We start from the raw sequence: 115,343 nt of genomic DNA on the forward strand, positions 1-115,343 counted from the left end.
CCCCCCCCCACTGGTTGATCAACGTAGATCCCGCCACCATATTAGACGGAGCCAAATTAGCTGCAATCGCTGTCGTCAAACCGGTGAATGCCGTCTGCCCCGTGTAAGTATTCGCGATGTTCGTAGCAAGCTGCGTGACGTTGCTTACCTCCGTGGCAGCCTTATTCTTGTGGAAAATCGCCACCAGAATGACCACCACCGCTGCAACGCCCAACAGGCGCACCAGGTACTTAAACCATGAACCCATAATTTCATCCAACTTTCACCTCCGTCTCATGTTTCGCATTAATGAAGAATTTTGGAGTTCAGCACGCGCTTAGCTACCGCCGATCGCTCCCAGCTGCGTCGTGACGCCATTGATTGCGTACATCAGGAAGCCCATAAGCGCGTACATTCCAATCTCGGCATAGAAGCCTGCTTTCTTGGCTTGACTGAGTGCATTTCGTTCGATTTCAACCGACCAGCGCTTTGTCAGGCGTCCTACCTTCTCGTGAAACTCCTTCGCTACGGCGATCGAGCGAATGCGGTCGATGATGGCCGGGTTCGGAAATTCGAAGGGCGGTAACTTACCGTTTGCGCCTGTAGCTTCAAGCGCATCAGCAAATTCCATCCCGCCCTCTGTCATGCGGAAACGGACATGCCAGAGTCGTTCCCTTAGCCATGGGCTCGCCGTTTCCATTTGGCGATCCAACGCGTGAACATCCGGGACGCCCGCGGCGACCAGTCCAGAAAATGACGAGAGCCACTTGTAGCCCTCGATATCGCGGTAGAACGAGTACGGGAAGTAGCGCTCCGCTTTGATACGATGCGGTCCAACCCAACGCGGAAAAGAGAAGCGCACCGCATAGACTAAAGCCACGCAAACTAGTGGCGGCACAATCGACAGCCAGGACTGCGACAAATCAGCCGCCTTGTACATAACAATGCCTAATCCTTGCACCTTGCTTTCCGGCAACCCTTGCACGATGCTCGGCATCACGTAAGCGCCCACGGCCCACATCACACCATAGGTCATCGCGAGGTACAGGATTGGACGCACAGCGGCTGCCTTGTAGGCTCGGATCACTGACTCAACCCGATCATGCGAGTCGACGATCAGATCGAAGGCGTTGATCAACTCCCCCGACATCTCACCGCCGGCGATCATGGCCGCTTCTTCACGTGGGACGGCGATCGCGATCGCGCGACGCAAGGGCAGTCCTTCGCGCATGCGCCGGCAGACGTTCTCGATCAGCGCCTGAGAGCTCTTTCGCTTTCGCTTGCGCAGGATGTCGGCAAAACCGTCCAGCGCATTCTCGACAGACACGCCGTTTTCCACTTGAGAGGCTAGGTGCATATAGAGCGCCTCCCGCGTCTTCCAGTCGAACGCCTTGCGGTCGGCCGCATCCGATAGCTTGCCCCACCATCCGGTTCGCTTGCGGGTCAGGATCCGATGTTTTCGAGGTGCACGGGGACGTATCCCGATAGCGCTCAGCATCTGCGTTAGTAGCCCGCCTGACTTAGCCATTCACCACCTCCAGTGCCGGCCGGTCGAGCCCGTATTGACTGAGGTCCACGACGTCGTGGAACATGTCCTTTGGCACGATTACGTCCACCATTTCCGTTACGTGGTTCGGATCCACTCGCCCCGTAAGGACATGTCGGATGGCCGTCTCCAGGAGTGGGGGATCCGCGTCCGGACGGCGGTGGAAGTTGCGCCGCGCCATCGCGGTTCCGCGATGGATAAAGTCAGCCATGAGTTTCGCGTCGGTCACAACCACTTCCATGATTCCGAACCGGCTGCCAGTTCCCTCGTGATTGCAGTGCTCGCAGCCCTCGCCTCGCACGTAGATCTGGCTCAGGTCGCCGTCTGTCGACCATGTTTTCAATGCGGCCATGACCGATTCACTCACGCGACCAGGCGCGTCTTCCGCGCGCACGCGACAATGCGGGCATAGAGGGCTCAGCAGACGCTGCGCAACTACGCCCCGCACGACCTTCGGGTCGCAGAACATCGCGCGCTTTAGCTTCGTGATGTCCATCAGTTCGAGACGTTCCGGCCACAGGAATGCGTCGGACACGTGTAAGGTCGTCGTCACCTTGTGGCCTGTCGTCGACGCCTCGAACGCCATAAGCGCTACCTCGGCGCCTCGGATTTCACCCGGAGAAATGATTTTGGGTGCCATCCGCAGCGCAGCAGCCATCGACTCGGCGTATTGTTCAGCCGTAGCTGCCTTGTCCAGAGCATTTGTCACTGGAAGCTGCGTGGACCACTCTTCCGGAAACTCGATCGGGTCCGCGATCATGATTTGCTTAAGGTAAGGACGCACACGCGCCTCCTCCATTCGCAATTCGTAGTCGGTAGTCGACTTCCCGGCACCTGTCGGGCCGGTGATAAGCAAGATTCCGTCCGGCATCGACATGATGTGACGCAGCTTTGCTATGTTCTGCTCCGTGAAACCCATCTTCGGTAGCAGAAAGTCGCCGCGCGGGGCCGGCGGAAATTTCAGGATCGGCAGGCCGGCACGACGCTCGGCCTTGACCGTGTTCGAATATTGCAAGCGCAGCACCATGAACTGGCCGCCCTGGGCAGCCGGGAACATCGGGCCACGCACGATTCGGATCGACGTTATACCCGTGTCAGGATTGAGCTTTTCGCCCGTCACCTGCGCGTTCTGTCGCTCGTGGTCACGCCACTGCGAGTCGCCCGTGGTCACCAGACCTTGCCAGATGGCGCGAACCAGCAACTGCGCCTTCTCCTGCTGATACTCGCGAAAGTGACGAAGGTCGTTGTTGACCGTCAGCTGCACAATGGCATGTTGACCCCGCAGCAGGAAGTGGATATCGGATGCCCGGTAGTAAGCCGCACACTCAATGAGTTCAAGCGCTTCCCCTCGGTTCTCGTAGCCCTCTTGCTCGGACGTCTCGGCGTCGCGTTTGCTGTAACGAAGGCCGTGACCGTCCCGCAGTTGCATCACCTCCGCTAGGCCAGTGATATGCTGCTTGATCTCGAAGCCGGCGAACTTGTTGCGCTCGATCCACGTGAGGTAAAGCGGATCTTGCGCAGTTCTCTTGTCGACATGCGCAGTCATTGTCACCCGATCGAACGCGATATTCGACGCGATCTTTTCGGTTGGCGGGATGAACTGCCGCCGCGCTCCGCCTACGTCATTCCTAACGTCCATACACCACCCCCGATATCTTCCAGTACGCCGCCCTGCCACCGGCCTTTCCGGCAACATCGCCCAGGTCCATTTCACTCAAGCGAAGGCCCGGCACACTACTAAAATCCAGAGCAAACGGAGCCGCCGGAACTGAGAAGGAAAACTGAATTGCGGGCACGGGCGCTGGCTGAGCTTTGCCCAGCGCCGCAGCGCCGCGCTCCTTCGGAGGCGAACCTGGCATCGCGGATATAGAGACGGCGATTCCATGCTCCTGAGACCATAAGATCAGTGCAGCACGTGCGTCACGCAGCGCGATCGCATCGTCCTTGCCTTCCGGGCCGGGCGGCAACGGAAGCACCACCGACTGCGACGCGCCGTTTCCATCCTCGGATATAACAGCGTCTGGCGGAGCATAGGCAATGGTCGCGCCCGGTCCACGCTTCCAACCCACCAATAACCGCGAACCCGCACAGTGAAACGTGACGAGTTGCCATCCGTTATGCCAAGGCGGCTGCGTGTAGACGGCCTGACGGCATGCATCAAGCCAGGCGGCTGGATTCGGCGACGAGCGCAGGATCTTTCCGGAGTCGGGCGCAGCGTCCTGCGCTGCCTTGCGAGCGTTCGCTGCTACCTGTGCGTGAACTAGAGCCTGGCGCTTCTGCTCCTTAACATTCGCGGAATGCTGGTAACTGAGGTACACGCCTCCCAGACACACAATTGCGGCCACGCCCCCCAACACGACACGCGCGGAATATCGTGACGCTGTCAGCGATTCAATACCAGTACGCTTTGCTCTCGCGCGAGAAATGAGCTCTTCAAGATTCCCGAGCGTACCGTTGACGTGGTTAAAGTCCTCGAGGGACCCGTGCTCCTGGCGGGCGCGCAGAATGTCCTCGTAGGAGCCGACGACGTCACCGTCCGGCATCATCCCGTAGTTGTCCCGGACTGCGATGTACCACCACAGTCCGTCCCCGAGGTCGAATGCCCCCGCCCACGGTACCTTATGGGAATCCGCCAGCAGTGCCGCAAGGCTGTACACCTTGCTCGGCCACCCGCTGCTCAGCGCAGGGCTGAAACCCACCTGAATTGCTTCGTCGCCAACTCGACGCGCGATCCAGTCCGTGCCCATCGTTGCTGCTTCCTCCGCGAGCTCCGCGCGTTCGGGCTGCACCTCGTACGACCGCCAGCGCATGCCAATCAGCCATCTTCTGCGGCCGATCGTCACGATCTCAGCACGCCCAACTGAAGGCGGAGCGGCGCGCGCACTTGCGCCGTAGGAATCCCCGATGTATTTCAAATCTGCCATGTTCGTTTGGTCAGGAGCCACGAGAGCTTTTAATGCAACCCGAGGGGCATCGCGCCCAGGATCGCGTGATTCGGCTGCCCGCTCGACTGTGCCGAGAATTCTTGCGACGTCGCTCCCGCGAATTGGAGCGAGAACACCTTGCCGCCTTGAGCCACCATGACTTGTCCCAGCTGGATGCTCTCGATCTTGCCGAGACCGCGAACCGAGTCACCTGGGTGCACCGACACGCGTGCCCCTGCCCCTAACTGGATGTTTGCCGTCCAACGGCCATCAACCATACTGACTTCCTGAACAACCGCGTCACGTTGAATCAATGGCGAAGCGCCCGGAGCTGCTAACGGCTGGCCTTGCATCGTCATATTGGCTGCGCCGGCGAATGCCTGTGACACGCCGTTGTCGTTGAAGATTCCACGACGTGCCTGATCGAGCTTGTAGTGGAGTTTGGCGTTTTCGATTTGTACTTCCGTCAATTGGCTGTCGGCATGAATCGCATCCACCGACCGGTAGTAATTCGCCCAGGCAGGTCCCGTAGCGGTATCTCCAGCGACACTGCGAGCAGGAGCACCGGCACTGGAAGCAACACCAGCGGCCGTTACTCTGCTGGGTGCGCCAACTGCAGACGTACTGGCGGGTGCTCCGAAATCCCACGAGTCTGACGTGCCCGCCGGCGCGCTAGCCGCCGGCGCCGCAGCACTGGCGTTACCACCTAACATTGATACTGCGGCACCGAGCAGCGCGGCGCGCCAAACATGCAATTTGAACCGGGTTTTCATGGAGGTTCGTCTCCTTCAAAGAACGCGGGCGGTGATCACGATTGCAATCAACTTCTTCTGACGCCCACCATCAACGCCCCCACCGAAGAGCCAGTTGGTCGGCGAACCCACGCCACTGCGGGTAACGGCCGAGTTGTCCTGCTGCAGACCCGCGAGCATCAGCGCTGCGCCTGGCGTTAGCGAAACGCTCTGCTGAAACGTTGCGGACGAAACGTTCGGCGTTTGAATGCTTGAGCCATTGCTCGAGGCGGTAGTAATGCCATTGAGAACCGAATTTGTCATGTCCATCGAGAGCAGAATCCGGCCGTTCACGACTTGGGGCAAGAACGTAGCGGTGAAGCCCGTTGTTACGACCCCCGGAGTCAGAGTCGACGTCGACCCTACGTTGGCCGTGTTCGTCGTGCCACTTTGCGCCAGATAGGTGACCTCATTCGCGACCTGCATCGGTGCAGGCTGACCGTTCAGCGTGACGACAGACTGCGTCACTGTCTCGGAGACTTGGCCAAGCGTTGACAGCGCATTGAATGCGAGCTGCGAGCCATTTAAGCTCGACGATTTACCCGCCGTTCCTGACAGTACCAAAGGGGCAAGGCTCCCCGAGCTGGGTGGAACTCCAGGAGGCGTGAGCGACAGGCCATACATGGTCGACAGCTTGCTGTAAATGACGCTCGGGCTCCACGAATAGTTATCTCCGTGCGAGAGATTTACCGAGTAAACGGATACAGAGATCAGTACCTGCTGACTCAGCTTGTCCGTCAAGCTCTTGACCCATTCCTCGACGTGCTTGACCTGCGTGGGCGAACCCGTCACGGTGATACTGCCAAGCGACGGCTCGGCGGAAATTTCGGCAGCGCCGCTAGCGCTCGAACCGGCAACCGTCTTCGCCGTTGCTGCAATCGTCTTCCAGACGTCTACGTCGTACGAATCGCCCGCAAGCGACTTGCCCGTTGTCGAACCAGTAGTACCACCCACCGTACCCGCACCGGAATTGCCATTGAGAGTACCCGGACCTGTCTGAGCAACGATCGAATTTTGCCCAGTGGATTTACGGTTGATCGCTGAGATATAGAAGGTCTTGGAGGTAGTCCGATAGAACCGCACCACGCCTTCGTCCATCTTCCACCACAGACCTGCTTCATTGGCAGCGAAGTCCAGCAGCCCCTTCACCATACCTTGGTACGAAACCCGCATAGTCGGAAGTGCTGCGTGAGCAATACTCCCGCCGGCCCCCTTCTGACTCGCTCCGGGAGCATTCAGCAATCCCGGCGGCAAAGGAAGTTGTCCGGACCCCGTCGTGTTCGCGTTGAGCGTGTCCCCGCCGCCCGCTCGTTGAACTTCCGAGATGTCGACGGGAAGCCCAACCTGCCGCGTGATATACGCAGCCAGCTCGGAAAGCGTGACTTTATTCGGCGGTTCCCATGCAATCTGGCGCTTCAGGATCGGTGAGATCTCTGGGCTAACCTGAACCGTGTCACCAAGCAGCCAGGCGCCGGAAGTCCGCGAAACGACAGCATGCTCAAGCGATGCCTTTGCTTGCTCCTCGACGACCATATCGGCGGTCTTCGTTACCGCGTTGCCGGCATCCGTGATATTTGCGCAACCACCAAGGAAGGTTGCGGCGGCCATGGTGCCCAGAACGGCGCGCGATACCTTGGGCAGCGATTCGCTCATCTTATTCATGTGCGTTTCCTTTTCCTCGAATTACTGCTGGGGGGCCACGCCCGGACCTTGTATGAGAACGGTGCGGTTACCGTCGAAAATCTTGGCACGGATCAGGGCACCGTTGGCTGCGAGCGTCTTCACGACGTCCGTCACCGCGCTAGGGAAGTCCCCCGTAAAGCTCGTCGCAGCTGCCGCAATCACATCGCGGGGCATTTGCCAGACCACCCTCCAGCCCGCGCGTTTGGCCCAATCCTTGATTTCTTCGCCGATTGGGAAGCCTTCGCGAATAGTCCATGTGTCCGCAGGTTTCGTAGCCGACACGGCGGCGTTGATGGGCGCTGCCGGTAACGTCGCGCCAGATGTGACATCAGGAGCAGACGTGGAGCCAGCATCGGTCGCGGCTGTGTCGCTACCCGCGAGCGGTTGCCATCCCGCCCGAGTGAGTACAGACGAATCGCTGGCCGCCCACGTCATCGAGGAACTAGCAGCAACCACGAGCGCGGCAATCGCCGTAGCCGCGGGACGAATGCACATAGAAGACTCCTGTGGGCGGACCTGGGTCACGGACTGCCGGGTATGTGAAGGTGAGGAAATCATGATGTACTGCCCTCGTGGTCGACAAAGCGAACTGACCGAGAGCGTGTAACGGTCACGCCGAAACCATCGGCGTCGACGACGAAGCTGTCGCCAGCCCCGCTGACACGGTAGTAGCGGCCTTTCTGCTTGCCCGGCACGACCTTGCCGTCGACTCGCACAGTGACCTTCTTCGTGCCTTCGGCCACGCGGAGGTAGACCGCACCTGACTCCGAGAACACCTCCTCGAGGCCTGCCGCGTTATGGGTTGGGTAATGGAAGGTGTCAGCGATTTCGCGCGATACGATCACGCTCGATTGACCATCGCGGACAACGAATTTTGGCGCGGCACTGATCGTCATGACGCTCGCACTGTCATCCCAAGACGACCCCAAATGCTTCCCATCTGCAGACGCAAACTGCATGGCCGCAGTCGGCCGCGCACGGAAGTGGATCTGGATGGATCCGCCGGAGCCATCCCGTATGCCGTCAGCGCCGAAATCTTTCGCGAGATACGAAATGTTCGGCGACGCTTCCTTGACGACTACTGGGGGTACGGCACCGGATGCCGGCGCTGCAGAAATAGCCGTGGTCGCAACCGACTGCGAAACAATGGGTTCGCCGACGACTGGCGGCCTTTTTCCGTCCGTATCGATACGTGCACTCACTCTGACGATAGGGCTTGTCAACGCAGGCGTAGCCGGTCTGTCGGCAGCATTTCCGCCGGCCGCGATGGTAACCCCGGTGGCATACCCACCTGGCACCGCACGAAGGATTGAGTTCGCGTCCGCGCGTCCCGCCGGCGACGAGTTGTTGACGGCCTGCGCCGTCGGGGCGGACGGCAATCCAGCATGCTGGACATGAAGCGTGATCGCCCCAGCACGGACCGTGAACGACTCTGGGGTACCCGGCAGGCGCAGGTACGGACCATCCGACAGAGCTCCTGCCACATTCGTGCGCGCGTTCCCGGATGGCTGGATGTACGTATCCTGGCCGTCATTAAAGACGAGCGTCGGCCGAACGTGCACTGGACCATCAATCCGATAGCCGAAGTCGAGCGCAGGCGCCGCGTATGCGGTATTTAGCCCGATCACTAGGCCGGACACGAAGAAAACGCATGTGCTCCGCAGCGCAGTGCAGCTTCCAATATTCGGTCTCATCGCCATTACCTCCTGTAATACGGCGTAAGTGCAAGGTCATGACGAACCAAGAAGGTGAATTGGGTACCGCCGGAGCGCGTGATCGTAGGCGGGATGTCCTTGTTTCTTGAGAGCAGATTCGTCACCACCTGCTGCAGCGTTTGAGCGAAGATCGTTCCGCCCATTTGGCTAGTGCCAAGACCTTGGTTTACCGTGACGTTCTGCTGGGTCGTATTGAGCAGAAGAGTCGCAGCCCCAATCACGAGCGCACTGCCGAAGATCTTCAAGAAGTGGCTGTTGACGTCGCCCTCGAGACCACTCGAGCCATCCATCTCGCCACCTGGCGTACCCGACAAATCAATCCACGACCCGTCCGGCCGGACAAGGCGTGTCACCGCGATAAGCACACGGCTTTGTCCCACACGGACATCGTGGTTGTATTCCCCCATCAAACGCGACCCCATGGGGATCATCAGAGAGTGACCGGTAAGGGTGTCGTAGACGTCGCTCGTCACCATTGCGGTTACTTGCCCTGGATTGTCGGTATCCAGTCCCGTCACGAGGACCGCGCGAACAGGCGTACCCTCCCCTACAATGGGCATGGCTGGAGCCGCATGCATTCTCGTCGGCACGCCATCGTCGGCTTTCTGGGAAGCCAGCCACTGATCCTGCTGCCCCGACCGAGTGCTCACCCCTACTGCGCTCCCTCCCTGGCTGCCGCCGTACGCCGACGAAAGTTGCATGACACGGTCCATCTGCTTGTCCACCACGGACTGGTTCTCCCGCATCTGATTTTTCAGGTTCGCGGCAAGCTGCTCAGATGGCGACAGTGCTGGCGATGCGCGACCTGTGTCATTCGAACGAAGCGTCTGAACGTCGTTCGCCTGAAGCGGGGAAGCGGCGATTTGTGCTTCGCGCTCGGCTTTCGCATCAGCAGCTTGCTTTTCGGCTTGAGCCGCGGACGCTAACATCTGACCAGCAGTACCATTCGCACCGGCCGGTCCTGTCCCACCTTGCGCACCGATAGCGGCAGCAGCCGCTGCATTCGGATCCGGCGCCTTAGCACTGGTCGCGGAAGCTGACGCAGCAAGTGCGGCTCGCCGCCGCTGATCCTCTGCCTGGGCTTCAGCGTCCTTCGCACTTTTGACCACCTGTGCGCCTGCCGTATCTGATGGCGTGAACGTATCAGTGCTTTTCCTGCGGTGAGACATCGGCGTGTTAGGCATGCCATAGAGGTAATACAGTCCACCACCAAGCAGTGACACGACTATTAGAAAGCCTATGGTCTTGCCCTGCTTCCGCTTCCCGCGCGTCAGGTCCTCTGTCGCTTCGCGATCAGGAGACTGGAGGGAATCCGGAATGTCGTTGCGGTCCACCCGCCTACGGGCAGGGTTGCCTTGCTCGAACGGCGACTCATGGACCTCTAACTCGTCAGACATCTTTGGCCTCAGTTCTGAGTGTTATCTTTGGAACCAATGTTCCACCAGTGCTTGCCCCGGCCCGACTCGACATAGACCTCCTGGTCGTCCAGCTTGAGCACGAAACGATCAGCAATTCGGTCAGCGATAATGAAGTTTCCCCTCAGGCGCGTGACGATAAGTTGGAGACGCTTGTGGTCGTCAGGGACGAAGACTGCTGGCATGTCTTGAACACTTGGCAGCCGGAAGAACGTCTTCGTGCCGTCGTCGAACACATCGATCGGCCGGAAGTGTGCGTCCCCCTTGATCTCGTAGCCGTAGCGAAACGAAGTCGGATCGAGCGGCGGGGTGAGAACCTGGCTGTCCAAGCGACGCTTCTCCGTAATGAATGACTCCGCCCGTGCTTGCGCCTGAAGCTGTACCTCCTTCACCTCCTCCGGATAGTTGAAACTAACTTGCTGGTAGAACTTTCCACCCGGATCCGAAGCGACGAGGTAAAACTCATAGGTTCGCTTGTTGGTGACCAGTGTCAGGCTTGTCGAGATACCCGAGCGAACAGGCTTGACATACAGATGGGTCGGCCCGCCGCTGATGCGCCACTGGATGGAGTCACCCAATACCGGCTTTTCGACAACACCCTCCCCCCGCTCCAGCTGAATATGGGTCCCCTGGCCCGACTGAGTGAGCAGAGGAAAGACCGCATCCGAGCTATAGGTGAATGTCACTATCCGATCGTCAAACGGCGACGGCGTCGGAGTTTCGGCCGGATTGCGAGTGGCGCCTTCCTTAGCATGCGCCAAGGCCACCAAGCCGAGGAATGCTGAGGTCAGGATCACGCGAGCGATCGAGCGGGCCGAATTTTTCATAAAGAAACCTTGTCGTGGATCTGCGACCACCGTCACGGAAGCCGCCATCATTGTTCCTGGTTGACGTTGAAGCTCTTCACATAGATTCCGCCCGGGTTTATCTTGACCTGCTCAATGGTCGTCGTCGGGATACGCGTGTAGGTGATGGTCATGGCCCAGGTCGAAACTTTCGGCTGAGAGCCCGATGCACTGCGCTCCGTAAGAGTGAATCGGATGATGACTGTGTCATCCGTGATGAAGTTGACAGTCAGGCGATCGAACGTCCGGCGCAAAGTTGGCGTATCGTGCAGACGGGAGTAAGGATTTTCTTTGTGCAGCAACGCGTTGAGCTGATCGGTCGCCTGGCCGACGGTCATCTTCCCGGCGAGCGCCAGATTGTTATCGATCGTCGACGCGTTGATGTCGTAGACGTTGTTGATCCAATCCGAAAGGAAATACGCAACAGCGTCGCGGTCTGGCACGTAGGAGGAAGGGCCGCTAAGGTCCGACGTTAGTCGCCCGCCCTTATCTTCGCGCACAACGATCGTCTGGATCGTTTTTAAGGGCACGAGCACGACCCACGCGACCGAATTGACGAGTGTAAGAACGCCTAGGAATACCGTAGCCAGGAACCAGCGATTGGCAGTGATCCGCTCCATCTCTCCACGAGCGAAATACTTCCGCACCGCGGATTCCCTGACCGGCCCTGGAGTGAACGGTGGAACCGACGGTCGCTTGGACGATTCAGCCCGATTAGTGGGCTTTTGGCTAGATGTCTTCATGCCACACATTCTCCTGATGAGCGTCATGCATCGGGACTTGAATGCGAGCGGCAATCCGGGGGTTTTCTACGTGCTGGGAATCATGAAACCTCGGGCTTCAGTCTGTCAGTAATATTCTTCGACGCGTTCGGTCAGAACAGGCCGCAGCGCGCAAGGACTTGTATATCCAGCTATTTTCAGTTCTCGTCGCGCCAAATCACCTTAGTCTGACGTTCGGGTGAATGAATGAGACCGGAGACACGATTCATCATTGCGGTTTGCCACGTGGCGACTAGACGATATGATTGCTTCAAGTGCGGAGATATCACTTCGCGCATCCCCAACAACCATCGAGGTTGTAATGTCCATCATTACAGTAGTCCCGGAACATCGTGGTCGAGCCCAGCGGTACGCCTACGTCTACGGCGCAATGAAGGTTCTCGAGAGGCCCGACGAGAGCGCCATGAGATATTTCGATCCGGGCACACAAATCCTCGGCATCGAAGACGTGAATAACGTCGTCACCATCAAGTACCGAAGCAGGGCCGCCCTCGTCCAGTATTCCGGGCTTCTCCTCCAGGCGTGGAAGCATGTCGCAGTCTCGGTCGATGTTCCCTTCCTCCGTCACGTGACGCTGGACGGAGCGGTCGTGGTCGGCGATCCGAACGCTCACCCGGAACAGTACGAAACGAAGGTCGAGCGGGGCGCTCCCTTTCGCGGCAACATCTTTCCTGAAGACGGTGCAAGGACGCTTTCGCTTGGGATGGTGATAGGCGCCCTTCATGTGCCGGGCCACCCTTACCCGCTCGCAAAGGATGCGCCGAAGCTAATCGGAGCGCATATCGGTGGAATGGGCTGGCAAAGCGGCGTGGTTGTGGTGGAGTGGAACACACCTGAAGCTTTCTTGGCTTACGGCTACATCGTCATGTACGCATGGCGCGTCGCTGGCAACGATCCGGCGCCGGGGACTATCCGCCATGTGCTGCCGGATGGCAGCCACGTCGAGTGCAATCTGTGGGAGGAAGACCCTTGGAAGACCGTGGTTAGCGTCATCGGCCGGCATCACACGAAGTAACCGCGAGCACGCAACTTCCCGGCTTGGAAACGCAAAAGAGTCGCACCAATCCTACGGTGGCGTTACACGCCGGCGGTCACGAACGGCCTACATCCACCTCCCAACCGCCGCCATAGTCGTGCCACTGCTCTCCGGCACCACCACCCGGGGTTGAGCCTGGGCCGGTGCCGCCAGAGTTGCCCGATTGAGGACCGCCGCCAAAGGATCCGGCGTTACCATCACTCGGAGCAGGCAATGCCGGAGTAGCACTGAACGATCCCGTTTCGCTCGAAACAGACGGACCACCAGCGCGGGCCGCGCCCCCATCTCCCCCTCCTCCTCCGTCGCCCCCCCCCGATTTATCCGCCCCCTTTTCTCCGCCGGCTTCCTTGCCACCCTCTGCCATTGCCCCCGCAGCAGCACCCAGGGCAGCCCCCGCAGCTGCCATTGCCGCTTTATTGAAACTCGCGTGGCCAACCGCTGCGCCACCAAACAGCGAGCTCGCGATCCGCGGGATTTCTTTAAACAGATGGGTCAGGATCCAAGTGATGCCCAGCAGTCCTAGGAGGCCCGCAATCGAAATGCCCGAGGTAGAGTCAATCGTTGCTGGGTTCGCACTAGAGATTTGTGACTGCGCAGAGGTCAGCATGGCGGACACAAGTGACAAAACAACACTGATAACCATCTGATACGCAGACGCGCCCAAAAGGAACTTTAGCCAGCCCTTGAAAAAGTCGCTCGACCACTTACACACAGCGCACGCAACAAACAACGGTCCTACCGCAACACCAATGGCGACCATAAGTATCCCAGTCAGCATTACCCCGACTAGCTCACCTACCGAAATGACGGCAAAGATCAGCGCCGCAAGAATAATTACCGAGCCCAGAATCACTTGCGCAATGATGCCGATCGTCCACTTAAGCAACGGTATGCAGCCCAATGATTGGAAGAAGGCCACAATCGTCGAAGCAAACGTATTGAAGATATGTTGCATGAAAGTAGAGATGGCACTCGACGCAGATGACGATCCTGTCGCTGCCTGCGTAAAGGAGCTCAAAAGTCCTTGCAGGCCACCGCTCGTGCCAACTAGCGAAGCATAGGAGCCTAGGCATGTGGCCACGATCACGGCTGGAACCAACGAGCCAACCACGATCCCCATGAAGCTATCTCCACTTCCAGCAAAGGAATCCAGAATGCCCCACAGGAAATAAGAGAGCGCGAGAACCCCTGCAAGCGTCAGCGCGATGGGAGTGGCGCTTGATGCCATGGAGTTTGCCTTAGAGGCAATGGTCGACTGCGCGCTATTGATCGGTGACAGGATGATGTTCGAGATCGAACTTATCGCCGTCCAGTTCGCCGTGTCACCTGGTGATAAGGGCGTGCAAGCAGACGTGCTGATAGCATTTGCCAGGTCGCCCACACCCTCTGCGCGGCTTTGGACCGGCATGACCAACAAAAGCGGCAAAACCAACATCAAGATGGTTCGCTTCCAAAAGTCCATGATCATGCCATTTCTCACACGTAAGACTGTCGAGGTTAGTAGCCAAGGATGTTGGTGGCGGTGGAAACGCCCCTCACACCATTCGCAGCCTTCTGTGCCATTGCGCTACCGTTAGAAATTGCCTGCTGCGACGACTGCGTGTCTGCGGCGTTAACGGACTGCTTATACGCCTCCTGGCGCACTAGCGTCTGGATACCTTGAAGCGTTGCCTGGTTAATCTCTGAGATGTTGTCGAGCGAAGCGTTCGTGATCGCGATCGAGTCGTTCGTACCGAGCAGGCCCGTGTTCTTAGTGACTATCGACTGTCGTTGCTGCATGGTTTTCTGCAACTCGTTCGACATGTTCGTATAGTTTGCAATCAGCGAAGTGGCATTTTGCTGCCCCGCTGCCGACTGGCCCGCGAGGTTTTGCATATAGCTCGAGAAACTGCCGTTCGTCGGATTAGCCGCATACTGCGACATCACACCCTGAACGAAGTTGGCTTGACCACCCAACTGCTGCATCAGCGACGCGTCGACGTTCCACTGATTCATCAGCCCCGACACAGCCTGGTCCGCGCCCACGGCCGAACTGATACCCGATAGGTTCGTGACGGTGTTTGCGGAGTTTTTAATCGAATTCTGCAGCATCTGAACTTCACGCACCGCGGACTCGATCTGCAGCTGCTCCTGCGCGAGCGTGTGAGCAGCCGTCTGGATATTCTGCGCAAAGTTTGTCGGATCGAAAACGATTGAACCACCGCCCCCGCCGCCAGCGATAGCTGGAATTGCACTCGCGGACAGCGTGAGGAGCGCGATGAGCTTAGGCAGTCTGCGCGTCGACGTCTTCTTCACTTTCAGGTTCACTGTCATAATCCACTCGTTTAATGGTAGCGGCTTCGGCAAGGTAGTCGTCAAGCCAGTCGGGGTTAGTCTTTTCGGTAGCCTTGTGCCTCTTGAAGATTGTGTGCAGGTGTTTCTCCGACCGCAGGTAATTCAGAACTTCCGGGGTGAACACCGTTTGAACGACCCTTGTGAAGTTGTCCTGCACGAACATGTAATCGAGGCGAGGTCGCAGACGACCAACCCGATTTATCTGCGTGTCATTAAGACCGAAGTTCTTCTTGTAGAACTCGCGGTGTGACTCGACCTTGTTGTTGTACATCAGGATAGTCGTCTTGATGTTGTCGATAAGGTCCTCGCGTACGGGGCCATTAATCGAGCCAGGACTCTGCACCGTGAGCCATACGAAAGCGTTCTTCTTCCGGAATGTCTTGAGCCAGTCGCCGATTTTTTTTGCGAACGTTTCGATTTGAAGAAGAAAAGATGCTTCTTCCAGGTAGATGAAAGTCGGTCGCCCATCGAGCGACATGTCAATGCATCGAAACGCGTATTCCATGAACATCTCGAACAGACGAGGAGTCGCTGCCAGTTCCTTCATCTCGATCGCAGTCCATGCTTCGAGACTTAAGTCATTTTCCTCGTTGTCGAAAATCCCATACGGTCGATCATGCAGCCATTCACCAATGGCCTCCGACATCTGCGGCGGGCAAAGTGCATGGAACGTTGCAATTGTCCTAGGGCTGACGAAGTGCTCGTCATACATGTTGCCGAGGATTCGGTCAATCTCCTCGCGATCTTCCGGCAGAACCTCGTACCCCGAGAGTTCCAGCATCCGCATGAGGAACTCGCGAACCCATATGCGGCTGTAGTCCGTGCCGTCGACCAGCTTGAACGGATTCAACCGTAGCGACCTAGCCTTGTAGTCGAGGTACTTGCCACCATGCAGGAAGGTCGTGATCTCAACCGATCCATCTCGGTCAAAGATGAAGGTGTTCACATCGCCGTACTTCTGGAACTGTGACAAGCAGAAGTTCACGAATGTCGTCTTGCCCGACTCCGTTGGAGCGATGAGGATCGCATGGCCGACTTGGCCGACGTGCGGCACCCACCGATATTGACAACCGTAGCTGTCAATGAACATTGCGTGCGGAGGCATCCGCTTTTTTATTACCTCGGAGAAGTGAGCGTGAATCCGCGGGCCCGGATTCATTGTGTAGATCGGCGCCAAGTCTGCCACGTTGTCCACGTGAATCAGATGGTAGCGAGCCTGCCACTGCCAATTTCCCGGCATCATTGCCGCGTAGCTCGGACCTAGATTCTCTCTCTCACGCAGCGTAAGGAGACGTTTGAGTGAGAACAGCCGCTCAATGTGTGCACAACGCCTCTCGAGATTCTCTCGGCTACGGTCAAAGACCATTACCGACAAGTTGTAATACGCTGCGTTCGGGCCACCGCCTGTCAGGCGCTTGAGGGCGCCTTCGGCGTCCGCAACGAGCTCCGCCTTCCCGGGAGCGGCCTCCGGCTTCCTACCAGTTGCTTTCGACATGATCGTCGCGGCCAAGGAATACTGGGTCATCTTGAGGAAGTTCCGGACGTCCGTCAGTTCCTTTTCACTCGCCTCCTTACCCATGCACCGCACGATCTGCGTCACGACCAGTTCGTTGTCGGATCGGAGCAAGTTCTCGAGCAGCATCGGATTCGATCGGGTCGGCCATTGTTTTGCACCGTAGATCGCCGCATACCGGTCACCGCGGTTGCCCGTGAAGCGGATAACGTCGGAGCCCACGACGACCGAATCCGCCGGCAGCCAACCATCCAGCATGGCGTAGTCCGGTCGCTCAACAACCTCAAACTCGCTGGCAGGATTCACGATCTGGAACAGTGCTTGATCGAATTCGCGCTCCTGCAGCCGGCGGAAGGACAAAGCAGGCGAGGCGCCGATGAACCCGGAGAGGATCTGCTCGAACGCCTTCCAGTTCATTTCGAGCTGTCGACGATCGCGCGCAAGCCCTGAGGCCGTTGATACTGATCCGTTCATCGCCTTAAGGTACGCCAGCGGCCCCGAAATCTGCTCTTCGGCCTCGATATGGCGAGCCCGGTCCATCACGCCATCGACACCCGTGTTCCCCGTGTAGAGCACGAAGAGCCAGTGGTGCATCTGGTAGAAAGATCCGTTGAGAAATGGTCGCGCATACGCATCGTCAACTCGGCGGGCAACTTCGTTCTTGAAGGTTTGCTTGAGGTAGCTGTACGCCTTTTTTCGTTTGGTTGTGATCCAAAGCGTGATCCGCTCGTCGAGGTTTGCGTTGATTGCGCGCTCGAACTCTTCGACAGCACGATCGACCAGTTCGTCATCAATGTTGTCGGGATCGAGACCTGAGAATTCGAACCCTGCCAGCAAGGAACCATCCTTGTTCAAGATGACACTGTCCGAGAGGTAGGTCATCCAAGGGAGCAGCTCTTGAAGCGGGCGCTCTTCTTCCTTGACTAGGTAAACGGGTTGCAGCGGGTCAGCCGACTTTGCCATGAAAAGTACCTATCCAGTTCGCCCGACTAGCACCGAAAGTCACGCCCGAAACCTTTCGGACGTTGCCCTCGACCTCGGAGATTCTCGCGAGGCCACGGGTGGTAACGATCAGCCATCTGGTTGTAGTTCTTTCTGATCTCCGTCGAAAAGAGATCATGCCGAAACTGATTCTTGTAGTAGGCCTGCGCAACAAACGCGGCACCGATCGGTAGGATCGTCGCCCACCAGTGCCATTGGTATGCCAGGTATCCCACGACAAAGGCCGATCCGTAGATGACGGCGGTGTGCGCACCGCTTAAACCTCCGGACATCTTCGGATTCACGATTGCCTGGATGATGGGGCTTGTACGCATGCCTACTTGCTCACCACGTTAGATGGAGCACTGGGAGTTCAGGCCCAATTGCGTGATGATCGTGACGGCAACGCTCGCCAGCACGGTCGGCACGCCGATTTTCACGGTCAAATCGGCCATATCGTTCTTGTTCATGTAGTGAGCGATGGCCCAAAGCAGAACCGCAGCGACCGCTACGATAGCCACGATCCCTTTCAGGATCGACGGGATAATGCACAGACCCTGTACGTTCACCGACGAACTCTGCGCCATCACTTTCTCGCTCGCGAGGAGCACCGCGACGAAGACCGCCGCTTGCACCGACGACAGACGGGACACCTTGGTTGCGTTTTTAGCAAATCGATTCGACAACGTACTTTCCATTTTCAACTCCTTTGACACGAATGATTTCACCGACACGACGGACATAATTGAACTTGCCGTCATCCCCCTGCTCCACCGACCGCGTAACGTGCACACATACATGCACGGCGCGGGCAATATATCCACGAACCGCATCCGGCGACAAACTTGCGTCTGGTGGCAGGCTCATCTGATAGAGCATCTCCAACACGTACAACATGTCTTCAGCCGAACTGGCATGTACAGTACTCAACGATCCGTCGTGCCCCGAGTTGAAAGCACGGATCAAATCGAACGTTTCCGAACCTCGCGTCTCGCCGAGAATTAGTCGGTCAGGCCTGGAGCGCAGCGTGTGTTGCACCGCTAGCTGCGCCGTCACTCCTTTCGACGCATTCGTCAGCAGGCGGACGTGGTGCTTCAGTTCGGGCTCAAGTTCGAGCGAGTCTTCGACCGAGATCACACGCTCGTACGCCGGAATGCACATGCAAAGAGCGTTCGCGAGCGTGGTCTTCCCACTGCCCGTTGGCCCACCCACCATGATGTTTTTCTTATCCGTCACGAATAGGTCGGTCAGCCAGTCAGCCTGCTGCTGGGTCAGCATTCCGCGCTCAACGAGCTGACCAAGGTTCGGTCGCTTTCCGCCCTGTTGGTGCTTCCGGATACACAGAGACGGCCCACCGTGCGACGCAGGGGCAAGTGCACCGGCAATGCGCAGATTCTCGACCGACGCAGAAATGAAGGTTTTCGCGGAGTTTGCCTGTACGTTCTCGTTGACGGACTTCGCGAGCGCAACGATAGCGCTCTCAATCTGGACATCCTTGAGACCTGCGTCCTCAATGAAGATCATCTCGCCGGCGCGCTCGGCGTACACGATGCCGCCCGCATTCACCATGACCTCATTCACGAGAGGATCCTCGAACAGGGAATTCAGTGGCTCGAGGTTCTTCCTGAGCACTTCCATCACGTGAGCCTTTTCGGACATCCTTTTTCCCCAATGCAGCGTAGCGTATATCTGGGAGAAATTTTCGAGTGTGACGTTGCCCGTACCTGAACGAAAGGCCCTGTGATTACCAGCTCTTTCAGCTTTTCTAAATATGAACGGCTTTGAAGGCTCTAAATGCGCATGGCCTTGCTGAGACAGCGTCTGTCGCCCCCACCCAACTGAGAGATGGGAACTTACGGGATCGACGTATTCAGCTGCGGCTCTGGAAATTGCCTACGGTGAACCAGGTCATCAACCCCAGCCCAAGGAACAGGCTGGAAACGATCCAGTGTCCCAGCGGCCACGGGCTAAACGGAACGAAGAAGAGCCACCCGATGAAAATCGCCGCTGCCGAAGCGCTGAGATTGAAGCTGATAGGGTTATAGAGACCGAATTCACTCCGCTTCACTGAGCGAACGACCACGCCATCCACCACGCATGGGAGAAAGATCCCGACTAGGCCCACAACATAGAATGGCCAGAAAGCCGTCCATCTCCAGATCACCCGATACATGTAGCGCCAAACTCGCTCCATGTAGCCATCCATAATCGAGCCGGCCCACGCGTAGCCCTTGTAACCCGAAGCTTGCGCTTTCTGGTAGTCGTTGACGGTCAGCCCCACCATCCCAGTGTTGACGAACCACGACTGGAACACTCCGGTCGCGCTCTTCGTAATCGCGTCCACGTTGGACCGACTACTGGTCACAAATGCGAGTTCAGAAGGCGCGATCTTGAAACTGTCCGACGGCATGAACATCGGGCAGATAAGAAGCGTAAGAATCGGCGCGATGATCCACCAAAAATAGACCTTCCCGGCAAACGGATTGTCTCGGATCTTTGCCATATCAGATGCCAGCCCTCATTGCGTTTGCCATAACATGTCGCACCACACGGCGAGCGATCGGTTCAGGCATAAGCCGCGAAACAAGCAGCACAGTAGACTCGTCGCGATTGTTATCGACACCATCCTCCGCCGGTCTGCGAGTCACCGTAATTTCGCCATTGCCATTTCGGGTGACGAACGTCATAAGGGATTCCATCAGCGGATCCCAGGACACCACTCCATCGACAACACGAGCCTCGACGCTCAGATCAAACACGTCGGTTGCCCGACGAAGAAGCGCAACGAGGTAGGCAACGAATGCTTCCATGTCGCCCTGCTTCTCTGTTGCACGATATGCCGATACGGCATCGATCAGACAGTCTCTCAGAAGTGGACCGTCGCGGCCGGGCAACGCGCAGCTCAAATGAGCAGCGAGACTATCCGAAGCGGATTCGAGCAATGCGTGGTCGAGCCAGATGTCGCGGGCCTTCGGGAACAGCATGCCGTCGCGCGCCACCTTGGACATCGCAACTGGTACGACCATCGTGTCTGTGATTTCATTCATTCGACAGGTTCTCCTCAGCCAAGATCAACGGCTGATGATGGGCACTCGGCCCTTGTACAACCAACTACCGCCGATGAAGGCAAAGTAGTTCATGGGAGGAAGGCGCGTCAGCAGATCCTCAGATACGAGCGCGATGTCTTTCACGCTCATGCTCCTCGACCCAGAACCGGAGAAGTCAGTCAGATGGCTCGTACTGTTGCGCCCGGAGTTCACGGACCGCGACTCGTCTCGGAAGCCGGTTTGTCCGAAAGATTGGGCGATCCATTTTGCAGTCTCGTAGTCTTTGAGGCGCAGCGTAATGACATTGTTAAGGTTGCCGAGCACCTGCATCGCTTTGTCTTTGCTGCCCATCCGAGCAATGAAGTCTGAGATGGTCTGTGTAGCGATGTAGCACTGCATTCCTGCTCCCCCCCCCTTGTTGAGGATCTGGATCAGTTGCGCGTTTAGCGCTTCGGACGCTTCGTCGACAAAGAGGTGGACGTCGTTTTTTCCTTCGAAGTTGTAGATCGCACCGCAGACCGACGCAAGGTCTGCCAGGATGATTGAACCGATAGCCGACCCAATGGTCGTGTTCGAGAGCGAATTCAGCCCCACGTAGAGTACCGCCCCTTCGGCAATGATCTTCCGCGTGTCCATGATTTCGCGCTCGTCGAAGACGTCCGTTGGATCAGGAGACAGCATGCGCCCTACTTCTTCCGAGCCGAGCATTTCAAGCAACGGCTCGAGCACCTGAATCATCTTCGAGTAGTGCTCTTTCGAGTGCTTGACCATTGCGCACAATGCGTCGATGGTCTCATCGAAAGGAATATCTTTGTCCTGGCAAGTTTTCGTGTAAAGGGTGATCCATGCGAGCAGTGACGACGGGTTCTTAGGATCTGCGAAAGCCTTCGCGTCTTGCTCCCACGTCGGTCCTGCATGCTTGTAAAACCACTTCCGTAGGATCGACTCCAGCAGGTCCTCGACACCAACCTGGGCCCAACGCTTTACGGAGCGAATCGTCGGATTGCGGCCATCCATCAATTCACCGCGGATGATGCCGTATAGCGTTTTCCACGCGAACGCCTGGAACGACCCGTTCGCATCGAGCTGCTCTGCGATACGGGATGCCAAGTCTGAGACGTTGTTCCAGTTTGCCAGGATACTCAGTCGAATCGACCTGGACGGATGCGCCGGATGGAAGTAATAGAAGCGCCGACCCGTCCGTGCGCACTCGTCACGCAATCGGTTCTCAATGTCCTTGTCCCCTTTAGGGTCAACGAAGATTACCGTTTTCCGCATGTGAACCAGTTGGGTGAGCAACATCTCATAGAACTTCGTCTTGCCGGCTCGAGTCGTGCCCGTCACAAGCGTATGGCCCGTGAGCGTTTCGAAACCGGCGCCAATCGGATACTCATCGGGATTGATACCGTGAATCCACGGCACGCCGATCTTGCTGTCATCGACCGGCTTCCATCCCGCTGGCTTCATCGATTCAACGATGCGCTCTGGGAGCCACTTTGGGAGCGGAGGAATATTGGCTTTGCCTCGACGCAGCAAGTGCTTGCTGATTTCCGCCTCTTGCTGATCCCATTCAAAACCGTTCCCGATGTATAGCTTTCTAGCGCCGGACATTTTCTTGGACCGCGCCATCAACTCGTCGACACTTATCTCCTCAACACGATATCCGCTGAGAGACAGCCGAAATCGAAAGAGGTCTACGGCCTGCAACCAGCGCCTGCGGGCTAAGCCGAAGCATGCAAGCCCAAACAGGGCCCACTCGATCTGCGTAGCGCCAAAGGCCCAACTGAGGACCAAGACTACTCCGCCGAGCACCCATGCGACAGCCGCTGGGACCTCGCAGGCCGGTCGGAACATGTCGTGGTAAGTCTTCATCATGGAGTGTTCACCCCGAACAAGAGACTGCGAGCGTCTTTTTGGAGGATGAGGCTTTTTCTCGTCTGGGAGATCTCGACGATCAGTTTGTTTTCCTCGAGGATCTGCAGCACCTTCGAAGCAGGCAGCCCATGCTTTGCGAAAATTGTCACCGGGACAGCGATACCCGACTCAACTTCGTTGCAGGATTTCTTGATTTGTTCGTAGTCATCGAGGGCTCGGATGGCCTTGAAGATATCGAGGACAATGTCTGGATACCTCGGAGTTGAAGGTGCCTTTTTCGTACCCTCCTCGATTGGTTTTTCGCCCGTCGAAGCAATAGTGACCGACTGCTGTGCATCCGTAACCACCGCAGGACTTTCTGACGAGCGTTGTGTTTCGCTTGACGAGTTATCACCATCGTGCGATTTACCGGCGGCTACCGCCGCTGGTGTTCCCACCCCTTCCCCGTACTTCTGAATAGACTCTGGTGTGACGCCATCGGGCAGGGCGCTCTTTTGGTAACGCCCCGTCATCGCCCGAGTTTCAAAATCACGGGCGGCTCTGTACGCCTGACGTACGCACGTAGTAACGGTCGACTCGCCGGTTTTCGGGTCAACCTGATAGATCGCATCGTGCGCAAGCATAGCGACTTCTTCCGCCAGATTTTGCCAAGTCCCGATACCTACGATGTCGGCAGCCCAGGCCACTGCATTCGCGGGACTGACCTTTAGTTCTGATAGCCTCCACTCGATGCTGAACTTGTTCGAGTTTTGCGCACGAACCCAGTCGCTTAGGGCAGGCTTCGAGTGAAAGGGGGTCCAAGTTCTGTTCTCCGAGCGAATAATCACTCGTGCGTGCATCGTGGCTGGTATTCCAGCTAGAGTCGAAAAGAACACCGCGAATCGATATTGGGGCACCAAAAGTCGGCGCTTCTCGGCTCCATGTGTCCCGGTAAAAAACTGCTGGTTGCCGATTTGTAGCGCATAGTAGCCCGCCATGAGGGCGTATCGAAGAAGTCCACCGGGCTCGGAGAAGCAGATTTGTTCCAGAGGGCATTCCTGGACATAATCCGCGACGGCGGTAATTAGCGGCTGCCAGTAGTTCGAAAAGACTTCGGGCGTGGCTTCCGATGAACTTCGGATGCGCGAAAGAAGTCCCGTCTCGGCTTCGACTCTTTGCAGGAGGTGAGATGGAGGGCGTAGGGAGAAATCCATGTTGCCATGGTAAAAAGTGCCCTCACAGGTTCTTCACTAAATGGCCGATGGAAACGGCAAGCTTTTGATTTCAGGCCGTGGCCGAATAACGTAGATCGGTCCTGGCCTCGTCCGCACCGAACACGACCAAGGGGAGTTGTCTTTGTTTTTTGGTCGAATTTCCATTCCCGATGCCGAATATTTGCTGTTTTGATTCCACTCAAGGAATGGATTTGGCGTGCTGGACGTGGTTGCGAGCAAGCAACCCTAGCAAAGATGCTACGATTTGTTTATTCGAGTGGCCGCTCGATAACTCGAATTTTCTGGTGCCTGAAATGGGACTTTGCTCAGCAATGTGTGGGTGTTCCGCTCCATCGGATATCTAAGAAACAACAAGTTGTTGTTGTTAACTATTTAAGTTAACAACCTATAAAACGTTTACGTGTCGCGGAGCCTTGTCCAGTAAGGGTTTGCGGGAAATATGGTCAGGGTTTACGGGGTGGCAAGTAATGGTATACGGGGCATTTCGAGGTAATAGGTCATGTTTTCTGGGTAAGGTCTTGGTCTATGGGATTTAATCCACAACCTTCGATTTTTCTTCTATCTGTCTGTTTTCATTGGGATATTTCACTCTGAGATCTGTCTCAGGTCGTACTTTTCGGGGTGATTGGTCATGTTTTGTGGGGGGGCGCAAGGTGACTGCGCTGACCAGGGGGACAGTAGACAAATCCTATCTAAATAGCATCGTATGTGAGCGCATACTTTCGCTATTACCACTCACTAATCACGTGTCCTAGTCGAGAAAGACCCCCGTATAAGCTGACCTTTGGTGGGGCTAGATCCTTGCCGAGCGAAAAGTCGCGCTTTGTGGGGCGCTCCGCTCAAGGTCCTGAGTACGCCGCAGACTAAAGGCAGGGCCTGCCACCTTGAAAGGTCATAATTTATGGGGGCCATCGCGGGGAAATCGGCTCTCAGCAAGGATCCAGGCCTGATCCCTGCACTTTTGAAGGGCAATCAGTCACATGCAGACGCCAGGCCTTGATTGCTGGGACGAATGATCGTCAAAGGTCGCGGTTTATGGGGAGGCAACTCAAATATCTGCCCATAAAGCCCGACCTTTCATTCATGCATTCATCAGGATCTAGCTCTGCTTCGTTGTGTCCTAAGGTCGTCTTTTATGGGCAGGATTCGCTTGCAACTCAAACGAACACCGGATCAGGGCTACCTTCGTGTTTGAGGCACGCCCCCAGCAGTCGGCTGGTCAAATCGACGGCAAGCCCTAAAGATCTGCGCTTATGGGCTAAGTCAGAGGCGCATCTGCGAACTCTCAAGTCATGGTTTGTGGGCATCATATCTACCTCGGTCAGTTCCTAGGTCATGCTTTATGGGGCAGCGGTGCGATGTTCCGGATGAAAATGGCTTTGGGTAACATACGCGGGCACCAATATCTGACCGTTGTTCCTCTGATCTCAGTTCCTGGCGAGGTAGCGGAGCGTCCTGCCGTGTTTCTCATGTGTTGGGTGTTTTGGGGCGCTGGTTGCTGTTGCCAAAACCGCAAAGGTCATGCTTATGTTGATTTTCATAACATGACTTTTCGATATAGAATCTCCCGAACAATTGGAGATCACTGTGCCCACCAAGAATGCTCAAACTCCTGTTCCGAGCGAACTCCGCAAGCACGTCGCAGCAATTCACACGAGCGGCCAACTCTCGTTCCTCGAGAGGAAGATGTTCAATGTCTTTCTGGCCAACGCACTCGACACCCTGCTGAGCCAGCGGCGCCACGTGATCCCGGTGAGCATTCTTGCTGAGATGATCGGGTTTAACTCGAAGAACGTCGGTGACCTCAAGGACGCGCTCACGAGCATCATGAAGAAGGTGCTTGAGTACGATCTGCTGCACGAGACTGGCGACTGGGAGGCTGCCCCCCTCCTCGCGTACGCGGCCATTAAGTCTGGTCAGTGTCACTACGAATTTAGCAGTTTCCTCGCGGAGCAGCTTTCAGACCCCAAGATCTACGCGACGATCAACCTCCAACTGCAAAAGAAGGTATCAGGTGCGTATGCACTTGCTCTTTACGAGAACTGTGTTCGATTCCGGGCTGTGAAGTCGACTGGCTTCATTTCCGTGGCCAAATGGCGTCGCTTGCTCGGTGCTGATGCGAGCACCTATGACGAGTTCAAGCACTTCAACGATCAGGTGATCAAAAAGTCTGTCGCTGATATCAATCGCAACATGGACATCCACCTCACGGCGGAGTATCGCCGGGAGAATCGCCGTGTCGTCGAGATCAAGTTCATGATTGAGGACAACGCGAATGGGGCGCCAGGTGGACTAAGTGATGACAATGAACTCGAACAGATCAAGTTGACCGAGGCATTCCGGAAACTGACGGCGCTGGGCGTAGGCGAATCTCTAGCGGCAATGTGGATTCGGCAAGACCCCGAGCGCGCTCTCGCAGCCGCAAATTACACAGACAATCGGGTTTCGCGAAAGCTCATCACTTCGAACGCCGCCGGCTATGTTCGATCGGTCTACGAGGGGGCTACGGATATTCCACTCATGCAGCAAAAGAAGTCTTCCGCCCCTCCTGTTGCAGCCGAGCTTCCCGGGCTTTCCGCCGCTGAAGAGGAGCGGGCTCAAGCGGTGCGGTCAGCTATGGCCAAGCTAAGCGATGCCGAGCGCAGTGCTTACGTGGAGAAGTTTCGGGAACAAGGGGGAGCGACGAGCACCTACAACCCTGAAACCACCAAGTTCCGTAGCGTGACCGAGCGAATTGCATTTACCGGGTGGCTCGCCCGGAATCTCTCGACGCAGTGACCCGTTGGATCTAGTGCTCGTTCGAGGCAGACCGGATCGCGAGCAAGGTTAAGCAGAATCGGGGGATCAATAGTTTGCTCAGACAAACTCGCCCCTTCATTAACTGCGAGACTTAACGGTGGTTTTTGTTGATAATTCGATGAGTTGCATTATTTACAGCCCTCCCTCCCTCCCTCCCCCTCCCCCCTCGCCCTTCGCCTTCCCTTCCCTTCCCTTCCCTTCCGTGCGGTCTGTCGGGCCGTACTCTACCGAGGCTCTAGCAATCTGAGCATCGGCCAAGTTTGCTCGAACAAACGACGCTGTTATGAGGCGGCCAGACCTCCAATGACTTCCTTGCGGCGTCTCGCCACCCACCACTTCTCACTGGCCCTGCTGTCTTTGTTTGGACAAATTTTTTCTTATCGGATGGACGATTGGCAGCTCCGCATGCTCACCAACACGAGATCTACGTTTTTCAGCAAGGCGAAGTAGCTACCACGTCAAATGACGTATCTCTCAGATGTGCGCAGCGAAGTGAGGTCTCCGCTCAAAAACGTCGCCTAATAGCCAGATGGTGAAAGGTTTGTGCTCATAGAGTTTGTTCAAACAAACCTCTCATGAATCATGTCGCGCGGGTGCGTCCCTCCCGAAGGTTGGCTCGATTTGTGCCTGCTAAGAATTGCCGAGCCGGTGCGTTGTGCGGTGGCCCAAATCGGAGCCAGCATGCACCTGGGCGGGGGAGGGGAGTTTGTCCGAACAAATTGTTCATCGAGAGTCCCTGGATGGGTCCGTGACTACATGGGTCAACTTGGGGTAGGTCGCCCGCAGAGTCTGTACATTTCTATGGCGGCCTGGTTGTGTGGTTGCCTGCGTATGGGGGGAGTTTGTTCGAGCAAACTCTAATGGTGCCGTAACTGGGATCGGCAGCTTCGCCTTGCCGGAGTAAGGGGTGTTTGGTCGTTCTGGCGCGGCAGTCGCCGCGCATTGGATGGTCTGAATTGTGGAAATTTTGCACGGAGTCCGAAATTGGACTTGCTGCTCATCGCATTGGCAATTATGATTATTATCAATTTGCCGAATTGAATATTTAATGTTCGTGTTGCTGGTGTTTCGGCCGTTAGGGAACGTTGGCCAGCGCGGCGAAGGGTTTGTTCAGACAAACTTTTCCAATCACATTCATGCGAGGAACGGATGAGTGCAAAAGCAGAGAAGGGCGAGGCGACTCAGGGTGCCAAAGCGAAGATCATTTTCGTAACTAACCAGAAGGGGGGGAGCGGGAAGTCCGTGTCTGTGATGAATCTTGCAGCGGGCCTACATAAATTCGGCGCTCGAGTGATGGTCGTCGATATCGATCCCCAAAACACAATTGTCAGCTGGTTCAATAACGGCGAAGACATCCCATTTCCTTACAGCAATCTTGCTGCAGCGACCGATAAGGCGCCGAGGGAAATTGAGAAGCTCATGTCTTCGTACGACTTCATCATCATCGACGGGCGCCCACAGGTGGACACGAAGGTCACGCAGATGCTAATGATCAGCGATTTGGTTGTGATCCCTCTGCGCCCAAACACAATGGACTTCGGTGCAACGAAGGTCCTCGTCGACCAAATCCACCTCGTGCGAGAGGAGGACAACCCCGACCTCAAGTTCGCTTACCTCCTAAACCAGGTAGCAGACGAACGCCGGATGCTGTTTACCCTGTGTCACGATGAAATCACGGAGAAGGGCTATCCGCTTTTCAAGACCCACATCCGGATGCGTGAGTGCTATCCCCAGGCGTATGCCGTCGGAGCTACCGCTTATGCGCCTCATCGCGCCTTCCGTCCGGCGGCTATCGAAGTGAGTGCGTTGACAGAAGAGGTTGTTGAAATGCTCGGCGTTGGCGATCGTTTCGGCCCGTCGAAAAAAACGAAGACCAAAGGAGAGTAGGCTATGTCCAAGAATCCACTTATGGCGAAAATGCGCTCGTCCTTGCAAAGGGAGGAGCAGCCGACTCAGCCTGGGTCTGTAAGCGCTGTTGAGGCGCCGCTCGCGATGCGTAACCGATTCCGTCTTGCGGAACAGCTCGAAGCGCAGCCGGCGACTCACGGACCGGCGGTCGCGGCACCCGCTGCGCTCACTCCGGCGCATCTCCCCGATGATACCGAGTGGAGCGCGGAGTACCGTAAATGGTGCCTTGAGAACAACTATCAACCTGGCGCAACGATCGAGGTGAATCTGAGTCAGGTCAAGGAGTCGGTTTTCAATCCGCGGCACTTTTATTTGGCTCGTCGCCTTGAAGATCTCGTGGCGAGCATTGCAGAAGCGGGGCAGCAGCAACCGATTCACGTGGTGCCCGACTACGATCACCCCGGCGAGTTCGTCGTTCATGACGGCGGTCGTCGTGTGCGAGCGATGCGATCTCTCAAGCACGCCAAGGCTCGCGCGCTGGTTGTCGATGTGCCGATCGGTATCCAGAGCTACAAGCTTGGTTACGAGCTCAACACGCGCCGCGAAAATCAGACGCCATTCGACAATGCGGTGAAGTGGACCTATCTGCTTGAGAACAAACACTTCGCAAGCCAGAAGGAGCTTGCCGAGACGCTCGGTCAAGACGAATCCATCGTGTCTCAGACCCTGACGATCGGCAAGATTCCCGAGGAAGTCATGCTCGAGATGATGTCCAATCAAGAGAGATTTCCCGTTCGCGTGGCCTATGAGGTCAGCAAGTTTCACCAGGATAATGGGGGGGATTTTGAGAAGACCCTTGACCTGGTTGAGCGAATCATCCGTCTTGATATGAAGCAGCGACAGGTCATCGAATTCAGGTCTCGGTACAAAGCCATGCGCAGCGACGCAGCCCCAGTTGCTCCTCGCACGCCTCGTCAGCGATCCGCTACGCCATCTCCGACTGCTTTGATGCCTTCAGCCACTCAGCAATATGCGCCGCAAGCCCGCGGGCCGGTCGGGGCAGAGGGTGAGGGGCCTGCGACCGAGGAATATTTGTCGGCTGATGGAAGTATTCGCGCAGTGCTGGTGGAACGGGATGGCGGCATTGCCCTCGATATCCAGGGCGGAGGCCGCGAGGATCTATCGGCGATCATCCAGTCGCTTCGGGACCTCCTGACGAGCGCCGTTCGTTGACGAGGAGCAGTTTCTGCACCGCTGGGCCGCGAATACCGCGCGAGACTTATATGGCACATCTGGTTCTTCAAAAACAGTCCGATAACAGCGCGGCGAGTGGCCGTATTTTCAGCGTTTGTCTTGCCGTTGCGGCGACGTTGACCTCCTTGTTCATCACGGTCATTGCCAGTGAAGAACGTGGTGCTACGTGGGCTGAGAAGGCAGTTTGGGTTGCAACAGGCGTTGTTATCCTGCTTGCAGCGCATCTGCTGCCAGCGCTGACGAAAGGTGCGCGTATGTCCGTCAAGGGTATGGCGCTGCCAATCTGGATCGCCGCGCTTCTTGCCACTGGCTATACCCACGCGACGTTCTTTCTGAATGCGCAGGGCAGGGTAGGGGAGCAACGCGCTTCGGATGTCGGTGCGACGATGTCCGTACCCGCTCTCCCGAGCGTGCATAGCCTGCGCAGTCGGACGAAAATTGCTGCTGATGTGGCCACGACGCTGCGAAATTTGGCGCTTCTCGATATCGGTCGGTGCGGTGCCAATTGCGGGGCAGTGAATGCACGGCGCAAGGCATTGTCGGCCCGCCTAGAGGCTCTTCGAATTGAGGATGCCGAAGCGGTTCGAGCTGAGAAGGCCGCCGACGCTCGTATGGCCGCCGTCGACCGTAGCCAAAAGGCTCAGGATAATGCTCGCGTGGATCCTTTTGTGGCCAATCTGGCGGCAGTTCTGCGTCTTCGGACTGACCTGATCAGCCTGATCATGGCTATCGTGCTGGGATGGCTTGTCGATGCTGTGGCTGTGGTTTCATGGGCATCGGTCGCGCGATCGCGCCCGGGAGCAGTTGTGCCGGAGATCGCCCCACAGGCGCCTGTCGCAGCGCCGGTTTTGCGGACGTGTGATGTGTCGGGAGCCGCTGCCGTCGTGGGGCAGGCCGCCGCGAACGAGCCTCTTTTGCACGAAGAATTCGTTGCTCCGTCCATTGGGGAATGTGAGTTCCCTGTTGAACCTGCCGTCGCCGCAGCTACGGCGCAGGAGGAGGAGCTTGCGAGCCTTGCCGATCTCGCGGTCGCTATCCGCGCGGGTAGGGTAAAGAGTACGCTGTCCTCGATTCGCGCTCACCTCGGCTGCACGGACGGCGCGGCGATGGCTCTTCGTCGTCGCTTAGCCGAGGAGCATCCGGATCTGTTCCGGCCCGTGTCCCGCCTTTGCTGATCAGTTCTGGTTAATATACCGACCGCCGCTTAATAACTTCTATCACGCGCTCGACGAGCGCGTGATAGTCGTCAATGAGGGCTCGGCGAGGGTAAATCGAACGCTTAGTGCAAATTGCAGAAAGATTCGCGATCGGTTCCTCCTACGACATGGGTTTAGACGAAAACTCAGGCATTTTTGAGCCCGATGCTTGATCGGTGTAGCGTATTAGCGGCCGTTGCCAAGACGTGTCGACAGGGGAGGGCGCTGAACGTTGATGCTGAAACGCGCTGTTCAATATGCGTAGTGTGTAGCCTTATTTCGCCTCTTCCCAGGGGTGAAACTTTCGTGCCCATTGTCGTATACGAGGGCATGGACCTTGAAAATTCCCCCCTGCCTAATCCGTTGACTGACCAGCGTCTCGCCGGCACCCGTCGCGTGCTGTTGAACGCAGCACTATATCTAGGTGTTCCGGTGCCGCAGGCTGCGGCCGCTCCATCCCCCATGACCCGCGGACCCGTGGCCCGTGTTCCAGTTCGTGCGGTCATTCCTTCCATTGCTCATCTGGTCGCGCAAAGGGAGGGGCGGGTTGTCGGAACGCGTGATGTTCCGGAGGGCGTTGACGGATGGCCAGATTACCCGCATTCCCCTACCGCACAGTGTTGCGCTTGAGTATGCGCGCTACGCACGGCCCCATGCACGCTCCCTTTCTCAAATCGGGCTTGCGTTACGTGTTGCGTCCTGTTCTGTTGCGTATGTTCCGCGTACGCGTGACATACAATGCCTCGACGACGGCTCTCCTGAGGTCAGGAGAGCCATGCATTCTCGCGTGCAATCACGTTTCGCTGCTGGACGGGATCATCGTTGCGCTGGCATCTCCGGTGCCGCTCGCGTTCGCGGTCGACACGGAATACTCGCGCGGGGCAGGGGCCACGACTCGCTTCCTCCAGCTCCTGGCGTGGCTCGGCTTTGGAAAGATCATTCCGACTGACGCGACAGCTCCGTTCGGAGTACGGACCCTGCTGACCGAATTGACCCGCGGTGGTCGCGTGATGGTGTTCCCCGAGGGGCGCATTTCAGAAACTGGGGAGAGGGGACTCGACCAGCCAGGTGTGAAGTGGCTTGCTGATCGCTCAGGAGTTGCAGTGGCGGAACTCCAGATTCGAGGAGCTGAGCAAAGTCGATTATTTGCTAAGAACGGTTCGGCCATGTGGCCGCGAATCAGAATTTCCTTTTAAGTCTGAGCTCGGCTTTATTCGTATCCACGGCAGGGCACAAATTCGTTACGTCGAGAGGAAGGCAGGGGAATTTCGGCGGGCGGGACTTCGGGCCATTATTGCGGATATCCGCGCGAAGTCTCGGAGAAAGTGCGGATGAACACAGAGATCAGCGAACTGGATTGTCCGCCGTTCATCCCGGCGGCATTTCGGCGTTACCGTCTTCAATGCATGCCTGATGGCTGCTACGCCTTGTTTAAGCGCAACGGTGACACTGCTTGGAGAGGTGGCCAGCGGGCTGACCTCCAAGGCCGTTTAAGTGGCAAGACGACGTTGCGACAGGCTATTAAACGCGATGGATTCACGTGGCCTGAGTGTGAAATCGGTATAGGAGAAATGATCTTGAACCACACGATGGAGATTGAGCGCGGCATACAGCTGTTAGCACTATGCCAAGCGCTAAAAATTGAGAAGGACGGCGTGGATCGGCCCGCACCGCAGACGATCGATCAGTTCGCGAGAGACATCAACGCTGCGAGCAAGAATATGTCTGCTCTGTACAAGTTGATTCCGCAAATGCACCGTTTGGCAGAACTCGGGCGGAGGCTCGAAGCTGATGGCAAACTGAAGGTCGACTACGGCGATGACTACTCCACCGCTGCCCTCGATTTTGTGATGGCCGAACACGGCCTTCGTTGATCGGAAAAACGATAACGACGACCGAAGAGCAGGCAATCCGTGACCGTCAGGTCAATGATTGGACCAAGGAGCTGAAGCGTCTTGCTGGCCAAGTTGCTGCGGCGAAGGGCATACCAAGCGCGATTTTGATGATCACGCCCAGGAATGAAGGTTACGAGGACGTCGTGCCCGAACTGATTGCCGAGGATGCGCTCTAGGTCCATCGCGACGATTGGCCGGAAGGCTTCGACGTCGAGAATCACAACCGCACGACGTAGACACGGAAAATGGGATGCTAAAACGACTGTGGTGCCGGATTTTCGGTCACGCGAAGCCGATCACGTACAAGGCGCGTCCTGGCGTCTTTTATATCGGCCATGATGGGACTGGCTGGGCCGAAGACATTCGATGGGACTGCCCGCGGTGCGGGGGCCAAGCGAGTGCTATTTCGTTGCTCAGTACACGCCGCCGGCGCGTTCCTGCGGCAAGTCGAATTGAATAGAAGTAGCCATCGGAAAAATGGCTCGCTTGCATCAGACAGTAAGCCGGATAAATTCCTTATGAGTGCGCCACGCGAATCGCGCAGTGCGCTTGCTCAAAACTAATCCACCAACGCATACTGCGCGTCTTAGCTTTAACGAGGAGTCTCATGTTTAAGTATCTGGGTGCAGTTGTTATGGCTCTCATGCTCTCGGCCTGTGGCGACCATGCAGGCTCGCGCGATTCGCTTGCCGGTACGTGGGGCGTCAAGGATGGCGATACCGTCAAGCCGCTTCTGAAGGTGGAGAAGAGCGGTGACCGGTACACCGTCTCCGACTATAAGAACGGCAACTGGGAACCGGTGCAGGAGCAGATCAAACCGATGACGCCGGGCGATTTGGCGAAGATCACCGGCAACAAAGAGGCGGATAGTGTAGTTGGCATTCAGACCAACGCGTTTGCGTTCTTTCACACGCCGGTCGGCTGGTCGGTGCCCGGGTTCACGACGCAGACGGGCTACGTTATCTTCGTCCCGATCAGGCTCGTCGACCTTCAGCGTATCTCGTAATCGGTCTCATGGCGTCACCTCGATGATTTGTAACGCCATATTTTCCGACTTGAGTTCGTCCGAGTCAAAACAACAATACGCCATCGCCACTCGGGCGAACTCACTGCAAGCATGCTGTAATCTCAGCGTTCGAGGGGAGGGGGCATTACCTCTCCTCCACGTCCCTCCTGTCAAGGCACTCCACAGTCAGATCGCAGATAGCTGCGCCTAGTTCTAGATCAAAAATTCAATCTCGACGCGGGGCGGCCGACCGCTCATTCCCAGTTCATTCGATGGCTCTGGGTCGTTTCATCGTGGCGGCGATCGTCCTCTTCGTGTGCGTATTGGCTCGTCGTGTTGATTGAATCGTGGCCGAGGTTATCGCGCACCGCGCGCAGATCTATCTTGCTGTCCAGCATGTGCGATGCGGCGGTGTGTCGAAGCCAGTGCGCGGACGCGTCGCGTATGTGAGCTGCGTGCTCGGCATATTCGCCGCCCTTAGCTTCCGTCCAATCGGCTGTATGCTTGAAGACTTCCTTGATAGCATTGTGCACAGTCTTCCGATTGACGCCTTCGCCTCGAGCATTGCCGGAACGACGACGAAACGGCAGGAGAAGGGGGGGAGGGGCCGTATCGTTCGGCGCCGGTAGCGGATCGAGGCCATGAGCCTGCCGATAGCGCATCAATTCGGCAAGTAGTTCATCCGAGACGGGAATACGCCGGTACTTCTGGCCCTTACCGACAACCTCCAGCCACCAACGCGTTGTGCCGTCTGCGCCAAGTTGCCGCACGAAATTTCCCATCGTGCCCGCGGCGACTTCCGAAAGCCGGAGACCCATTAGGTAGAGGAGGGTGGTCAACCACCTCGCGCGAGCCTTGTCCCGCAACTGCTTTGGATCCTCCTCCGGCATGGCAGAGACGTAATCCTTAACGTGCTGCCACATGATGCCCGGGAGGTAGCGCGTGACATGCTGCGCCGGCCGACGGCGCCGCTGTCGCAGCAGGCCAAGCGGATTGCCACGCAAGTACCCGGACTCCACGAGCCAACCAAACATGCTGTCCAGTATCACGACGGCTTGCTTGATGCTTGCAGGTTCAAGCTTGCTTGCAAACGGCCGCCAGCGCGGATCGTCCGTCGAGTAGCGAGCGCCTTTCTCCGTGATCCACGTCGAGCTCGGCTGAGGGTTCGCCAGAAATTGCCGATACCGCGCCAGGTCCTCGTGTGTCAGCGAAGAAACGGGTTTGAGTTCGGCAATCACTGTCCAGATCGGGTTGGAGGGATCAGGCGCCGCAAGGAATGCCCGGAACAGGCGCAGATCTTCCTGAGCGATCGCGCTTGGCCCCTTGAGCGCGTCCGCGATCGCCCAGAGCAACAGACGATCGGATTCCTTCCGATAGTTCGCGTGCGTTGACGGGCTTTCGACATAGTTTGCCAGCCACAAAGATATGGCTTCCAGATCGGTCTCAGCGCGGATTTGCCGCAGCGCTTTGTCGCCGAGATTGGAGCCGAAGGGGCCAACTTGGTTCGCGCGCAGTTGGATCGCCGAGGCATATTTGGTGGGCAAGCCGAGTTCCGTAATCATCGACCATCCTGTTCAGTTCATGAGTGAGCGGACACAGCATCGCTCACTAGTAAGAAATAAAAGCTAACGAATTAAGACCCTTAGATTCCAGCCAATTCGGCAAACACTTAAATTCCGTCCTCACAGCATGGCTCCATGTCCGTCAGGACAGAATTTAGGTACAAATCTGCGGGGTGTCATTGATGCCCATTATAGGCGTAATGGGAATTAAACAATAGAATCTATTGATTTTTTTTGTTCATAGCGCAAAAAAACACGCGCGGAAAATCTCGGCACCGTTCACCCGGCCCTGCGGCACACTCACGCGAGGTCGTCCTCGCCAAAAGCTTGATCTTGGTTGCGGGCGCGCCGTGCGGCTTCCGAATGAAGATATTGGGATGTTGTAGAAATGTTGGCGTGCCCCATCAGGTCGCGTACGGTGTGCAGATCCGCGCCGCGCTCGAGCGTGTGCGATCCGAAGGTGTGACGCAGCCAGTGCGGGGTCGCCTCGCGCAGGCGTGCCGCATCCTGCGGCGAGACCGTGGCGATATAGTCGGCCGCGCCTTCGAAGCACGAGCACAGGATCTCGGCCACACGGTGGGCTTCGAGTCCCGGCGCTGGCTGATACCCACCCCCGCCCGGCGCGCCAGCCACCGCTGGCGCCAGCGCGGTGGCGCCGAGCTCGCCTTCGGAGACCGTTAGCCGCCCGACGATCGGTTCGTCCGGGTGCTGGTGTGCAAGCAGGCGGCCCAACCCCCGTGCCTCGAAATAGTCCTCCAGCAGTGGAACCGCAGCCGACGGTAGCTCGATCTGCCGCACCTTTGTGCCCTTCCCGAGTACGCGCAGCACCCATCGCTCGCCGAGTTCGCCCAGCCGCTCAAGCTTGAGATCGCCGGCGCGCGCCGCAGCGAGCTCCGATAGGCGTGTGCCGGTGACGTAGGCAAAGCGCACCAGAAAACGCTTGCGAACAGCGGCCGGGTCGTCGGGCGGCAACGTAGCCAGGTAGTCGCGCAGGATTTGCCACTGGCGCTTGGTGAGGCTGCGCCCGACGTCGATCTGCCCGGCTGCGCGGGTGTGCTTGGGCTTCTTGACCGCGTCGAACGGGTTGGATGCCAAGTACTTGACCGCGTTAAGCCAGCGGCAGAGTGATGAGAGCACCGTCATCGCGTGCCGTACGCTGGTCGTCGAGGCGGGGCCCGCAAACGGTCTCCAGTTTGGACTGTAACGCGGAGCGTTTCGACGTGGAGGCGCGACCCAGCGCGTGGCGGGTTGCGGGTTCGATAGGAATTCCCGGTACTCCGTCACGTCTTCAACGCTCAGGTCAGAGAAGGCTCGTTTGCGCTCGAATAGCGCCCAGAGTAAGAACCGCTCGGCGTGCCCGCGGTAGGTCAGCCAAGTGTTGCCGCGCACGGGCTGCAGTGTCGAAAGCCACGCCTGAATGGCAGCGAGGTCATCGTTGGCGTCAAGCCGCGCTCCCGCCTCCCCTGCGTAGCGGTTGCTTCCTGCCCGGCCGGACAGCGCTGGCGGCAGGATCAGATATTCGAGGGGCACGATGTCCGTGCGTTGCGGTTGCAGCTGCCGCAGCATGGTCGGCGCGGCTGCCTTGCGCGGCGTGAGCGCGCGCGGGTCGATTACGCGCCCGAGCGTCTGGGCATTGTCGTCGAGCCATTTTTGGATGCGTTCGGCCGCGACCGGACCAAGCTTGTTCACTTTAGTGTGCCAGCGGCGCCCTCGCACCTCGATGAAATTGAGGAGGTCGGCCAGCGTCAGCAGCCCCGCGCGCTCGAGGCGGTCAGCCACGGCTGGGTGGAACCAGCCGGCGACGTGGTGATGCGCTTGCGGCTTGACGGCAAGGAGCTGTTGCAGGCGGAACAGCGCCCTCACCTGCTTTTGGCGCAGTCGTTCGTTGCGCGCTCGCTCGCGGTCGACTTGGCCGGCAGGAAATTCGGATTCAAACAGTGAGATGAGCTCGCGCTGACTATAGAACTGGTGCGGGTCACGCTCCTCGGCGAACTCCTCAAGCGTCGGGGTCGCGGCCGGCGCGGCGCCGCCCTCCCCGTCAACTGGCGCCGCGATACGTTCGGGAGGGATTGCGAGCAGACGCGCGGCGCTGTAGTCGCGCTCGCGGCGCGCGCCCGCCAGGATGCGCTCCTTGATCCAGAGCAGCGTCGTTTTGGCCATGCGCAAATCCAGACCAGTCTCGAGATACTGATCAGCGAGTTTCTCCAGCGCCAGGCCCTCGAGATACCCGCGGAACAGTGCGAAATGATCCAACCCAAGGTATTCGCGCGTGGGCATGGCGCGGCGCGGCGGGCCTTTGCGGCCTGGTGGCGTGGCGGGGCCCGCCTGTAGTCGGGTGCCACCTTCCGTCGCGGCAGCCTCAGCGGACACTGATGCGGAGAGTACTTCGGTGAAGGCGACGTCCAGGACGTCATCGGATGCGCCAACCGCGTGGCGCCGGCGTGCGGCCACTGGGTGCTCGGCGGCGGAAGGTGATCCAGGCGTCTGCGTCATAGGCGGGTCTTCTTCTGGGCTAGTACGGCGCCGCGGCGGTTTCGTGCGTGACCAAGCCCCAGTTCGCGTGCCCCCCCCGGGATCTCTCCAAGTAGGTGCCGTGACCACCGAGAGCGGTCGAAACGCCTTATGCATCAAGAGTATACCCAGAATCTATTCTAGACTGGCGAAGATAGTGCACAAAAACAACTACCCGACTAAGAACACTTATCGAAACATGATTTGTTGAGAATTGTTCGTGTTTATTGGTCGAATCCGTCAGTTTGCGTCCGTCGGCGCCCATTTTCAAGCAGACGTAGATGCTCGTTGCGCAAATAAGTACACGACATGGGGTGCTAGTTCGCGAGAGTCTGCGCGCGACCGAAGCAACTTACGTCCGCCTAAGGCCTGAAAGATCGCCACTCGTCGCCCAGCGGCGGCGTGCAAGCTGGCGTGCGTTGCTTTTTCGGCGGGATCAGCGACGTTCATTGCTATTCGGTCAAGCCGGCGCTGCCTTCTGAGGAGGCTGTTCGCGGAGGGAGCTGACACACGTTGCGTCTTGGGAGCGAGCGTTGACGCAACATGCTTGTACCGTGTGGCACTCGGACGCGGTTGCGTTTTCGGTACGGGCATCAGCAGTCAAACGGCGATGGCAATACGGATGTATTTCATGCTTTGTTAGCCGGCATCCACCTGAGGCACCGACGGGGCGTTATAAAGCCAACTCGAAGCGTTTCCCAGCCTTCTTGGCCGCGGCCCGATGTTCCCGCAGGAAGTGGATCTGTGCTTTGTTAAGACGACGACGTAGCTCCGTCGAGCCTCCAGCAAGCACCAGATCGCGCACGCCAGGCTCGAGTCCTCGCTCGAGCAGCAGTTCGCCTGCGTCACTGAAGGCTATCAGATGCGCATCGAACAACGCATGGAGGTGCGCGCACAGCATGAGGCCGTTATTCCCCGACACCCGATCGGGCGCCGCTGCATCCGCCCACGGGGCGATGTGGCAGGCCTGCACGAGATTGGGTGAGTGCAGGCCCGTAAGAGAACAGCATCGCCCCCAAATCCTTCGAACGTTCCTCACGAAGCGCTCGTGACCGACACGAAGCGACGAGAGGCCATGCTGGTCGTAGCCCCCATGCCCGGCAAACTCCGCGGCGGTCTCGCCGTTGTCAGGCATTTCGAGCGCCGGGTAAACGTATGCTCCCTTGTCGATCCAGGCGACAGTCGGATTCGCGCTGAGCCGAAAACCGCGAAAGAACGTTGAGAACGATACGACCGTAGTGCCGATCGGCTGCCACTTGCGCGAGACAGTGAAAACGTAACGAGGCCGATTTCGCGCTGTCTCGCCGGAGACGAACATCCTGACGCACGACCCAATGTACAAAGTGGACTGCCCTTTCTCGGTATAGAAAAGAAGGATCGGACGCCCCTTAATACCGGCCTCGCGCGCGACCTCCGGAAGCTCCCAATGACCGGCCTGCCTCAAGCGGAAAAACGCGCTGTTCGTCTCGCGACTTGCCGCCGTCCTGTTGGTGGCATTGATGGCTAGGAACGGAGTGTCCAGCCCTTTAATGTCCGACCATCTGTTCAACTCGAGCATCTTTAACCTTAGGTGTTCAGTCGTCGCCAGCACAATAGCGCTCGTGCCTGGAGTATAAGGCACTCACCGTCCTTGTCCTTTCCGGGCGGGACAGACTCGACCCCACGTCTCTGGCCACGGCTAGCGTCGACAAGTCGTGCCGGCTCGCAATACTCTTGGGCGTAGCGCGCCAAACCGCGTGCCGTCGCGTGCTTGTCACACAATCACATTCCCAGTTTCTCGCAATCGAGACTTTCCGTCCGGCTTACGCCGTCGCTGACAGTGAGATGGCCTAGGGCGAGGCTTTCACACGGTCGGCGAGCGACTCGTATACACTTCGGACTGCGCGGGGCCCATAGCGGCGCTCCAATTTGCGCACGATAAAGTGCCCTTTTGCCATGTCCTGAAAATGGCTCATAAACCCCGCGTTGATTGCCGCACCACCAAGTGCTCCAATCGCGGGTATGAGCTGCGCCATTGTTTTCTCGGAAACCGATATCGCAAACCGCTCGGCAATTCTCTCAATGAGTTGGATGAGCGCCGGGGTGCTCTTGCGACCAGCACCCGCCGCCATGTACTTGATTGCCTCTTGCACAGCGCGTGCCAGCCCTGCTCTGATCGCGAAATACCCGCTTTCAGCGGCATCGTCAGACTTAGACGTACCGCCCAGAGCAAACACCGTGAGACACGCGAGTTTGGTCTCATATTCGCTGACAACCTCTCCATAGCTTCGAGCCACATCGGCGATCGATCTAAGCATGATCGTCGTGGAAACGGGTAGCTCCAAAGGAAGTCCTGCAAGCCCGAAGAACCCACCGACTGCCCCAGTTGTGGTCACGCCGGCCAAATGCCACCGGTTGGACGCCGCTTGACCAGGCACATCCTTCATTGTGAACACAGCGGCATCGGCTGCCTTGAACATCGCTGCCTTTGAGGCATCGGCAACTATCAACTGCCAACTCTCTGGCAGCCTCCCAAACGCCATATCGATGGGCTTTCCGACCGCACTCGCAATGCGGGCAGCGAATCCAGGATTTTCAAGCAAGTTTCTTGCGAGTAGAAGTTCGGCGAGGTCTTCGTCACTGAATTGCATTGGTTCTCCAGTTTCGCGCACGGGAAAGTCGCCGCGCCGATTCTTCCGTAGTGCCAGCACTCAGTTCGCGCTGGTGAGACGATGATGCATGAGAAACATAGGTGCCGGCTCCGCAATGACGATGGCCAGCTGATAGAGGAGCGCGGCAGTGCTCAGGCGCGTAAAGCCAGAGTCGAATGCGTCGGTTTCGGCGCCTCACTCATAGCTCTCGCGGTTTGATATACCTCGCGGAAATTTCATGGTGCCTCAACGTTTCAGCAGTCAGTAGCGTCCAGATAGTCATAGCTTCACAAGCATCCCTGCTCCTTTTCCGATCTCAAGCGAGCCGCAGCTTCGCCGCAATTTCGCTTGGGTTCAGGTCGGCGACAAACACTTTCTCAGACTGGCCGCCCGCGGTCGCAAGAAACACGTCGCACCCAAACGAAAGCGAGCGCGATTCAATCGCCTGTACGGCGCTTGGTCGAATAAGGCTGTTGCCGACCTGAACGAGAATTTCAGCCCCATCGCTTCGTTCCCGCCGCACCACCATGCCATCGTCAGCGATGACGAACCGGTATTCATCAATCGTTTTCGGATCGGCGCATAAGGCGTAGGCCTGTTCCAATTGCCGACCCGAAAGCTCCGAATAGAGTGTTGTTTTCATCGATTTTTCCTATCCTTCTCGACTCACTGAACAACTGCTCCGTCGTGCTGATAGACCAGCACCTCCCCTTCTCCGAGGAAGGCCGAACGATCTCCGCCGTCAAACCACACGCATACCGTTTCCGTCATCTGAATCTGGGCACCAGCGAGTGGCTGGCCCATCAAATCTTTGAGTGGGAAATCGCAGTCCTTCGTGTGTCCAACAATCGCCGATAACGCCAAATCGATCTCGTCGTCATGCAAGGCACCAATCCTGTAGCCGTCAGATGTAAAGCGCCACAGGATACGTCGTTGAATGTTGTTCATATGTCTTCTATCGCGGTTATGGCAACCAAGCATGGCTAGCAATTTCTTTCGCGCCCGCCGGCGAAAAACCGCCTAGCTCGATGAGATTGAGCTCCAGTTCTTCCGGCGTCGATGCATCTACATGCATCGTGTCGTCCGCTGACACAGGCGCACCCGCTATCACGCCCGGAACATCGCCGCCAAGAATTTGATCCTCACCGTAGTTTGTTTCGACCCGCAGCTCGCGGGCCCCGTCGTCGTCGTTGTATTCCTTCAACTTAACCGGCCGATCGTCAACTGTTCCTGCGAAAACTGTCTTCCACATGGACTATCCCTTTTGGATTACGCTGGCTACCGGCCGGCACGCGGGCGCAGATTGCGCTTTCTTTTTTTCCGATCAAAGGTGGTAGTGGTGCGCAGCGACCTGGGAGTAATGGCTCAATGCTTGGGCCACCTCTGCGTTCAACTGGCCCGAGCGAACAGTGAACTCACTAACTTCGCCCGAGGAAGGCGGGATGCCGTTTTCGAGTCGGTCGTGCCATGCGGTCGCGTACGCTACCGCTTCCGTTAGGCGCGCGCGATAATCTCTTAGTGCCCTATCAAGGTCTGCCTGACTGAAGTCACTCATAGCTCGCTTCCTTTTTTCCGATCAGGACTTCAGTGAGTCGATCCGGGCGTAGATCCGGTTAAGCTCGCTCTGATAGACGCGGTTCTCTTCGTCGTTGGCGTCGATCTCAGACGCCAACAGATTCGCGCGCTCGTTCAACTGCTCAATGGTCATGCTCTCAATCGAGTCCATTCGTGCTCTCCTATTTTTCCGTCCTGTTGTTCAGACCGACGGTGGCGTCGGCGGCGTTGGGTCGCAGCAGTGTGTGGGAAACTCCCAGCTTGCGTCTTCGAGCTTCGGACCGCTCGCGTAAAACCACTCGAAGTCGTCTCCGCGATCCGCTGTAGCCAGCCGAGGGTTCTCCCAAGAGGGCGCCCATAACCAAAGCGCCCTTCCGGCGAACCACTCTTCGCCATCGTCGAACTCGCGCCAGTTGCTCAGTTCCATTTTTCCGTGGTTTTCCTAAAGCACTGACGGTCGCAGATAGACCTTGTCACTGCTTCGATACTTCCGAAAGAATTCGGCCAAGAATGACCTCACCGCATCGTAGTCGTTGAGAAATGCCATGACCTCTGGATCGCTCCCATCGTCTTCGGGAAGGTCATGGTTGACGAAGTACTGCAAGGCCATCTGCCACTTGACGTCCTCCTCTTCCGTGATTTGGTAGTGCCCTTCCAACCACTTGTACTCGTCTGATGTGCCTTCTAATCCCGGATCTCCCCAGACGCGCTCCATCTCGTCGATGATGGAATAGAACATCGAGGTTTCAATTCCGTCATCGTCTTCATCTACAGGTGAGGTCATGACCTTTCCTGGTGCTTTGCGTGAAGTGTCATATGCGCACCGTTCCAGTATCTGACATCGAGGTGCACCCGATGGATTCGACTCCTCTCCGCGATTGCCTGTGCGAGCGTTTGCCAGCGATCGCTAAGCTCCGGCGTTAGGCCTATCACGGTCTTCCAGCGTGGCGGGGTTGGATCCAGCTTTGCTGCAAGGGCATCCAGCTTCAAGCCGGCGGCCACGTGGCTGTCCAATGGAACCTCCATCCAAGCCTCGATTCGACCGAGGCCATACGCGTCACACACAAAGCGGTTGTACGCGCAGTTCCGCAGGAAGATATTGACGAACTTGCGCGCGCTGCCCCAATGCCGCGCTTGCGCAGGGAGGTTCGCGATTAGATCGTCGGTCATTTCATCAAGCTTCTTGCGAAAGGTCTTCGGCGCGTTCGCCTTGACGGATCTCAGGTCGTACGTTTGCAGGAACGACCTCGCTGCTTTGATCGTTCCGGGAGGTCCCATTCCGCGAGCCGTCGAAGGACTAATCGCAGTCCTCCCTAAGCGATCTTGGAGAAGTGTGAGCATGTGCTTGTCCATATATTTTTTATTTTTCCGTGGTTATCACCGCATGCGGTCGTTCGGGTTGGGATACCGTTGCAACACCTCCAACCCCGTTAGCGCGCATGGATCGATTGTGTACTCTTCCTCGCCCAGCCATCTACTGTGTTTCCCCGGGCCTGAAATGAGGGTCGGCAGGGATTCATGTAAAACCCAGCAGAAACGACCCTAAGTCTATGATTCCATTGGGATTATGGTGGCATCGAAGTTCAAGGGGCCAATCTTCCGCCGAAAATCCAGCGTGTAGTCACCAAACCGGTTGATGTGCGCCGTGCGGAACGGCGCCAGGCCGCCCAGGATCTCCAGCGTGATCTCGGTCCCCTCGTCGCGAAGCTCCTGCAGCACCTTCGTCATGCCCACCACGTTGTGCAGAATGATCATGTTGGCCACCAGGTGGTTGTACTTGATCACCTTGCGCTGCTCGTGCCGGATGTTCTCCGCAATGATCCCTTCTCCCCCAAAAAATGACCACTGAGCAAAGCCGTTGAACTGCTCGCTCTTATTGGTTTCGGCATGGATTACCTTGCGCAGCCCGACATCGCCGATGTAGCTCAGCAGGAACATGGTCCGGATGACCTTGCCAAGCTCTACAAACGCGAAATACAGCTTGTTCTTGCGGCTGTAGGTGCCGAGCCGGCGCAGGATCGCCGACGGCGTGATCTTGCCGGTCTTGATGGAAACCGCCACCCGCAGCATCGCCGGCAAATGCAGCTCAATCAGCCGCCAGTCGATCACATCGCTGAACAGCGCATTGATGTTGCGGTAAACATTGCCCGGCTCCGGGCGATGGAATTTGAGGTCTTGGATGCCCCGGATGCGCGGCATGAGCTGGATGCCCAGGAGGTGCGCCAGCGCGAAGACCGGGTAACTCTGGGCCTGGGTGTCCCCGTGAATCGTGTCCGGTCGAATGTCCGATTCGTTGGTCATCAGCCCGTCAAGGATGTGGATGCCCTCATAGGTGCCGCAGGAAATGAAATGGCTGAACAGCGCGATGAACTTGTCCGATACATGGTAGTAGCCGATACCGCCGTACCCACCATAGCGGATATGGTGCTCGGACAGTAGGTTTTGCTCGTAAAGATTCCACTTGGTGCCGTCCGCCGACGCGTGTTTGCCCGTGCCCCAGTAGCCTGGCAGCTCAAACTTGTTGTAGGCGTTGATCACCTTGACAATGGCCTTGTCCAGGAGGTCCTCGCTGACGTATTTCAAGTTCAGCCAGGAAATCTGCCGGCGGCTCAGACCTTTGATCGATTTGGCGGTCTGCACGGGCCCCAGGTTGCAGCCGTAGCAAAACAGCGTCGTGATGACGCGCATGCGCAGATCCTCCAGGCGGCTGTCGGTCCCGGCGAGTGGCCGGAACAGCTTGTGCAGGTCCAACCAGCGCTCGGTGTCGATCATGACGTCCACGATGCTGGCCGCCTCCATTCGCTCGGTGATCAGGGCGTCGATCCGCGCGGCCGCCTCGACGATTTCTGAGCGCGGCGGTTTCCGCAGGATCAGGCGGCCGTCGACGATCTCGGCATGGGCGTTTTCCGGGAAAGTGGCGTCGATGTCGTGGGCCCGCTGGGACATCGCCGATTTGAGCATCGCCACAAAGGTGCCGGGATCTGTCTCGATGCCGGTGACCTGGCCATAGTCGCCCACTTCTCTTTCAAAGGTTTCGTCATCGACCAACTGCTCGCGGTAATCGTCATAGCGCTCGCCGTACTTGATGAAGAGATCGCCCGACTTCAGGTCGTCTTTGACAGCATGCATGACCGCCAGTTCAAAATACCGGCGGTGGACAGCCTCCGCCCGGCCCTTGCCGGATGGACGGACCAACACCAACCGCTTCCACTGGCCTGACATCCAGCGGAAATCCTTGTCTTCAGTCAGGCCCAGCATGTCCAGCGGCACGATGTCCGCACGGTTGTCGCGCAGCTTGTAAAGGGCCTCGATCAGCCGCTCCGCTACCTGGTCCTCGCTGCTGGCCTTGGGCGAGGCGATGCCGATGCAGTTGAGCAACTGGGCCCGGACCATCTTGTAGGGCTGCAGCAGGAAAGGCAGATGGTTGCGGCCCGCATAGGCCAGGTGCTGTTCGCATTCGTTGAGCAGCTCGTCCACGTCGGCCACCAGGGTGGTGCCGATGGCGTCCACACGCTGCGTGTCGGTGCCCTCCAGCTGGTAGGCGCCCAGGATGTCTTTGAGCTGGCCAACCAGCATGTCGGTTTTTTGGACCCGCTCCTGCTGGAACGAGAGCAATTTCTGCCTGGCATTGTTTTCCAGGTTCTGCATCAGGCGAATAAACAGGTCCGCGGCATCGTCCAGGGACTGGGCATGCTGCGCCCGGATGAAGATCACCGCCAGGGCGTAGCGCTTTTGCGGCTTGAGTTCGGCCATCTCGGCCGCATTGAGGGCGCGCGCCAGGTGGCGAAACTGTTTGAGCTTGGGCACCGGCACGTCGGGCTTGGGAAGCTGCTCCACCAGGTACTGCAAGCGCCGGATGTGCTGGATGTAGGTGCGCGTTTCCTTGTTGGTCGGCCGCTTGGGTTCGCGTTTGAGCATTTGCCAGGCAGAAACCGACTCGCCCGTGGCGGTTTTAAGCAAACTGTCGATCAAGGTCCGGGTATGGGCTGTCAGCTGGTTGGTGATTGCGGAGAAATACCGGTTGTTGCTCTTTTCCCGGGCTCGATACGCCATCCGGTCCAGCGTCGAGAAGGCGGGCAGCTCGTAGCGATGGTGGACCAGCTCCTCCAGCATCACGTTGATGATGTCGGCCACCGCGTGTTTGGTCTCGGCCGCCGTGTCGGCCACGACCTCCAGCCAGGCGTGGCCCCCCGGGTTCATAGGTTTGACATTGAGGTGCCGGCGTAAGGTCGCAAACAAGGCGGTGCGCGAGCCCGAGGCCTCGAAGCGCTTGAGGTCCGCCGCCGGGGGCGGCCTAACCACGCCCACCTGCTGCGCAATGTGCTCCCGGATCACCGGCGGCACTTCGGCCAGGGAGATGAAATAGCCCAGGCGCTGGAAGACTTTCAGGTGGATCAGTGCCGCCATGCGCGGCAAGGCGCGCTTGCCGATGCCGGCAGCCAGGAGTTGTTCATCCTTGGTCGGTGTGTAAAGCTCCGCCAGCTCACGGGGTGTCGGATCGGGTTTCAGGCTGGGATAGGCCGTCTCATGGAGCGTGGTCATTCGCGGGGACTACCCCGCCTGGCGGCAATGCTTCCCATCGCCTCAATCCCAGTAGGTGTCGGTCGCGGGTTCGTGAAATGAGGTTTCCAGCAGGCACTGGTTGTCCTCGGCGATGCGGTACATGTCATCGAGCAGCGTGGCGATCACCTCGTCCAGCAAGTCACGTGACAGGTAGGGAACTGCGAGCTCGTAGAGCGTTCCCTCGGTGTTCAGGCGTTGCATGGCGAAACGCTCAAAGCAGGTCTGCTCGATCAGCCGGTGACCGCGAGCCAGGCCGCGCGACTGCTTGCTGAAGCGGGCCAGCACCAGCGTGACGCGCAGGACTGCCATGGGCGTCGTTCCTTCGGCCGGTGGGCGGGGCGCTTCGATTTGTTCGGTCAACAACAATGGCAGTAGCTGCGGAACTGCCGGTGCCAGGGCCGTCAGGCCCTGCTCGAACCGGGCCTGCAGGCTGGAATCCGACGCATCGAGGTAGCGCATGGCCGATTTGACATCCTTCCAGCCGACGTATTCCATCAGTTCCTTGATGTCCCAGCCGCTGGCGCGGGTCCAGCCGGCAAAGCCGCGGCGCAAGGAGTGGCTGCTGTATTCCTCGGGCGACTCGACACCGGCTTCGGCGAACAGGCTGCGCAACAACGGAATCAGGCTGTCGGCATGCAGACTTTCGTCGGCCACATTCCCCCAGCGGTCGATCTTGCGGAACACCGGACCCTCGGTCAACCCGGCCAGGTCGATCCAGGCATTGAAGGCCGTCACGGGACATAAGCGGGACAAGGCTGGGCATTTGAAAACACGGCCCTGCAGCTGCCGGTCGCCTTTGGTGCGGCCCAGGTAGCACGCCATGCCCTGGCCCGGCGTCACCTCGATGTTCTCTACGCGCAGGTTGACCAACTCGTCGGAGCGAAAGCCGCGCCAGAACCCCAGCAACATCAGGCTGCGGTTGCGGGTTTGGCGCAGCAAGGCCGGCCGGTCGCCGGACCGCTGGGCGTTGCCAATCGCGACATCGAGCCACTGGTCGATCTGCTGGAGCACCGCCAGCTCCAGGGGGCGCGCGCGCTTTTCTGGCACGGCGTGAATTGAGCGAATGCCTTTAAGGACCTGGCGCACCAAGGGCGACTTGGTGGGGTCCGCAAAACCTTGGTCGGCATGCCATCGGGACAGTGCCGCCAGCCGCTGGCGAAGGGTGTTGATGGCCAAGGTAGGCGCGTAGTCGGCGAGGTAGCGGGCGATGGCGTCAGCCGTCGAGGGCAGGAGGCCTTTCCACTCTATTTCAAAATGTCGTATGGCCGAAGCGTAGCTCCGACGCGTGTTGTCGCGCTCAGCGGCTTCGATGTAGTCAACAACACGATTCATTTCAGTTTGTTTTTCGCCTGTCCATTAGCGTGGCTTGCCCCGCTCCGCCAGCAGGTAGCCAGCCATGATGGTGCCGAACAAATCGAAGCGCCCCGCCGGGCGCAGGGGGTACAGCAATTGGCGCCAGTTCCATGCACGCACCAGTTGCTCGGCCAGGATGGACACACGCCCGTCCAGCCATGGCAAAGGACTGAACTTGACGCCGGTCTCCCAGCCGTCGTTGATCGAGGGCGCGAGCTTGCGCGTCTGCGTGCGGTAGGCATCGATACCGGTTCCGACCTGAAGTATGCATTGGTGTTTCATGCGATCTCACAAATTCTCAGAAGGCACGAAAATATCAATAGCGACAATGACTTATCGTCCATCTATGTCTCAAGCGATCTAAGGATTTTTCTTGACAGCGCGACCATTTGGGGGCCTCATTGGGGGCCTCGCCAATCAAAAGGCCCCCAATGCTCACTACCGTCAAGATCAAGACAGCCAAGCCCCAGGAGCGCCCCTACAAGCTTGCGGATAGCGGCGGGCTCTACCTGCTCGTCCAGCCCAATGGCTCGAAGCTGTGGCGCTACAAGTTCCGCATCAACGGCGTCGAAGGTAAACGCGCACTGGGCGCCTTTCCGGAAGTCAGCTTGGCGGATGCCCGTGGGCTCCATGCAGAGGCACGGCTGTTGGTAGCCCAAGGCACCACCCCCTTGCAGGCACAGCAAGACAAGGAGATCGCACAAGCGCAAGAGCAGTTGGAACGAGTCAAAGGAACGTTCTCTGCCATCGTGTCGGACTGGAATACAGCGACGTCGGCAGACCTGCGAGCGTCTACGGTGAAGCAGCGCAACCGCGAGATCGACAATGACTTGCTGCCGACACTGAAGAATCGAGCGATCGGCAGCATCACGCGGCTCGAACTGACCGCGCAGTTGAAGGTGGTCGAGCAACGCGCGCCGGAGGTCGCACGCAACCTGCGCAATCACTTGTGGGGCATCTTCGAGTACGCCATCGATTCAGGACTGATCGAGAACAATCCGGTTCCACCCGTGCGCGTGATGAAGAAGCGCACCCAGACCAACCACCCTGCCCTGTCCGAAAAGCAGATCGGCGTCTTTCTGCGGACGCTGGATGGCAGCGGCAGGATTAACGAGGAAACGCGCATCGCGATGCTGCTGGTGCTTCTGACCGCCTGCCGCAAAGCCGAAGTCATCGAGGGCCGATGGGATGAAGTGAATCTGAAAGGCGCGCAATGGGAAATTCCTGCCGAGCGAATGAAGGCCAAGCGCGCTCACTGGATACCGCTGTCTACACAGGCAGTTGCGCTGCTCACTCGTTTGCATGAGCTTGTGCCCGCAAACAGGGAACACCTGTTCCCCAACCGCGTGGACCCGCATCGGCCAATGGCCAATCGCAGCCTGAACGCCTTGATGGAGCGACTGGGCTTCAGCGGGGAAGGAACGCCGCACGGCATGCGCGCGTCGTTCAGCACCCACTTCAACAGCCTCGGCGGCAACATCGACGTGATCGAACACTGCCTCGCGCACGTGCCGGCGAATGCCGTGCGTGCGGCCTACAACCGCCATGCCTACCAGGATGAGCGGCGCGCGATGCTTCAAGAATGGGCGAACCGTCTGGACCAACTGCGCAGGGAATGCGTCCCCATCGAACATGAATGCGGCTCAGCCGCTCCCTTGAATCCCACGAACACGACCGAATCCAAGCCGCGCCACACCCGCACTCGTTCTGCGAGAGCCGTTGCGCGCCCAAGCGTCAAAGCCGTATCGTTGCCGGCCACGGTCGTAGCCTAGCCACGTCGGCGCTCCCCGCAAAAAACAAATCCAATGAAGACCAAACCACTTATCCCGCTGCTCGACTATCTGCGCATTCATGCGGTCATCAGGTCAGTCCTGGACAGCGTCGATGCGCATACAGCCCACGCTTGCATGTTCTTCAGCATCGCGGGCGCTGCCATCCTGCGCGAGTTCTACAAGAAGGATGCCGTGCAGCTCGCCGGTGCTGCATTCTTCCTCGTCAACGAACAACAGCGGAATGTCATCTCTTTCGCCACATTGACAGAAGGACAGGTTCAAAGCTCGGACACGTCGTTTCACGCGTGGATACAGTGCGATGAATATGTGATCGATTTCATGGCGCCGATGTTCCCGGAAGCCTGTACGTCCGCCGGCCACCCGTTCATCGCACCGCGGCGCATGTTTCAGAAGAAGTGGGCCGACATGGCTCCCAGCCATGAGCATCTGGATCAAGAAGGTGATTTCCACCTGGTGCCAAATCCCGAACTGACCGTCAACCTCCGGCAATCGTTTCTGAAGAAGCCTGCCGGGGCAGATCTCGTCAACGTCTGCCTGCACTGGTACCGGAGACCACCGAAATCGATTCTTCCCGAGTTGCGGATGCAAAACGACTTGGGGGAAGTGACTCGGATCAAATTGAACAACAGCGCGGTTTCAGGCGCTTGGTGAATTCACTCCGTGGCTCACATCGATCCCTTTAGTTCGCAGCACATGGAGGCAGCTTGCCGGGTGCTTGCAGACACCGAACGAGGTCTGACGGGCGCGCAGATCGAGCGACTGCTGCAGGAAATCAAAATCGCCGATGTGTCGCCTGGCATCACCAAGTGGAAGCGCCTTTTCAACGCGCTCGCGGAAGCACAAAACCAGCACCAAATCGGCAATCACTTGATCTTGCTGATCAACCTTGCCATGAACCCCGTCAACTACGCGCGCGACCCGGGCGCTTTCCGATGGCGGCGCGATGAGCTGAACGTGGTGCTTGCTTTCTCGGGCTTCTTCGTGCGCGACGATGGCCGCGTGGGTTACGCTGACAAGGCCACGACCCTGGACGCAGCGCGTGCCCGCGCCGGTCGGCTGAAGGCAGCACTGGAAAACCGCAACGTCCATGTCGAAGTGCTCAACTACTGCCGCGCCGAACTGCTGGATGAAAACTACTTCCATGCCGTCTTCGAGTCGACCAAAGGCGTCGCCGAGCGCATCCGTTCCATGTCGGGCCTGACCATGGATGGAGCCGAGTTGGTGAACCGGACGTTTTCGACGCAAAACCCGATCCTGGTTCTCGGTTCTCTCGCCACCGAATCTGAGAAGAGCGAGCAAAAAGGCTTCGCCCATCTGCTGGTAGGCCTCTTCGGCGCCGTGCGCAACCCACTCGCCCATGCCCCCAAGACAAACTGGCCGATGTCCGAACAAGATGCCCTGGACATCCTGACACTGGTATCACTCATTCACCGCAAGCTGGATCGCACGCTGAAAGCGAATACCGCGGCGTTGTAGCGGCTCCCCGTGTCTCCAGAGGATGGGGGTACTACTCTTTCGCGGGTGATCGGCCGGCGCCAAGACAGCCATCACGTAAGCCGTCAGTGCAACTGCTCGACAAGCTCTTCCAACTCGACGAGCCCTGCAGCGCGGCATTCCAGATCCTGCGCAATGGCGAGCATGTCGGTGAGCACGCAGGCCACGCGCCATGTCTGATTGAAGCTCTCGCTCATCTCCGCCTCGCTGCAGTACCCAGCGTGAACTGCGGCCCGATCGATGGGCCGAGGCCATCGGCGCAGATCGAGCGCCGGGTGGCTGAAATACGCATCGCCGAAGTCGATGATGCCAGTCAACTGCCCGGTCTGCGGATCGACGAAGACGTGCTCGAGGCCGGGGTTGCTGTGCAAGGCCACCCAGGCGTCTGCGTCCGGCAAGGCGCGCATCGCGAGGCGCGCCAACTGCAACGGGTCGACCGCAAATGGCCAGGGCTGGGCCGCCCGAGCCACGGCTGCGACAGCGTCGTCGAAGAGGCCGCCGAACCGTGTGCGAACGTCGGCCGCCGTGTGGTCGCCGGGGATCAGGCGCGCCTCGAACACGGGTTGCTGAGGGATTGCGTGAATGCGACGCAACATGCGCCCCAGGTCAACCAGCGTACGCCGGCGGAGGTCACCGTCGAGCCTTGCCGAGTGTATCGGCTCGCCGGGCATGCGCGTCATCAAGGTGTACTCGATCCCGGGCTTGGCAACGCCCCCACCGAGGACTCGTGGAACGCATACGCCCTCCAGGCCTGCCAACTGCTCCAAAAGGAAACGCTCCTTCGCCAGGCTCGTTCGCGCGCGCAGCTGTTGTGGTCGCTGAACCTTCAGGATCAGGCCGTTGTCGATGGCATAGGCGCGCGCTTCGCCGCCGCTCTCGTCGACGGCCCTGACGGCCTTCGCGCCCGCCGCATGCAAGCGCACGATCGCGAGCACCGCGTCGGGATCGAGCACCGGGTCGGCCGCGTCGGGTTGTATGTAGAAGTCCTTGCCCATGTCTGTCCTCCAACGTCAACGTTGATGCCAATCCCAGCCTGCCGTCTCCATGGCCAGCAGCGCGGCGAAGCGACCCCGGCACCGAATCAACTCGTCCGGCGCGCCTTGTTCGAGGATGCGACCGTCCTCGATCACGATGATGCGATCGGCCTCCAGCGCCGTTGACAGCCGATGCGCCACGATCAGAACGGCACGGCTCGAGTCGTGCGCGTCGCGGCGAAGAGCGGCGCGGAACGCAGCGTCGCTGGCGTGGTCGATCGCGGCTGTCGCTTCGTCGAGCAGCAGCACGCGAGGCTGGCGCACCAGCGCGCGCGTGAGCGCGAGCAATTGCCGTTGGCCCGCGGACAACGCGGCGCCGGCCTCACCCGCGTCCAGGGGCGTGTCGTAGCCCTGCGGCAGTGCCCGGATGAACGCATGCGCGCCCGTTGCCTTGGCCGCGGCTTCGCAAGCAGTCCGGGTCACGAGGACGTCGCCCATCGTGAGGTTGTCGAGCACGCTGCCGCTGAACAGTTGCAGCGTCTGCGGCACGACGCCCAGGCGCTGACGGCGTTCCTCGTCCGTCATGGCGCGTGGATCCGCGCCCGCCACGTGAATGTCACCGGACCAGGGCGCATACAGGCCACCGGCGAGGTGCATCAGGCTGCTCTTGCCAGCGCCGGTGCGTCCGACCAGCGCGACGTGCTCGCCTGCGCGAACGCTCAAGGAGACGCCTTTCAGCACGAGGCGATCGGCGACGTAGCCGAAGATCACATCCTTCAACTGGATCAACGGCTCGGGTTCGCTCCTGGCCTGTTGCACGGAATGGGCGGCCGGTGTTTCCTCGACCGGCAGCGCCAAGACCTGGAACACGCGCTCAGCCCCGGACAGCGCGCTCTGCACGGTCTGCCATTCCTCGCCCAGCGTCGTTATCGGCGCGAAGAAGCGGCGAAACAGCAGCACGAAGGCCGTGAGCGTGCCGATAGAAACACCCCAGCCCGCCAGCGCGCCCTCGGCGCCTGCCCACAGCAGGCCGCAGACGATCAGCGACGCCAGGATGGCCATCAGCGGCGTGTAGATCGTTGAATAGCGTGTGGCCGCGAGATAGGCGTGTTGCGTGGCCTGCAGAGCGCCACGAAAGCGGTGCTCGAAGAACCCCGTTCGTCCGAAAGCACGAATGACCTCCGCGCCACCGAGGGTCTCCACGAGTGCCGTGTTGACGCTTCCCACGGCCTCCCGGCTGGCCCGTTCAGCGGCCAATACCCGCAGCTGGAACCAGCGCGTGAACCACAGCAGGGGCGGCACGGCCAGTCCGCAGAGCAGCGTCAGCGAGGGACTGAGCACGAGCATCGTCACCGTGATCGTGACCAGTCGCACGAGGTCGGCGACAAGGCTCGCGATGCCCGACGAGAACAGGCGGTCGATGGTGTCGATGTCTGCGGTGCAGCGACTGACGGTGTCACCCAACGGGGTCGTGTCGAAGTAGCGCGCAGGCAGCCGTTGCAGATGGCCAAACAGGCGCGCGCGCAGGTCGCGCAACGCCCGTTGGGCTGCGATCGCGGTGCCGTACGCAGACGCGAAGCCCAACGCCTGCTGCCCGGCCACGACCAGCAGGTAGAGCACGCCCAGCAGCATCAGGCCGTCGCCACGGCCCACGGCCAAGTGGGCGTCCACGGCCTGCCGCACGAGGAGCGGCGGCAGCACCTCCAGCGCCGCACCGGCAAGCACGCAGGCTGCGATGGCCACGAGCAGGCGTCTCTGCGGCGCCAGTAGCGAGCCCACCTGGGCGGTCGTGAGTCCTCGGCGTGTTGTCGGTGCCGGCTGTGACTGTGTTGCGGTCATGCGTCCTCCGGCTGTGCCATCGCGACCTGCGCCGCGTAGATCCGTGCATACAGGCCGCCCGCCAGCATCAGCTGTTCATGAGAGCCTCGTTCGACTATGCGTCCTCCATCCAACACGACGACGAGATCCGCCTGCGGGAAGGCCGCCAGCCGGTGCGAGCACAGGACGATGGTGGCCTGTCGCGCGGCCGGCGCCCCGCGGCCGAACTCCGCGCGCAGGCTGGCAATGATCTGAGCCTCCGTCGCGACGTCGACCGCCGAGAACGGATCGTCCAGCACCAGCAGCCGAGGTCCCGCCGCCGCCGCGCGTGCCAGTGCGACGCGCTGCCGCTGACCGCCGGAAATGCGAATGCCGCGCTCGCCGATCTCGGCATCGACGCCGTGCTCGAAGCCCGAAACGTCCTTCGCAAGCGCGGCGATTTCCAGGGCGCTCATCGTGGCGAGGTCGGCCTGCTCACGTCCCATGGTGATGTTCTCGCGCACCGTACCCGAGAACAGGAAGGGCTCCTGCGGCAGGTAACCGATGTCACCGCGATGTCGTGCGGGCGTGTCGCCGTCCAGGGAAACGGTACCGCCGGCGAGCGGGTACAGGCCCAGCAGAGCCTTCGCCAGCGCACTCTTGCCCGAGCCGACCGGCCCGGTCACTGCTACGAACGCGCCTGCCGAAATCTCGAGCGAGACCTGGTTCAGCGCCGTGACGGCGGCGTCGGCGTTGCCGTGAGAGAAGCTCACGTTGTGCAGGGATACGGCGAGCCCGCGTTCAACTCGTGACGCCGGCTCGGTGAGAGTCGAGCGCGGAGTCGTTCCGGCCAGGTAGCCGGCGCGAAACGAAGCGAACCGATGCTCGCCGCGAGCAGGCAGGGCCGCAGCGAGCAAGGGGGCGAGCCGCGCGTAGGCTGCGCCGCCTGCTTGCACCGAGTTCACGAGCTGCGGCACCCGAAATCCGCGCCCGGTGAAGCGCAGAAAAAGGTCCAGATAGGTCACGAACGCCCCCAGCGTCCACGCGCCTGCGATGACCTTTTCGCCGCCTTGCCACAGCACCAGAACGATGCCGGCCGCCATCAGCGTGGTGTAGACCGCGGGCAGGCCGGCGCGGGGCCGCGCCGCCGCGAGATTGGTGTGCGCCTGTGCATCTGCGAGCCACTCGATCCGCGCCTGTGCGGCCTGCTTCATCCCCAGTAGTCTCGCGACGCGGATGCCGGACAGTTGCTCCTGCAGTCCCGCAGTCAACGCGCCGTTGGCTTGTCGAGCCGCCGTCGTGCGTTGGTGGATAAAGCGTCCGGCGGCCCAGGCCAGCACCATCGCGAAGGGCACGGGAATCAGCGCCCGCAGGGTCAATGACCAGTCCAGCACCAGCATGGCGACGAAGAACGACACCAAGAACAGGAGCGTGTCCCAGGTCTCGACGATCACCTCGCGGATACCGACGCCCAGCACTTCGACGTCACCGATGACGCGCGCCATGGTGTCGCCAACAGGCGTGGCAGTCAGCTTTGCCATCGGCCAGGCGAGCACCCCGCGCAGGGCATCCGCGCGCAGATTGGCGCGGATGCGCGCGTTGGCCGTCATCAACCACCAGCGCTTGCCCAGTCGCGGCAGTTCTGTGGCCAGGGTTGCGGCGGCGAACAGCGCGACGGCCTGCAGTAGCGTCGCGCGCGTCGCCTGGCCCTGCGCGAAGTGCGTCGCGGCGTCGATCGCGCGCCCGAGGCACACGGCGGGCAGGACCACGGCCGTGTTCATGACGACGCCTGCCAGGGAGCCGAGGACAAGCTGCCCGGCGGTCTGCCGATAGTAGGGACGCAGTTTCCAGAGGTAGTGCGCCATGTCAGTCGCCTGCGTGCATGCAATCCCTAGCCATTCGCGCCCCCGTTCACGGCTCTCGTTTGGGCATGGGCCGCACCAGCCCCCAATACACCACGAACTGCGCATCGTCCTTGTACTGCAGCTCCTGTCCGTCGCGCAGGACGCTGTAGCAGATCGGTTCGTCCTTGCTGATTTCCGGCTGCAGCAGGCATAGCTGATTGCCTTTGACGGACCAGCGCGCAGACCGCTGGCGGCCGTTCTCCGATCGCTCGACGCGCCCGTCCGCGAAATACTTGTGCCCCCAATGGTGTTCATCGGTCACATACTTGCCGCTGATGGTCGCACGAATCTGCGGGCCGGTCAGCGGCACCTCCCTGGCGGTTGCGGCAAGTGCGGGAAACATGGCCCCGGCGATGATGAAGCGCATGAGGTGCCGGGTAGAGCTTGTTGAGAGGCGTTGCGTAACCGAGCTGAAGGTCTTCTTTGTCACTTCGCCGCCTTCTGCGCATCCAGCGCCTTCTTCACTGACTGAGCCAGATCCACGGCCTTGCCCTTTCCCCAGTAGTGCAGAAAGACGTAGCGCGGTTCCTCGTAGGTCATGTGCTGGTGGATTGCCACGATGTTGATGCTCTGGCCACGCATGGTTTTCAGGACCGTCTGCAGTTCGTTTTCATGCATGGCGAAGTCGCCATCGACTACCGCATGCTCATCGTCGCCAGCAAAGGCCGCCCAGGTATTGATGCCCATTTCATTGCCGACGGTGGTTCCATGCATCTTGGCTGTGCGGCCAAGGGTTACTTTCACCATGCCATCCTTGACCTGCGCCTTGCTGCCCAGAATCTCCTCGATGGGCGCAGCAGTGACATGGCTTGGCGATGCGATGTCGCCCGCGAAGCTGCTGGCCGGCGTGCCTTGGGCGGCGCGCACCTGCGCGATGCGGTCGTACACCGCCTTCACGCCTGTGGCGAGCTTGCGTGCATCCCCCATGCCGCCGATGTGCATGAAGAAGACCTTGGGTTGGTCGAAGAAGAAGTGGTTGTGCAGCGCAGTCACTTCCAGGCCGTTGTCCAGCGCGACGCTCATCGCCGGGTTGACTTCATCCTCGAACAGCACCGTATCGCCCATCATCATGGTGGACGAGCCCATTGGCGTGAACGCGGCCCAGGAGGTGAGCCCCATGAACGGTGGCATGGTCCAGCGATCGACATTGATCTTCACGTCGTCGCGTGGCTTGCTGACCTTGAAGACGTTTTCCGCCTGGTTGTAGCTGCCCTTGAGGCCGGTGGCCGTTTCGATGGCAGCGGTGTCGATGGCCTGGGCCATGGCCGGGGCGCCTGTAGTGAGCAGGCCCGCGGCCAGGGCCAGTGTGGAGAGGGTTAGACGCAGCATGGAGTTTCCTTGGTAGTTGGCGGGATGCAGCTCCGGGGGCTGGCCGGAGCGGGTAATCGAGGCAGGTGCCGGTCAATCGAACGGGTATTTCGACGACAGAGGTTCCGGAGTGACCTCGTAGAGGTCTTGGCCGTGGGCGCGCAGCAGATAGGCCTTGCCTTTGCGCAGTACCGTCCAGCATTCGGGCTCTACACCCGTGCTGATGCTTACGCACAATTCCTTGCCCACGATCTTCCAATGCCCCTGGTGCGGCCGCCCCAGTTCAATGGACTTCGTGCGTCCATCGGGAAGGAGGTAAGCGGACCAGTGCGCGCCTTCGGATATGACATTGCCGACGAAGACTGTCTTGATCTGCGCGCCGGTGAGTTCGCTGGGGCCGGGCGCTGCCGATGCCGCCACCAGGCTCAGGGACTGAATGAGTGTGGCGAAGGCAAGACGGGGGATTGCGGACATTTGGTGCATTTTCAGTTGGGCGGATCAGGCTGGCATGACCGGCGGCCAGTTGTGTGTCTCGGCCTGGCATGCGCGGCACCACGCATAGAGGGCGTCGTACATCACCATGCCGTGCTGGAGCATTTCGTGGTCGTCGCTAAAGTTGTGCGACAGCCCGAGCGAGAGCGCATAGAGCCCTGCTGATTGCGGCGTCAGGTCGAGCCGGGAGGTGTCGGCGCCGCGCACGATCTCGGCCAACTGGCGCAGCGCTGGGTCGTCCAGGTGGTACTTCGACAGGAAGGAATCGAAACTGCACAGCTCGCCCACATGGCTTAGTTCGACATTCGGGATGTCGTAGGGGATGGCGCCGGTAGCGTTGGCGGTTTTCAGCACCTCGCTGGCCGGCACATAGAGAAATTCCGCCTGCTGGTCGATGAAGCGCGCAACCAGCCAGGGACAGGCGATGCGGTCGATCTTGGGGCGTTCGCGTGTAATCCACTTCATGGTGCTACTCCTTTGCTTCAAATGTCACGCCAGCAGCGCGACAGGCTTCGATGCCTCCGGCCACGAAGCGTGCATCGAGGCCATGCGCTCGTAGCGCGAGCGCCACCGACTGGCTGACTTCATGGCCGTGCACGCAATACACAAGGACGGGTTTAGAGGAATCGATTTCACGGCTCCAATTTGCCAACTGCACGGGATCGCGCCGAATGGCCCCGGCGATGCGATCAGGCGCTTGTGCGTAGCCTGCCGTGCGTCGCACGTCGATCAGTTGGAGGTCACCGCCGACTTTCTCTGGTGCGGCCGACCAGGGCAGTGCATCAGCCTCGATGGCGGCAGCGTAGCGCTGCATCACGGCATTCCAGCGGATGTTTTGCATGAATGCGTCAACATACGCGGCCGCCTTGGCACCGAAATCCATGTGGTAGGCGTGCTCGTACATGTCCAGTGCCAGCAGCGGTGTGGCGCCGGCCAGCAGGTTCGTATGGTCAGCCGCCCAATGGTTGATCAGCCGCGCCTCGCGTGTGGACCATGACAGCAGCGCCCACCCCGAGCCGCCGCCCATGGCCTTGGCCAGTGCGGAGAATTCCGTGCGCCAGCGGTCAACGCTGCCAAAGTCGCGGGCCAAGGCAACTGCCAGGCCGGAGTCCGGCAATGCACCGTCGCCTCCCAGCGTGTCGAAGTACAGCTCGTGGAGCCAAGCGGAATTGGCGGCGATCAGCTCTTCGCGCTTCAGGCCATTGATCATGAAGACCGGAGCGGTCGGCCAATCCAGGTGCGCCAGTTGCTGGCGAATAGCATCCAGGCGCTTGACTGCACCGGTGTAGTTGTTCGCGTGATGGCTGAGGATGAGTTCCTCGGACAGCCCGTTGAGGGCAGCGAGGTTGATGGTAAGGGGGCGTAGTTGTAAATCCATTGGAGTGTTCCTAGAAATGTGGCAAGTCATGGGTTAAGGCGTGGACTCCTCTCGCTTCTATTCAGCTGTGGGTCACCAGCGGGTAGACGACCAGCCCAATCAGTGCCGCGGCAGCGACAACGATCGGCTCCGGCAACTTCTTGAATTTCCAAAGCAAGGCAGCAGTCCCCAGGGCGAGTAGCGCCGTGGGAACGTCCTTGATCGAGCGCACCCCGATAACTACCACGGCTCCGGCCAACGATCCGATGGCGGCTGCCGTCACGCCATCGACGAATGCCACGATTCCCGGTTTCTTTCCGTATTTCTTGAAGTACGGGGCTGGCAGGACTGTGAAGAGATAGCACGGCAGGAAGGTTGCCAGCGCCGCAGCAACCGCGCCCCAGAAGTCCGCGACCAGAAAGCCGATGAACCCGGTAGTGACGACGACAGGACCGGGAGTGATCATGGCGACTGCGACAGCGTCTAGGAACTGGTGATCGGTCAACCATCCGTACTCTTTGACTACTCCGCTATACAGAAACGGGACGATAGCTAGGCCGCTACCAAAAACAAAACTGCCCGCGTAGAAGAAATACTTGGTGATCTGCCACAGCTTGGTCCAGTCGACGTTGGACAAGCCAAGCAAGGCCAGCAAAGGAATAGCACTGCTGTGCAGCGTGCTGGACGGCTTAATAAATTTCGGCGGCGCGCGCAACAACCACACGAGAACGCCTGCGCCCAGGAACAGCCACAGTTCCTCGGATTGGGTGATGATCGTCACCGCCGCCGCTACTGCAAAGATGGCCCATTGCAGTTTGTCTTTGCCGATGTTCTTGGTAGAGAGCTTCCAGGTGCTGATAGCAATGATCCCAATGACAGCGGAACTCACGCCATAAAACACGGCCTGCATCCAACCCAGACCGCCGAAATGCGTATAGGCCCAACCCAGTCCGATCACCATCAGAAACGAGGGCAGCACAAAAGCGAGGCCCACCAGGGTGGCCCCTAGGAAGCTGTAGTGAACAAAGCCCAGGTAGATGGCCAACTGCGCGGCTAACGGTCCTGGCGCGAGCTGCGCCAAGGCCAGCCCTTCCTTGTAGTCTGCCTCGGTGAACCATTGGCGCCGTTCCACCAAGTCGCGATCCATGTGGCCGGCCAGGGCTACGGGTCCGCCGAAGCCCAGTGCTCCGAGCCGTAAGAAATAAGCAATCAATTGCCACAGCGTATAGCTGCGAGGCGCCGCACTGCTGATGGCTGCGGCTGGAATGGTTTCATTCATGACGATTCTTTCTACAAAAAAGTGATCTGAGGTGAGCCGTCAAGTTTTGCGGCTGCTGGAGAAGTGGGCGTGGAGCGAATCCAGTACCCCGCCGATGTCGGCCAGTAGTGCGTCGTCGTCTGGCCAGCGTCGGCGTGCGCCGGCCAGAACGGCCTCGAAGCCGCTGGCCTCCGGCGTGGCCGTCCCGCCCACATCGAGCGCATGCACCATCGCGCTCAGGCGCGAGAGGCCGCGATCGTTCTCCAGGCCGAAGCTCGCCAGCAGTACCTCGAACGTCACCCGCTCGCCCACGTGCGAGAAGGTCGCACCGTCGAAGTCGAACCCCAGTGCATCGGCTGGGCTGTCGGCCGGGGCGTCCAGCCACAGAAAGCGCGCATGCGGGTCGATAAAGCGCTGGATCAGCCAGGCGCTCGCCACGCGGTCCACCCAGAGATGGCGGCGCGTGGCCCAGACTCGTCCCTGGTACTGCATGCGATCACGCCGAGCAATGTTGCCCGCTGTTGGCTGCGGCTCACCGGGTGACTGCATGGCTTCGAGGGCGTTGGCGAAATCGCGCCACTGGGCGTCGGCGCGGATCGACGTCTCACCGGGAAAGAAGTCGATTTTGCGGATGACCTCATAGGCACGCGCATGCTTGCGCTGTGTACGCTGGAGTTCGGCTGCGCTCAGGGCGGAGAGCGTCTGGCGTGCTTGCGCCAGTTCCTCTAGCCAGGGGGTGTAATCGGCCGCCCGGTCGAACAACGCCTGAAAGGTGGCCTGTTCGGTCATGTTCCGGGCTTGCACCTGCAGCAGCCAGGCTTGCCCGCCTTCCTGCAGCGCCTCGTCGGCCAATACCTGCAGTTGCGCAGCCTGTTCGGCTTGGGCGGGCAGTAGATAGGCGCCGTCGCGCAAGGCGGCACAGCCGAGCGTCTTGACCGCGCGCCAAATCCGCATGCGTGCCGTGGCGCTCGCGGAGGGGAGGCTGACGATGAGGGTCAGCCAAGAGTCGGAGGTGAGAGTCATGGCAACAGCTTAAATCCATGTCACGGTCGTTGCAATGATGTAGCGATCTCTACAAAATAACTGCTACTGGGTTCAGAAGATTTGCACCCCGCGCTGGGGCGTGTCGGCGCGCGGCGCCGTCAGGCTCTCGGGCGTTGCCCCGTGCTTCGTGCCGAATCACGGCCATGCGGCGTCGATCCTTCACGCAACTGCGGCCCTGATCGCAGATCGGGGTTCTAAGCCGGAACCGCCGAAAATTCCGTCAGCCGATCAACGTGGCTTGTCCCGCGCCCGGTCGATGGGGTAGACCCAACAGTCGTGTCACTAGCCGCCATTTCGATCACGGCAATGCCAGCCGGACGTCACGTCCAGATTGTTCCGGTCTGGATGAGGCCGACTGACGTCTCGGATGACGGGTGGCATACAACTGCTGTGAGTCCTGCAGGGGGGCAGCTGCCTGACCGGACGGCGAGCATCAGCCCATCTCATGTATTAGTCATGTCAGCTTTGACACTGCGCACGCGACGGCACCCGACCCGTTGCAGACCCCCAGACATATGGAAAGCTGACGCTCAACGTGGAGTTAGCCGGCGCGGCGCGGCTTCATCGCGCAGCGTCCGTGTTGATGGATGGGTTAGAACTCTCTGGGGCACACATTTGAGAAAGACTATTTTTCAGCCAACGCAAAACCCGCGTTGCCAGATGCAACCACTGAGACAAATACAAACGGCACTGGACTAGTATTTAGAGCGCCATGCACTTGGCCAGGTTTTGCTATGGCAATATCTCCAGCCTTTAGATGAGCGACTTTGCCGCCTCCTTGGTAATACTCAGCCTCTCCAGAGATAACCGTCCAAGTATCTTGGCCGTCCGGGTGAACATGAGCGGTTATTTCTTGCCCAGGATGGGCATGCCAAACAACAACTGCTGAGTCCTTGGTTTCCAGAACCACTGAACGAATTGGTTCGCCGTCAGACGGACGAATATATTCTGTTACCGAAAATATTCTTGATTCCATTTCCATATCCACTCCAAAAATCAATTTGGCTTGAGAAGTTATTACAGAACAACTGTATCCGAGAGTTCTACGTTGCCGATAACCGGCCCGAAACGGCGGCGCAACGCGCCGCTGTTGGGGGTCCGTGTTCATCGGCGGGTTAGACCTGTGCTTGCGTAAGACGAATATCGACTTCTCGGTCGACGTATTTCCATTCCTCTGACGCACGCAGTTCGGAAAGCAGCCTGTTGAACTCAACCTCATGAATTGGCGCGTATTCGAACCAATTCAGAAAATCGAACGGTTCATTCTCTGAGAGGTCGCGGCAGTGGTGGAGCTTGCGCGCTACTGCAGGCAAATACTGAAGCCCGATTTGGACGTGCTTCGACTGTTCGAAAACGCTCCGGCGTTCGTCTTGCGTGAGCTCCCACCAAGCTGCGTTCTTCCGGATCGGTATTAGCGCACCGCACGTTGCTTCTGGGCGCGCCAGACCTTGCTGCTTCGCTACAATTTCATTCTTCTCTGCGCGCATGACATATCGTTCATTGCTGGTTATTCCACGAAGTATCCAGGGTGCATTGGTTTCAGACTGCAACTCTGAAGCGGATACGACGTTGAGCCTTTTGGCTTCAGGCAGGGGCTCGCCAACTCTCGTTTCGGCCCTGACAATCCGCCAAGGGCCAATGTCTGCGCCGACGAAAGCAAATAATCGTGTATCCATTTCAATCTTTCATGTGTGAATGTTTTAACTCTTGCAGCTTCGAAGAACCTATCTGCCGATCCCGTGCTTGTGCATCATCGCCTCCGCGCAACTGCGACGACCGCCCGCAGCAATCACATTGAACTTTCGAATCGAAACTGCTGAAGCGAACCTACGCGGACGTACGGCCGCAGTCTGTGCGCTGCCGGACGGAGCGCTGCCAATTTGCGCCTACTGGCAGGCTGTGAGTGCGCGGATGGGCCAGCGACCTCCCTTCATAGAGGGAGCGAAGCAGGTCAGAGACACTATTGAACGTCCGCTACCGGGAAGATGCTTGACCGTCCGCAACTGGCCGCCTGCCGCCGACCGCGGTCTGGCTCGAAAGCAGTCTGTCAACGCGCCGTTTCATTGTTGCCATGATCATATCTTAATCGCGCACAGGCGGCCACAGGCGGGCAGTATGAACCAGCGTCAGTATCCACACCGTTTCGCCGTCGATCTGATACACCAGGCGATAGCTTTCGTGCGGGATCAACTCGCGGGTCCCGGGAATCTTTCCCGGCTTGCCCAGCATGGGGTGCTGGATCAAGCGGGCGGCCGCGTCGCTGAAAATCTCATCCATCCGGGCCGCCGCGCGCGGATTGTCGGCTGCGATGTAGTCCCACACATCGGCACGGTCTTGCTGCGCTTCGGGCGTCCAAACAACCCTCACGCCTGGCTCGCCACACTGGCACGCCGTGCGGCGAATTCGGCCTCAACTTCATCGTTCGACCGCCCCAATCCAGCGCGCATCGAAGCCCGGCCGGCTTCGACCTTGCGGCGCAGGAACTCGTCGTACTCGCGCGACTCGCGCTGGCGCTGAACGAACTCGCGCATCAGCTCGCGCAGCACTTGCGACGCCGGGCGATGGGCCGCCTCGGCTTCGGCCATAAACTCGGCGCGCAACTCAGGCTCCAGCTTCATCGTGAAAACGGCTTGTTTTGACATGATCGGGGCCTCCTGCCACTTGATACTAACAAAGTATATACGCCGTCATTACTAAGCGCTATTCACAGAACGCTGCAAGGCGGGCGTGCGCTAGGCCAAGGCCTGTCGGAAAACATTTGTTTTTCGACAGGCCTTCAACGGTCCTCTGCACCAACCTCCGAGTGGCCGCAAAATTGTGCGGAAAACTCTGTCGCCAGACGCTACCATACGGAAACCTCGTCTTAATGGTTTTCCGCTTATGTTGGTAGGTTACATGCGCGTGTCGTCGGACTCCGACCGCCAGAGCACGAACTTGCAGCGCGATGCGCTGCTCGCCGTCGGCGTCGATGCGCGGCATCTGTTCGAGGATCATGCTTCCGGCGCGAAGGACGACCGCGCGGGCCTGGCGCGGGCGCTCGAATTCGTTCGCCCTGGCGACGTGTTGGTCGTGTGGAAGCTCGACCGGCTCGGCCGTTCGTTGTCGCACTTGCTCGCCATCGTGACCTCGCTCAAGAAAAAGCAGGTGGCGTTCCGCTCGCTGACGGAGAACCTGGATACCACGACGCCCTCGGGCGAGTTTCTGTTCCAGGTGTTCGGCGCGCTCGCGCAGTACGAACGCGCCTTGATCCAGGAACGTGTCGTCGCCGGTCTGGCTGCCGCCCGCAAACGCGGCCGGATCGGCGGCCGGCCGCAGGCGATCACCGGCGAGAAGCTGGAGGCCATCGTCGCTGCGCTCGATGGCGGCATGTCCAAGGCGGCGGTGTGCCGCAACTTCGGCGTCAAGCGAACCACGCTGATCGAGACCCTGGCACGGGTTGGTTGGACGGGCTCTCGTGGAGCGTCATCGCGATGACGACCAAGAGCGAACGATTGACCGTCCTGTCGGACGCCGAGCAGGAAGCCCTGTACGGCCTGCCGGACTTCGACGACGCCCAGCGGCTGGAATACTTGGCGTTGACTGAAACCGAACTGGCGCTCGCCAGCAGCCGGCCTGGTCTCCATGCCCAGGTCTATTGCATCTTGCAGATCGGTTACTTCAAGGCCAAGCATGCCTTCTTCCGCTTCGACTGGAGTGAGGTCGAGCACGATTGCGCCTTCGTGCTGAGCCGCTACTTCCACGGCGAGTCCTTCGAGCACAAGCCAATCTCCAAGCACGAGCACTACACCCAGCGCGAGTGGATTGCCGATCTGTTCGGCTACCGGCCGTGGGCGGCCGAGTTCCTGGCGCAGCTCGCGCAGCAGGCCGCGCAGACCGTGCGGCGCGACGTGATGCCGGGGTTCATCGCCGCCGAGCTGATCGTCTGGCTAAACGAGCACAAGATCATCCGGCCCGGCTATACCACCCTGCAAGAGCTGGTGAGCGAAGCCCTGTCCGCCGAGCGTCGGCGGCTGGCTGGCCTGCTGTCGGAAGTGTTGGACGAATCGGCCAAGGCCGCGCTGGGTCGGCTTCTAGTGCGTGACGACACCCTGTCGCAATTGGCGGCGCTCAAGCAGGACGCCAAGGACTTTGGCTGGCGTCAGATGGCCCGCGAACGCGAAAAGCGCGCCACGCTGGAGCCGCTGCACCGGATCGCCAAGGCGCTGCTGCCCAAGCTCGGCGTCTCGCAGCAGAATCTGCTGTACTACGCCAGCCTGGCGAACTTCTACACCGTCCACGATCTACGCAACCTGAAGGCCGATCAGACCTACCTCTACCTGCTTTGCTATGCCTGGGTGCGCTACCGGCAGCTTTCCGACAACCTGGTCGATGCGATGGCCTACCACATGAAGCAGTTGGAGGACGAAAGCAGTGCGGGCGCAAAGCAATCCTTTGTCGCCGAGCAGGTGCGCCGTCAGCAAGACACACCGCAGGTCGGCCGCCTGCTGTCGCTTTACATCGACGACAGCGTGCCCGATCCCACGCCGTTCGGCGATGTGCGCCAGCGCGCCTACAAAATCATGCCCCGCGATACGCTGCAAACCACCGCGCAGCGCATGAGCGTGAAGCCGGTGAGCAAGCTGGCTTTGCACTGGCAGGCGGTGGACGGCCTGGCTGAGCGCATCCGCCGCCATCTTCGGCCGCTGTATGTCGCGCTCGACCTCGCTGGCACTGATCCGGGCAGCCCGTGGCTCGTGGCGCTGGCCTGGGCCAAGGACGTGTTCGCCAAACAGCAGCGCCTATCGCAACGGCCGCTCGCCGAATGTCCAGCGGCCACGCTGCCGAAACGCTTGCGACCGTACCTGCTGACCTTCGATGCCGATGGCAAGCCGACGGACCTGCATGCCGACCGCTACGAGTTCTGGCTGTACCGCCAGGTCAGGAAGCGCTTCCAGTCGGGTGAACTCTACCTCGACGACAGCTTGCAGCACCGGCATTTTTCCGACGAGCTGGTTTCGCTGGATGAGAAGGCCGCCGTGCTGGCGCAGATCGACATCCCGTTCCTGCGGCAGCCACTCGATGCCCAGCTCGATGCGCTCGCGACCGAGCTGCGCGCTCAGTGGCTGGCCTTCAACCGCGAGCTGAAGCAGGGCAAGCTGACGCACCTAGAATACGACAAGGACACGCAGAAGCTGACATGGCGCAAGCCCAAGGGCGAGAACCAGAAGGCGCGCGAGAAGGCGTTCTACGAGCAACTGCCGTTCTGCGACGTGGCCGACGTGTTCCGCTTCGTCAACGGCCAGTGCCAGTTCCTGTCGGCGCTGACGCCTTTGCAGCCGCGCTATGCGAAGAAGGTCGCCGACGCCGACAGCCTGATGGCGGTCATCATCGCGCAGGCGATGAACCACGGCAACCAGGTCATGGCACGCACCAGCGACATCCCGTACCACGTGCTGGAGAGCGCCTACCAACAGTACCTGCGCCACGCAACGCTGCACGCGGCCAACGACTGCATCAGCAACGCCATCGCCGCGCTGCCGATCTTCCCGTACTACTCGTTCGACCTCGATGCACTGTACGGTGCCGTCGATGGTCAGAAATTCGGCGTCGAGCGGCCGACCGTGAAAGCGCGCCACTCGCGCAAATACTTTGGGCGCGGCAAGGGCGTGGTCGCCTACACGCTGCTGTGCAACCACGTGCCGCTCAACGGCTACCTGATCGGCGCGCACGATTACGAGGCCCATCACGTGTTCGACATCTGGTATCGCAACACGTCGGACATCGTGCCGACCGCGATCACCGGCGACATGCACAGCGTCAACAAGGCCAACTTCGCTATCCTGCACTGGTTCGGCCTGCGTTTCGAGCCGCGCTTCACCGACCTTGGCGATCAGTTGAAGGAACTCTACAGTGCCGACGATCCGGCGCTGTACGATCAGTGCCTGATCCGGCCGGCCGGGAGAATCGACCGCGATCTCATAGTCAGCGAGAAGCCGAACCTCGACCAGATTGTCGCCACGCTCGGACTGAAGGAGATGACGCAGGGCACGCTGATCCGCAAGCTATGCACCTACACCGCGCCGAACCCCACGCGGCGCGCGGTGTTCGAGTTCGACAAGCTCATCCGCAGCATCTACACGCTGCGCTACCTGCGCGATCCGCAACTGGAGCGCAACGTTCACCGCTCACAGAACCGCATCGAGTCCTATCACCAGCTACGCTCAACCATCGCCCAGGTCGGCGGCAAGAAGGAATTGACCGGGCGCACCGACATCGAAATTGAGATCAGCAACCAGTGCGCCAGGCTGATCGCCAACGCGGTCATCTTCTACAACTCGGCCATCCTCTCGCGGCTGCTGATGAAGTACGAGGCGAGCGGCAACGCCAAGGCGCACGCTCTCCTGACCCAGATATCGCCGGCGGCCTGGCGGCACATCCTGCTGAACGGGCATTACACCTTCCAGAGCGACGGCAAGATGATCGACCTGGATGCGCTCGTGGCGGGGCTGGAGCTGGGATGACGGAAATTTCGGCGGTTCTGGCTTAGAACCCCAGATCCGGGCCTGCGCGCTGCGCTTGCTAATACCGGGTGTGCCTGGGTGGCCACCAAGCAGCAGGAAGCCGTCCATACCCTTCAGGAAAACGCACGCCTCCTGGGCGATTTGTCGCGCGCCCAGGGGTCTCCTCGTTTTCAGTGCAATAAGTGACGGTACGCAAAGCTAGCACTGGCGCGGGGGTGGTCTGGGTAGACCGTTGATTTCATTGACTTTCCTGTTCGCTTTGTAAACGGGTATGGTGGCCTCCCACTTTTGAGGTTCACGATGCAGGGTTGGCACACAACGTTTTTGGGGATGCGTGGGCTCCCCCGCGATATCAGCGACTTCGAGATGAAGGCATTTTTCACCTTCGATGGTGCCGAGCGCGACGCAATCAATGCACGCCGAGGTGATTCCCACAAGCTTGGTCTGGCGCTCCATATTGGTTTCCTGCGCATGAGTGGGCGTTTGCTCGGTGCCTTTCGGGTAATTCCAGTAGCCTTGTGGCGCCACCTTGGCAACGAGCTTGGCATTGCAGCACCAGAAGTCGCCTCGCTGAGAGCCATGTATGAACGCGGGCGCACGCTATTCGATCACCAACAAGTAGCCTGCACGGTCCTTGGATTCCAGTGGATGAGCGAGCACCAGCGCCGCTCACTGGTACGTGAACTGCGCGACGAAGTGGCGCGCTGCGCCGACCGCGATCAGCTACTCGTGCGGGCGCGTCAATGGCTGTACAAGAACAAGCTGGTGATCGTGCACGAGCGGGCAATTCGGACACTGATTGCGGCGGCACTTGCCCAGCTTGAAGTTGAAACAGGCACCGCCATCGCCGCCAGCGTTGATCCAGCAACACTTGATCGCTGGCGAGCCTCAGTTTCAGAGCTGCGCCCAGATGGACAAACCCAGCAGAGTTGGCTATGGGCTGCACCGGCGAAACACTCAACCCGCCAAATCAGCGAGGTACTGGAGCGCATCGACCTGCTTTACACGCTGGACGTTCATAAGCACCTGGCAGACATCCCCGATCTCATCTTGCGCCGCTACGCGCGCCGACTTGTCTCCAGGCCGCCCTCAGCCGGAGCCAAGATCAAAGAGCCAGCGCGCACCGTGGAGGTCGCATGCTTTCTTCGGTATTGCCTGTTCACCACCACAGACCAGTTGATCCTTATGGTGCAGCGCCGGATCGCCGATCTGTGGCGTCAGGCTGCCGCCGATGTCCCCGCTACCGTCAATTGGGCCGCAATGTACAAAACGCTGCTCGGCGAACTTGTTGCCTTGAGCGCGCAAGGTGCGGTGCCAGATGCTGAGTTGCGTGCCCGTCTTGAAGCCTTGATCACCGAAACCCAGAAACGCAAACCACCGAGCAGGGCCTCCCTGGTCCGCGAGGGATTGATTGATGGAATTCGCCCCGTGCGGTCGTTGCTCGTCGCCATTGCAAAGCTGCCCTGGCAGGCCACCGGCGAGCATCCTGCCATCGAGTACCTTGCCAAGCTGCAAGCTTTATATCTCAAAGGATCCAGAAAGCTGCCAGTTGAAGTGGTGGCACCAAGTCTGGGAATGATCTGGCAGGTTTCGATCTCCAGCCCAGACCGGGAACGGGCGTTTCAGGCGTTGGAGGTGGCCACCCTGTTTGCCCTGCGCCGCGCGGTGCGCAATGGCTCGGTCTGGATTGAGCACAGCCTGAGCTTTCGGGGTCGTGCGCGCTTGTTCTTCACGGACGAGCGTTGGCAGGCAGAGTCCAAGAAACACTATGCCCGTCTATCGTTACCCAGCAAGGCTGCCACTTTCTTGAAGCCTTTGCTGGCCAGAGTAACTGCCGGTGTCGATGCGGTGGCCGCTGCAGCCCGCAGTGGCGTACTGCGCGTGGATGATGAACTCCATTTGTCGCCATTGCCCGCAGAGGACGAAGACCCAGAAGTGACCAAGCTGCGCGCGGCTTTGGATCACCGCATCGGTGAGGTTCAATTGCCGGAAGTGATTCTGGCCGTTGACGCCCAGGTGCGCTTTAGCTGGATCATGCTCGGACGTGAGCCGCGCTCTACCGACGAGCTGCTGATGGTCTATGCCGGCATCATGGCCCACGGCACCAGTCTGACTGCGGTCGAATGCGCGCGCATGATTCCGCAATTGTCTGCCACCAGCATTCGCCAGGCCATGCGCTGGGCGCGGGACGAACGGCGTCTGAGCCAGGCCTGCCAGGCTGTGCTGGAATTCATGCAGCGACACCCGATTGCCGCCACCTGGGGGCGGTCCGATTTGGCATCTTCTGACATGATGACCATGGAGACCACCAAACGGGTGTGGCAAGCCCGGCTTGATCCTCGGCGCAACACACCTTCCATTGGAATCTACTCCCATGTAAAAGACCGGTGGGGCATCTTCCATGCGCAGCCCTTTGTGCTCAATGAGCGCCAGGCGGGCGTGGCCATTGAAGGTGTCATCCGCCAAGAAAAGCTGGAGACCAGCCAGCTTGCTGTGGATACCCATGGCTACACCGACTTTGCCATGTCACATGCCCGTTTGCTTGGTTTTGATCTTTGCCCGCGGTTGAAGGAACTCAAACAGCGCCACCTCTTTGTGCCACGCGGCACCAAAGTGCCCGCAGAAATCGCTGCGGTGTGCGAAGCCAATGTCGACGTCGCTTTGATCGAAAAGCATTGGGATAGTCTGGTGCACCTGGCAGCCTCGGTCATGAGCGGACATGCCAGTGCGGTGGCAGCTCTTGCGCGGTTCGGTTCTGCCGCCCAGGGCGATCCAATCTATGAGGCTGGCGTGCAATTGGGGCGGTTGCTGCGTACGGCGTTTTTGGCTGACTACTTTGTCAAGGACGCTTTCAGGAACGAGTTGCGCCGGGTGCTCAATCGGGGCGAGGCTGTTAACGCCCTCAAGCGCGCCATTTATACCGGCCGGATCAGCCCGGCGCAGGCCAAACGTGTCGATGAAATGCAGGCTGTGGCCGATGCGTTGAGCCTGATGGCCAACATCGTGATGGCGTGGAATACCTCACAGATGCAGGCGGTCCTGGATCGCTGGTCGAACCGCCGCCAGGTCATTCCACCGGAACTGATCGGGAAGATTGCGCCCACCAGGCTGGAGAGCATCAACTTGCGGGGTGTGTTTCGCTTCCCGGTTGACCGCTATGCTGACCAAATCCTGCCTTCGCGGCCAAATGCATCGATAACTGGCACCAATGGATGAAACCGACCACGGTTTGACGCCACGAATCGCAGATTTGAAAGTGAACAGGAAAGTCAATGAAATCAACGATCTACCAACACCACCTCCGCGCCAGTGCTAGCTTTTCGTACCGTCACTTATTGCACTGAAAACGAGGAGACCCCGGTATGAATGAAATACTGATAGGACAGATTCACGGCCAGGATGAGTGCGACTGCGGCCGGCGGCACACCGAGGAGCACGGGAGGAAGGAAAAAGATGAAACTCCCAGCGACCACATTGAGCATCGATTGTCGTGCCGCCGTAGTGAAGTTCATGTTCTCGCCGGTATGATGAACGACGTGCGCCGCCCAAAACCAGCGGATTCGATGGCTGGCGCGATGAAACCAGTAGTAGCAGAACTCGACCGACAGAATGATTGGGAGAATGGTCCAACCGTCCACCGGGATATCAAACAAACGTTTTGAATATACCCACGCATAGATGGATCCTGTCACAAGAGCCACTCCCAGGGGCTCCATGATCTGGTAAGTGGTGCCCAATGCGATGTTCGCCCACACCTCTTTCCAGTTCAGTGTCGATTCGGCTCTACGCCTTCGATTGATCAGGGTCTCGAGACTGAATGCAATGATGAAGAGAGGAACCATGCTGAGCATGAACGCCTGCTTCCAATCCACGGACTTCCCAAATATGGAATGCAGCCAGTTCATCATATCGGACGGCAATTTAGACTCCTGTTCGCTTGGCTTGCCGACAGTTTGATCAAACTGGTGACCCTCCGCATTGACAGTCCTCGACACTTTCTTGACACTTCGCGACATTGTTCATTGTCATCCCATGTCCGCGCCCACCGCTTACTACGCCAGCACCTACGTGAACCTGCTTTTCGACTACTTGCAGGACCAAGGGCTGGATGCCGTGCATGTGCTGGGGGAATCCAGCCCTAATTGCCAGGAAGTGCGACTCTACGCGCTCGATCACTGGCGGCGTTTGCTTGAGCGTGCCGCCGAGGTTTGCAATGATCCGCTCCTCGGATTGCACGTTGGCCAGCGCATTGCGCCTGCGCATCTCGGCGTGCTTGGATACGCACTTGGGGCTTGCCCTGACGTCGGGGCTGTCTTGCAACGCTGGCAACAGTACGACCGTGTGGTTGCAAACGTTACGCCGGCGGAGCTAAGAACCGAAGGTAAGTCCGTCGTGATGACGTGGCCCCGTTCGACGGAACCAACGGGGCCGCTCGTTGACGAAACGGCCTTGGCTGCGATGACCCGTTTCACGCGAGCCATGACAGATGGTGATGTGAGGCTGGAGGAGGTGTGCTTTGTTAACGCAACACCTCAAGACACCACCCCTTATCTTGCATACTTCGGCTGCCCGGTGAAGTTCGACCAACCGGAGACGAGTCTGCGCTTCCCCGTCGACCTTTTGCAGGCGCCTCTGCGTCAACCTGATGAAGCGCTACTGCGAATCATGGAGCTTCAGGTACAGGCTCTGCTGGGTGCCATGCCGAAGATGGATGACATGGAACATGCCATCAGGCAAGCGGTAGCCGGGCTCGCGCGTCAAGGCGAAGTGAGCCTTGAAACAGTGGCTTCCTCCATGCACATGACCCCCCGCACGTTGCAGCGGCGACTCGACAAACTGGGTCTGAAATTTCGCGAGCTACGTGACGACACGAGACGCCGGATTGCAGAGAATTACCTAAAAGATCCACGGCTTTCGCTCGCTGAGGTGGCCTGGATACTTGGGTACTCGGAGCACAGTGCATTTACTCGCGCATTCCGGAGATGGACATCGCAGAGCCCGCAAGCCTGGCGCCGCGAAATGGATGCGTGATCCGCTACGGGCAACAGCGCAGTCGCCCATGTGATTGCAGCGCTGAAGGTTTTAGGCTGGCCTCCTCGGCCCAAGTCCCAAGCTCTCGCACCGGGTTGCATGGCCTTCCATCGCCGCTACGGCGGAGTAAGCGACCCGCCCTGGCCCGTCGCCTCACGTGGCGGAGAAGCTGTTGAGCTTCTACCCGACTCATCTTTGAGACGACGGGAAAGCAGGTACTTCCATGCCGTCTACTTACTGCGAATCACCTCGGTGATTGGCTCGAAATAGCAACCATATTTGACATCGCCCACCGTGTCACTCATTTGCATCTCCGCTGTGTTGACGCGAGCCTGGATCCCATCTGTGACGACCTGCGGGTCAGCGGCCTCGCAGTTATAGAGTGCCAGGTACTGCCACGGATGAGGCCCCGCTTTTCGCTGCTGCTCCGTGCGACTGAAGCGCTGTGCGCTCACCACGCCCGGTACGCGCAACACGTCTGGAAGGTGCTGCTCGGTATACCAGCGATTGAACTCTTCTTCACGCCCCGGAACCGCGTTCGTGAGTACCAGATAGGTGAACTTGACCATTCTTATCTCCTTAAGGTTATTGAAGTACAGGGAATGTCCAGCGGCCGATGCCCTGTGACGCGCCCGTGATGGGTATGTGTTGACTGGCGAGTCCCTTGTTCACGTGGTCCTCTTTGCTGGAACCCGCGCTTTGGCATTCCGGCGGTTTCGGCGCTTGAGAGAAAGGGTGTGGCCCAACGCTTCCATCAAACGACGCAAGCCCGTAGACGTTCCCATTCGATGCTGGGAAATCTATGCTGCAACCTTTCGTCCCCGTGTAAGGGGACAACCGGGAAGAAGGCGACGGAGCAAGCTCGAAACGCCAGTGAACAGAGTTCTCCGAAAACTTCAACGAGCGGATGTGCGTGAATTTCGTATCAAGTCTGCGGCCTTCTCTGCCATGGCCATAATGGGAAGGTTCGTGTTCCCACTGATGATCGTTGGCATCACAGATCCATCAATTACTCTCAAGTTCTCAACCCCGCGCACTTTCAACTCCTCGTCAACAACAGCGTTGTCGTCGACTCCCATGCGACACGTGCCAACCGGGTGATAGATGGTTTCCGCATGCGAGCGTATCCATGCCTTACGGGCTGCACCGGTGGAGAAAGCATCGATGTCGAGCCTTCGTTTGATGTACTTCCGGAGCGCCGGCTGGTCGACAATCTCGCACGTGCGTTCCACGCCGCGCACCAAACTCTCCAGGTCAGACTCGTCTGAGAGGAAGCGAGGGTCGATTCGGGGAGAATCGGACGGATCTGAAGAACGCAGTCGCAGCACGCCTCTACTTTTTGGACGCAGCTGGCATACGCGGACTGCAAATCCGTGGGGAACTTTTTCGTTAGGCGGTGGATTGCGCAGCGCAATGATCAGATGGGCCTGCCACTCAGGCAGATCCGGATTTCTGTCGGAGTTGTAAAATGCTCCTGCCTCAACGCCTTGAGAGGAAGCCGGCCCGCCTCCTGAAAGAAGATAGCGAGCTCCTGCCATTCCGCCTCTTACCAGGCCGATATAGGGCGTGAGCGTATTGGGCTGCGACGCTTCTAAGCGAATCGCGCAATCAAGATGGTCCTGAAGGTTCTCACCGACGCCTTGCAGATCGACCACGGGAGCGATACCAATCGACTGCAGATGTTTGGCCGGTCCGATCCCCGAAAGCATCAGGAGTTGCGGTGAGGCAATGGCCCCTGCTGTCAGAATCACTTCGCGGTCCGCGCGAAGCTCCACCTCCTCCCATCCATCCTCAATCACTACGCCTTGCGCTCGCTTTCCGGCAAGGAGAATCCTGCGGACTTTACAGTTCGCCATCAATGTCAGATTGGATCGGTTACCTGCTCGATCCAGGTAACGATAAGCACCGGATCGCTTTCCCTCGGCAATCGTAAGCTCGTAGAATCCTGCGCCTACCTGCGACGCCCCATTGAATCCGTTGTTCTCCGGCATACCGGCCGATACTGCGCTCTCTATGAACGCAGTCGATATGGCGTTTTGCTGCGTGCCGTATGACAGGCGAATCGGACCCGCGTACCCGCGATCGTCATTCCTCGCCTTCGTTACCAGTGATGCATCCTCAATCTTTCGAAAGTACGGACGAAGGGATTCATAGTCCCAGCCCGACAGGCCCTGAGATGCCCAGTTGTCGTAATCGGATCGGTTCCCCCGGATAGCAATCATGGAATTGATCGAGGATGAACCGCCCACCACCTTGCCCCGGGGTATATAAATATTCCGATTGTCCAGTTGTGTCTGGGGCTCCGTCCAATAGCGCCAGTTGAATTTTTGGCTCTTATAGAGAACCCGGATCCCTGCCGGCATCTGAACAAAGATGGATGACGCGGGAGCGCCCGCCTCTATCAGCAGTACCTTGACGCTGGGATCTTCACTCAGCCGAGAAGCGAGAACACACCCTGCCGAGCCGGCGCCGATAACAATGTAGTCGTATGTAGCGGTTTTCATAATCAGGAGATCACTCAACGCGAGCCGATGCCTTGAGCGCCATGCGCACGCGGCGAATGTGCTCGTCCGACTGTCCGAGCTCATCAATCGGTACTCGTGACGTTTCAGGAGACGCCAAGATGGCAAAAATAGACAACACTGCGCCCCCCATCATGAAATAGGCGGGTGATGAAGGGTTTCCGGTCAGCTTCGTCAGAGAAGCGCTGATTAAAGGAGCGGTGCCGCCAAATAGCACCATGGCCACGTTGTAGCCTACCGACATGGCGCTGTAGCGTGTGCGTGTCGGAAACAACTCCGTCATCATGCAGAACGGCGCGCTGCCATACATCCCCATCAATACCCCGACGCTAGCCATCGTGGCAATTACCACCTCTGGTGTCGAGCCCACGACGATCCGGAACAAAGGAAGCGCAACGACGAGGTATGCCAATGCCGCCGTAAAGGCGACGGGTCGTCGACCCACGCGGTCGGATAGCGCTGCAGCGAATGGGATCACAATCACTGAACCCAGAAAGGCCAGGCCGGACGCCGCTAGAGCTTGCCCGCTACTCAACCGTCCAGTTGACACGAGATAAGACGGGAGATACGCCAGCATCAAGTAGTAAGGGATGCCGTGTGAGATCGCTACGCCAAGACATTTGACAATGCTTCGCCAGTCGTCACGAAGGGCTTCGCGCAATGGTGCTTGTGCCGCGCCCTCGCGTTCCAAGTGCAACCGGAATGCCGGTGTTTCCTCGATGCGCAGCCGCAGCCAGAACGCACCCAACCCAATCGGACCAGCGATCAGGAAGGGCAATCGCCAGGCCCATGCCTCAACTGCCGTCTGACCAAAAATGCTGGTGATCGCCAGAACAAGACCGGATCCGCTCAACGCACCAATTCCAGCCGACATACCGAAGAACCCGATCACAACGCCACGCCGGCGTGTCGGGGCGTACTCGGCAAGGAATGCGAGTGCTCCACCTGCTTCGCCTCCCGCGGAAAATCCCTGAATCATGCGTAGGGCTACCAGCAGCAAAGGAGCGGCGATGCCAATCGCCTCGTATCCCGGTAGGACACCGACCAACCCCGTCGAAACGCTGATCAAACCAACGACAATCGCGAGCGTATCGCGCCGTCCAAGCCGGTCTCCCAGCGATCCAAAAAACAGAGCGCCGAGTGGTCGGGTAACGAATGCGACGGAGAATGCCGCGAAAGCCGCTATCAGGCTAACGATCGGGTCGCTGCTTGGGAAGAACACCTTCGCCAGGGTGGCGGAAAGATAGCCATACAACGAGTAGTCAAACCACTCCAGCATGTTTCCCACGGCGGCACCGGAGATCGGCTTGAGAATATCCCGGACCCGCTGGGGGGTGGGGGTCGAACCTCTTCGGGGATGATGTTGCATTGATTTTGTCTCCACTTCTATAAGCAATGTTTGAAAAACCGAAGCGCGCTTACTCTTATTTGTGGTAAATATTAGGCAGCCTACCTATTACAATCAAATAGGCGTTTACCCTCCCATCAACGAAGTCAGGTGGCTGATTTTGAGCCGCAAATGACACTTTTACGCTTTATCTTGACAGACCATCGTGGCGACCTACGCTCTATGTAATCGATTGCATCGTGGAATGGGCTATGCGCCGATGCGAACGAGTGTTGAAAGACCTGCTTTTTTCTTGCGGTGGCCCCCCTAACTAAAGTCGATCACCCCGGAGGTAGCTATGTCACTGATGGCAGCGGTACGCGAGGCGTTCAATCAATGGGAGCGCTTTCGATTCATGTCGATGTTCGAGTACCTCAGTGCCGAGTTAGGGGAGAGCTGGAGCCTATTTATTTGATTTGTAGGCTGCCAAAGCGAGGTCGCTTCGGCTTTCTCGCTTGCCTTCTTGCACCGGCTTCACTGTCCCCCCGCGCCTCTTTAACAACGCGTCGTGAGGCTGCCCCCTTGGTCAGCGAGTGGTGGCGATCGCGCACTTCTAACCCCACGTCCATGCGGGTGTTTTTTCACGCCTATGCATAGGTAAGAACCGAAGCCCTGCGATCCCGACCTTACGGAAGGTCCCGGCGTCAAAGGTGGCCTCCAGCAGGTCCCAAGCGGGCCTCCGGCCGCGCCTCACTCGGTACCGACCTCTGTCGTCAGCCAGCCCGGCCGGACCGCATATCTACCCTGGGACGAGCTATAACAACCAGAAGGCAAACAGTCCTCGCGCATACCCAGTGGGTCACCGGCGGCATATCTTGACCACTGAAATCGGCGGTCGCCCGCCTTCAGGCCAACTGGGCTCCCCCAGTCTAGCCACGCCCTCCTCTCCCACCCCTGGTCCCGCTCGAGATTTGTGACGCGAGGTCAATCCTCTGCACCGATTAGGGTAAACCCCTTTTGCATATAGTAGGTAGGCTACCTAATATGTACTCACAATTTCCCATCGGAGACATATTCATGACCGCCCCCCAAACCCCCACGCAGTCGACTGGCTGCCCGTTTCACGCGGCCTCACCTGCGCAGTCCACGTGTCCGATGCACGCTGGCGGGGACAGCGGCATCCCCGACTTTCCGCCCGAACGGGTCGATCCTTTGTCGCCGCCGCCGGTGTACTTCCAGATGCAGCAAGGAAGCGGCTTGGGGCAAGCTAGGCTCTGGGACGGAAAGATCGCCTGGCTGATTACGCGCTATGACGACGTCCGCTCGGTCCTGTCTGACCCTCGCTTTAGTTCTGACATTACGAATCCCGGCTATCCCACTGTCAGTGCTGCAATGAAAGTTGCCCGGGGTAGTAACCGGACCTTCATCACCATGGATGCACCCAAGCATGCAGAGCATCGGCGCATGCTGACAGGTGAATTCTCGATCCGCAAAATCGAGGCCCTTCGCCCGCGGATTCAGGCGATCGTAGACAAGCTGCTGGACGACTTCGCAACAAAGCCTCAACCCTCCGACCTGGTTAGCGCCTTTACGTTGGCTACGCCGGCATTGGCGATCTCAGAGTTGCTTGGCGTTCCGTACGAAGACCATGACTTCTTTCAGGAACTGGCGATGGTCCTGACGTCGAGTAGTGCGACGCTTGAGGAGGCCATCGCCGCAAATCATGAGTTGTGCGAGGTGTACCTGAAGGGCCTGGTGGCGAAGAGATCGGAGAACCCCGGGGAAGATATCCTCAGCCGCCTCATCGTCAATCACGTACGAAAGGGCGATATCACCGAAACGGACGTTGTTTCCCTTGCAAGGCTCTTGCTGATTGCCGGCCACGAGACCACGGCGAATACGACCGCAATGGGAGTGCTTTTCCTCCTGCAACGACCGGATATCTGGAATGAGCTTCGACAAGACACAAGCCTCGTTCCAAATGCGGTGGAAGAAATTCTGCGCTATCTGGATGTCACACATTCAGGAAAGCGTCGTGTCGCGACCGAGGACATTGTCGTGAACGGACAAATGATCCAGGCGGGCGACCCCGTTGTAGTGCTGAGTGTCTCGGCCAATCGCGACAGCTCGAAATTTGAAGATCCGAATGTGTTCGACCTTCGCCGAGATTCAAGGACGCAGGTCTCGTTCGGATACGGCCCGCATCAGTGCATCGGTCAACCCCTCGCACGGCTCGAAATGCAGATCATGTTCACCGCCTTGCTGGAGCGGTTTCCGAACCTCGAGCTTGCTGTTCCCGTGGAAAGCCTTGAGTTCAAGGGCGATTCACTCATGTATGGCGTCAAGGAACTCCCTGTTCGCTGGTAATCCCGACTTAAATGAGAAGCATCATGAAAATCACAATCTACCCCGAAAAGTGCTGCGGTTCTGGTCAATGTGTCGTCAACGCGCCGGATCTGTTCGACCAAAAGGACAATGGCATCGTCATTCTCTTGAACGCAGAGCCGTCGGCTGACCAATTCGAATCAGCACGCCTGGCGGCTGGCATCTGCCCAGCGCTCGCCATCGAGATTCACGAGGATCAGTGATGAACTCCCCCGAGCACATCGTCGTTGTCGGCGCCTCGGCCGCCGGCATCACGGCAGCACGAGCGCTGCGCGCACAGGGCTGGGGAGGGCGGCTCACGCTGATTGGAAAGGAAGGCGGCATGCCCTATGACCGCCCTCCTCTTTCAAAGCGGCTGATGGCAGGAGAATGTCCGGTAGAGGCGCTCAACCTTGTGTCCGAAGACGGCATGAAGGCGCTGAACCTGCACTACCTGGACGGGACATCGGCCACCGGCCTCGATACGGACGCCAGTTCACTGCAACTCAGCAACGGCTCCACACTTCAATATGATCGCTTGCTGATCGCCACGGGCGCGGACGCTCGAGTGATTCCCAACCTCAGCCAGGCGGCGAACTGCTACAGCCTGCGCAACTTAAACGACGCGCTGGCGATTCGGGAACATCTGACTGCCGGAAAGCGGGCACTAGTAGTCGGCGCGGGCTTCATCGGCACAGAGTTAGCGGCGATTGCAAAGACCAGCGGCTGTGAGGTGACCGTCATCGACAAGTCGAAAGTTCCTCTCGGGGCGCGAGTCGGGGATATCGTTGGGAAGCGGATCGAAAAACTCCATGAAGCCAACGGCGTGGTTTTCCACAACGACTGCGAACTCAGGGAGGTGAAATGGCGTGACCGCACCATTACCGAAGTCCGCTTGGACACTGGGGTTGTGATTGCTTGCGACGTAATTGTTGTGGCTATCGGCGCAGTTCCCAGCGTGCAGTGGTGCAGCGGATTAAACATCCGCAGCGGCGTAGTCTGCAATGAATACTGTGAAGCAGCCCCGAACGTATATGCCGCCGGCGATGCTGCAGAGTGGTTTCACAAAGGCTACGGCGAGCACATGCGTATTGAACACCGGACGAATGCAAGCGAACAGGCGATGGCCGCGGCAAAGAACATGCTCGGCTCTCGCGTTGAATACGCTCCGCTGCCGTTCTTCTGGTCGGATCAGTACCAGGTCCAAATCCACAGCTACGGACGCATCGGCCCTCAATACACCGTTGAAGTTGTCGAAGGGGATCAACTGAAAGACGACTCCTGCATCTTTCGCTACTACCAGGGAGACGTTTTGATGGGCGTTCTTAGTTGGAACGCCAGTAGAAAAGCGCGTGAGCACATCAAGCTGTTGAAGGAGGAGTGGACGAAGAGCCACGCTCCAGCTGCGGTAGCAGGTTAAGGCTGTATTTCATAATAAAAGAGGAGACAACATGACAAAACCCGCTTCGGCTATCCGCAGAGCAGTCCTACTCTGCTCCCTGGCCCTGCCCTCCATCCTGTACGCCCAGCAATCTGGCCCGTTGCCGGTCCGGCTCTTTGTTGGCTACGGACCGGGCGGTGGCACCGACGTAGTTGCACGCGCAGTTGGCGAAGAGCTGGCAAAAATCTGGAATCGGCCCGTAATCGTCGAAAATCGGCCAGGCGCAAACGGGGCGATCGCCAGCAAGGCTGTCGCGCGAGCTGAACCGGACGGTTCGATCCTTCTGGTCATGCCCCCGTCCACGTTGATCATCGACGCAAACTTGCGCCCCACTGTTGCTGTCGATCCCACCAAGGAACTCACCCTTGTGAGCGGGCTAGCCGCAACCCCACTCGTTGTGGTGACCCCGGCTTCCGCGCCATACAACAACCTCGCTGACCTCATTAAGGCAGCTCGTGCGGCCAACGGGAAGTTCACGTACGGATGGGCCAACTTGGGCATGCGTGTCGGTATGGAGGAGTTCGCGCAAAAGACCGGGGTAAAGATGACCCCAGTCGGCTACAAGAGTGCTGGGCAAAGTGTCCCCGCTATCGTTTCAGGCGAGATCGATATGCTCATGATCGATATGGCACCGATCGCGCAACTCGTTAAGGCTGGAAAAGTGAAGGCCTTTGCCGTGTCGACGCCAGAACGCTCGCCTATGCTGCCAAACGTCCCTACATTCAAGGAAGCGGGGATTGACGTCCAGCTTACGGGAACCATCGCCCTGTATGCGCCTGCCAAGATGCCCCAGAACGCAATCAAAAAAATGCAGAGCGATGTCGCTACGATTTTGAAGAACGGCGAGCTTCGCACGCGGATGCAAGGCACTGGAATGGAAGTCATTACGCAGTCCCCGGAGGATTTCGAGGGCTACCTTAAGCAGCGCAAGAAGAGCATTGATGCAGTAATTAAGGTCGGTGATTTTAAGCTCGAATAGATCGACCTCCGTCACAAGCACAGAATTTCGTAGCTAACCTCTTAGTCATTGGAGTACACGCTGTGTATCCAGAATTATCCCTTTACATCAATGGCGAATTTCTCGGCATTGAAGGCCGGCGACACCAGGACGTAGTCAATCCTGCGACGGAGGAGGTCGTTGGGCGACTGCCGCTCGCCACCCGCGAGGACCTCGACACCGCCGTCGAGGCGGCTCATCGAGCTTTCCTGACGTGGCGCGACTCATCGCCTTTGGAACGCAGTGCAATCTTGCGTAAAGTTGCGGAGCTCGCCCGTCAAAGGGCGCCGGAAATCGGCCGCAACATGACCATTGACCAGGGGAAGCCTCTGCACGAAGCCGTGGGCGAAGTAACGGTTTGTGCAGAGCATGCGGACTGGCATGCAGAAGAGGCTCGGCGGATCTACGGCCGCGTGATCCCCAGCCGCAACCCTAACGTCCGCCAGCTCGTGCTACGTCAGCCGGTCGGAGTCTGCGCAGCCTTCACCCCTTGGAATTTTCCCTTCAATCAGGCGATCCGGAAAATCTCTGCCGCGCTTGGCGCAGGCTGTACGATCATTCTGAAGGGACCAGAAGAGACACCGAGTGCCGTGCTGGCGATCGCTCAACTGTTCCATGATGCGGGCCTTCCTCCTGGTTGCTTAAACATTGTATTTGGCGTCCCGGCGGAGGTGTCAGCACACCTCATTGCATCTCCGCTGGTCCAGAAGATCTCCTTTACGGGGTCCACTGCTGTTGGCAAACAACTAGCAGCTCTAGCAGGATCCCATATGAAGCGAATCACTATGGAGCTTGGTGGTCACTCCCCTGCAATCGTCTTCGACGATGCGGATGTCCATACCGCCGCCGAGATGCTTGCAAACTACAAGCTGCGAAACGCTGGTCAGGTATGCGTCTCGCCCTCCCGCTTCTTCGTCCAGCGCGGGGCTTACGATAGGTTCCTCAGGCGTTTTACGGACGTCATTGGCGCAGTGCGGGTCGGCAACGGTATAGACAGCTCGACACAGATGGGACCGCTCGCAAACCAACGCCGTGTTGCTGCAATGGAAGGGTTGATTGCCGACTCCAAAGCGCGCGGCGGAAAGGTTGTCGTGGGAGGGACCAGGTGCAGCGACACAGGACATTTCTTCGCGCCCAGCGTCGTTATAGACATTTCAGACGACTCCATGCTCATGACTTGCGAGCCATTCGGCCCTGTCGCCCCGGTTGTAGCGTTCGACGATCTGGATGAGGTGCTGGCACGGGCGAACAAACTGACTTACGGCCTGTCGTCTTACGTGTTTACCGAGTCAGCGAAGACAGCGCATGCTGTCTCTACCCGCCTTGAGGCCGGCATGGTCAACATCAACCACTTTGGAAGCGCTCTCGCCGAAACACCGTTTGGAGGCATTAAAGATAGCGGTATCGGGAGTGAGGGTGGGACCGAGACGTTCGACGGCTATCTCGTCACGAAATTTGTAACTCAAGTGTAGATCGGGGGCCGCAAAGGGCGATACGTCGCCCTTTCCCCCGAAGCTACGTTCCCAGTCAGGTTTTGGCGCCTAAGTGAGTGTTAGGCGCCTTTTTTATTAGCGTATAGGTCGCGGCAGTGCGCCCCATATTGGGCGATGCGGTTGCTCTCGGCGACTCTGACAACTCCCTGCATGGCTCCGCAGTTGCAGCGCAAGCGCGGCCGGCTAGCGATAAGCCTTCTCGAATCGTGTCGTCTTCCAGGAAGATTTCGTTGGTATTACTCGTGGTCCAGCCACGGTTCTCTTTTGAACATCTTATCGATGATGGGGAACATCGCGATCACCGTCTGCAACTCCTCGGGCGTCAATCCCTCCATGCGCTTGCCCAGTGCCGCCGTCCGCTGTGCGGCCAATTTGCCGGCCACAGCCCGGCCTTCATCAGTAATCTGAATCATGTTGTTGTACGAGCCGACGGGTGCGGAGCGCGCGATTAACTCGGCGTCGACCATCCGCCCGACAATCTGCGTCATCGTAGGCAATCTGACGCCTTCATTCCTGGCCAGATCGCTAACTCGCATCGGCCCTCTTACGAGCAATGCACTAAGAACAGCGCTCTGCGCGGGGGGCACGTGCGCCGCTCTCATTTCCCGCCGCAGCGCTACAACGATCCGCATCAAGCGGGGTCTAAGTTCGTCCGCAAGCATTTCAACCGTAGGTTCTGTCATGTCTACAAAAAGGGGGCAATCACTGAGCAGATGATATAACGATTCAGTGAAGAATGATCGCGCGAAGTACCTGGAGGCACCGAGTCGATATGGTCCGACTGGTGAGGGTAGCGACCACGCAGACAGCGGCGGCGCGTGAAGGGGTTCTGTGCCTGTGGCCGGGTAGCAACTCAAGGCCGGGCCTTGTCGCGTTCGTTCGCGATGGCCGGAGCACCAATCTTGATGGAGAGGGATGACGAGACGAGGCGCTGGCTGGCGCTCTCGTCTCAAGGCGTCGACGCTTGATCCGCCGACGCGCGGAGCTTGCTAACTCAGCTTGACCAGGTCCTTCTTGTACGTCTTCGCCTTGTTAATGTAGTCGTCAGCGTTCTTCTCGATCGCAGCTTTGACTTCCTCCGTTAGTTCACGTACCTGCTTTGCAGGTGTGCCCATGACCAAGCCTCCTGCCGGGAAGTTCTTGCGCTCGCCGATCAAGGATCCGGCCCCCACGAGGCATTGTTGTCCGAGTTCGGATCCATTCAGGATCACAGCCTGAATGCCGACCAGACTACGTGCTCCGACCTTGCAACCGTGAAGCATCGCCTGGTGTCCAATGGAGACCATCTCGCCTACCTCGACGGGAAAGCCAGGATCGGTGTGCAACACAGCCCCCTCCTGGACGTTCACGCCTCGCCTAATCGTGATCTTTTCATTGTCGCCGCGGATCACAGCGCCGGGCCAGATGGACACGTCTTCGGCGATTTCCACGTCGCCGATGATTACCGCATGCTCGGATACATACGAGCTCGGATGAATTGTCGGTTCTTTCTCTCCAATTCGATAGATCGCCACAAAATGCTCCTCTTATCTTGATGTGACTAACTTTTCGCCGACCGCGTTACTTGCAGGAGGCGAAACACTACTGCATGGGCCGCTCTCGCAGCCCGTGCCGACTTCGACGCCGTTTCTTGCCCTGCCGCTAGATAAATACTTGTTCCTCTGGTTGGACTGCCGGCTCGATTGCATCATCCAGTACCTCGATCCAGTGCTTTACTGGCGTGGGCGTTCCACTTTGCAAATGCTGGATGCAACCGATGTTCGCGGACACGATGCAGTCAGGTTGCTTCTCGCTCAGATGCTCGATCTTGCGGTCTCTGAGCTGGAGTGAAATTTCGGGCTGCAGAACGGAGTAGGTGCCGGCTGAGCCGCAACAAAGGTGACTCTCCACGCTGGCACGATGAACGGAAAAGCCCAACTGTCCCAGATGCTCCTCCACCACTCCCCGCAGCTTCTGGCCGTGTTGCAGCGTGCACGGCGGATGGAACGCCAAGGCCGGCTTGTCGCACGCTTTGACTTTGCCGCGCAGTCTTGGCAGAAGTTCAGGAAGCAATTCGCTCAGGTCGCGGGTCAACTCGCTAACCCGAGCTGCCTTCTCGGCGTACTCCGCGTCATGCTTTAGCAAGTCGGCGTAGTCCTTCACGGTCGCGCCGCAGCCGGACGCGTTCATGACAATTGCCTCGACTTCACCGCTGGAAATCGCCGGCCACCAGGCGTCGATGTTTCTGCGCATATCATCGAGGCCGCCCTTGTGATCTCCGGTGTGCAGCCGGATCGCGCCACAGCAACCGGCTCGAGGAACACTTACAACCTGAAAGTCGGCTGCATCGAGTACCCGCGCGGTCGCAGAATTGATGTTCGGCATCATCGCCGGCTGCACACAACCTTCGAGCATGAGCACTTTCCTGGCGTGGCGGCGCGTTGGGCGCTGACCCGCAGGTCTGCTCGGCGTAAGCTTGTTGGCGAGCTTGGAAGGAAGTAGCGGCCGAACCATTCGGCCAATCTTCATGGCCGGCAAGAACAATGGCGAAGTTAGCCCCTCACGCAGCAGCCAACGCACCGCGCGGTCTTTTGGCGGACGAGGAATTCGCTCATCGACTAGCTTCCGCCCAATGTGAACTAGCTTGCCGTACTCGACACCGCTGGGACAGGTGCTTTCACAGTTCCGGCACGTCAAGCAGCGGTCTAGATTCTGTTGGGTGCTTGCTGTGACCTCTTCCCCCTCAAGCAACTGCTTCATCAAGTAGATGCGTCCCCGGGGTCCGTTACGTTCATCGCCCAGAAGCAGGTAAGTCGGACACGTTGCCGTACAAAAGCCGCAATGCACGCACTTGCGCAGAATCTCTTCGGCCTCCGCCCCTTCTGGAGTGTTGGCAAACTCATGACTTAGTTTTGTCTGCATATGGAGCCCCTTACAGGCCGGGGTAGAGTCGACCAACATTGAAGATGCCATCGGGATCAAACGCTTGCTTGAGATTGCGATGAATCTCGAAGAGCGCATCGCTCGGTGGCGTGAACACGCCGCTCCTATGATGCGGATCCCTGAACAGCGTGGCGTGACCACCAAGCGATGACGCCATTTCCCGAACGTCCTCGATGGGATCGTCGGTGTATAGCCATCTCAATGCACCACCCCATTCAATAAGCTGATTCGCGGCCAAGAAGGGTTGGGAGACTGCCGGAACGGAAACACGCCAGAGAGGCGCGTCGCTCTGTGAAAAGAAGTCGTGGCGGTGGTCGCGGACGGCATCCCACCAGGACAACGCTTCGTCTGGTTCCAGCTCAGTCCCGCCCAAACGCTTTCTGGCTTCCGTGACAGCAGAGGCTGCACCACTCAGTCGGAGGAACAGCTTTCCGTCGTGCCAGGCACTCGCATTGACTGGCAATGCTTGCCGAGTCAGCCCGTTTAAGAGAGACAACGCCCCTGCTTCGTCGCGTTCAATGAACAGGGTGATCCTCGATGAATGAATGGGCAGAACCTTCAGCGAGACCTCACAGATAACACCGAGTGTTCCCATTGAGCCCGCCAGGAGACGCGAAACGTCATAACCGGCAACGTTCTTCATCACTTGCCCGCCGAATGTCAGAAGCTCGCCTTTGCCGTTAATCATGGTCGCGCCGAGAACGAAGTCCCGAATGGACCCTACCCCGACGCGTGCTGGCCCGCTCAGACCTGCCGCGACCGCTCCTCCGACAGTACTTCCTTTAGCAAAGCGTGGCGGCTCAAAGGCAAGGTACTGATTGTGCTCGGCCAGCACGGCCTCAAGTTCTTCTAGCGGTGTGCCTGCACGAGCGGTGACAACCAGCTCAGACGGTTCATAGCTGCAAATTCCGCTGAGGCGCCGGACATCACACGGTTCACCCGACGGCTCTTCACCGTAGAAGCATTTCGTACCGCCGCCAACGATGTTGAGAGAGGTCTTCGTTTTTCTTGCATGCAGGACTGTCTCAATCAGATGAGACACTTCCGTGGGGATCGTCGTCATTCTAGAACCTCGGGATTTCTGGATGCGGCAGCATCCCACGCCGAACAGTCATGCGACCATATTCGGCACATCGATGCAGCGTCGGAATTACCTTCCCAGGATTCAAGAGCGATTGCGGATCGAATGCACGTTTCAGCGCAAACATTTGTTCTCGCTCTGCGCCTGAGAACTGAACGCACATTGAGTTCAGCTTCTCCACGCCCACACCGTGCTCTCCGGTCACCGTCCCGCCAAGCGTGACGCTTGTTTCCAGAATCTCAGCGCCGAATTGCTCCGCCTGGTGCAGTTCTTCGGGATTGTTGGCGTCGAAAAGGATCAGCGGATGTAGATTCCCGTCGCCGGCGTGGAACACGTTCACGCAGCGAAGCCCATAGCGCACCTCCATCTCGCTGATTGCTCGAAGGATCGCAGCGAGACTCTTGCGAGGAATCGTGGAATCCATGCACAGGTAATCCGGGCTCATGCGCCCCGTCGCGGGAAATGCATTCTTTCGCCCGCTCCAGAAACGAAGACGCTGCGCCTCGTCCTGACTTGCTTCAAGACGAGTGGCCCCGCTGGCGGTGAGGACGGCATTCATCTTCACAATCTCGTCCTCGACCTCCAACGCCGTCCCATCACTCTCGCACAATAGGATTGCGGCCGCGTCCAGGTCATAGCCAGCATGCACGAAGTCCTCTACGGCGGCGGTCATCGGCTTGTCCATCAGTTCCAGGCCGGCTGGGATGATGCCGGCCGCGATGACGTTGGCTACGGCGTCACCAGCGGCTTCGACGGTGTCGAAGCTTGCAACGATGCATCGCGCAAGTTCTGGCTTAGGAATTAACTTGACGGTGACTTCCAATGTCACTGCGAGCATCCCTTCACTGCCTACAACGACGCCGAGCAAATCGAGCCCAGGGACATCAAGGGCTTCCGATCCAAACTCTATCGCCTCGCCCTGAATGGTGTATCCCCGTACTTTCATTACGTTCTGCAACGTGAGTCCGTACTTGAGGCAATGGACGCCTCCGGAATTCTCGGCCACGTTTCCACCGATCGTGCAGGCAATCTGGCTGGACGGATCGGGGGCGTAGTACAGCCCATACGTAGCGGCTGCCTCACTGATTGCGGCGTTGCGTACACCGCATTGGACCACTGCGGTACAACTCACAGGATCTACCCTGACGATCCGGTTAAAACGAGCGAGCGAAAGGAGCACGCCCATCTCATGTGGGAGCGCACCGCCTGACAATCCCGTGCCTGCGCCCCGAGCCACGACGGGCGCACCGAGCGTCTTGCACGTTCGCAGAATGGCAACAACCTGCTCTTCTGTTTCGGGAAGCACCACGACGAGCGGCTGCGCCCGATAGGCCGTAAGGCCATCGCATTCAAATGGCTGGGTGTCCTCGCGCTGCGACAGGATAAGGTCCCTAGGCAGCACGCCTTCTAGCGCGGAAACCACTTCCGCACGCCGGGCTTCCCTCCGCTCAGCGTCAGTAGGATGTGCCAACCAGCCGTCACGCGTCGCATTCATGACTTTGCCCTCCTGGTGCGATGAAGCTGCGTCGTGCTGTGCCGGTCTATTGGATAATCAGTGCGGAGCGACGGCGCGACCGTAGCGAGCCGGCGAACCGCGCAATCAGCCTGGACGGATGCTGCAGCTCCAAGGCGGAGCGTTGCTTCCGGGCGCTGAGGCTCAAACGTTGAGCGATGAATGCGATGCATTGTGTGGGGAGGTTCTAATACACTTCTGTCAAAGGCGTCGACGAGACGCCATGACTTGACTGTAGACAATCACGCGATATAGCAGGTTGAGAGTTATTTGCGGTTGAGTTGCAGAAAACTTGATTGCCGTGTTTGGGCCGCTCAACTTAGCGAGTCGGTGAGCCACTCCATAAAGGCGGCGCACTCCCATCTCTCCAGGGCCCCAGGTTCCCAGCATAAGTAGTGCGCCATCGGTGAAGGCACGGATCGATCCGATATGCGGATGAGTCGCCCCCCCTCTAGCCATGACTGCGCCATACGGGTCCTCACTAGTGCCACGCCGAACCCGCACGCGGCTGCGTCATAGAGAAGCCCTAGATCGTTGAATTGAGCGCCCACATGCGGCTCCGTTCTCGTCAATCCACATGAGGAGAACCATGTCGTCCAAGGCTCAAGCGGGCTACGTATCAGACGCGCCTGGTCGATTTCACCCGCCATTTCGAAGCCTTCGAAGGGGCCGAACTCGTTGAGATAGGTAGGGCTGCAAGCCGGCGCCACCTCCTCCGAGAGAACGACGCGATGATCGACGTCCGCATATCCGCCGGCGCCGTACCGGATTTCCAAATCGGATGGCTCGGCTGTGACGTCCAGGAATGGGATGGAGACCTGCAAGATAAGGTCGATGTCCGGATACTTGTTGCGGAACAGTTCCAGTTTGGGCATCAGGAACTGCCTGGAGAAAGTTGGGGTCACCGCGACCCGCAGTCGCGTGGAAGAGGCTTTTCCATTTTTGACCGGCATCTGCTGTAGCGCAGCGAGGCCGCTTCGGACATTCGCCAGGTACGCTGCACCATGTGCAGAAAGCGTGAAGTCACTCCGCCCGAAGAGTTCAACACCGAGGTGAGATTCAAGCTGGCGGATTCGATGACTCACGGCGCTGGTTGTTACACACAACTCGTCGGCGGCACGTGTGGCGCTCCGAAGCCTTGCAACCGTCTCGAAGGTGACAAGACATTGAATGGGCGGGATGTGTTGCAGGGCCATATCTTCTCTCCGTTTGGTGGGCTACCCAGGGCGGATATGCCGCATGTCATCGCTTGAGGCCTAGGGAGCGGCCACACTTCTTGCTGCTCTGTCGCTCGAGCACCATGCCAACGCTGCAACGAGCAAGCGCCCCCAGATTGCTTGCTCAGGATCGACTCACTGGGTCCTCAGGCAAGGACGTACGTGACGCCCTGCAAGGGAAGACCACCAAGTAAGTCGCTCTCCAACCCACAGTGACCTCGCCGCGGGAAGGTCTCTTAGCGATCCGATCTCTTCGTCGACTCCTGCTCCAACCCATGGCCGCGACTGCGTTAACTGCTTGACATTATGCCGCACCAATCTAAACTTATGTAATCGATTGCACGCAGTGCTGTTTTCGCCTCATCACCGTACTGGCATTGGTTATTTACAGTCTCTGATGCAGGTTACCGTAACGTATGTAATCGATTACCACATCACACAGGAGGCAACAATGCAGGAACGTCGTCGTAAGTTTTACGGGTGGGGCTATGAGGGTGACACCGTCACGCCGGACGAAATCCGGGAGTTCGAGGCAGCGTGGACACGCTTGCTGGGTGTCGAGCACTTCGAAGCGACACCTTTTCCGACGCCCGAAGAAATTTCGCTGCGCAAACCTCGCGTACAGCTGCCCGCGTCGCTTCGCGAAATCTGCACAAGCGATCATTACGACCGCCTGTATCACACCTACGGCGCGGGCACCATGGATGTTGCGCGCGCAATGCGCCGGGAATTTTCCAACCCGCCGGACGTCATCGCCTACCCGCGCACTGAGCAGGACATCGTGGACCTGTTCGACTGGTGCGGGCGCCAGAACGTTGCTGCAGTTCCGTACGGCGGCGGCACCAGCGTCGTGGCCGGCGTGAATCCGCCCGAGCACGATCGTTACCGTGGCGTGGTGTCCATCGACATGAAGCACTTCAACAAAGTGCTGGAGGTAGACCAAACATCGCAGGCCGCGCGCATTCAAGCGGGCGTCCTTGGCCCGGAGCTGGAACGACAGCTCAAGCCCACCGGCCTGACCATGCGATTCTTCCTGCAAGCGTGGGAGTTCTCGTCACTGGGGGGTTGGATCGCAACGCGAGCAGCAGGCCACTTTGCGACCGCGTTCACTCAGATCGACGACCACGTCGAGAGCATGCGAGTGGTAACGCCCCAGGGTGCCATTGAATCCCGACGTTTCCCGGTATCGGGTTCGGGACCCAATCCGGATCGACTTTTCCTCGGCTCCGAAGGCGCACTGGGCATCATTACCGAGGCGTGGGTCAAGCTTCACCGCCGGCCGGTCTTCCGCAAGCAGGTGACCGTACGTTTCCGTGACTATGCGCGCGCTGTCGAGGCCACACGGGTACTGTCTCAATCTGGACTGAACCCTGCCAATGCCCGCCTTGTGGAACGCGAAGAAGCCTTGTACACGGGTTCGAGCGACGGCAGCTATGACATTCTCGTGCTGGGATTCGAGTCCGCCGACCACCCGGTCGAGGCACGCCTGAAGCGAGCACTGGAAATTTGCGCGGAGTGCGGCGGCGAATGGGACGATGATCCGGTCAGCGGAAACCAAGGTGGTGCGGACGCTGCGACATCGAGCTGGCGAAACAAGTTCCTGCGCGGCCCATACCTGCGCGAGTACGCCATTGCTCGCGGCGTCATGCGCGAGACCATGGAAACCGCGTGCACGTGGGACAAGTTCGCCGCTCTTCACGCGCACGTCAAGGCAGAAACGCATCGGGCCATTCGCGAAGTTACCGGCCGCCCGGGTTCGGTGACTTGCCGCTTTACCCACCTCTACCCTGATGGCCCTGCGCCATATTTCACGTGGTTTGCCTATGGCGATAAGGCTCGATTGCCCGAGCAGTTCCAAGCGATCAAACGCATTGGAGAGCAAGCCATGGTGGACGCAGGCGGTACGGTGACCCACCACCATGCGCTTGGTCGGGACCATCGCCCTTGGTACGACAAGGAACGGCCGGAGCTGTTCTGCACCGCGCTAAAGGCCGCCAAGCAGGCCTTTGATCCGCACCAGGTCTTGAACCCTGGCGTGCTGTTCGACCCGAGCTAATTAGTTAGAAACTCAAAAAAGAGGAGTAGGAGATATGGCAGGCCCCCTTGCAGGTATCAAGGTCCTAGACTTGAGCCGGATCCTTGCTGGACCCTGGAGCACGCAACTATTGTCCGACCTGGGCGCTGACGTGATGAAGGTTGAGCGTCCCGGCACCGGCGATGACACGCGAGCTTGGGGCCCGCCGTTCCTTACTCGTGAGGATGGCACGACGACGGAAGAGTCGGCGTACTTCCTTTGCGCCAATCGCGGGAAGCGTTCGATCACTCTGGATGTCAGCAGCAAGGTCGGTCAGGATTTGCTGCACGAGCTAGTCAAAGATTGCGACGTCTTCGTTGAGAACTACAAGTTCGGCGATATGCAACGTTACGGGTTGGACTTCAAGACCCTGAGTGAGATCAATCCTCGGCTCGTCTACTGCTCCATCACCGGCTTCGGGCAGACGGGCCCATACCGCAAGCGGGCTGGATACGATTTCGTGGTGCAAGCCATGGGCGGGCTGATGAGCATCACAGGCGAGCGCGACGGCGTCCCCGGTGGCGGCCCGCAAAAATGCGGGGTGCCCATATCGGACTTGATGACTGGCATGTATGCAAGCGTTGCAATTGTCAGCGCGCTATTTGAGCGAGTCGGCAGTGGCCGCGGGCAGTACATCGATATGAGCCTGCTGGATACGCAGGTGGCGTGGCTGGCAAACCAGGCCTCGAACTATTTGGTGGGCGGGAGCCACCCGCGTCGTTGGGGCAACGCGCACCCCAATCTCGCACCTTATCAGTCATTCCCTGCAAGCGATGGCTCTCTGATCGTAGCAGTCGGTAATGACCGGCAGTTCCGAGCCATGTGCGAAGCGCTGGGTTTAATCAATCTTCCGGATGATGACCGCTATCGACGCAATGCGGATCGTCTAAAGAACCGTGAAAGTCTTGTGGAGGTGCTCTCGGCTCGCTTTGAAGAAGAAGAGAGAGACACGTGGCTCAAACTGCTGGAATCGGTCGGCGTACCTTGTGGCCCGATCCAGAGCATTCCAGAAGCACTGGAGGATCCCCATATCCGGGCGCGTGAAATGGTTTTCTCTTTGCCCCACAGCAGCGGTGCAAGCGCGCCCCAGGTTGCGAACCCTATCAAGTTCTCTCGCAGCAGTATCGACTACCTTCGCGCGCCCCCAGCGCTGGGCGAACACACTGAAACCATCCTGAAAAATGAGCTCGGGAAGTCTGTGGAGCAAATTGAGGCAATGCGCCGCGATGGGACGATCTGACGTGTAATCCGCCCGACCACAGTGATCACCATAAAGATCACGTTCAAAGGAGACAGACATGCATCGATTGCTACGAATTGCGGGGGCATTAGCCGTTTGCGGAGTGACACTGACCATCGGTCTGGCCGCCGCCCACGCTAAGGAATGGCCGGTCCAGCCGATTCGGGTCGTTCTTCCATATCCCCCTGGCGGCGCCTCAGACGTGACCGCCAGGCTCCTAAGCGCTAAGCTTAGCCAGGCATGGGGAGAGTCTGTTGTTGTGGAGAACCGGCCTGGCGCAAACGGCATCATCGCTAATGAAGCCGTTGCGAAGGCGCAGCCTGACGGCTACACCGTGCTGATGGCCAACCTTGGGCCGAATGCCATCAACCCGGCCGTATACGGGAGACTTCCTTATGACACGCTGAAAGACTTTACGCCAGTTGTCTTGGTGACAAAGGTGCCGCTCATTATCGTCACGGCAGCAAATTCGCCGGTGAAGGACCTGCGCCAACTGGTCTCATTAGCAAAGGCCAAGCCAGGACAGATTACCTTTGGATCTGCAGGCAACGGTTCGGGCAGCCATCTGGCCGGGGAACTCCTTAGTACCATGGCTGGCGTCAAGATGAACCACGTTCCCTATAAGGGAGACGCGCCTTCGCTCACAGACGTGCTCGGTCAGCAGATCAATGTTGCCCTTCCCACCGCGCTTGCTGGAATGCCACATGTCAAGAGTGGAAAACTCAGGGCTCTTGCGGTCACGAGCAAGACTCGATTGCCGGCACTGCCCGATGTGCCGACGGTAGATGAAGCGCTCGGGATAAGCGGATACGAAGCCGTTTCTTGGGGTGGATTTATGGTGCCGACCGGGACCTCACCAGCCATCGTTGCTAAGATGAACAGCCAGTTCAACAAAGCCCTTCAGGATCCGGAGGTCCGCGACAAGCTGATGGCTCAAGGCGCGCAGATCGCAGGCGGCACCCCGGAAGCATTCGATGCGTTTCTGCGCACCGAAGTTACGAAATGGAAGCGCGTGGCTGATTCAGCAAAGGTCCGGCTCGACTAGCCCTCACCGGGAATGCCGGTCCGTCGTCGGGATACCCCCCGACGACGGAAACTGCCTGTGGACTACCAAGGTCGTTACAATGACGGCAGTCGGCCGATATCCCAGGCTGAAGATAACCGCTGATCCGATATGGTGAATGTCAAGCAAGTCGCCCTCCTCGCCGGCGTTTCCTCGGCAACAGTCTCCCGTGCACTGACATCGCCGGATCGGCTGCGACCTGACACGCTGGAGCGCGTGCAGAACGCCATCGCAAGCCTCAACTACGTCCCGTCTTCCTCGGCTCGGGACCTGCGTCAAGGGCGCACGCGATCGGTCGGCATCATTGCGCCGACACTGATGAACGAGCTTTACGCGAAAGCGGTCGATACCTTAGAGGCGCAGCTCGATCGGCTCGGATACACCGTTTTATTGACGTGCCACCGGGACGACAGTGAGACAGAACTACGCTGCGCGCGCGCGCTTTTGGAGCGCAGAGTCGACGGAATCGCCATTATCGGGTCACAGCATCACCCTGACGTCTTCTCGCTAATCCACAAGCATGCCATTCCGTATGTCCTAATGTGGGCCGTCGATCGTGAGGGTATGCATCCCACGGTGGGATATGACAATCGCTTGGCGATGCGCAGGTTGACGAGCTATTTGGTCAAACAGGGACATCGAAAGTTTGCCGTCCTCCCAGGGCCACTAGAGACTCAATTTCTCTCCTCTCAACGACTTCTGGGCATCCAAGACGTCCTCAGTGAGAACGGCATTTCGATACCCGACGACCGCATTCTCCCGACACCGTACGAAGCATCTGCCGTCCGGCAAGCGGTTCGGACCTGTCTCGAGCGTAATGACTCGCTGCCGCATCAGGAACAGCCGACTGCCCTGATATGCATCAATGACTTCGTTGCTGTGGCAGCGATCGCGGAGTGCCGCACATTGGGACTATCGGTTCCGAGCGACATCTCAGTTACAGGCTTCGGCGACTGGCAGATGGCGGAACTGATGACGCCCGCACTCACGACCGTACACTCGAATCCCGTTCTGATTGGCGAACTTACTTCTCGTAACCTGGTTGATCAGATTGAAGGCGGGTCCAAACGCATTCAGACCGAGTTCGAGCCTGACCTTGTAGTTCGCGAAAGTACGGCGCCGCCCCAATAGTTGGTGAGCCAAACTACGTTTTGTCGCTACGGACGGAACTCAGCCGTCGCTCTAGCTAGGCCCTCACCGGGCACAAAGCGGTCGAAGCATACGTTGTCCAGCTATTAAATGAAGCGTTGCAGACAACGTTCTGAGGGAATTCTTCAGTCATGCGGGGCGCCTAATGGATATCAGTCTCTGCTCCATCCTGATGTCCGCTTAGGGTGGGCCGGTAAGCGCCGGTCATGCCACTGACCTTTGATTGAGGCGTCAGGGTACCGCCGTTGCCAACTAAGTCGAACGTGTCCCAAAAAGCGGACACATTCGTCCCCTCCGGCGCGAGCCAGAAGCGTCACCGCACGAAAAGGGAGTTCGAACCTATTTCGGCCACCCCGCTTTGGCTGCCGCCGCATCCAGCGCACGAGAAAATCGCCCGATGTCTTCCGGCCGGAACTCGGCCAGAAACAGTTCTTTGACCGCCGCCTCGTAGATGCCCCACATCTTCTTGCGCAAGGCCTTACCTTGCCGTGTGACGGACACGAACGCGGCGCGGCCGTCTTCCTCTGACCGGATACGGGTCACCAGCTCTTCACGCTCCAGCCGGTCAATCAGGCGAGTCAGGTTGTACCGCTCGATGGCAAGCACATCGGCCAGCTCATGCATCCGGCGGCTTTCCTCCGGCCCGCTTTCAATCCCCCACAGCACGTCGTACCACGCGTAGACAGGCAGTCCAGCCTCGGCAAGACGCCGATCCACCTCACGTATCAAGGCCCGGTGCGACCGTACAAACGAAAACCACAAATCCGGCTTCTCAGTCGACATGGTATCTCCAATAGTTGCAGTTGCAATTATGCCGCAGAGCGCTCACAATGCCCAGACGATTGCAACTGCAATTTATTTGAAGCGCAATGGCCACGCCTATCCGACCGGGCCTGATGCGAACCGAAGCCCCGTCAATCCCATGGAGACAGAGATGAATGCCCCGGTGTTGCCGCTACACGTATTGCCGCTGGATGTGGACCCGCAGGAAACCCAGGAATGGATTGAGGCCCTGGCCGCCGTGACCGAAGTGGAAGGCCGCGAACGCGCCCACTACCTGATCGGCCGCCTGCATGAATCGGACGCGGCCCGACACGGGGATTTCCATGGCGCAATCACGACGCCCTACGTCAATACGATTGCCGAATCGGGCGAGCAGCCGTACCCAGGCGACACCTCGATCGAGCGCCGACTGGCCGCCATGGCGCGCTGGAATGCCATGGCGATGGTGTTGCGGGCGGGCAAGCACTCCAACGTCGGCGGGCATATCGCCACATATGGGTTCTCCGCTTTCTTCTGATGTCTACGGGTCGACCTTCGATTCTGTTGTTGAGGGTAAACCCCCCTTTGCGCCACATAGGTAGGCTACCTAACATTAGCCACCAATCGCCCTCGGAGATATTTCCATGACGGAGTCGCCTGCTCCCACCCCTTCCTCCAACCCATCTTCCGCGGTAGAAGGGCGCTGTCCTTTTGATGCGGCTGCGAACGAGCCGAAATCAGCGTGTCCTTTTCACGCTGAGGGCGACAGCGGCGGAATCCCAGATTTCCCCCCTAAGCGCGTAGATCCCTTGGCGCCGCCGCCGGTGTTCTTCCAGATGCAACAGAAGGGCGAATTGGCACAAGGTAAGCTTTGGGACGGAAAGATCGCTTGGCTTGTCACGCGTTATGACGATGTTCGCGCTGTCTTGTCGGACTCTCGCTTTAGCTCCGACGTCTCACATCCGGGATTTCCCTCTTCCAGCGCCGCAGTAAAGGTTGTTCGGAGTAGTAACCGGACCTTCATTACCATGGATGAACCCAAGCATTCAGAGCAACGGCGGATGCTGACCAGCGAATTCACGATCCGAAAGATCGAGAATCTGCGGCCGCGACTTCAGGCCATCGTGGACAAGCTCTTGGAAGATTTTGCGATGGGGCCGCAGCCTTCTGACCTGGTTAGCGCCTTTACATTGGCGACACCAGCATTGGCTATCTCAGAGTTGCTTGGTGTTCCATACGACGATCACGACTTCTTCCAAGAACAGGCGATGATCATGACGTCGAGCACCGCGACGAGGGAAGAGGCTAGCGCCGCGAATCAAGCGTTGTGCGAATACCTGCGTGAACTGGTGGCGAAGAGATCCGAAAGCCCCGGGGAGGACATCCTCAGTCGCCTTATCGTTAATCATGTACGGAAGGGCGATATCACTGAAACAGACGTGGTCTCGCTTGGAAGGCTTCTGCTGATTGCCGGGCACGAGACGACGGCAAATACGACGTCGATGGGGGTGCTCTTCCTACTTCAGAGGCCGGACATCTGGGAAGAGCTTCGCCAGAATCCAAGCCTCGTTCCAAACGCGGTGGAGGAGATGCTACGCTTCCTGGATGTCATACAGTCCGGGACGCGACGTGTCGCACTGGAGGACGTTGTCGTGAATGGGCAATTGATCCGAGCCGGTGATCCCGTTGTCGTGCTTAGTATTTCCGCAAATCGCGACCAGGAGCAGTTCAAAGATCCCCACGTCTTTGACCTCCGCCGTGATGCCCGGACACAGATCGCATTCGGATACGGCCCGCATCAGTGCATGGGACAAGTTCTCGCCAGAGTCGAAATGCAGATCATGTTCACCGCCCTACTGAAGCGCCTGCCGAATCTTCGGCTGGCCGTGCCCATCGAGAGCCTCGCGTTCAAGAGCGATTCGCTCATGTATGGTGTTAGGGCACTGCCCGTTAGCTGGTAAATCCACTACGGCGAATCACGATGAAAATCACAATCTATCCCGAAAAATGCTGCGGTTCCGGCCAATGCGTCGTCAATGCGCCGGATCTGTTCGACCAAAAGGATGACGGAATCGTCATTCTTTTGAATGCCGATCCGTCGGCCGATCAATACAAAATCTGCACGCTTGGCTGCTGGGATCTGTCCGGCGTTGGCAATCGAGATTCACGAGGCTCTCTGATGATTCCCCTAAGCAAATCGTAGTCATCGGGGCAACGGCCGCCGGCATCACGGCGGCACGAGCAGCCTGCGCGCGCGAGGCTGGGGCGGATGGTACTTCCATCGCAAAAGAGGGCGGCCTGCCCAACGGCCGCCCATCTCTTTCGAAGCGGTTGATGGCTGGCAAACGTTCAGTAGAGCTCCTCTAAATAGATCGCCTAGCGGGCATAAAATTTCATTCCGCAAATAACATCTGCCGAAACTTTAAATCTATTATAGAAAGATGACTCAAAGTCATAGGATTGGCTCCACCCAATTCTGTTCGAAATATCCGGTATAGATCTTTCCAGTCCTGCCAATTCGAACAGCGAACGCATAAGCCGCTGCGTGTTACATATTTCCGTGAAGCAATTGCCCTGGCTGAAGAGGGTCCGCCTGACTCTCGAGGATGTTGTCTGCAAACTATCCGCTATATCTGCAATATTCCAAGCTTCCTTTGGATTCATAAACACCGACAATGAAATTGCCTCCCAAAGCGGCCTGGAATCCCACAGATCGTGCATTGGTTGATCACGCACCACAGAATAACTAGTTACATCCAGATCGAAGCTGCAATGCGAGCTCTTAAAAATAGAGCCGCCCAAGAACAGACTCGCAGGAGAAAAAGCGGGGAGCTTCACGAACTTCCCCTCTTTAATTACGCGTGAATAGCCTTGTCGGATGATTATCTGCTCGCCACTCAACGAAGTCACTTTCATTGGAATTGGAAGAAAAATATCATGGATCCCGACTTGGCTTCGTGACTGAAGTTGCGTCTGCATCAATTACGCTACTATCCCGGTCCGATACTATGAGCAGCGCGAGGATGTACCACCGCGCTGCCGGAAACGATGAGGGTCACCCGCCATCGCAATTCATCGAGCACTTACTCTTCGCGGCGCCTTAGGCAGCCTTGTCAAGCTCGGGATGCATGGAGTCCGACATCTGCGCCAGATGATGCAGCGTATCTCCGAACACCGATTCCATTTGGGTAAGGCGTCTAAAATAGTGGCTGACGATATACTCATCCGTCATTCCAATCCCACCGTGCAATTGCACGGCCTGCTGGCCGACGAATCGCATCGACCCGCCCAACTGATATTTCGCTTGTGCCATGGCGCGACGTCTCTGGTTCGCCGGCGCGTTGACGTTGAGCGAGGCGTAGTAGGGGCGGCTTCAGAATTCGGAAAATATTGCCCGTTAAGACTTTTGTCCTATCGCAGACGTTGGCTCGCAGCCAGCAAGAAGATCTGGGTATCCGTATTTCGTGGTTGAATTCGTCTTGTGCGGCGCAACGTATCGTGTGACGCGGGTGGTTGGAGGGCGCCGAACGGCCAGGATGGGCCATTCGGCCGTCGCGCCACTCGGACGGTCAGACGTCGGCTTCGCCCAAAAAAGAGGCCATTCAACTGACGAGATGAACGTTCCTTCATCGGTCAAAGTGGACAACCGGTGAACATGGCTCGACCAAGTCTCAGCCCTGATATGCTTGCCTGGTTCGTATTCCTTCCATGCGATTGCACTTGCTCATGGCACAGCGCGGACTTGCGAGAGGGAGTACTGCAGGTCAAAAACTATGGCGCAGCCCGATTACTGTACCGAACTGGTTATTCCCGGGCAATACTGAGCCGTCGTAGCCGTTAGCGCCAAGTGCTGAGCCGCCATTGTTCTTTGTATAGGAGGCCGTGATGTAGGCGTCAGTGCGCTTGGAAAAGCGATAGTCGGCTGACAGCACAAAGGAGACAGGGTCTTTTGCCGAGGTCCGGTCATTGGTCTTATAGGCTGCACCTGTTAATGCAAAGGATGGCGCCAGATTCCAGTTCACACCTGCCCAAAGAAGGTCCGTTCGTGGCATCGATGTCACGAGTTGACTTACTAACCGGCGATAACCCACATACACGCTAACAGGATTTATATCGAGAGCCACCGCTCCCACATAGCGACGCTCGGTCTTACCATCCGTAACGGCAGAACTGCCGTTGAGTTGGTCGTAGGCACCGCCGACGCGGAATTTGCCGGCCTGATACGTGAACCCAGCGCTCATATCCCGTCCAACTCGACTGTTTCCCGGAACCTCGGAACCATTGGCCACGCTTGAATCGACACCGAAACTGTAGAGTGCCGCAACCGTCAACCCGCCGAACGTACCGGTGTATTTCGCTGAGTTATCGGTTCGCCCCGCCAGCCAGGCGTCGTGATTGAACGACGAATACTTTGGAGCGAACAGCATCGGGTCGAATGAGATGATCAGATCGAAGAGCAGGTTGTGATGGCGGCCGAGCGTAATCTGTCCAAATCGGCTGCTGTCTATACCAACATATGCTTTTCGACCGAACAGCCGTCCGCCTTGCACGGCCATGCCAGAATCCAGAGCCATGCCGCCCTCCAGCACGAATACGCCTTTCAGTCCGTTCCCGAGATCCTCCACTCCGCGCAGGCCCCAGCGACTGCCGGCAGTGTTCCCGGAGGTCATGCGTACCAGACTATTGGCTTGGCCGGCTGCATTGGGGACATGGTTCAGAAACTCCACGCCCGCATCTGCCACGCCATAGAGAGTGACGGACGATTGTGCATGGGTGTACGAGCAGGCAGTAGCGATTGCGGCTGCAATAAGCGTCCGTTTCATAGGGCAACTTTCATTCTGGGCTGCCACCCGGATTGGGCGGTGTTTTCAGAGGGTCAGAGGGATGGCAGGGCTGCCACCCCTCATGGACGGATCTTGGCGGCTATCGATCCCGTCCCGACGGGGCCGCCTATCGTGCGGCGGGTTAGCCGCTCTTTCGTTTGGAGCGCTTCCGCCCAACGCCGATTTGCATTAGGTCATCGCCTACAATCAATTGGCCGGAGAAATTGCGTTGAGCGCGCATTAGATTCTCTTTCGGCGCATGGCCCGGCGCGATATGCGACAACACGAGCGTCTTGGCACCTGCCGCCTCCGCGACTTTGCCGACGTCGTCGATTGATGTGTGCGAACTGAGCAGGTGGTTCTTGAATGCCTCCTCCTTGGCTGTGACGGGCGGCGGAAACAAGGCATCGACCCATGCGACATCTATCACCTCATGGACGAGGACATCCACGTCCTTGGCAAGCCGAATCAGATTCTTACTCGGGCATGTGTCACCGGAAAAGACCACCGACCCATCATCGGTATCGAAACGGTAAGCGTAGGCTGGCCAGATAGGGAAATGGTTGACGAGCGTCGCGGACACGCGGACGCGATCGTCCTCATGGATGACGAAGGGTGCCATTTCGGGTTCGGGCGTTTCATTCGGGCTCTTGAAGCCCGGAATGTGCGGGAGTTTGATGTCGTGGACCTTGATGAGCTCACGCAGGTCCTGCCGGCCAGCATCTCGCAGCCTGTCGTTGATATCCACCGCAAACGCTTGATAAAGATAATTGGTCATATCGACCGTACCAGGCGTGGGATTTTCAGGATTGACCAGTGCCGGCTCTTTCCGGGGAGGCTGACCCGGAGGAGTGAAAATTGGCTCCAGTTGGCCGCGCGGTCCTGGTCCATAGACGTGCACCGGCTGCTTCACCCCGGTCAGGCCGTTATACCAGCCAAAGAGGAACAGGTTGAAGTAATCAACCGTATGGTCGGAGTGCAAGTGCGTCAGGAAGATGCCTCGCAGATTCTCCATACCGGACATGCCAGACACCAAGTTATTTTGTCCCAATCCAGCCTGCTTATATCGCTTGCCGACGCCGTCACCACAGTCGACGACATAGACGGCATCGCCTACGACCAAGGCCGATGAAATGCCTTCTCGATCACAATTCGGCCACCAAACTGGTCCGCCGGCAGTGCCAAGCAGGACCAACCGCGTATCGAACTGCTGCGCTGCAACTTTCGATGCGGAAACCGCTGCTTCACGGTTGGACACCTCCGCGGCATTTAAGGGCTGCCCGACCAGTAGTGGTAGTCCAGCCGCACCTGCGAGTTTCCATCCAGACTTAAAAAAACCACGGCGGCTCATGCCAAGCTCAAGCGCTTGGCCAATACAATCACACATTGCGTCTCCTCCTGACTGCCACGCCAATCGTTGTTGGGTCGATGCCGTTGGCTGCTCTTACCAATTCGCTTGCCTTATGTAGCGAGCAATACCCCTTTGACTGAACAGAGAACTTATGCGGGACATCCTTTCTGCCTTGCCTATGGCTTTGGGGTTGTGCTACACAGTTTCGCGCGTCAGTGCCCGCCACTCACTCGGGGAGTAGGCGAGTCCTCGCACCAACCGACGCATGTCGTCAGTTGGCGATTGACTGGCGCCTTCCCCTGGTCCTTCAGTGCATTGCCTTACGCACACCTTCATCGACGAGCGGACGATCCTCGCTGGCGATATGTAGGGCCGCACTGGGCGGACGGACATCCCTACATTCCTTGTGAATGACACCGTCCTTCATGACCAGCGCGATACGATTCGGATCGGTGAGAATGCTCAGGTCTTCTAGTGGGTTGCCATCGATCAGGACAACGTCGGCGATGAAGCCCTCGCGGAGTTGGCCGAGCTCATCCGGACGCATCATGATCTGCCCGCCAAGTTTGGTGGCCGCCAAGAGCGCTTCCTTAGGCGTCATTCCGATGTAGTCGACAAAGTACTGCAGATCATTTGCATTGGTGCCATGCGGCAGCCATGCAAAGCCGTAGTCGCCGCCAGGAAGGATACGGATGCCGCGCTTGTGCATCTTCGAGAGGGTCTCCGAGGCAATCTCGAGCTCGCGCTTATAACCCATTCTTGCAGCGACCTCGGGCGTGATGCCATATTCAGACGCGTTGAAGCAAGTCCTGACAAGCCAGCCAATACCGGGCGCCACAAAGTGCTTGTCCTTGTTGGCCTCCAGCATGTCGAGCGCCTCTTCGTCGGCGAAGCTGGCGTGGTAGACCAGTTCCAGGCCGTGACGAACACATTGTTTGACTGACTCGCTCGATCGTGCGTGCGCTGCGACCCGCTTGCCGTAACGTTTTGCTTCGGCAGCCAGCATGGCGACTTCCTCTTCCGAGAAAGGCGACAGTTCCGCAGGCAAGCCTGCAATGTATTCGCCGGACAGATTGATCTTGAGATGATCGACGCCGTACTTGATGAACGTTCGTGCGGAGCGGCGAATTTCTTCGGGGCCGCTGCAGACGCTACCAAAACTCAGCGCTTCAAACGGCAGGTGCGGCAGGGTGTTGTCGCCGAGACCGCCGATGGTGGTGATTTCCTGGCTGCCTGCCAGATAGCGCGGACCAGGGAACTCCCCCGCGTTGACGGCGTTGCGCAGGACGACGTCAAGCCGAGGCTTAGCCGCGGCAGCACCAATGGCAGAGGTCCATCCCATGTCGAGGTACCGCTTTGCGACGCGCACACACCAGAGGATGTGCTCCTCGGGGGGCATGAACTGGATGGCCGACAGCGAGGGCTGGTCGTTCCAGGAAAAATGCGTGTGTGCCTCTGTCATGCCGGGCATCAGGAAACGGCCGCGACCGTCGAAAACGCGCGCGTCCGGCGCGTCAATTTCCTGGTCGCCTCGAACGATGGAGGCAATGCGGTCGTCTTGAATCAGCACGGAACCAGTATAGGGGTCCGAGCCGGTGCCGTCGAAAATGGTGACGTTGTGGAATACTGTTTTGGTCATTGTTGTCTCCTCCAAACTGGTTTAGCTTTGATCGCGGTAGAACTCGCGCAGCAAGTTGCCGCACTCGATCGGTTTTTCGAAGGTTGTCCAGTGTCCGCAACCGGTCAGGACAAAGACGTTGGCGCCAGCGATGCGTTCGCCCATGGCCTGCACTGTAGCGGGCGGCGCAACACCGTCCTGGTCCCCCGTCACCAATAGCGTTGGGACGCTGATCTGTTCAACTTGCGCCGGCTGGGCCGCCGCCAAGGCTTCGCAGCTTTGGGCGTAGCCTTCGGGGGGCTGACGCATCACACTTTCCCTGACCAACGCCAGGACAGCGGGTTGCTGCTCCTTCGTTTCGCGGCTGGTCGCGCCGTTGACGATGGCATCGGCGATTTGCTGCATGCCGCTAATTCCCTCGCGAGCTAGCTGGGCCCTGGCATGAATGGCAGGCCTGCCTTGCTCAGGCGGAGCGAGTAGGGGCCCGAACAAAGCTAGACTCTGAACCCGCTCAGGGAACGTCACTGCGAAGTGCTGGGCAATGATGGTTCCCAAGCTGTGAGCAGCCACGTGAACCTGTTGCGCGGCGAGCGCATCCAGGGTCGTTGCGATCGCAGCGACATAGCCTGCAATGGAGAGTGACTCGGCGGGCAGCGCGGAACGTGCGCTTCCCGGAAGGTCGATTCGGATTACCTTGAAGCCTTCCATCGCGGGAAGGACTGGAGTCCAGGTGTTCGAAGATCCGCCAAGACCGTGGATGCACAGCAAAGGCTGGCCATCCCCGTATATCTCGACGGCGAGGCCGTTGATCACTTCGGTCGTCATTACTCCACCTCGTTGACCAGGGTGCCCAGGCCAGTGATCTCAATGCGCATGACATCGCCGGCCTTTACGAATTTCGGCGGGTTGAAGCCAATGCCGACACCTGCGGGGGTGCCTGTTGCGATGACATCGCCGGGCTGCAGCTCGATGCCGGCAGAGATGGTCTCAATTAGCGTGGGAATGTCGAAAATGAGCTGGCTGGTGTTGGACTCCTGGCGCAGTTCGTCGTTGATCCAGCACTTCACGTCAAGATTTTCGACGTCGACTTCATCTGCCGTGACGAGATACGGGCCCATCGGGCAGAAGCCGTCCAATGACTTGCCAAGGAACCACTGTCGGTGTGTCTTCTGCAGGTCGCGGGCGGTGAAGTCATTCACTATGGTGTAGCCGATGACATGCTTGTACGCGTCTTCCTTGCGGATCGCACGGCCGGCCTTGCCGATGACGACTGCCAGTTCTGCCTCGTAATCTAGTTGCTTCGTCACGTTCGGGTGGCTTGGTACCTTCTTGCCCGGGCCAATGACCGTTGAGGCGGGCTTTGTAAAGACAACCGGCGCTTCTGGGGCGTGCTCACCCTCCTTGGCGCTGCTGTCGAAGCCGGATTGCGAGAATTCTTTCGCGTGCTCGTGGTAGTTCTTGCCGACGCAGAAGATATTGCGGCGCGGCTGCTCGATTGGGGCGAGCACAATCGCCTGCGAGAGGGGCTTGCCTTCGCCGGTGGGCGCCAGGCGGTCCTTGATTTCGGGAAAGACATGAACCAATTGGATCATGTCACCAATGAACCCAGGAACCAAATCCTGGAGCGGCCAATACTGCTGAGACTCAGTGTTTACCAGTGAAACTAGCTTCCCCTGCGCGGTTTGGAGCGTTGCAAATTTCATGTCATCCTCTTCTGAAAGTGCCAAATTGGTCTGGACGTGGATCACAATGTAGTACCATAAAAGAACCAACGCAAGACACTTCGCAAAAAATATTGACCAATTGGTACTGCATGCTAGAATTTACGCATTACAAGTGACTGAACAGCCTGCCGTGAGCGAAATCGAAGTGAGCCAAGTGGTCCGCACCAATGGGGCGAAGGAGCTTGCCCGCTATCTGGTTGAGGAGATCAGCAATGGAACGTTGGCCGTGGGCATCAAGCTGCCCGCCGAGCGAGAACTCAGCGAAAGATTCAATGCTTCGCGTGGTGCCGTTCGACGGGTCTTGGGAGAGCTGAAGAGCCGTGGACTCATCACGCAAGTGGTCGGCAGCGGGACCTTTGTGGCCGCGGCGCCAGAGACAACTCCCGCGGCTGCGGCTGGCAAGGGCATTGGGGCAATCAGTCCTGCTGAGTTGATGCAGGCACGGCTCCTGATCGAACCCATGCTGCCGTCGCTAATAGTCCAGTATGGGACGCCGCAGGACTTTGCCCGCATGGACGAATGTATCGAGCGCTCAGAAGAGGCGAAGACGGTAGAAGAGTTTGAGCACTGGGACGGGGCTCTGCATGAAGCTCTTGCCGTGGCGACTCACAACAACTTCATTCGGCAGATTCTGGAACTGGCCACGCAAGTTCGCGAGCAAGGCGAATGGGGGCGGCTAAAGCAGCGTTCGCTAACCCCAGAACGGCGTACCACCTACGAGGAACAGCATCGGGCCCTGGTGAATGCCCTGAAGGACCGAGACGAGGTTACTGCGCGCCAAGTCATAGAGCAACACTTGCTGCAGATACAACGGAACTTGTTCGGACGATAACCATCATCTAGCCAATTCACTGTCATAGGATTTTGCTCCTGCTGGGGGCAATCGAACTGCGGTTGCAATACCAGAGTCGATGCACTTCTGCAGAGCGGGAACTCCCTGCTTGCCGCGCGCGGTCAACTGTTGCCCGGCGGCTTTGGCCGAGCACCTGTCGAACGCCGCGAAAAGAGCGAAGACCGTTGTACCTTGAAAGCTGCCGTTAGCCGGACGAGAGGGCGAACGGCAGAGGGGCGAACTGGGACAGCCGACCCGCCTGCGAAATCGTGTTTCCGATTTGTTGGCCCCTTGCATTGCAGCATTCAATGAGGGCATCAACCAGCGAATGCGGGCACCCGAAAATCTCTCAGTTTCGAGCGCCTATCTGCGAGCGCCGAATGCCTGCCGCATCTGCCTTGCACGCTCAAGTTCGTCGCCGTGCAGGTACATGGACGTGGTGGCGATCGACGCGTGGCGCAGGTTGTCGCGCACGGCGGTGAGCTCAGCCCCGCGGGCCAGTGCGTGGCTGGCGTGACTGTGCCGCATCCAGTGGGGCGTTGCACGGCGCAGCTTCTCCGCCGCCACTGGGTGATCGGCTTCGATGGCGTCAGCGGCCTGCACAAAGAACCGCCGCAGCAAGCGCCAAAGATGAGCACCGGAAATGCCGACGGCGCCATCCTCGCCCAAGCTGCCCACCACGGGTGTCTTCGGGTTCCACCGCTCCCGGCTTACAGGCAATTGACGTTGCACCAGGTAGTGGTCGAGCGCCGTCGACGCGAGCGGCGGCACGGCAACCTTGCCTGGCTTTCCACCTTTGCCGACCAGATGCAGCCAGTGATCGCCGTGCTCGTCGAGCCGGACGTTAGCAAGTGTGGCTCCGACCAGTTCGCTGGCGCGCAGACCCGTCGCATAGCCGAAGTCGAGCAGAAAGCGTAGGCGCTGCGCCGCCGGCTCGGACCAGCCGTAGGACCACTCCAGACCGTCCGCGATGGCCCGCAGCAGTAGCCATTCCCCTTCGGTAAAGCCTCGAGCCGTATCCAGCGCCGGTCGCGAGGCATGGCCGCGAACCTTGATGCCGGCAAACGGGTTGGCCAGCACGTAGCGCTGCTCGATGAGCCACCGGAACAGGGCCGACAACACCGTGAGCGCATAGGCGGCCGAGCGTGCCGACAGGCCACCTGAGAAGGGGCGCCACTCCACCGAGTCACGCGGCCGCGGCGGCCCAACCCAGCGCTCGCGCGGCGTTGGGCGCCGAACGAAAGCCCGGTACGCGATGGCATCATCGGTTGTCAGCGACGAGAGCGCCCGACCCCGCTCGACAACTGCCCAAAGGATCAGCCGCTCGGCTTCCTTGCGATACGCGCGCTGCGTGGCGGCTGTTTCGTGGAGCGATAGCCAGGCGTGTACCGCCTCATAATCGTTCGTTGCGTTCAGCGTGCAGGCCTCGCGCGGTGCGCGGAAGCTGCCCTGCGAGCCATCGACATCGCGCGGCACACGCAACTGCTCCCACGGCACGATGCCGTGGGGATGGCTGACGACAATCAGAGCCCGGGCGCGATCGGTCAGGCGCGGATGTGCGGCAAAGAAGGCCTCTACCTGTCGGGCGCCGGTCATGCCAAGCCCATCGATCGCTTTCCACCAGCCACGCCGGCGCGGGATTCTGACGGTCAGTTCCGAGAGTGTGCGGATGCCGTGCGCCTGCAGCGCCCTGACGGCCCTTGGCGAGAGCCATAGATCGATGTCGTCGCTGATTTCTGGCTGCGGAGTCGGCAACGTTGACAACAGCCGGATCGCGTGTTCGATGGCACCGGCACGTCCGTGCCGCTCTAAGGGGGCGTGCAGAAACACATTAGCCAGATCTGGTCGGTGGCGGCTGTTAGCGAACACGATGAGTTGCCGACGGATACTTCCCAATATCCCGCGCGCGGATTGGCCAGCGGCCTTGCGAGCCCCCAGGTAGTGCTCGACAGCCACGCGGGAACTGAGCCCTGCGTACCAGCCACGCAATGCAGCCAGCGAGTCGGCATCCGGGAAGCCGGTCGGAGTGGAAGCAGTGGTCTGGCCCGTTTTCATGTGGATCGGTTACGTTGCAGAAAACGCATAACGCGATAATACCCATTATCTCAGCACGACGATATAGACTGCACAATTTTCACAAACCTTACCCACGGAAATCGGCGTAGCGCCCCCCGCTGGAATCCGTTTTTTCAAGGAATGGCATGCCACGTCGTACCGTACTCTCCAACACCGAGCGAGAAAGTCTGCTTTCTTTCCCGGACAGTGAGGACGAGCTCATTCGCCACTACACGTTCAATGAAACGGACCTTGCACTAATCCGGCAGCGTCGCGGCGCTGAAAACCGGCTCGGGTTCGCCGTGCAGCTCTGCTACATGCGCTATCCCGGCATCATGCTGTCCGCCGGCGAGGAACCACCCCAAGCATTGCTCGAGATGGTAGCTCGTCAGCTACGCATCGCGCCATCGCATTGGGAAGACTACGGAAGGCGCGATAAGACCCGTAGAGAGCATCAGGCAGAACTGCAAGCCGTGCTCCAGATGCGTGCTTTCACAATGGCCGACTATCGCGCAGCAGTGCAGGCACTCGTCGAGCTAGCGCAGCAGACCGACAAGGGAATCATCTTGGCCACAGCACTGATCGATTTTCTGAGGCAGCAGGCGTTGCTGCTCCCCGGCGTCAACGTAATGGAGCGCATCTGTGCGGAAGCCGTGACGCGAGCAACTCGTCGCATATACCAGGTCTTGACCGAACCGCTCACAGATCACCACCGACATCAACTGGATCAACTTCTGCATCGCCGGCCCGATGGGCGCCTAACCTGGCTTGCCTGGCTGCGCTTACCTCCGGGCAAGGCCAGTTCTCGCCAGATGTTGCAGCACATCAATCGCTTGAAGATGCTACGAGCGATCAACCTGCCAGATGGAATCGAACGACTGGTTCACCAGAACCGGCTGCTCAAGATTGCCCGCGAGGGGGCCCAGATGACACCCTATGACCTTGCGAAATTCGAGCAACAACGCCGTCACGCAACGCTGACCGCGATCGTCGTTGAGGCTCGTGCAACGGTGACCGACGAAATCGTCGACCTCCATGACCGTATCCTTGGACGGCTGTTCAATCTGGCAAAGAAGAAGCACCGCGAGCAGTTTCACCTGTCAGGCAAGGCGCTCAACGACAAGATCCACCAGTACTCGAAGATCGGCCGCGCCCTTCTGAAGGCCAAAGAGAGCGGCGGCGACCCATTCGAGGCGATCGAAGCTGTGATGCCTTGGCACGTTTTCACGAAGAGCGTCTCGGAGGCCGAACAGCTTGCGCAGCCAGAAACCTTCGATTTCCTGCATCTGGTTGGCGACTACTTCTCCACGCTGCGTCGCTATGTACCCGAGTTCCTCGACATATTGAAACTGCGTGCAGCGCCGGCAGCCAGGGACTTACTGGCGGCGATCGAAACGATCCGGACAATGAACGCCAACGACGCCCGTAAGGTCCCGGCCGACGCACCGACCTCCTTTATCAAGAAACGTTGGGAGCCTCTGGTACAGACCAAGAACGGCATCGACCGACGGTTCTATGAAATGTGCGCACTGTCCGAACTGAGGAACCGCCTGCGTTCCGGTGATATCTGGGTTGAAGGATCGCGGCAATTCAAGGACTTCGAGGAATATCTGCTGCCGACCGAAAAGTTCGGTGCGCTTAGGGAGAACCGCTTGCTGCCACTGCCGGTAACTACCGATTGCGACCGTTTCCTGGAAGAGCGGCGCCGGCTACTGGAAATGAAGCTGGCCACCGTTAACCGGCTTGCCGCCGCAAAAAAGCTGCCGGATGCGATCATCACTGAGTCTGGCTTGAAGATCTCGCCGCTCGACGCCTCTGTCCCGATGGAGGCACAGACATTGATCGACCAGACGTCCCTCATGCTGCCACGCGTCAAGATTACCGAGCTCCTGATGGAGGTGGATGCATGGACCGGATTCACTCACCATTTCACGCACCTGAAAACCGACGAGCCAGCCTCCGATAAAACGTTGCTGTTGACGACGATTCTTGCCGATGCCATCAATCTCGGACTGACCAAGATGGCAGAATCCTGTCCCGGTACCACGTATGCCAAGCTGGCGTGGCTGCAAGCCTGGCATATCCGGGACGACACATATTCGCAAAGCTTGGCAGAGCTGATCAACGCGCAGTCGGCGCATTCATTTGCCGCGCATTGGGGTGATGGCACGACCTCGTCCTCAGACGGTCAGCGTTTCAAGGCCGGCGGGTGGGCCGAGAGCACTGGCCACGTCAACCCGAAGTATGGTTCGGAGCCCGGCCGGATGATCTACACCCATATCTCGGACCAGTATGGGCCATATCACACCAAGCTGGTGAACGTCGGCGTTCGTGATTCCACCTACGTACTTGACGGCCTGCTTCATCACGAGTCAGATCTGCGAATCAAGGAGCATTACACGGATACCAACGGCTTCACCGACCACGTCTTTGCCCTGATGCACCTGCTCGGGTTCCGATTCGCGCCCCGCATTCGCGATCTTGCGGAAACAAAGCTGTATATCCCAGGTAGCCCAGATGACTATCCGGCCGTGGCACCGATGATTGGCGGCACGTATCGGGAAAACCTGATCCGGTCTCACTGGGACGAGATTCTCCGCCTCGCTACATCTATCCGGCAGGGCACAGTCACAGCCTCCCTGATGCTGCGCAAGCTTGGCAGCTATCCTCGGCAGAATGGCTTGGCCGTCGCGCTTCGCGAACTCGGCCGCATCGAGCGGACGTTGTTCACCCTGGACTGGCTTCAGGATCTCGAATTGCGCCGCCGCACGCATGCTGGTTTGAACAAGGGGGAAGCCCGCAATGCGCTTGCGCGATCCATCTTCTTCTACCGTCTCGGCGAAATACGCGATCGCAGTTTCGAGCAACAACGGTATCGCGCCAGCGGACTAAACCTGGTGACTGCGGCGATCGTTCTCTGGAACACCGTCTATCTTGAGCGCGCTGTGCAGGCAATGGAGAGCCGCGGCATGCCGGTCGATCCGGCGCTGTATCCCTATTTGTCGCCCTTGGGGTGGGAGCATATCAACCTGACCGGCGACTACGTGTGGCGCATGAGCCATAAACCGGAAGCAGGAAAGTTCCGCCCCTTGCGGCGTCCAGCCGAGCGCTAACTCGCGTGGTCTTAGAGGGCAATATTTTCCGAATTCTGAAGCCGCCCCTAATATGCAATTCCACCTGTGAGGTTCAGATGCGTGGCATCGTTGTTTCGGTATAACGGAACCCCTTCGGATGAAACGTTGCAGCTACCGCCTGCGCACGTTATCCCGAAAGTGTGCAGAACCTTGACGTTGGGCACGGCAGAGATGACCGGGCCGAATACGGAGCGGTTGGCATCGCGAAGGCCGTAAGTGAGTTCGACCGGGAAGGTGCAATCCCGCTGCTCGGGGCTGAAAACGAGGCGATTGTACAGTTGGCAGTTGACTAGCTTTTCTGGAATGGATGGCACATCGTCGAGTAACACGATCTTCTTGCCGCTTTCGGATAGCTTGCGAAACGTCGACTTCATGTCGGTGGTCATTTCGCCAGGCTTGAACCGCGAATTGATATCGTCAGAACCGTAATACGAAGCCCAGGTTGCTGAGACAAAAACCGTATCGATGTCGTTCGATCTGAGCAAGTAATTCATGACTTTGGCATTGAATTTTCTGCAATCGACGTCAAGCTGCTTGCCGTTTGCCACGCCCGGGTTTTCAACGGGTGGGCAGGCCGGTCGGGTTAGATCGTGAATCGAGTAGTTGTACTCCTTACCCAACTGGTCGAAAAAGTACACAAACTGGTATGCGTGCGAGTCACCCCACAACACTGCCTTTCGCCCATGAGGGTTGCCTACTGAGCATGTCTCCGGCGCGCTGACTTCGGTCTTATCCCAACACGCTCCACCACGTCCGCCAACCCAGTCTGCATCAGTAGCCTGAGCATAGACTTTACGAAATCCTTCGGGAAAGAGCGGCAAGAAGTTGCCGGTCGAACGGCCGATGCCCACGAGAGATATAGCGACAAGCATGGGCATCGCAATGAACGCGATCGCCGCCCGTGTCTTTTTCATGGGTATATACCGGAATCTCGACTCAATATGCAGGTACGTCAGGTGCGCAAGAATCAACGAGATGCCTATGCAGACCGTCGCGGACAAGGTCGAGGAGAACCCGAGTCGGTGCGATGCGAAGAGTACGGGCCAGTGCCACAAATACAGGCTGTATGAGCGCTGACCCATCCACACCATCGGCTTATTGGAGAGGATACTAACGCCCCATGCCCCCGAACCGCCCGCAATGATGAGAGCCGTCGCCCCGCACGGAAGCAACGCCCAAACGCCTGGGAATGGGGCCCCGCCCATGGTCACCGCACAAGCTCCGAGCGCGCAGAGACCGCCCCAGAGGTAAGCCGACTTTGTGACCTTCGCGCAGGGTAACCGATGAACAATTAGTGCCAGCAAGATGCCGATAAGAAACTCAAAGGCACGGTACTGTGCGAAAAAATAGCTACTCGGGAGCCCTTTTGCGCGGGCGATTTCTGCCCAAATCAGCGACGCACACGCCAACAGACCAACCACGGTAACCCGCCCCCTCGATCCCATGCGTCGAAGTGACACCAGCAAGATCGGTAGGACAAGATAGAACTGCTCCTCCACCGAGAGCGACCAGGTGTGCAGAAGCGGCTGGTGCGCAGCATCCGCGTCGAAGTACCCGGTTTGCTTAGCGAGGTAGATGTTCGAAGCCAGGGCCGTCGCATACGCGAAGTTCTTCGCCACTTCCATCGCATCGTCGGGAATCAGAAACAATACGCTGAAGAGGAATGTCGCGAGTAGGACTGTAAAAAGCGTCGGTACGAGTCGCTTGGCTCGTCGAACATAGAAGTCGGAAAAGGAAAAAGATCCGTCAGCAATGTCACGCAGCAGGCTTCTCGCTACGACGTACCCGGAAATTGTGAAGAAGACGTCGACACCAATGAAGCCGCCCGCAAATGGAGCAAACTTGGCGTGGCACAACAGGACGAGTGCTACGGCGATGGCTCGAAGGCCGTCGATGTCGGGGCGGTAAGCCCCAAACGATTGTTTTGACATTCGTTGTTGATCAGGCGTCTATTGCGCCTGATTGCCCCGTAAGCGCCTCAAAGACAACGAGACGCTTGAATCTGATCAAGAATTAGATTGACACTGCTTAGAGGGTTATTTCCCTTTGACGAGGAAGCGGTTTCGATCCTTCCCTTTGATCCAGCCAGGCTCGCGGCCCAATCCGCTCCACGTCGAGCCAGATTTCGGATCGATGTACCTGGCTTCAGCCTTGCGCTTGAGCTGCCGACCTGCAGCCAATCCTAGATCGCGAGCAGTCAGTTCGTATTGCGCAATAAGCGTCTTTACCTCGGCAATGATTTTCGAGACTTCCGCTGACTTCGCCTTTTCAATCTGTGCGTCCAGCTGCAGCCTCTGCGCGAGAAGTTCCTTATATGTCGCCATCGTATCGCTCGATCAATGAAGTCGGTGGGTAAATAGGGTTGCAGTCACTAGCTCAAGGTAGGACAACTGACAAACTTGTCGGCAAGGAGTCAGGATTATATCCGGTAGCGTGCTAATAGCAAAAAATATATGCTTTTCGTGCAACTCTGTTGACATTCTAATATGAGTGGATTTGTCCACGACGAGTGAAATTTCCTCTACGGGCGTTCATGCGGGCTCGAACAGCGCGCGCCGCTACTTCTACTCGTGGTGTTACGTTGTGCGCGACGAAATGCACGATGTCTAGGGCGCAGCTGGCCGGCTAGGTGTTCGAACACAATTCACGTGTGCGGGAGTCGGTATAGTCGCGCAAAGTTGAAGCTGCTGCGATGATAACGATAAGCGCCACGTACAATGATACGGTGGCCTTGAGGTTGAACGTTTCAACGGTCAGGCCGAAAACTGCGAAGCAGACGGTAACCGAGAGCCCCAATAGCCCTGCCTTATGCCGCAACTCACTAGCGTGAGGGTCGCGAGCTGCGCGCCAGAACAACAGCGATGGTACGAGGTAGAGCGATAGCATTACCCCGAGACCTAGTAAGCCGTAGTCGGCCCCATATGCCAGCACCTGATTGTGAACCTCCCCTTCGCCAGCAACGCCGGCGATCCTCGTCACGGCACCTCGCTCGATTTCGATAGGCATCAACCTCTTGAAGCCGTCTGCGCCGAGTCCAAACATCGGCGCCTGAGCGATGCCTCTGGTTGCGGCTTCGTATAGCTGCAGTCGTACCCCCACTGATGTATCGCGTTGACCGGCAACGTATCCGGTAAGGTCGGTGTATATCTCATCCACACGGCCTCTCACAAAGGGCGAGACGGCAAAGATCATTAGGAGGATGGCGGCCATGCCACTGACGAGTGCGGCTTTCAATTTCCATGAATGATTGCGACGCTGAACTGCCATGTAGACAAGTCCAACGACTGGGATGGCGATCCATCCACCCCTGGACCCAGTTAGGAAGGAGGCGAAGAACGCGCTGCCCACCACCGTGAGTCGAAGGGCAGTGATAACAGCGGCATCTTTCCGGTTGACCGAAATGAGTGTCATGATCGCAAATAGCAATGCGACGTCACCAAAATGGATGGCGTTCATGTAATAGCTTTCCATCCGCATCTTTCCCCACTCGTGAAATTGGGGAACGAGCACGAGCAAGCATGCGATGCCTCCGCATGCAATTGCCCAATCAAAGTAGCGAAACGTGGATAGTTCGGTGCGCCGCAAGGCCAAGAAGACCGGGATACCAATGAAAAACCTAGACGGCGAATCCAGGGTCCGCCAAATGATCTCGCCGTGGATTACCTCGGAAGCTAAGGCAACCATCAGGGGGGCGGCAAGGGCTAAGCACAATGCCCATTCTTCACGAGTCAAGCTCTCCATGGCATCGCGACGATTCAAGGCCAGCGCGAATGAGGTTGCGGCAGCGGCCAGCAGCAATAGTGCGCTGGTGCCGCCTTCAACTAACGCATATGCCGTC

General features: G+C 58.7%; 98 protein-coding genes and 2 pseudogenes (1 of these 100 running past the window's edge). 30 read left to right on the forward strand and 70 right to left on the reverse strand.

The features are described 5' to 3' along the window. The 11 genes from PCE31107_RS13790 to PCE31107_RS13840 all read right to left on the reverse strand — a co-directional run. A partial coding sequence (locus tag PCE31107_RS13790) for a type 4 pilus major pilin (protein ID WP_217425203.1) occupies nt 1-259 on the reverse strand: 259 nt, incomplete at its 3' end. A gap of 57 nt (nt 260-316) precedes the next feature. Continuing rightward, nucleotides 317-1,507, reverse strand: a complete 1,191-nt coding sequence (locus PCE31107_RS13795; RefSeq protein WP_150609139.1) for a type II secretion system F family protein — start codon at nt 1,505-1,507, stop codon at nt 317-319. Beyond that, the gene (locus tag PCE31107_RS13800; RefSeq protein ID WP_174966662.1) at nt 1,500-3,164 is read right to left on the reverse strand and encodes an ATPase, T2SS/T4P/T4SS family; all 1,665 of its coding nucleotides are present in this window, start codon (nt 3,162-3,164) and stop codon (nt 1,500-1,502) included. Before PCE31107_RS13800 ends, PCE31107_RS13795 begins: the two co-directional genes overlap by 8 nt. Continuing rightward, nucleotides 3,154-4,449, reverse strand: a complete 1,296-nt coding sequence (gene pilO2 / locus PCE31107_RS13805) for a type 4b pilus protein PilO2 (RefSeq protein ID WP_150609143.1) — start codon at nt 4,447-4,449, stop codon at nt 3,154-3,156. The genes PCE31107_RS13800 and pilO2 overlap by 11 nt, the downstream gene beginning before the upstream one ends. Before the next feature lie 29 nt (nt 4,450-4,478). Next, nucleotides 4,479-5,222: a type IV pilus biogenesis protein PilP gene (pilP, locus tag PCE31107_RS13810; protein ID WP_150609145.1), complete on the reverse strand. Its 744-nt coding sequence runs from the start codon at nt 5,220-5,222 to the stop codon at nt 4,479-4,481. 15 nt (nt 5,223-5,237) lie between these two features. Continuing rightward, nucleotides 5,238-6,902: a hypothetical protein gene (locus PCE31107_RS13815; protein ID WP_150609147.1), complete on the reverse strand. Its 1,665-nt coding sequence runs from the start codon at nt 6,900-6,902 to the stop codon at nt 5,238-5,240. 21 nt (nt 6,903-6,923) lie between these two features. Continuing rightward, entirely contained in the window at nt 6,924-7,418 is a 495-nt protein-coding gene (locus tag PCE31107_RS13820) for a toxin co-regulated pilus biosynthesis Q family protein (RefSeq protein ID WP_174966663.1), read from the reverse strand. 59 nt (nt 7,419-7,477) lie between these two features. Continuing rightward, the gene (locus tag PCE31107_RS13825; RefSeq protein ID WP_150609151.1) at nt 7,478-8,617 is read right to left on the reverse strand and encodes a hypothetical protein; all 1,140 of its coding nucleotides are present in this window, start codon (nt 8,615-8,617) and stop codon (nt 7,478-7,480) included. Between the two features lie 5 nt (nt 8,618-8,622). Then, complete coding sequence (locus PCE31107_RS13830) at nt 8,623-10,035, reverse strand: TraB/TrbI/VirB10 family type IV secretion system protein (protein WP_150609153.1); 1,413 nt, start codon at nt 10,033-10,035, stop codon at nt 8,623-8,625. Nucleotides 10,036-10,043: 8 nt separating this feature from the next. Beyond that, nucleotides 10,044-10,931, reverse strand: a complete 888-nt coding sequence (locus PCE31107_RS13835; protein WP_150609155.1) for a TrbG/VirB9 family P-type conjugative transfer protein — start codon at nt 10,929-10,931, stop codon at nt 10,044-10,046. Next, nucleotides 10,928-11,641: a VirB8 family type IV secretion system protein gene (locus tag PCE31107_RS13840; RefSeq protein WP_174966664.1), complete on the reverse strand. Its 714-nt coding sequence runs from the start codon at nt 11,639-11,641 to the stop codon at nt 10,928-10,930. The genes PCE31107_RS13835 and PCE31107_RS13840 overlap by 4 nt, the downstream gene beginning before the upstream one ends. 340 nt (nt 11,642-11,981) lie before the next feature. On the opposite strand from PCE31107_RS13840, the gene PCE31107_RS13845 reads away from it, so the two are divergent. Beyond that, complete coding sequence (locus PCE31107_RS13845) at nt 11,982-12,695, forward strand: hypothetical protein (protein ID WP_150609159.1); 714 nt, start codon at nt 11,982-11,984, stop codon at nt 12,693-12,695. Nucleotides 12,696-12,771: 76 nt separating this feature from the next. Here PCE31107_RS13845 and PCE31107_RS13850 read toward each other — a convergent pair whose 3' ends face one another. The 9 genes from PCE31107_RS13850 to PCE31107_RS13890 all read right to left on the reverse strand — a co-directional run bounded on the left by PCE31107_RS13850 (nt 12,772) and on the right by PCE31107_RS13890 (nt 23,659). Beyond that, nucleotides 12,772-14,184 carry a type IV secretion system protein gene (locus PCE31107_RS13850; RefSeq protein ID WP_150609161.1) on the reverse strand — a complete coding sequence of 471 codons (1,413 nt, stop codon included), beginning with the start codon at nt 14,182-14,184 and terminating at the stop codon, nt 12,772-12,774. A 29-nt stretch (nt 14,185-14,213) separates the two neighbouring features. Continuing rightward, the gene (locus PCE31107_RS13855) at nt 14,214-15,029 is read right to left on the reverse strand and encodes a TrbJ/VirB5 family protein (protein WP_150609163.1); all 816 of its coding nucleotides are present in this window, start codon (nt 15,027-15,029) and stop codon (nt 14,214-14,216) included. Continuing rightward, nucleotides 14,980-17,526 (reverse strand): VirB4 family type IV secretion system protein, encoded by a 2,547-nt coding sequence (locus PCE31107_RS13860; RefSeq protein WP_150609165.1) that lies wholly within the window; start codon nt 17,524-17,526, stop codon nt 14,980-14,982. Before PCE31107_RS13860 ends, PCE31107_RS13855 begins: the two co-directional genes overlap by 50 nt. A 371-nt stretch (nt 17,527-17,897) precedes the next feature. After that, complete coding sequence (locus PCE31107_RS13865) at nt 17,898-18,242, reverse strand: hypothetical protein (RefSeq protein ID WP_150609167.1); 345 nt, start codon at nt 18,240-18,242, stop codon at nt 17,898-17,900. Continuing rightward, nucleotides 18,211-19,203 (reverse strand): TadA family conjugal transfer-associated ATPase, encoded by a 993-nt coding sequence (locus PCE31107_RS13870; RefSeq protein ID WP_150609169.1) that lies wholly within the window; start codon nt 19,201-19,203, stop codon nt 18,211-18,213. Before PCE31107_RS13870 ends, PCE31107_RS13865 begins: the two co-directional genes overlap by 32 nt. 211 nt (nt 19,204-19,414) lie before the next feature. Further along, entirely contained in the window at nt 19,415-20,047 is a 633-nt protein-coding gene (locus tag PCE31107_RS13875) for an IncC plasmid conjugative DNA transfer DtrJ family protein (RefSeq protein ID WP_150609171.1), read from the reverse strand. 1 nt (nt 20,048) lies between these two features. Continuing rightward, entirely contained in the window at nt 20,049-20,591 is a 543-nt protein-coding gene (locus PCE31107_RS13880) for a hypothetical protein (protein WP_150609173.1), read from the reverse strand. A 24-nt stretch (nt 20,592-20,615) separates the two neighbouring features. Next, nucleotides 20,616-22,466, reverse strand: a complete 1,851-nt coding sequence (traD, locus tag PCE31107_RS13885) for a conjugative transfer system coupling protein TraD (protein WP_150609175.1) — start codon at nt 22,464-22,466, stop codon at nt 20,616-20,618. Beyond that, complete coding sequence (locus tag PCE31107_RS13890) at nt 22,463-23,659, reverse strand: TraI domain-containing protein (protein ID WP_150609177.1); 1,197 nt, start codon at nt 23,657-23,659, stop codon at nt 22,463-22,465. Before PCE31107_RS13890 ends, traD begins: the two co-directional genes overlap by 4 nt. A 1,608-nt stretch (nt 23,660-25,267) precedes the next feature. Between PCE31107_RS13890 and PCE31107_RS13895 the strand changes: the two genes are divergently transcribed. From PCE31107_RS13895 to PCE31107_RS13930, 8 genes are all read left to right on the forward strand, one after another. Continuing rightward, the gene (locus PCE31107_RS13895) at nt 25,268-26,458 is read left to right on the forward strand and encodes a replication initiation protein (RefSeq protein WP_174966665.1); all 1,191 of its coding nucleotides are present in this window, start codon (nt 25,268-25,270) and stop codon (nt 26,456-26,458) included. A gap of 1,170 nt (nt 26,459-27,628) precedes the next feature. Continuing rightward, nucleotides 27,629-28,366, forward strand: coding sequence for a ParA family protein (locus tag PCE31107_RS13900; RefSeq protein WP_150609181.1), 738 nt, complete (start codon nt 27,629-27,631; stop codon nt 28,364-28,366). A 3-nt stretch (nt 28,367-28,369) separates the two neighbouring features. Beyond that, nucleotides 28,370-29,560, forward strand: a complete 1,191-nt coding sequence (locus PCE31107_RS13905) for a ParB/RepB/Spo0J family partition protein (protein ID WP_150609183.1) — start codon at nt 28,370-28,372, stop codon at nt 29,558-29,560. 50 nt (nt 29,561-29,610) lie between these two features. Continuing rightward, on the forward strand, nt 29,611-30,756 hold the full coding sequence (locus PCE31107_RS13910; protein ID WP_150609185.1) for a hypothetical protein: 1,146 nt from the start codon (nt 29,611-29,613) through the stop codon (nt 30,754-30,756). A 674-nt stretch (nt 30,757-31,430) separates the two neighbouring features. Next, nucleotides 31,431-31,973: a 1-acyl-sn-glycerol-3-phosphate acyltransferase gene (locus tag PCE31107_RS13915; protein ID WP_174966666.1), complete on the forward strand. Its 543-nt coding sequence runs from the start codon at nt 31,431-31,433 to the stop codon at nt 31,971-31,973. 135 nt (nt 31,974-32,108) lie between these two features. Continuing rightward, nucleotides 32,109-32,651, forward strand: coding sequence for a hypothetical protein (locus PCE31107_RS23685; protein WP_246174742.1), 543 nt, complete (start codon nt 32,109-32,111; stop codon nt 32,649-32,651). After that, a complete protein-coding gene (locus PCE31107_RS13925) occupies nt 32,648-32,848 on the forward strand; it encodes a hypothetical protein (RefSeq protein WP_246174744.1) in 201 nt (66 codons plus the stop codon). The genes PCE31107_RS23685 and PCE31107_RS13925 overlap by 4 nt, the downstream gene beginning before the upstream one ends. Before the next feature lie 431 nt (nt 32,849-33,279). Then, entirely contained in the window at nt 33,280-33,678 is a 399-nt protein-coding gene (locus tag PCE31107_RS13930; protein WP_150609189.1) for a hypothetical protein, read from the forward strand. Nucleotides 33,679-33,932: 254 nt separating this feature from the next. Here the strand turns inward: PCE31107_RS13930 and PCE31107_RS13935 are convergent, their stop codons facing one another. The 14 genes from PCE31107_RS13935 to PCE31107_RS13995 form a co-directional block, all read right to left on the reverse strand. Then, nucleotides 33,933-35,240 carry a tyrosine-type recombinase/integrase gene (locus tag PCE31107_RS13935; protein WP_150609191.1) on the reverse strand — a complete coding sequence of 436 codons (1,308 nt, stop codon included), beginning with the start codon at nt 35,238-35,240 and terminating at the stop codon, nt 33,933-33,935. Nucleotides 35,241-35,540: 300 nt separating this feature from the next. Further along, a complete protein-coding gene (locus tag PCE31107_RS13940; protein WP_174966667.1) occupies nt 35,541-37,733 on the reverse strand; it encodes a tyrosine-type recombinase/integrase in 2,193 nt (730 codons plus the stop codon). A 691-nt stretch (nt 37,734-38,424) separates the two neighbouring features. Continuing rightward, nucleotides 38,425-39,309, reverse strand: coding sequence for an HNH endonuclease signature motif containing protein (locus tag PCE31107_RS13945; RefSeq protein ID WP_150609195.1), 885 nt, complete (start codon nt 39,307-39,309; stop codon nt 38,425-38,427). Nucleotides 39,310-39,580: 271 nt separating this feature from the next. Then, entirely contained in the window at nt 39,581-40,381 is an 801-nt protein-coding gene (locus PCE31107_RS13950) for an EcsC family protein (RefSeq protein WP_150609197.1), read from the reverse strand. Nucleotides 40,382-40,697: 316 nt separating this feature from the next. After that, the gene (locus tag PCE31107_RS13955) at nt 40,698-41,024 is read right to left on the reverse strand and encodes a hypothetical protein (RefSeq protein WP_150609199.1); all 327 of its coding nucleotides are present in this window, start codon (nt 41,022-41,024) and stop codon (nt 40,698-40,700) included. 23 nt (nt 41,025-41,047) lie between these two features. Further along, on the reverse strand, nt 41,048-41,329 hold the full coding sequence (locus tag PCE31107_RS13960) for a hypothetical protein (RefSeq protein ID WP_150609201.1): 282 nt from the start codon (nt 41,327-41,329) through the stop codon (nt 41,048-41,050). Nucleotides 41,330-41,345: 16 nt separating this feature from the next. Continuing rightward, a complete protein-coding gene (locus PCE31107_RS13965) occupies nt 41,346-41,633 on the reverse strand; it encodes a hypothetical protein (RefSeq protein WP_150609203.1) in 288 nt (95 codons plus the stop codon). Nucleotides 41,634-41,957: 324 nt separating this feature from the next. Further along, a complete protein-coding gene (locus PCE31107_RS23385; RefSeq protein ID WP_174966668.1) occupies nt 41,958-42,107 on the reverse strand; it encodes a hypothetical protein in 150 nt (49 codons plus the stop codon). Nucleotides 42,108-42,137: 30 nt separating this feature from the next. Then, nucleotides 42,138-42,362: a hypothetical protein gene (locus PCE31107_RS13970; protein ID WP_150609205.1), complete on the reverse strand. Its 225-nt coding sequence runs from the start codon at nt 42,360-42,362 to the stop codon at nt 42,138-42,140. A 15-nt stretch (nt 42,363-42,377) separates the two neighbouring features. Beyond that, entirely contained in the window at nt 42,378-42,719 is a 342-nt protein-coding gene (locus tag PCE31107_RS13975; RefSeq protein WP_150609207.1) for a hypothetical protein, read from the reverse strand. Next, nucleotides 42,716-43,276 (reverse strand): hypothetical protein, encoded by a 561-nt coding sequence (locus PCE31107_RS13980; protein ID WP_150609209.1) that lies wholly within the window; start codon nt 43,274-43,276, stop codon nt 42,716-42,718. The genes PCE31107_RS13975 and PCE31107_RS13980 overlap by 4 nt, the downstream gene beginning before the upstream one ends. Nucleotides 43,277-43,483: 207 nt before the next feature. Then, nucleotides 43,484-46,477: a Tn3 family transposase gene (locus PCE31107_RS13985; protein WP_024815559.1), complete on the reverse strand. Its 2,994-nt coding sequence runs from the start codon at nt 46,475-46,477 to the stop codon at nt 43,484-43,486. 42 nt (nt 46,478-46,519) lie between these two features. Next, nucleotides 46,520-47,830 (reverse strand): site-specific integrase, encoded by a 1,311-nt coding sequence (locus PCE31107_RS13990; protein ID WP_024815560.1) that lies wholly within the window; start codon nt 47,828-47,830, stop codon nt 46,520-46,522. 24 nt (nt 47,831-47,854) lie between these two features. Further along, nucleotides 47,855-48,133 carry a hypothetical protein gene (locus tag PCE31107_RS13995; RefSeq protein ID WP_150609211.1) on the reverse strand — a complete coding sequence of 93 codons (279 nt, stop codon included), beginning with the start codon at nt 48,131-48,133 and terminating at the stop codon, nt 47,855-47,857. Between the two features lie 149 nt (nt 48,134-48,282). Here PCE31107_RS13995 and PCE31107_RS14000 point away from each other — a divergent pair, with 149 nt between their 5' ends. From PCE31107_RS14000 to PCE31107_RS14010, 3 genes are read left to right on the forward strand one after another with little or no spacing between them, the layout of a single operon-like run. Continuing rightward, the gene (locus tag PCE31107_RS14000; RefSeq protein WP_082370866.1) at nt 48,283-49,623 is read left to right on the forward strand and encodes a tyrosine-type recombinase/integrase; all 1,341 of its coding nucleotides are present in this window, start codon (nt 48,283-48,285) and stop codon (nt 49,621-49,623) included. A 33-nt stretch (nt 49,624-49,656) separates the two neighbouring features. After that, a complete protein-coding gene (locus PCE31107_RS14005; RefSeq protein WP_054470674.1) occupies nt 49,657-50,295 on the forward strand; it encodes a DUF2026 family protein in 639 nt (212 codons plus the stop codon). Nucleotides 50,296-50,304: 9 nt separating this feature from the next. After that, nucleotides 50,305-51,120, forward strand: a complete 816-nt coding sequence (locus tag PCE31107_RS14010; protein ID WP_240503010.1) for a TIGR02391 family protein — start codon at nt 50,305-50,307, stop codon at nt 51,118-51,120. 83 nt (nt 51,121-51,203) lie between these two features. Here PCE31107_RS14010 and PCE31107_RS14015 read toward each other — a convergent pair whose 3' ends face one another. The 14 genes from PCE31107_RS14015 to PCE31107_RS14080 all read right to left on the reverse strand — a co-directional run bounded on the left by PCE31107_RS14015 (nt 51,204) and on the right by PCE31107_RS14080 (nt 63,914). After that, on the reverse strand, nt 51,204-52,133 hold the full coding sequence (locus PCE31107_RS14015; protein WP_047219835.1) for a phosphotransferase family protein: 930 nt from the start codon (nt 52,131-52,133) through the stop codon (nt 51,204-51,206). 15 nt (nt 52,134-52,148) lie between these two features. After that, nucleotides 52,149-53,951: an ABC transporter ATP-binding protein gene (locus PCE31107_RS14020; protein WP_026063012.1), complete on the reverse strand. Its 1,803-nt coding sequence runs from the start codon at nt 53,949-53,951 to the stop codon at nt 52,149-52,151. Then, nucleotides 53,948-55,774, reverse strand: coding sequence for an ABC transporter ATP-binding protein (locus PCE31107_RS14025; protein WP_005797782.1), 1,827 nt, complete (start codon nt 55,772-55,774; stop codon nt 53,948-53,950). Before PCE31107_RS14025 ends, PCE31107_RS14020 begins: the two co-directional genes overlap by 4 nt. Before the next feature lie 46 nt (nt 55,775-55,820). Further along, nucleotides 55,821-56,180 (reverse strand): hypothetical protein, encoded by a 360-nt coding sequence (locus tag PCE31107_RS14030; protein ID WP_005797784.1) that lies wholly within the window; start codon nt 56,178-56,180, stop codon nt 55,821-55,823. A gap of 59 nt (nt 56,181-56,239) precedes the next feature. After that, a complete protein-coding gene (locus PCE31107_RS14035) occupies nt 56,240-57,142 on the reverse strand; it encodes a DUF1259 domain-containing protein (protein WP_005797786.1) in 903 nt (300 codons plus the stop codon). A 72-nt stretch (nt 57,143-57,214) separates the two neighbouring features. Continuing rightward, nucleotides 57,215-57,595 (reverse strand): hypothetical protein, encoded by a 381-nt coding sequence (locus PCE31107_RS14040; protein ID WP_013722014.1) that lies wholly within the window; start codon nt 57,593-57,595, stop codon nt 57,215-57,217. Between the two features lie 24 nt (nt 57,596-57,619). Then, on the reverse strand, nt 57,620-58,078 hold the full coding sequence (locus PCE31107_RS14045; RefSeq protein ID WP_005797792.1) for a chromate resistance protein ChrB domain-containing protein: 459 nt from the start codon (nt 58,076-58,078) through the stop codon (nt 57,620-57,622). Nucleotides 58,079-58,082: 4 nt separating this feature from the next. Beyond that, entirely contained in the window at nt 58,083-58,991 is a 909-nt protein-coding gene (locus PCE31107_RS14050; RefSeq protein ID WP_046987170.1) for a Fe-Mn family superoxide dismutase, read from the reverse strand. Nucleotides 58,992-59,052: 61 nt separating this feature from the next. After that, nucleotides 59,053-60,249 carry a chromate transporter gene (locus tag PCE31107_RS14055; RefSeq protein ID WP_150609213.1) on the reverse strand — a complete coding sequence of 399 codons (1,197 nt, stop codon included), beginning with the start codon at nt 60,247-60,249 and terminating at the stop codon, nt 59,053-59,055. A gap of 39 nt (nt 60,250-60,288) precedes the next feature. Then, nucleotides 60,289-61,251: a chromate resistance protein ChrB domain-containing protein gene (locus PCE31107_RS14060; protein WP_017406218.1), complete on the reverse strand. Its 963-nt coding sequence runs from the start codon at nt 61,249-61,251 to the stop codon at nt 60,289-60,291. A gap of 646 nt (nt 61,252-61,897) precedes the next feature. Beyond that, nucleotides 61,898-62,254, reverse strand: a complete 357-nt coding sequence (locus tag PCE31107_RS14065) for a cupin domain-containing protein (protein ID WP_012435589.1) — start codon at nt 62,252-62,254, stop codon at nt 61,898-61,900. Between the two features lie 133 nt (nt 62,255-62,387). Further along, nucleotides 62,388-62,948, reverse strand: a complete 561-nt coding sequence (locus tag PCE31107_RS14070) for a chlorite dismutase family protein (RefSeq protein WP_011514928.1) — start codon at nt 62,946-62,948, stop codon at nt 62,388-62,390. Between the two features lie 406 nt (nt 62,949-63,354). Continuing rightward, nucleotides 63,355-63,639 (reverse strand): type II toxin-antitoxin system RelE/ParE family toxin, encoded by a 285-nt coding sequence (locus PCE31107_RS14075; protein ID WP_011342942.1) that lies wholly within the window; start codon nt 63,637-63,639, stop codon nt 63,355-63,357. After that, the gene (locus tag PCE31107_RS14080) at nt 63,636-63,914 is read right to left on the reverse strand and encodes a hypothetical protein (RefSeq protein WP_011342941.1); all 279 of its coding nucleotides are present in this window, start codon (nt 63,912-63,914) and stop codon (nt 63,636-63,638) included. The genes PCE31107_RS14075 and PCE31107_RS14080 overlap by 4 nt, the downstream gene beginning before the upstream one ends. A gap of 253 nt (nt 63,915-64,167) precedes the next feature. Between PCE31107_RS14080 and PCE31107_RS14085 the strand changes: the two genes are divergently transcribed. The 3 genes from PCE31107_RS14085 (at nt 64,168) to PCE31107_RS14095 (ending at nt 70,988) form a co-directional block, all read left to right on the forward strand. Beyond that, nucleotides 64,168-64,746 (forward strand): recombinase family protein, encoded by a 579-nt coding sequence (locus PCE31107_RS14085; RefSeq protein ID WP_012077403.1) that lies wholly within the window; start codon nt 64,168-64,170, stop codon nt 64,744-64,746. Continuing rightward, nucleotides 64,743-67,772, forward strand: a complete 3,030-nt coding sequence (locus PCE31107_RS14090; protein ID WP_012077404.1) for a Tn3 family transposase — start codon at nt 64,743-64,745, stop codon at nt 67,770-67,772. Before PCE31107_RS14085 ends, PCE31107_RS14090 begins: the two co-directional genes overlap by 4 nt. A gap of 300 nt (nt 67,773-68,072) precedes the next feature. Then, entirely contained in the window at nt 68,073-70,988 is a 2,916-nt protein-coding gene (locus PCE31107_RS14095) for a Tn3-like element IS1071 family transposase (RefSeq protein WP_003158660.1), read from the forward strand. 116 nt (nt 70,989-71,104) lie between these two features. Here the strand turns inward: PCE31107_RS14095 and PCE31107_RS14100 are convergent, their stop codons facing one another. Continuing rightward, nucleotides 71,105-71,788: a sterol desaturase family protein gene (locus PCE31107_RS14100; protein WP_150609216.1), complete on the reverse strand. Its 684-nt coding sequence runs from the start codon at nt 71,786-71,788 to the stop codon at nt 71,105-71,107. Between the two features lie 16 nt (nt 71,789-71,804). Between PCE31107_RS14100 and PCE31107_RS14105 the strand changes: the two genes are divergently transcribed. Then, nucleotides 71,805-72,803, forward strand: a complete 999-nt coding sequence (locus PCE31107_RS14105; protein WP_043355323.1) for an AraC family transcriptional regulator — start codon at nt 71,805-71,807, stop codon at nt 72,801-72,803. 230 nt (nt 72,804-73,033) lie between these two features. Here PCE31107_RS14105 and PCE31107_RS14110 read toward each other — a convergent pair whose 3' ends face one another. The 3 genes from PCE31107_RS14110 to PCE31107_RS14120 form a co-directional block, all read right to left on the reverse strand. Further along, nucleotides 73,034-73,372 carry an EthD domain-containing protein gene (locus tag PCE31107_RS14110; RefSeq protein ID WP_052495067.1) on the reverse strand — a complete coding sequence of 113 codons (339 nt, stop codon included), beginning with the start codon at nt 73,370-73,372 and terminating at the stop codon, nt 73,034-73,036. Nucleotides 73,373-73,699: 327 nt separating this feature from the next. Then, on the reverse strand, nt 73,700-75,325 hold the full coding sequence (locus PCE31107_RS14115; RefSeq protein WP_196765235.1) for a GMC family oxidoreductase: 1,626 nt from the start codon (nt 75,323-75,325) through the stop codon (nt 73,700-73,702). After that, complete coding sequence (locus PCE31107_RS14120; protein ID WP_150609218.1) at nt 75,318-76,694, reverse strand: MFS transporter; 1,377 nt, start codon at nt 76,692-76,694, stop codon at nt 75,318-75,320. Before PCE31107_RS14120 ends, PCE31107_RS14115 begins: the two co-directional genes overlap by 8 nt. Nucleotides 76,695-77,729: 1,035 nt before the next feature. On the opposite strand from PCE31107_RS14120, the gene PCE31107_RS14125 reads away from it, so the two are divergent. The 5 genes from PCE31107_RS14125 (at nt 77,730) to PCE31107_RS14145 (ending at nt 82,926) form a co-directional block, all read left to right on the forward strand. After that, nucleotides 77,730-79,019 (forward strand): cytochrome P450, encoded by a 1,290-nt coding sequence (locus PCE31107_RS14125; protein ID WP_196765234.1) that lies wholly within the window; start codon nt 77,730-77,732, stop codon nt 79,017-79,019. Nucleotides 79,020-79,042: 23 nt separating this feature from the next. Further along, nucleotides 79,043-79,240: a ferredoxin gene (locus PCE31107_RS14130; RefSeq protein ID WP_043355325.1), complete on the forward strand. Its 198-nt coding sequence runs from the start codon at nt 79,043-79,045 to the stop codon at nt 79,238-79,240. Then, the gene (locus tag PCE31107_RS14135; protein WP_062794398.1) at nt 79,240-80,436 is read left to right on the forward strand and encodes an NAD(P)/FAD-dependent oxidoreductase; all 1,197 of its coding nucleotides are present in this window, start codon (nt 79,240-79,242) and stop codon (nt 80,434-80,436) included. The genes PCE31107_RS14130 and PCE31107_RS14135 overlap by 1 nt, the downstream gene beginning before the upstream one ends. A 31-nt stretch (nt 80,437-80,467) precedes the next feature. After that, nucleotides 80,468-81,436, forward strand: coding sequence for a Bug family tripartite tricarboxylate transporter substrate binding protein (locus PCE31107_RS14140; RefSeq protein ID WP_043355327.1), 969 nt, complete (start codon nt 80,468-80,470; stop codon nt 81,434-81,436). Nucleotides 81,437-81,498: 62 nt separating this feature from the next. Next, nucleotides 81,499-82,926, forward strand: coding sequence for an NAD-dependent succinate-semialdehyde dehydrogenase (locus PCE31107_RS14145; protein WP_062794397.1), 1,428 nt, complete (start codon nt 81,499-81,501; stop codon nt 82,924-82,926). A 257-nt stretch (nt 82,927-83,183) separates the two neighbouring features. On the opposite strand, the gene PCE31107_RS23690 is transcribed toward PCE31107_RS14145, so the two are convergent. The 6 genes from PCE31107_RS23690 to PCE31107_RS14175 all read right to left on the reverse strand — a co-directional run bounded on the left by PCE31107_RS23690 (nt 83,184) and on the right by PCE31107_RS14175 (nt 89,659). Further along, nucleotides 83,184-83,630 (reverse strand): MarR family winged helix-turn-helix transcriptional regulator, encoded by a 447-nt coding sequence (locus PCE31107_RS23690; protein ID WP_081050314.1) that lies wholly within the window; start codon nt 83,628-83,630, stop codon nt 83,184-83,186. Between the two features lie 306 nt (nt 83,631-83,936). Beyond that, entirely contained in the window at nt 83,937-84,461 is a 525-nt protein-coding gene (locus PCE31107_RS14155) for a gamma carbonic anhydrase family protein (protein WP_043355330.1), read from the reverse strand. Between the two features lie 127 nt (nt 84,462-84,588). Then, complete coding sequence (gene glcF / locus PCE31107_RS14160; protein WP_043358198.1) at nt 84,589-85,848, reverse strand: glycolate oxidase subunit GlcF; 1,260 nt, start codon at nt 85,846-85,848, stop codon at nt 84,589-84,591. Between the two features lie 10 nt (nt 85,849-85,858). Further along, nucleotides 85,859-86,932: a glycolate oxidase subunit GlcE gene (glcE, locus tag PCE31107_RS14165; protein ID WP_062794395.1), complete on the reverse strand. Its 1,074-nt coding sequence runs from the start codon at nt 86,930-86,932 to the stop codon at nt 85,859-85,861. Between the two features lies 1 nt (nt 86,933). Then, entirely contained in the window at nt 86,934-88,445 is a 1,512-nt protein-coding gene (locus tag PCE31107_RS14170) for an FAD-linked oxidase C-terminal domain-containing protein (RefSeq protein ID WP_043355338.1), read from the reverse strand. Nucleotides 88,446-88,777: 332 nt separating this feature from the next. Continuing rightward, entirely contained in the window at nt 88,778-89,659 is an 882-nt protein-coding gene (locus PCE31107_RS14175; protein WP_043355340.1) for a LysR substrate-binding domain-containing protein, read from the reverse strand. A gap of 472 nt (nt 89,660-90,131) precedes the next feature. On the opposite strand from PCE31107_RS14175, the gene PCE31107_RS14180 reads away from it, so the two are divergent. The 4 genes from PCE31107_RS14180 (at nt 90,132) to PCE31107_RS14195 (ending at nt 95,188) form a co-directional block, all read left to right on the forward strand. Then, the gene (locus tag PCE31107_RS14180) at nt 90,132-91,736 is read left to right on the forward strand and encodes an FAD-binding oxidoreductase (protein ID WP_043355342.1); all 1,605 of its coding nucleotides are present in this window, start codon (nt 90,132-90,134) and stop codon (nt 91,734-91,736) included. Between the two features lie 34 nt (nt 91,737-91,770). Beyond that, nucleotides 91,771-92,994: a CaiB/BaiF CoA transferase family protein gene (locus PCE31107_RS14185; protein ID WP_043355344.1), complete on the forward strand. Its 1,224-nt coding sequence runs from the start codon at nt 91,771-91,773 to the stop codon at nt 92,992-92,994. A gap of 58 nt (nt 92,995-93,052) precedes the next feature. Then, the gene (locus tag PCE31107_RS14190) at nt 93,053-94,039 is read left to right on the forward strand and encodes a Bug family tripartite tricarboxylate transporter substrate binding protein (protein WP_043355346.1); all 987 of its coding nucleotides are present in this window, start codon (nt 93,053-93,055) and stop codon (nt 94,037-94,039) included. 129 nt (nt 94,040-94,168) lie between these two features. Further along, the gene (locus PCE31107_RS14195) at nt 94,169-95,188 is read left to right on the forward strand and encodes a LacI family DNA-binding transcriptional regulator (RefSeq protein WP_043355348.1); all 1,020 of its coding nucleotides are present in this window, start codon (nt 94,169-94,171) and stop codon (nt 95,186-95,188) included. 357 nt (nt 95,189-95,545) lie between these two features. Here the strand turns inward: PCE31107_RS14195 and PCE31107_RS14200 are convergent, their stop codons facing one another. Beyond that, entirely contained in the window at nt 95,546-95,989 is a 444-nt protein-coding gene (locus PCE31107_RS14200; RefSeq protein ID WP_043355349.1) for a MarR family winged helix-turn-helix transcriptional regulator, read from the reverse strand. A gap of 151 nt (nt 95,990-96,140) precedes the next feature. Between PCE31107_RS14200 and aceE the strand changes: the two are divergent. The 3 genes and pseudogenes from aceE to PCE31107_RS14215 form a co-directional block, all read left to right on the forward strand. Then, a pseudogene (aceE, locus tag PCE31107_RS14205) lies at nt 96,141-96,503 on the forward strand (pyruvate dehydrogenase (acetyl-transferring), homodimeric type); the annotation flags it as partial. A 109-nt stretch (nt 96,504-96,612) separates the two neighbouring features. Further along, complete coding sequence (locus PCE31107_RS14210; protein ID WP_081201625.1) at nt 96,613-97,929, forward strand: cytochrome P450; 1,317 nt, start codon at nt 96,613-96,615, stop codon at nt 97,927-97,929. A gap of 20 nt (nt 97,930-97,949) precedes the next feature. Next, on the forward strand, nt 97,950-98,171 hold the full coding sequence (locus tag PCE31107_RS14215; protein WP_196765233.1) for a ferredoxin: 222 nt from the start codon (nt 97,950-97,952) through the stop codon (nt 98,169-98,171). A gap of 173 nt (nt 98,172-98,344) precedes the next feature. Here the strand turns inward: PCE31107_RS14215 and PCE31107_RS14220 are convergent, their stop codons facing one another. From PCE31107_RS14220 to PCE31107_RS14250, 7 genes and pseudogenes are all read right to left on the reverse strand, one after another. Further along, the gene (locus PCE31107_RS14220; protein ID WP_124684263.1) at nt 98,345-98,947 is read right to left on the reverse strand and encodes a helix-turn-helix transcriptional regulator; all 603 of its coding nucleotides are present in this window, start codon (nt 98,945-98,947) and stop codon (nt 98,345-98,347) included. Nucleotides 98,948-99,068: 121 nt separating this feature from the next. Continuing rightward, nucleotides 99,069-99,341: pseudogene (locus tag PCE31107_RS14225) on the reverse strand (acyl-CoA dehydrogenase family protein); the annotation flags it as partial. A gap of 391 nt (nt 99,342-99,732) precedes the next feature. Beyond that, complete coding sequence (locus tag PCE31107_RS14230; protein WP_080982279.1) at nt 99,733-100,791, reverse strand: porin; 1,059 nt, start codon at nt 100,789-100,791, stop codon at nt 99,733-99,735. 142 nt (nt 100,792-100,933) lie between these two features. Then, on the reverse strand, nt 100,934-102,178 hold the full coding sequence (locus PCE31107_RS14235; RefSeq protein ID WP_150609222.1) for an MBL fold metallo-hydrolase: 1,245 nt from the start codon (nt 102,176-102,178) through the stop codon (nt 100,934-100,936). Nucleotides 102,179-102,449: 271 nt separating this feature from the next. Continuing rightward, nucleotides 102,450-103,781: a metal-dependent hydrolase family protein gene (locus tag PCE31107_RS14240; protein WP_048994451.1), complete on the reverse strand. Its 1,332-nt coding sequence runs from the start codon at nt 103,779-103,781 to the stop codon at nt 102,450-102,452. Between the two features lie 21 nt (nt 103,782-103,802). Beyond that, nucleotides 103,803-104,585: an alpha/beta fold hydrolase gene (locus PCE31107_RS14245; protein ID WP_048994453.1), complete on the reverse strand. Its 783-nt coding sequence runs from the start codon at nt 104,583-104,585 to the stop codon at nt 103,803-103,805. Next, complete coding sequence (locus PCE31107_RS14250) at nt 104,585-105,463, reverse strand: fumarylacetoacetate hydrolase family protein (protein ID WP_048994499.1); 879 nt, start codon at nt 105,461-105,463, stop codon at nt 104,585-104,587. The genes PCE31107_RS14245 and PCE31107_RS14250 overlap by 1 nt, the downstream gene beginning before the upstream one ends. Before the next feature lie 151 nt (nt 105,464-105,614). On the opposite strand from PCE31107_RS14250, the gene PCE31107_RS14255 reads away from it, so the two are divergent. Continuing rightward, the gene (locus PCE31107_RS14255; RefSeq protein ID WP_048994500.1) at nt 105,615-106,316 is read left to right on the forward strand and encodes a FadR/GntR family transcriptional regulator; all 702 of its coding nucleotides are present in this window, start codon (nt 105,615-105,617) and stop codon (nt 106,314-106,316) included. 363 nt (nt 106,317-106,679) lie between these two features. Here PCE31107_RS14255 and PCE31107_RS14260 read toward each other — a convergent pair whose 3' ends face one another. Continuing rightward, nucleotides 106,680-108,371 carry a site-specific integrase gene (locus tag PCE31107_RS14260; protein ID WP_048994454.1) on the reverse strand — a complete coding sequence of 564 codons (1,692 nt, stop codon included), beginning with the start codon at nt 108,369-108,371 and terminating at the stop codon, nt 106,680-106,682. Between the two features lie 146 nt (nt 108,372-108,517). On the opposite strand from PCE31107_RS14260, the gene PCE31107_RS14265 reads away from it, so the two are divergent. After that, nucleotides 108,518-111,484 (forward strand): Tn3 family transposase, encoded by a 2,967-nt coding sequence (locus PCE31107_RS14265; protein WP_048994455.1) that lies wholly within the window; start codon nt 108,518-108,520, stop codon nt 111,482-111,484. Nucleotides 111,485-111,531: 47 nt separating this feature from the next. On the opposite strand, the gene PCE31107_RS14270 is transcribed toward PCE31107_RS14265, so the two are convergent. The 3 genes from PCE31107_RS14270 to PCE31107_RS14280 form a co-directional block, all read right to left on the reverse strand. Next, nucleotides 111,532-113,436: an acyltransferase family protein gene (locus PCE31107_RS14270; protein ID WP_150609224.1), complete on the reverse strand. Its 1,905-nt coding sequence runs from the start codon at nt 113,434-113,436 to the stop codon at nt 111,532-111,534. A gap of 105 nt (nt 113,437-113,541) precedes the next feature. Continuing rightward, entirely contained in the window at nt 113,542-113,829 is a 288-nt protein-coding gene (locus PCE31107_RS14275) for an H-NS histone family protein (protein ID WP_150609226.1), read from the reverse strand. A gap of 301 nt (nt 113,830-114,130) precedes the next feature. After that, nucleotides 114,131-115,343: the 3' portion of an O-antigen ligase family protein gene (locus PCE31107_RS14280; RefSeq protein ID WP_174966669.1), read on the reverse strand. 92 nt of this gene lie beyond the right edge of the window; only the last 1,213 of its 1,305 coding nucleotides appear in the window; the start codon falls outside the window, past its right edge; it ends in the stop codon at nt 114,131-114,133.

Origin of the sequence: Pandoraea cepalis, assembly GCF_902459625.1 — a bacterium.
In the GTDB taxonomy this organism is placed as follows: domain Bacteria; phylum Pseudomonadota; class Gammaproteobacteria; order Burkholderiales; family Burkholderiaceae; genus Pandoraea; species Pandoraea cepalis.

Coding starts and splice junctions, on each gene's coding strand:
- PCE31107_RS13820 (WP_174966663.1), bottom strand. CDS start 7,418: ATGTGCATTCGTCCCGCGGCTACGGCGATTGCCGCGCTCGTGGTTGCT.
- PCE31107_RS13955 (WP_150609199.1), bottom strand. CDS start 41,024: ATGAAAACAACACTCTATTCGGAGCTTTCGGGTCGGCAATTGGAACAG.
- pilP (WP_150609145.1), bottom strand. CDS start 5,222: ATGAAAACCCGGTTCAAATTGCATGTTTGGCGCGCCGCGCTGCTCGGT.
- PCE31107_RS14065 (WP_012435589.1), bottom strand. CDS start 62,254: ATGGAAATGGAATCAAGAATATTTTCGGTAACAGAATATATTCGTCCG.
- PCE31107_RS13975 (WP_150609207.1), bottom strand. CDS start 42,719: ATGACCTCACCTGTAGATGAAGACGATGACGGAATTGAAACCTCGATG.
- PCE31107_RS14125 (WP_196765234.1), top strand. CDS start 77,730: ATGACCGCCCCCCAAACCCCCACGCAGTCGACTGGCTGCCCGTTTCAC.
- PCE31107_RS14220 (WP_124684263.1), bottom strand. CDS start 98,947: ATGCAGACGCAACTTCAGTCACGAAGCCAAGTCGGGATCCATGATATT.
- PCE31107_RS13890 (WP_150609177.1), bottom strand. CDS start 23,659: ATGGATTTCTCCCTACGCCCTCCATCTCACCTCCTGCAAAGAGTCGAA.
- PCE31107_RS13850 (WP_150609161.1), bottom strand. CDS start 14,184: ATGATCATGGACTTTTGGAAGCGAACCATCTTGATGTTGGTTTTGCCG.
- PCE31107_RS14195 (WP_043355348.1), top strand. CDS start 94,169: ATGGTGAATGTCAAGCAAGTCGCCCTCCTCGCCGGCGTTTCCTCGGCA.
- PCE31107_RS13915 (WP_174966666.1), top strand. CDS start 31,431: ATGCACGCTCCCTTTCTCAAATCGGGCTTGCGTTACGTGTTGCGTCCT.
- PCE31107_RS13985 (WP_024815559.1), bottom strand. CDS start 46,477: ATGACCACGCTCCATGAGACGGCCTATCCCAGCCTGAAACCCGATCCG.
- PCE31107_RS23690 (WP_081050314.1), bottom strand. CDS start 83,630: ATGACAGAACCTACGGTTGAAATGCTTGCGGACGAACTTAGACCCCGC.
- PCE31107_RS14015 (WP_047219835.1), bottom strand. CDS start 52,133: ATGGGCAAGGACTTCTACATACAACCCGACGCGGCCGACCCGGTGCTC.
- PCE31107_RS13855 (WP_150609163.1), bottom strand. CDS start 15,029: ATGACAGTGAACCTGAAAGTGAAGAAGACGTCGACGCGCAGACTGCCT.
- PCE31107_RS23385 (WP_174966668.1), bottom strand. CDS start 42,107: ATGGACTCGATTGAGAGCATGACCATTGAGCAGTTGAACGAGCGCGCG.
- traD (WP_150609175.1), bottom strand. CDS start 22,466: ATGATGAAGACTTACCACGACATGTTCCGACCGGCCTGCGAGGTCCCA.
- PCE31107_RS14090 (WP_012077404.1), top strand. CDS start 64,743: ATGACGACCAAGAGCGAACGATTGACCGTCCTGTCGGACGCCGAGCAG.
- PCE31107_RS13860 (WP_150609165.1), bottom strand. CDS start 17,526: ATGGCAAAGTCGGCTGACCCGCTGCAACCCGTTTACCTAGTCAAGGAA.
- PCE31107_RS14045 (WP_005797792.1), bottom strand. CDS start 58,078: ATGAAGTGGATTACACGCGAACGCCCCAAGATCGACCGCATCGCCTGT.
- PCE31107_RS14120 (WP_150609218.1), bottom strand. CDS start 76,694: ATGCAACATCATCCCCGAAGAGGTTCGACCCCCACCCCCCAGCGGGTC.
- PCE31107_RS13930 (WP_150609189.1), top strand. CDS start 33,280: ATGTTTAAGTATCTGGGTGCAGTTGTTATGGCTCTCATGCTCTCGGCC.
- PCE31107_RS13875 (WP_150609171.1), bottom strand. CDS start 20,047: ATGGCAAAGATCCGAGACAATCCGTTTGCCGGGAAGGTCTATTTTTGG.
- PCE31107_RS14265 (WP_048994455.1), top strand. CDS start 108,518: ATGCCACGTCGTACCGTACTCTCCAACACCGAGCGAGAAAGTCTGCTT.
- PCE31107_RS13980 (WP_150609209.1), bottom strand. CDS start 43,276: ATGCTCACACTTCTCCAAGATCGCTTAGGGAGGACTGCGATTAGTCCT.
- PCE31107_RS13935 (WP_150609191.1), bottom strand. CDS start 35,240: ATGATTACGGAACTCGGCTTGCCCACCAAATATGCCTCGGCGATCCAA.
- PCE31107_RS13880 (WP_150609173.1), bottom strand. CDS start 20,591: ATGAATGAAATCACAGACACGATGGTCGTACCAGTTGCGATGTCCAAG.
- PCE31107_RS13870 (WP_150609169.1), bottom strand. CDS start 19,203: ATGTCCGAAAAGGCTCACGTGATGGAAGTGCTCAGGAAGAACCTCGAG.
- PCE31107_RS14235 (WP_150609222.1), bottom strand. CDS start 102,178: ATGTGTGATTGTATTGGCCAAGCGCTTGAGCTTGGCATGAGCCGCCGT.
- PCE31107_RS13995 (WP_150609211.1), bottom strand. CDS start 48,133: ATGAAACACCAATGCATACTTCAGGTCGGAACCGGTATCGATGCCTAC.
- PCE31107_RS14210 (WP_081201625.1), top strand. CDS start 96,613: ATGACGGAGTCGCCTGCTCCCACCCCTTCCTCCAACCCATCTTCCGCG.
- PCE31107_RS13950 (WP_150609197.1), bottom strand. CDS start 40,381: ATGCAATTCAGTGACGAAGACCTCGCCGAACTTCTACTCGCAAGAAAC.
- PCE31107_RS13825 (WP_150609151.1), bottom strand. CDS start 8,617: ATGAGACCGAATATTGGAAGCTGCACTGCGCTGCGGAGCACATGCGTT.
- PCE31107_RS13835 (WP_150609155.1), bottom strand. CDS start 10,931: ATGATGGCGGCTTCCGTGACGGTGGTCGCAGATCCACGACAAGGTTTC.
- glcF (WP_043358198.1), bottom strand. CDS start 85,848: ATGCAGACAAAACTAAGTCATGAGTTTGCCAACACTCCAGAAGGGGCG.
- PCE31107_RS13905 (WP_150609183.1), top strand. CDS start 28,370: ATGTCCAAGAATCCACTTATGGCGAAAATGCGCTCGTCCTTGCAAAGG.
- PCE31107_RS13795 (WP_150609139.1), bottom strand. CDS start 1,507: ATGGCTAAGTCAGGCGGGCTACTAACGCAGATGCTGAGCGCTATCGGG.
- PCE31107_RS23685 (WP_246174742.1), top strand. CDS start 32,109: ATGAACACAGAGATCAGCGAACTGGATTGTCCGCCGTTCATCCCGGCG.
- PCE31107_RS14080 (WP_011342941.1), bottom strand. CDS start 63,914: ATGTCAAAACAAGCCGTTTTCACGATGAAGCTGGAGCCTGAGTTGCGC.
- PCE31107_RS14020 (WP_026063012.1), bottom strand. CDS start 53,951: ATGACCGCAACACAGTCACAGCCGGCACCGACAACACGCCGAGGACTC.
- PCE31107_RS14055 (WP_150609213.1), bottom strand. CDS start 60,249: ATGAATGAAACCATTCCAGCCGCAGCCATCAGCAGTGCGGCGCCTCGC.
- PCE31107_RS14200 (WP_043355349.1), bottom strand. CDS start 95,989: ATGTCGACTGAGAAGCCGGATTTGTGGTTTTCGTTTGTACGGTCGCAC.
- PCE31107_RS14060 (WP_017406218.1), bottom strand. CDS start 61,251: ATGACTCTCACCTCCGACTCTTGGCTGACCCTCATCGTCAGCCTCCCC.
- PCE31107_RS13940 (WP_174966667.1), bottom strand. CDS start 37,733: ATGACGCAGACGCCTGGATCACCTTCCGCCGCCGAGCACCCAGTGGCC.
- PCE31107_RS14135 (WP_062794398.1), top strand. CDS start 79,240: ATGAACTCCCCCGAGCACATCGTCGTTGTCGGCGCCTCGGCCGCCGGC.
- PCE31107_RS13845 (WP_150609159.1), top strand. CDS start 11,982: ATGTCCATCATTACAGTAGTCCCGGAACATCGTGGTCGAGCCCAGCGG.
- PCE31107_RS14100 (WP_150609216.1), bottom strand. CDS start 71,788: ATGTCGCGAAGTGTCAAGAAAGTGTCGAGGACTGTCAATGCGGAGGGT.
- PCE31107_RS14000 (WP_082370866.1), top strand. CDS start 48,283: ATGCTCACTACCGTCAAGATCAAGACAGCCAAGCCCCAGGAGCGCCCC.
- PCE31107_RS14070 (WP_011514928.1), bottom strand. CDS start 62,948: ATGGATACACGATTATTTGCTTTCGTCGGCGCAGACATTGGCCCTTGG.
- PCE31107_RS13815 (WP_150609147.1), bottom strand. CDS start 6,902: ATGAATAAGATGAGCGAATCGCTGCCCAAGGTATCGCGCGCCGTTCTG.
- PCE31107_RS14105 (WP_043355323.1), top strand. CDS start 71,805: ATGTCCGCGCCCACCGCTTACTACGCCAGCACCTACGTGAACCTGCTT.
- PCE31107_RS14095 (WP_003158660.1), top strand. CDS start 68,073: ATGCAGGGTTGGCACACAACGTTTTTGGGGATGCGTGGGCTCCCCCGC.
- PCE31107_RS14185 (WP_043355344.1), top strand. CDS start 91,771: ATGGCAGGCCCCCTTGCAGGTATCAAGGTCCTAGACTTGAGCCGGATC.
- PCE31107_RS13865 (WP_150609167.1), bottom strand. CDS start 18,242: ATGGAAAGTACGTTGTCGAATCGATTTGCTAAAAACGCAACCAAGGTG.
- PCE31107_RS13840 (WP_174966664.1), bottom strand. CDS start 11,641: ATGAAGACATCTAGCCAAAAGCCCACTAATCGGGCTGAATCGTCCAAG.
- PCE31107_RS14130 (WP_043355325.1), top strand. CDS start 79,043: ATGAAAATCACAATCTACCCCGAAAAGTGCTGCGGTTCTGGTCAATGT.
- PCE31107_RS14040 (WP_013722014.1), bottom strand. CDS start 57,595: ATGTCCGCAATCCCCCGTCTTGCCTTCGCCACACTCATTCAGTCCCTG.
- PCE31107_RS13970 (WP_150609205.1), bottom strand. CDS start 42,362: ATGGAACTGAGCAACTGGCGCGAGTTCGACGATGGCGAAGAGTGGTTC.
- PCE31107_RS13945 (WP_150609195.1), bottom strand. CDS start 39,309: ATGCTCGAGTTGAACAGATGGTCGGACATTAAAGGGCTGGACACTCCG.
- PCE31107_RS13960 (WP_150609201.1), bottom strand. CDS start 41,329: ATGAACAACATTCAACGACGTATCCTGTGGCGCTTTACATCTGACGGC.
- PCE31107_RS14245 (WP_048994453.1), bottom strand. CDS start 104,585: ATGACGACCGAAGTGATCAACGGCCTCGCCGTCGAGATATACGGGGAT.
- PCE31107_RS14275 (WP_150609226.1), bottom strand. CDS start 113,829: ATGGCGACATATAAGGAACTTCTCGCGCAGAGGCTGCAGCTGGACGCA.
- PCE31107_RS14250 (WP_048994499.1), bottom strand. CDS start 105,463: ATGAAATTTGCAACGCTCCAAACCGCGCAGGGGAAGCTAGTTTCACTG.
- PCE31107_RS13830 (WP_150609153.1), bottom strand. CDS start 10,035: ATGTCTGACGAGTTAGAGGTCCATGAGTCGCCGTTCGAGCAAGGCAAC.
- PCE31107_RS13800 (WP_174966662.1), bottom strand. CDS start 3,164: ATGGACGTTAGGAATGACGTAGGCGGAGCGCGGCGGCAGTTCATCCCG.
- PCE31107_RS14230 (WP_080982279.1), bottom strand. CDS start 100,791: ATGAAACGGACGCTTATTGCAGCCGCAATCGCTACTGCCTGCTCGTAC.
- PCE31107_RS14005 (WP_054470674.1), top strand. CDS start 49,657: ATGAAGACCAAACCACTTATCCCGCTGCTCGACTATCTGCGCATTCAT.
- PCE31107_RS14215 (WP_196765233.1), top strand. CDS start 97,950: ATGAAAATCACAATCTATCCCGAAAAATGCTGCGGTTCCGGCCAATGC.
- PCE31107_RS14170 (WP_043355338.1), bottom strand. CDS start 88,445: ATGAATGCGACGCGTGACGGCTGGTTGGCACATCCTACTGACGCTGAG.
- PCE31107_RS14180 (WP_043355342.1), top strand. CDS start 90,132: ATGCAGGAACGTCGTCGTAAGTTTTACGGGTGGGGCTATGAGGGTGAC.
- PCE31107_RS13990 (WP_024815560.1), bottom strand. CDS start 47,830: ATGAATCGTGTTGTTGACTACATCGAAGCCGCTGAGCGCGACAACACG.
- PCE31107_RS14085 (WP_012077403.1), top strand. CDS start 64,168: ATGCGCGTGTCGTCGGACTCCGACCGCCAGAGCACGAACTTGCAGCGC.
- PCE31107_RS14240 (WP_048994451.1), bottom strand. CDS start 103,781: ATGACCAAAACAGTATTCCACAACGTCACCATTTTCGACGGCACCGGC.
- PCE31107_RS14035 (WP_005797786.1), bottom strand. CDS start 57,142: ATGCTGCGTCTAACCCTCTCCACACTGGCCCTGGCCGCGGGCCTGCTC.
- PCE31107_RS13965 (WP_150609203.1), bottom strand. CDS start 41,633: ATGTGGAAGACAGTTTTCGCAGGAACAGTTGACGATCGGCCGGTTAAG.
- PCE31107_RS14110 (WP_052495067.1), bottom strand. CDS start 73,372: ATGGTCAAGTTCACCTATCTGGTACTCACGAACGCGGTTCCGGGGCGT.
- PCE31107_RS13910 (WP_150609185.1), top strand. CDS start 29,611: ATGGCACATCTGGTTCTTCAAAAACAGTCCGATAACAGCGCGGCGAGT.
- PCE31107_RS14025 (WP_005797782.1), bottom strand. CDS start 55,774: ATGGCGCACTACCTCTGGAAACTGCGTCCCTACTATCGGCAGACCGCC.
- PCE31107_RS14175 (WP_043355340.1), bottom strand. CDS start 89,659: ATGGCCCTGCAACACATCCCGCCCATTCAATGTCTTGTCACCTTCGAG.
- PCE31107_RS14270 (WP_150609224.1), bottom strand. CDS start 113,436: ATGTCAAAACAATCGTTTGGGGCTTACCGCCCCGACATCGACGGCCTT.
- PCE31107_RS14260 (WP_048994454.1), bottom strand. CDS start 108,371: ATGAAAACGGGCCAGACCACTGCTTCCACTCCGACCGGCTTCCCGGAT.
- pilO2 (WP_150609143.1), bottom strand. CDS start 4,449: ATGGCAGATTTGAAATACATCGGGGATTCCTACGGCGCAAGTGCGCGC.
- PCE31107_RS14140 (WP_043355327.1), top strand. CDS start 80,468: ATGACAAAACCCGCTTCGGCTATCCGCAGAGCAGTCCTACTCTGCTCC.
- PCE31107_RS14030 (WP_005797784.1), bottom strand. CDS start 56,180: ATGCGCTTCATCATCGCCGGGGCCATGTTTCCCGCACTTGCCGCAACC.
- PCE31107_RS13900 (WP_150609181.1), top strand. CDS start 27,629: ATGAGTGCAAAAGCAGAGAAGGGCGAGGCGACTCAGGGTGCCAAAGCG.
- PCE31107_RS14050 (WP_046987170.1), bottom strand. CDS start 58,991: ATGGATTTACAACTACGCCCCCTTACCATCAACCTCGCTGCCCTCAAC.
- PCE31107_RS14190 (WP_043355346.1), top strand. CDS start 93,053: ATGCATCGATTGCTACGAATTGCGGGGGCATTAGCCGTTTGCGGAGTG.
- glcE (WP_062794395.1), bottom strand. CDS start 86,932: ATGACGACGATCCCCACGGAAGTGTCTCATCTGATTGAGACAGTCCTG.